The organism is Pseudomonas sp. Irchel s3h14, from assembly GCF_900187425.1.
Taxonomy (GTDB): Bacteria; Pseudomonadota; Gammaproteobacteria; order Pseudomonadales; family Pseudomonadaceae; genus Aquipseudomonas.
The window spans coordinates 1-113,090 of record NZ_FYDJ01000006.1 but is presented as its reverse complement, the minus strand read 5'-3'; the positions used below and the strand labels follow the sequence as shown (position 1 = coordinate 113,090).

Sequence of the window (113,090 nt, the reverse complement as noted above, 5' to 3'; positions counted from 1 at the left end):
ATCGTCGGGGCCTCCGGTTCCGGCAAATCCACCCTTCTGGGCCTGCTCGCCGGTCTCGATCTGCCGAGCAGCGGTGAAGTCACGCTCGCTGGTCAAGCCCTGAGCAATCTCGATGAAGACCAACGGGCGCGCATCCGCGCCGAGCATGTGGGTTTTGTCTTTCAATCATTCCAGCTACTGGACAGCCTCAACGCCCTGGAAAACGTCATGCTGCCGCTGGAACTCGATGGGCGCAAGGACGCCCGTGAGCGCGCCACCGAACTGCTGCAACGCGTCGGGCTGGGTCAACGCTTGACCCATTCGCCCCGCCAGCTCTCCGGCGGAGAACAGCAGCGCGTGGCGATTGCCCGAGCCTTTGCCGCCGAGCCCGATGTGCTGTTTGCCGACGAACCCACCGGCAACCTCGACAGCCATACCGGCGAGCGCATCAGCGATCTGCTGTTCGAACTCAATCAGGAACGCGGCACGACCCTGGTGCTGGTAACCCACGATGAACGCCTCGCACATCGCTGCCGACGCCTGATCCGCCTCGACGCCGGCCTGCTCGTCCCGCCTCTGGAGGTTTAATGGCACGCCTGCCGCTGTTACGCCTGTTCAGTCTTGCCATCCGCCAACTAATGCGTGACGCCCGTGCCGGTGAGTTGCGCGTGTTGTTCTTTGCCTTGCTGGTGGCCGTGGCGTCGAGTACCGCCATCGGCTACTTCGGCGCCCGCCTGAACGGCGCCATGATGCTGCGCGCCACCGAGTTTCTCGGTGCCGACCTGTTGCTCGAAGGCAGCTCTCCCGCGCGCCCCGAACAGATTAAAAGCGGCACGGATCTGGGCCTTGAACACGCTCAAGTGGTGGAATTCTCCAGCGTCATCGCCACTGACAATGGCATTCAGTTGTCCAGCATCAAGGCTGCCGATGACGTCTACCCACTGCGCGGCGAACTGAAAAGTGCCCCGGCGCCCTTCGCCCCGGAAGAACCCGGTGGCGGACCGAAACCCGGTGAAGCCTGGGTCGAAGCACGACTGCTGACCGCGCTGGACCTGAAAATCGGCGACAGCATCGACGTCGGCGTGCGAACCCTCAAACTGGCGCGAGTGCTGACCTACGAACCGGACCGCGCCGGCAATTTCTACAGCCTGACGCCACGGGTGCTGATCAACCTCAGCGACCTCGCCGCGACCGGCGTGGTGCAACCCGGCAGCCGGGTCAGTTACCGCGAACTCTGGCGCGGTAAAGCCGAGGCGCTGGAAACCTATCGTCAATTGATCAAACCCGGACTCGCCGCCAACCAGCGTATTCAGGATGCCCGTGATGGCAACCGACAGATCGGCGGCGCCTTGGGCAAGGCCGAGCGTTACTTGAACATGGCCAGTCTGGTGGCGGTTCTGCTGTCGGGTGTGGCGGTGGCGCTGTCGGCGACGCGCTTCGCCACCCGCCGATTCGATGCCAGTGCATTGCTGCGCTGCCTGGGGCTGTCCCGGCGGGAAACCATGGTGCTGTTCAGTTTGCAGCTGACGGTGCTCGGACTGCTCGCCAGTATCAGCGGCGCCCTTATCGGCTGGTTCGCGCAGCTGGGACTGTTCGCGCTGCTGCATGATTTATTGCCGACCGACGTTCCTCCGGGCGGTCTGTTTCCAGCCATCGCCGGGATCGGCACCGGGCTGGTGGCGCTGGCCGGTTTTGCCTTGCCACCACTGGCGGCACTGGGCCGGGTTCCGCCATTGCGGGTATTGCGTCGGGACATGCTGCCGATTCCTTCCAGTACCTGGATGGTCTACGGCGCGGCATTGGGCGCCCTCGGGCTGATCATGTGGCGCCTGAGCCTGGACCTGATATTGACCTTCGCCCTGCTCGGTGGCGGTGTGATCGCGGCGTTGGTGCTTGGCGGCTTGCTGTTGCTGCTTCTGAAGAGCCTGCGTCGAATGCTGGCGCGTGCCTCTTTGCCATGGCGCCTCGGGCTGGGCCAATTGCTGCGTCATCCGCTGGCGGCCGCGGGGCAATCCCTCGCCTTCGGTTTGATTCTGCTGTCCATGGCGCTGATCGCATTGCTGCGCGGCGAGTTGCTGGACACCTGGCAGAACCAGCTACCGAAAAACGCGCCCAACTATTTCGCGCTTAACATCCTGCCGGCGGACAAACAGGCATTCATCGATCGCCTGATCAAACTGTCGGCGCAATCCGCGCCGTTGTACCCGGTGGTACCTGGACGGCTGATCAGCGTCAACGGCGAGCCGGTGCAGGAAATCGTCAGCAAGGATACGGCTGGTGATCGCGCGATCCAGCGCGACCTGAGCCTGACCTGGGCGGCGGATTTGCCGACAGGCAACAAACTCACGGCGGGCAACTGGTGGGCTGAACAGGCGCCGGACGAGATTCCCGGCGTATCGGTGGAAGGCCAAGTCGCCGAAAGCCTGAAGCTCAAGCTCGGCGATCACATGGTGTTTACCGTGGGCGGCGTCAATCGCGAAGCAAAAGTCACCAGCCTGCGGGAGGTCAACTGGGACAACTTCCAGCCTAACTTCTTCATGATCTTCCAGCCCGGCACGCTGAAGGATCTGCCGGCGACCTACCTGACCAGTTTTTATCTGGCGGCAGGTCATGATCAGCAGATCGTGGATCTGTCGCGAGCCTTCCCGGCGGTGACCATCTTGCAAGTCGAAGCCTTGCTCGAACAGCTGCGCAGCATCCTCGCCCAAGTCACCCTGGCGGTGGAGTACGTGCTGTTGTTCGTGTTGGCGGCGGGGATGGCGGTGTTGTTTTCAGGCTTGCAAGCGACGCTCGATGAACGCATTCGCCAAGGCGCCTTGTTGCGAGCGCTGGGGGCCGAGCGGCAACTGTTGGTCAAGGCCCGGCGGATCGAGTTCGGTTTGCTTGGGGCGGTCAGCGGATTATTGGCAGCGCTGGGTTCGGAACTGGTGAGTATGGTGCTCTACCGCTACGCCTTCGACCTGCCGTGGCACCCGCATCCGTGGTTGCTGGTATTGCCACTGATCGGCGCGGTGCTGATCGGCGGTGCCGGCGTGTTCGGCACACGTCGCGCGCTGAACGCCAGCCCCCTGACAGTCTTGCGCGAGGGTTGATAGACTCAAGCTCTCTCCACCACAAGAAGTTGCCATGAGCCGTTATCGCCCTCCCCGCACCGCTGGCACCGCGCTGATCACCCCCGAAGGTGAAGCGCGGATGCGGGCCGAGTTTCATGAACTCTGGCATGTTCGGCGACCGCAGGTGACACAGTCAGTCAGCGAGGCCGCGGCACAGGGCGATCGCTCGGAAAACGCCGAATACACCTACGGCAAAAAGATGCTGCGCGAGATCGACAGTCGCGTGCGCTTTCTCACCAAGCGGCTGGAAGCGCTCAAAGTCGTCAGCGAAAAACCGAGCGATCCGAACAAAGTCTATTTTGGCGCCTGGGTCACGATCGAAGACGAAGACGGCAAGGAGTCACGCTACCGCATCGTCGGGCCGGATGAACTGGATTTGAAACTGGGCCTGATCAGCATCGACTCACCGCTGGCCCGCGCCCTGATCGGCAAGGCGCTGGACGCCGAGGTTCGAGTCCAGACACCGACCGGTGAGCAGTGCGTGTATATCGTGGCGATCGAGTATCTTTGAGCCGCAGCGTTCAACGCCTCAACGGCGGGTAATCAGCCCTTGTCGGGCAACGCGAATCAATTGCTTGATCACTTCGGGGGCGTCCTCGAGGCTGGGTGATTGAATCACCGCCAGATCGAAACTGTCGCTGGCAAATCGAGCCAGCGATTCACCCTCTTCGACAAACTGGATCAGGAAGGCCGCAGGCCCACCGGTGCGACGTGGCCAGCCATCGAGATAACGCAAAAGTGTCGGCTGATGTTTGCCGCCAAGCAGGATTTTTGGATTGCGCTGGGTGAGGTGTGCCGTGATCGGCGCGGGGCGTATAACGGGGCTTAGTGCATTCATTGTGTCGTGTCTCTGCCTCAAAAGTCTGCATGGCAGGTGAGAGGCAACACCGAACCAGCGCTTTAGCGGTATTTCGAAGCCTGTTTCAAGCTTCTATCGGCAACTGAATGAGTCACCTGGCGCCCCGCAAGTAGCTGTTTAAATCGGCGCATGGGCAACATCCTAGAGAAGCTGACCGGACAGTGTCAAGAATGACGAGAACAAAAAAGGCCCCGCGCAATGCGGGCCTTTTCATTGAACCAGAGCGGTCAGCCAGCGATAGCGCGGTCAGCCGAGAGCTTGCCGGCGCCTTCGATCAGCACCGCGATGCTGCCGCCGAGCAGCGCCAGGGCGAATTCATAACCGTTGTTGGCCATGAACAACCCGTTAGGGAGGTGCACCGAGAAAATTGCCACCAGCGAGAGGAAGGTCAGGCCGAGGGCTGCCGGGCGAACCAGCAGGCCGATGATCAAGGCCAGACCGGCGAAGAACTCGGTACCGCCCGCCAGCGTCGCCATCAGATAGCCCGGCGCCAGGCCGATGCTTTCCATGTACTGCGCGGTGCCCGCCAGGCCGTAACCACCGAACGCCCCAAAAAGTTTCTGCGAGCCGTGGGCAGCGAAGATGATGCCGACGAAAATCCGCAAGACAGTCAGGCCGTAGCCAGCGCGGGTAAACAGTACCTTGTTGATCAGTGTGCTCATGCTGTGTCATCCGTTGTCAGTGTGTGTTGGTTGGCCGCTATATTAATCAGTAAATCTCATGTTAAAAGCGCAATTAATGCGCCATAACAATCAGTTTATTCGATTATTTGCGTGAGGCAACTTTCTGCCCCTGGGGCTCCAACGACTCCCGCTCCCGATCGAACGCCAGGTAATACTTGTTCACGCTATTAACATAGCTGACGGCGCCCATTCCCACCTGCTCCATGGCGATGCGTTCGACCTGGAAGAACCACTGATTGGGATTCAAACCGCGCCGACGAGCCTCGGCACGCATGCCCTGAACCCGCTCCGGCCCCATGTTGTAGGCCGCCAGCACGAACGCCATACGCTCGCGCTCGTTGAGTTTGGGGCTGGCAAAAAACTTGCGACGAATCATCGCCAGGTACTTCGCCCCGGCCTGCACATTGGCGTCGAGATTCTGAATGTTGTTGACCCCCACCCGCTGCGCGGCGGACGGGGTAATCTGCATCAGGCCAGTAGGACCGCTGCCACTGCGGGCATTGGGTTGCAGGGCTGATTCCTTGAACGCCAGGGCCGCCAGATTCAACCAGTCCATGCCTTGGGCTTCAGCGTGTTTCTGCAGCACCGGTCGAAGTTTCTCGAGGCGCTGGCGATCAGCCTTGGCCAATGGATAGTGCACTTGATACAGACGTCGATAGATCCGCAGGAACGCAGCATCCTGATCCGATGGTTTTTTGTAACCGGTCAGGAAGCGATCAATGCTCGCACGCAACATTGAGGCGTCGCGGCGCACGAACCAGAATTCTTCGCCCGGCTCACTGATGAGCACCTGCCGATCAAAACGCAACTTGGTCAGGATCTTGCCCCAGCGCTCGGCAATAGGTTGCTCGACGATCGTCAGGTGAAAGATTCCGCCCTGGACCATCTCCAGCACATCCTCGACCGCCAGACTGGGATCGACCCACTCGATGCTCACCGGTGGCAGTTTAAGCAGCGCGAGCTTTTGATTGATCTGGCTGACCGCGTCCCCGGCGGCACTGCCGGTGGGCAACGCCAGGGTTTTACCAGAGAGTTGTTCGAGACGGGTGTAACGTCGCTCGCCTTTGATCCCGACCAATATCAACGGGATGTTGCTGGCAATCGGTTCACTGGTGCTGACCGCGTGGCCCGGTTGCAGGTCGAGCAGTTCCCCCGGAGCGACCAGATCACCCTCGCCGCGCTGCAAAGCGCCGATCAGTTGATCCTTGCCCTTGGGAATGATCTTGAGGGTAATTTCCTGACCGTCACGGGCGTGGCCGTTGAGGTATTGCTCGAAGGCACGCAAGCGGTGGTATTCAACACCGATGGCCTGGCCCTGGACTTCGCCGGAGCTGTTGCGGCTCTGGTTGACCAACACGCGCAGCACACGACTGCTGCGGATTTCCGCCAAGTCCCGCACTTTGGTCGAAGGCACGGCTTGCAGCGGCCCGGCCAGACGCGCAACCGCCGGCATCGGCAGCAGCAACGAGCAACACAGCAGTAGCAAAACCGAGGGACGTATCATCCACTCTCCAGAAAGAATACTGGGCCGATCTCAAGAATTTTCATGAAATCGAACGACAGAAACAGAGCGCCTTGAGCGCTGGCAAAGTGCGAAAGACTGGCACAGTGATGGCACCTTAGCCACCCTGACCTGTCTCGCGGCATCAAGAGACAGCTTTAACTCATTGTAGTTCTTGGCTTTTCTTATAAATCTACAGCTCTGATATGCTTTCCGGCCTTTGGTCCGAGGTAGCACCATGCAACTCATCGATATCGGCGTCAACCTGACCAACCCCAGTTTTGCCGACAAACACCAGGCTGTACTCGACCGCGCCTACGCTGCCGGGGTCTGCCAATTGGTGCTCACCGGCACCAGTGTCGAAGGCAGCGAGCAGGCGCTGGAACTGTGCCGCCAACTGGACGAAACGGCTCAACGGCTGTTCGCCACCGCCGGCATTCATCCCCACTGCGCCAGCGACTGGAACGCCGACAGCGCCCAGCGTCTGCGCAGTTTGCTCAAAGAGCCGAACGTCGTGGCGGTAGGTGAATGCGGGCTGGATTTCAACCGTGATTTCTCGCCGCGCCCGCAGCAGGAAAAAGTCCTGGAAAAGCACTTGGAGTTGGCAGTCGAGCTGCAATTGCCGGTGTTCCTCCACGAGCGCGATGCCAGTCAGCGCTTGCTGGAGATCCTTCGCGATTACCGTGATCAATTACCGGCCGCTGTGGCGCATTGCTTCACGGGCGAAAAGAAGGCGCTGTTCAGTTACCTCGATCTGGATTTGCACATCGGCATCACCGGCTGGATCTGCGACGAGCGCCGGGGCACGCACCTGCATCCGTTGGTGAAAGAGATCAAGCGGGGACGGCTAATGCTGGAAAGCGATGCGCCGTATCTGTTGCCGCGCAGTCTGCGACCCAAGCCGAAGAATGGTCGCAACGAACCGGCGTATCTGACCGAAGTGTTGCGGGAAGTGGCGTTGCATCGTGGGGAGAGCGAGGAAGATCTGGCCGCTCACAGCACGGCGTGTGCGCGAGCGTTCTACGGCTTGCCAATGGTCGACTGACGAACCGAACCTGCGGGAGCGAGCAAGCTCGCTCCCACATTATCAGTGGCTGCTGCGCATCATTTCTTTGGGCACGTACTTGCCGATTTCAAACTTGCCGATCGCCGCACGGTGCACTTCGTCCGGGCCATCGGCCAGGCGCAGGGTGCGTTGCATCGCATACATGTACGCCAGTGGGAAATCGTTGGACACCCCTGCCCCGCCATGGATCTGGATCGCCCGGTCGATCACCCGCAAGGCCACGTTCGGTGCGACAACCTTGATCTGAGCGATTTCGCTTTTCGCAATCTTGTTGCCCACGGTGTCCATCATGTACGCCGCTTTCAACGTGAGCAGCCGCGCCATGTCGATTTCCATCCGCGAGTCGGCAATCTTGTCGATGTTGCCGCCCAGACGCGCCAAAGGTTTACCGAACGCAGTACGGGTTACCGCCCGTTTGCACATCAGTTCCAATGCTCGCTCGGCCATGCCGATTGAACGCATGCAGTGGTGAATCCGACCTGGGCCAAGGCGACCCTGAGCGATTTCGAAGCCGCGTCCTTCGCCCAACAGGACGTTTTCGTACGGCACCCGGACGTTTTCGAACAACACTTCGGCATGGCCGTGAGGTGCATCGTCGTAACCGAACACTGGCAGCGGACGAACGATCTTCACGCCCGGAGCATCCACCGGCACCAGAATCATCGAGTGCTGCGCATGACGCGGCGCGTCGGGATCGCTCAGGCCCATGAAGATCAGAATCTTGCAGCGTGGATCGCAAGCGCCTGAGGTCCACCATTTTTTGCCGTTGATCACCCACTCGTCGCCATCACGCACGGCGCGGGCGGCCATGTTGGTGGCGTCGGACGAGGCCACGTCCGGTTCGGTCATGGCGAACGCCGAGCGGATCTCGCCGCGCAGCAGCGGTTCGAGCCAGCGCTGTTTCTGTTCTTCATTGGCGTAGCGCACCAGCACTTCCATGTTCCCGGTGTCTGGCGCGGAGCAGTTGAACGGCTCGGGGCCCAACAGCGAGCGGCCCATGATTTCGGCCAACGGCGCGTATTCGAGGTTGGTCAGGCCGGCGCCGAGTTCGGACTCCGGCAGAAACAAATTCCACAAACCTTCAGCCTTGGCCTTGAGTTTGAGCTCCTCCATGATTGCGGTCGGCTGCCAGCGATCGCCCTCGGCGACTTGGCGCTCGAACACCGCTTCGGCGGGATAAACGTAGGTGTCCATGAACGCGGTCACGCGCTCACGCAGTTCTTGCACCTTGGGCGAATAAGCGAAATCCATGGGCAGCTCTACCTTTTAATGGAGGGTTTTGATGAGTTGTTCAGGTCATGCAATCGATGCTAGAACAGCTACGAAAATTTACCTAGCCTATTCTCGGCGTGTATTAACATTCATCACCGATATATGATCGGCTGATCGAGAGCCCAACAATAAGAGTGCAGCGCAATGAATCTGAGCAAGGTCGACCTCAACCTTTTCATCGTCTTCGACGCGATCTACACCGAAGCCAACCTGACCCGTGCCGGGCAGATTGTCGGCATTACTCAACCGGCGGTCTCGAACGCCCTGGCCCGTCTGCGCGAGACCTTCAATGACCCGTTGTTCGTGCGTACCGCTCAGGGCATGGTCCCGACGCCCATGGCGCAGAACATTATCGGACCGGTGCGCAACGCCCTCTCCCTGCTGCGGGTGTCGGTGCAGGAAAGCCGTATTTTCAACCCGTTGCAGGCGGTCAAGACGTATCGCATCAGCATGACCGACCTCACCGAAGCGGTGATCCTGCCGGCACTGTTTCAGCGCCTGCGGCGCCTGGCACCGACGGTGATCATCGAAAGCTTTCTGTCCAAGCGCCGCGAAACCACCAAGGAGCTGGCGGCCGGGCGTCTTGATTTCGCTGTCGACGCGCCGCTTAACACTGATCCGCAAGTGCGCCACGTCAAGTTGATGGAAGACCGTTACGTGTGCGCCATGCGCAAGGGCCATCCGCTGGCGGGTAAAGAGAAATTCACCCTCGACGATTACCTGTCGCTGACCCACATCCATATCTCCAGCCGCCGAAGTGGTCTGGGCCATGTCGACCTGGCGCTGGGCAAAATGGGCATACAGCGCAAGATCGCCCTGCGATCCCAGCACTACTTGATGGCGTCGCAAGTGCTGCAGCAGACCGACATGGTGATGACCGTGCCGGAACGCTTCGCCCGCCGCCATGACCTGTACTCGGTGAACCTGCCGGTTAACGATGTGCCACCGGTGGAAACCCACCTCTACTGGCACGAAAGCACCGACCAGGACCCGGCCAACCGCTGGATGCGCGAGCAGATGATCGAGTTGTGCCAGCAAGTGACGGCACATGAGAAGAAGCTCGACAAGGTGTAGGGCTTTTTACCGAGTTATCGTTCTTCGTCGGAACGCCGCCCGGAGCAAGCCCGCTCCCACATTTGATCTCCAGTGTTCGCACGACCAATGTGGGAGCGGGCTTGCTCGCGAAGAGGCCCGTAAGAACACCGAAGATCAGCGCCGCTTGACGTAAACGTCAACCTGCCTTTAGCTTAGCGCCATGACCTTTTTCGAGCGCTTCCATGAGCAGCCAGACCTATAGCATTTCCGACCTCGCCCGCGAGCTCGACATCACCACCCGGGCCATTCGCTTTTATGAAGAGCAAGGCCTGCTCAGCCCCGAGCGACGCGGTCAGGAACGCATCTACTCGCCCCGTGACAAGGTCAGCCTGAAGCTGATCCTGCGGGGCAAACGCATTGGTTTCTCCCTGGCCGAATGTCGCGAGTTGATCGAACTCTACGACCCCTCCGGCGGCAATCAGAAACAGCTGCAAACCATGCTGACCAAAATCGCCGAACGCCGCGAACAGCTGGAACAGCAGATGCTCGACATCGAACAGATGAAGCTGGAACTGGACACCGCGCAGGAGCGTTGCACCCAGGCGCTGGAACAGACCATCAAAAGCCAGGAACTCATCCAATAACCACACGTAATGATCGTTCCCACGCTCTGCGTGGGAATGCAGCCCGTGACGCTCCGCGTCACACATCCAGAGCGGACGCAGAGCGTCCATTGCGGCATTCCCACGCAGAGCGTGGGAACGATCCCTAACTGAACAGGTGAATTGCTTATGTCCCTACCCACTCACGTACGCCTGGTCGAAGTCGGCCCGCGCGACGGTCTGCAAAACGAAGCCCAACCCATCAGCGTTGCGGACAAGGTGCAACTGGTCGACGCGCTGACCGCCGCCGGTCTCGGCTATATAGAAGTCGGCAGTTTCGTTTCGCCCAAATGGGTTCCGCAAATGGCCGGTTCCGCCGACGTCTTCGCGCAAATCCAGCGCAAGCCTGGCGTGACTTATGGTGCACTCGCCCCCAACCTGCGCGGGTTTGAAGACGCCATTGCAGCCGGGGTCAAGGAAGTCGCGGTGTTCGCCGCCGCGTCGGAATCGTTTTCCCAGCGCAACATCAATTGCTCGATCAGCGAAAGCCTGGAGCGCTTCATGCCGATCATGGACGCGGCCAGGCAACACGGTGTCAGCGTGCGCGGTTACGTGTCCTGTGTGCTGGGCTGCCCTTACGAAGGTAACGTTGCGCCCGAGCAAGTCGCTCGGGTCGCCCGCGAGCTCTATGCGATGGGCTGCTATGAAGTTTCCCTGGGCGACACCATCGGCACGGGCACCGCTGGCGCGACCCGCAAGATGTTCGAGGTGGTCTCGGCCGATGTACCCCGTGAAAAACTGGCTGGACACTTCCACGACACTTATGGCCAGGCCATGGCCAATATCTATGCCAGCCTGCTGGAAGGCATCTCGGTGTTCGACAGCTCCATCGCCGGTCTCGGCGGCTGCCCATACGCCAAGGGCGCCAGCGGTAACGTCGCCACCGAAGACGTGGTTTACCTGCTCAACGGCCTCGGTATCGAGACCGGTATCGACCTGGACGCCTTGATTCTGGCCGGTCAGCAGATTTGCACGGTGCTGGGGCGCCCGACCGGTTCGCGCGTGGCCAAGGCTCGTAGCGCACAGTGAGTGCGCGGATGTGTCCGGGTGTTACCGCTGCGTCTGAAACGTGGGGCGCAAGCGAGTAACACGGAAACAAATTGTCGGGTTTTGACTGACGGAAAAATCCGATAAAAATACAAGTCATTGATTTTAAAGGTTTTTTAAAAGTTGGCACGGCTTCTGCTATCTCTACTGCATAACAAGAATAAAAAAAGCGGCAAACCTAATAAAAATAAGACGTAACGACTCTGACATAACAAAAACAACACGGCAGAGACGCAGCTAACAGATTTTTTTGGAGAGGATGTGCTTTTCAGGGTGCTTTTCGGAGTAACCCGCAACCGGGCAGAGAACAATAAAACTACCTTCAGGTAGCTCCCGAACTGGTTGGATCGCTTAGCGAAAAAGTAGATCAGCGCTCAAAAAAATACGTTTGCTCTTGATCCCGGATGGGGATCGACAAAAAAAAGCGGTAAAGGGTCACGGTTTCCAAAAACAACAACAGACCGCCCCTCAATAATAAAAAAAGAGCACGCGCAACGACAAAATTAAAGGGGAGCTTCGGCTCCCCTTTGTGCTTTCTGGCGTTTGTAATTTGCAGCGCCATCCCATGTGGGAGCGATCTCGCTCCCACATGGGATTTTCGTCAGATGTTATTGGTCTTCAACTCCTCGATACTGATCTCGCGCATCCGAAACTTCTGGATCTTCCCGGTCACGGTCATCGGAAACTCATCGACGAACTTAAAATAACGCGGTGTCTTGAAGTGCGCGATGCGCTCCTTGCACCACGCTTGCAGCTCCTGCTCGGTAGCACTGTGGCCCGGATGGAATTTGATCCAGGCGACAATCTCTTCGCCATAACGCGAGCACGGAATCCCGATCACTTGCACATCCGCGACTGCCGGATGGGTAAAGAAGAACTCTTCCAACTCCCGCGGGTAAATATTCTCACCGCCGCGAATGATCATGTCCTTGTTACGTCCGGCAATGCATACGTAGCCTTCGTCGTTCATGCTCGCCAGATCACCGGTGTGCATCCAGCCTGCCTGGTCGATGGCTTCGGCGGTGCCTTGCGGGTTGTTCCAGTAACCGAGCATCACACTGTAGCCGCGGGTGCACAGCTCACCGATAGTGCCGCGCGGCACGAGGTTGCCCGCCTCGTCGATGATTTTGCTTTCCAGTTGCGGCTGAGTTCGGCCGACGGTGGTGACGCGCAATTCCAGTTCGTCTGACGGACCGGTCTGCAACGACACCGGACTTGTTTCCGTCATGCCGTAGGCAATCTGCACTTCGCTCATGTGCATGTCACTGATGACCCGACGCATCACCTCGATCGGACAAGTCGCCCCGGCCATGATCCCGGTGCGCAGGCTCGACAGATCGAATTCAGCGCGTTTGGGCTGATCGAGCATGGCGATGAACATGGTTGGCACGCCATAAAGCGCGGTGGCCTTTTCTTCGGCGACGGTGGTCAGGGTCAGCAATGGATCGAACGCATCGTTGGGGTAAATCATGGTGCTGCCGTGGGTCATGCAGCCGAGGTTGCCCATGACCATGCCGAAGCAGTGATACAGCGGCACCGGGATGACCAGACGATCACTCGCGGTCAACCCGAGGCTTTCGCCGACCATGTAACCGTTGTTCAGAATGTTGTAGTGACTGAGGGTCGCGCCTTTCGGGAAACCGGTGGTGCCGGAGGTGTACTGGATATTTACCGCCTGGTCGAAATGCAGGCTGTCCTGGCGTTCGCGCAACTGCTCGGCCGACACGCTGCCCGCCAGATCGGTCAATTGTGACCAAGGCAGGAAACCCGATGGCGGCTGGGCATCGAGGCTGATCACCCCGCGCAGATCCGGCAGGCGTTCGCTTTGCAATTTCCCGATGGATTGCTCCGCCAACTCAGGCACCAAACCCTGCAGCATCCCGTGATAGTCGGAGGTCTTGAAGGCACCGGCGCAGGCCAGCCATTGGCAGCCCGACTGCTTCAACACGTATTCAAGTTCGGAGCTGCGATAAGCCGGATTGATGTTGACCAGAATCACACCAATTTTCGCGCTGGCAAACTGGCTGATACACCATTGGGCGCAGTTCGGTGCCCAGATGCCGAGACGGTCACCGGTCTGCAAACCCAGCGCCAACAGCGCTTTGGCATGCAAATCCACGGCTTCGGCCAGTTGCTGCCAGGTGTAGCGCAACTGTTGATGGCGCACGACCAGCGCCTCCCCGGTCGGGTACTGCGCGACGGTGTTATCGAACGCCTGTCCGATGGTCATCGCCAGCAAGGCTTTGTCCTGGGAACCACGGGTATAACTGCGCTGCGGGCTTGCACTGGGTTGATCCATGACGACCCCTATTGTCTTTATTGTAGGAATTAGCGGTACGGCGATCCGACTTGCCTGCGATAGGAGCACTGCGGTGTAGCTGTAGGACCGCGTTATCGTTCTTCGCGAGCAAGCTCAGCTCCTACAGAGTCGCTCAAGTTGACGTTAACGTAAAGGGTGATTGACAGCCATTCGTCACAGGCTTACGTTAACGTAAAGGTGAGAACCACATCACGGCCCTCCCTACCCTACAAAAAAGCCAAAAGGTGACCCATGAGCTACCCATCCCTGAACTTTGCCCTCGGTGAAACCATCGACATGCTGCGCGATCAGGTTCAGTCCTTCGTCGCCAAAGAGATCGCCCCTCGCGCTGCTCAGATCGACATCGACAACCTGTTCCCCGCCGACCTGTGGCGTAAATTCGGCGACATGGGCCTGCTGGGCGTGACCGTCCCGGAAGAGTACGGCGGCGCTGGCCTGGGTTACCTGGCCCACGTGGTGATCATGGAAGAAATCAGCCGCGGTTCGGCCTCGGTTGCCCTGTCCTACGGCGCGCACTCCAACCTCTGCGTCAACCAGATCAACCGCAATGGCAATCACGAACAGAAAACCAAATATCTGCCGAAGCTGATCAGCGGCGAACACATCGGCGCCCTGGCCATGAGCGAACCGAATGCCGGTTCTGACGTGGTGTCGATGAAACTGCGTGCCGACAAGCGCGGCGATCACTACGTCCTGAACGGCAGCAAGACCTGGATCACCAACGGCCCAGACGCCAATACCTACGTGATCTACGCCAAGACCGACCTGGAAAAAGGCCCCCACGGCATCACTGCGTTCATCGTAGAGCGTGATTCCAAAGGCTTCAGCCGCAGCAACAAATTCGACAAGCTCGGCATGCGCGGTTCCAACACCTGCGAGCTGTTCTTCGACGACGTCGAAGTGCCGGAAGAAAATATCCTCGGCGTGCTCAACGGCGGCGTGAAAGTGCTGATGAGCGGCCTCGATTACGAACGCGTTGTCCTGTCCGGCGGCCCGACCGGAATCATGCAAGCCTGCATGGACCTGATCGTGCCGTACATCCACGACCGCAAGCAGTTCGGCCAAAGCATCGGCGAATTCCAGCTGATCCAGGGCAAGGTCGCCGACATGTACACCCAACTCAATGCCAGCCGCGCCTACCTCTATGCGGTAGCGCAGGCGTGCGAGCGTGGCGAAACCGCCCGCAAGGACGCCGCTGGAGTAATCCTCTACAGCGCCGAATGCGCGACCCGAATGGCCCTCGATGCGATCCAGATCCTGGGTGGCAATGGCTACATCAACGAATTCCCGGCCGGTCGTCTGCTGCGTGACGCCAAGCTGTACGAAATCGGTGCCGGCACCAGTGAGATCCGTCGCATGCTGATCGGTCGCGAACTGTTCAACGAAACCCGCTAAACGGAGCTGTCCATGGCTATCCTGCATACCCAGCTCAACCCCCGTTCGGCGGAGTTCGCGGCCAACAGCGCGGCAATGCTCAAACAGGTGGACGCCCTGCACACCCTGCTCGCTAAAGTGCAGCAAGGTGGCGGCCCGAAGGCGCAAGAGCGCCACACCTCGCGGGGCAAACTGCTGCCCCGTGAACGGATTAATCGCTTGCTCGATCCGGGTTCGCCGTTTCTCGAGATCAGCCAATTGGCAGCCTACGAGGTGTATGGCGAAGACGTTCCGGCCGCTGGCGTGATTGCCGGGATCGGCCGTGTGGAAGGCGTCGAATGCATGATCGTCGCCAACGACGCCACCGTAAAAGGTGGCTCGTATTACCCGCTGACCGTGAAAAAACACCTGCGCGCCCAAACCATTGCCCAGCAGAACCGCTTGCCGTGCATCTACCTGGTGGACTCTGGCGGCGCCAACCTGCCGCGTCAGGATGAAGTGTTCCCGGACCGTGAGCACTTCGGACGGATCTTCTTCAACCAGGCCAACATGAGCGCCATGGGCATCCCGCAAATCGCGGTGGTCATGGGTTCCTGCACCGCCGGTGGCGCGTACGTGCCAGCCATGGCCGACGAAGCGATCATGGTGCGCGAGCAAGCGACGATTTTTCTCGCCGGCCCGCCACTGGTAAAAGCCGCGACCGGTGAAGTGGTCAGCGCCGAAGACCTCGGCGGGGCCGATGTGCACTGCAAGATTTCCGGGGTGGCCGACCACTACGCCGAGAGCGACGAACACGCCTTGGCCATTGCACGGCGCAGCATCGCCAACCTTAACTGGCGCAAACTCGGTGAAGTGCAACAGCGCACGCCCATCGCCCCGCTCTACAACAGCGACGAGCTCTACGGCGTGGTGTCGGCGGATGCCAAGCAACCGTTCGACGTGCGCGAAGTGATTGCGCGGTTGGTGGACGGTTCGGTGTTCGACGAATTCAAAGCACTGTTCGGGACGACCCTGGTGTGCGGCTTTGCCCACTTGCACGGTTACCCGATCGCGATCCTCGCCAACAACGGCATTCTGTTCGCCGAAGCCGCGCAGAAAGGCGCGCACTTCATCGAGCTGGCTTGTCAGCGCGGTATTCCGCTGCTGTTCCTGCAAAACATCACCGGTTTCATGGTCGGCCAGAAATACGAGGCCGGCGGCATCGCCAAGCATGGCGCGAAACTGGTAACCGCCGTGGCGTGCGCCAAGGTGCCGAAATTCACTGTGATCATCGGTGGCAGTTTCGGTGCCGGTAACTACGGCATGTGTGGGCGAGCTTACGATCCACGTTTCCTGTGGATGTGGCCGAACGCACGCATCGGCGTGATGGGCGCCGAGCAAGCCGCGGGTGTTTTGGTGCAGGTGAAACGCGAGCAGGCTGAGCGCAGTGGCCACAGTTTCAGCGCCGAGCAGGAAGCCGAGATCAAGCAACCGATCCTCGACCAGTATGAAGAACAGGGTCATCCCTACTACTCCAGCGCCCGGTTGTGGGACGACGGTGTCATCGACCCGGCGCAAACCCGCGATGTATTGGCCCTGGCCTTGTCGGCGTCGCTGAATGCGCCTGTCGAACAGAGCCGCTTCGGCGTGTTCCGGATGTGATCGGGAGAAAATCATGAGCGACTTCAACACCCTCGAACTGCTGACCGACCCACGTGGTTTTGCGACCCTGTGGCTCAGCCGTGAAGAAAAGAACAACGCGTTCAATGCCGAAATGATCCGCGAACTGATCCTCGCCCTGGACAAAGTATCGAGCGATGCCAGTCTGCGTTTCCTGTTAGTGCGCGGACGCGGCAAGCATTTCAGCGCCGGCGCGGATCTGGCCTGGATGCAGCAATCGGCCGAACTCGATTACCACACCAACCTCGACGACGCCCGGGAACTGGCGGAGTTGATGTACAACCTCGCCAAGCTGAAAGTCCCGACGCTGGCGGTGGTGCAAGGCGCTGCATTCGGTGGCGCGCTGGGCCTGATCAGTTGCTGCGACATGGCCATCGGCGCCGATGACGCGCAGTTCTGCCTGTCGGAAGTGCGCATCGGCCTGGCCCCGGCGGTGATCAGTCCGTTCGTGGTGCAAGCCATCGGCGAACGCGCGGCACGTCGCTATGCGCTAACTGCCGAGCGTTTCGGCGGACAGCGAGCGCGGGAAATCGGCCTGTTGTCGGAGAGTTATCCGATCGCTGAGCTGGAACAGAAAGTCGAACAGTGGATCGACAACCTGTTGCTCAACAGCCCGGCCGCCATGCGCTCCAGCAAGGACTTGCTGCGCGAAGTCGGCCACGGCGCGCTGACCCCGGCACTACGCCGCTACACCGAAAATGCCATCGCCCGAATTCGCGTCAGCCCCGAAGGTCAGGAAGGCTTGCGGGCCTTTCTGCAAAAACGTCCGCCGAGCTGGCAAGCCGAAACCACCACCAAGGAGCCGCGTTGATGAGCGCACCTGTTCTCACCACCCTGCTGGTGGCCAACCGCGGCGAAATCGCTTGCCGGGTGATGCGCACCGCCAAAGCGCTGGGCCTGACCACCGTGGCCGTGCACAGCGCCACTGACCGTGAAGCCCGACACAGCCGCGAAGCGGATATCCGCGTCGACCTCGGTGGCAGCAAAGCCGCCGACAGTTACCTGCAAATCGACAAACTGATCGCCGCGGCCAAGGCCAGCGGCGCTCAGGCGATTCATCCGGGTTATGGCTTTCTGTCCGAGAACGCCGGGTTCGCCCGCGCGATTGAAGAAGCTGGCCTGATTTTCCTCGGCCCGCCCGCCTCGGCCATTGATGCGATGGGCAGCAAATCCGCCGCCAAAGCCTTGATGGAAACCGCCGGCGTGCCGCTGGTGCCTGGCTATCACGGTGAAGCTCAGGACCTCGACACTTTCCGCGACGCCTGCGAACGCATCGGTTATCCGGTGCTGCTCAAGGCCACCGCGGGCGGTGGCGGCAAAGGCATGAAAGTGGTCGAGGATGTCAGCCAGTTGGCCGAAGCCCTGGCCTCGGCCCAGCGTGAAGCGAAATCCTCGTTCGGCGATTCGCGGATGCTGGTGGAGAAGTACCTGCTCAAACCGCGTCACGTGGAAATCCAGGTCTTTGCCGATCAGCACGGCAACTGCCTTTACCTCAACGAACGTGACTGCTCGATTCAGCGTCGCCATCAAAAAGTCGTTGAAGAAGCACCCGCTCCAGGCTTGAGCCCGGAACTGCGTCGCGCCATGGGCGAAGCCGCCGTGCGTTCTGCACAAGCCATCGGCTATGTCGGCGCCGGCACTGTGGAGTTTCTGCTGGACTCTCGCGGTGAATTCTTCTTCATGGAGATGAACACCCGCCTGCAAGTCGAACACCCGGTCACCGAAGCCATCACCGGCCTCGATCTGGTGGCCTGGCAGATTCGTGTGGCCCGCGGCGAAGCGCTGCCAATGACTCAAGCCGAGGTTCCGCTGATCGGCCATGCCATCGAAGTGCGGTTGTATGCCGAAGACCCGGGCAATGATTTCCTGCCGGCGACCGGCCGACTGGAGCTGTATCGCGAATCCACGCAAGGTCCGGGACGGCGGGTGGACAGTGGTGTAGAAGAAGGCGATGAAATTTCACCGTTCTACGACCCGATGCTCGGCAAACTGATTGCCTGGGGCGAGGATCGTGAACAGGCGCGATTGCGGCTGCTGAGCATGCTCGATGAGTTTGCCATTGGCGGGCTCAAGACCAACATCAACTTCCTGCGCCGAATAGTCGGCCATCGGGCGTTTGCTGCGGCAGAGCTCGATACCGGATTCATTCCGCGTTATCAGGAAGAACTGCTGCCAGTTGCCTCGGACCTCAGTGACGAATTCTGGCAAGCCGCCGCCCAGGCGTTTGCCCAAAGCCAGCCGAGTTCTCCACGAGCCGATGACCCGGTTTCGCCTTGGGCCAACAGCAATGGTTTCCGTGCCGGACTGCCGACAGAAATCACCCTGCACTTGAGTTGTGAAGGCCAGGATCGCGCGCTGACGTTGGGCGACGCTGATGCCCACACCGCTCAACTCAAGGGCGAGCAACTGCTAATCGAGCACAACGGCCTGCGCCGCCAGCATCGGGCAATCCGCCGTGGCGATGTTCTGTATCTGCAATGGGAAGGTGAATTGCGCCGCATCGAGTCCTACGACCCGATCAGTGCCGTCGAAGCCAGTCACAGCCATCACGGCGGGCTGACCGCGCCCATGAATGGCAGCATCGTGCGGGTACTGGTGGAAGCCGGGCAAACGGTAGAAGCCGGGGCGCAACTGGTGGTGCTGGAGGCGATGAAGATGGAGCACAGCATTCGTGCGCCACACGCCGGGGTGATCAAGGCGCTGTATTGCCAGGAAGGCGAGATGGTCAGTGAAGGCAGTGCGTTGGTCGAGTTTGAAGAAGCATGAAATGAAGATCGGTCCTACGTCTTGCGAGGACCGATCTGATTAGAACCTGGCTGTCGCCTGAACCACCACGCCGATAATTCGGCACTCTTCGGTGTAAAGGGCTTTCGGATACGTCGGATTGAGCGGGATCAGGTAACGCTGCCCGCCCTCTTCGATCAGCTTGCGAAAGGTCGCCTCGGCGCTGTCCGGCCACTGGGCGATCACCAGTTTTCCGGGTTCCGGCACAATGGCCGGGTCCACCAGGATCATCATGCCCTCGGCAATGCTGATACCGGTGGGTGCAGTCATCGCATCGCCCACCACACTCAGCCAGAAGGCCGGGCCCTGGGCGTGGTAGTCGGTCAGCTCGAAGCGTTCCTCCTTGCGATACACCGTCAGCTCACCATCGCGCAGCTGCGCCGGCTCCTTCCAGTCACTGACCGGGTAGCGGAAGTACGGGTTGTACTTCAGCGCCAGAGGCATCTCTTCCTCTTCCAGGATGAGTGGTTCGCGGATCACCAGCACCACTTCGAGAAAGTCCATGCCCAGCGCCTTCAACACACGGTTCATGTTGACGACGCCGGGGTCGCGGCGTTTGTTCAGCCAGTGGCCGACGCCGCCCTGGGACATCCCGAGGCGATCTGCGAGTTCTTCTTGAGTGACTTTGAGTTCACTCATCTTGGCCTTGACCAATTCAATCCATTTATCCATGTGCGGCACGATACGTGGGCGCCTCCGGCCGTCAAAACACAAATTGTAGTATTTAATCTCTCGTCATAAATACAGTACGTACTAGGATTGATTCACGGATCTGAATCTATCACGGAGTTTGCCATCGCCATGTCCATCCCCTGCAACGACCTGCCTGACATGCAAATCGACACTTCCCTCACCTCGCCCAAAGGCTCTGCCGCCGCACAACGAGCGCTGGACTATTACTTGAAACCAGCTGTTTCAGAGGAAGTGGTCGAAGAACGTTTCTTTGACGTAAACCGCAACATCAGCTGCGAAGAGGCGCTAGTCCATGCCACTGACTTGCTACGTTGTGCCGCCGCCATCGCGTACGAGTCAGCCAGCAATTTACAGGGCGCAAGTCGGGACCTGGCGTTTTCGGCGGTGCACATGATCGACATGGCCAGGGCAATGGTTGATCGATCCCTGGAGGGCGATCAGAACGGGTGAGACACGGGTGCTTGCGAGGAGGACAGGAAAGATTTTTCCAATCGCGCAGATAAAAGCATTTGACTTGCAAACGAGAATGATTATTATTGCATGCAGCTGGTCGCGAGATCAGTCGATTGTCCAAGTGACCTTAGGTCGGTCTCCTGGACTATCTCCTCATCAGGCTAATCACGGTTTTTGACCCGGCTTTTTGCCGGGTCTTTTTTTTGCCAGTTATTCTGGCTTTACCTTCAGGCTAATGAAGTCTTTAGGTGCTGCAAATTCGAATGGCGCGGATGATATCAAAAGAATATCCGTTGGCAAGAGAAGCCAGGCATCATTGGCCCAAACTAATCAAAAATAGCGCTTGAGAATCAATCGCACAGTCTCTAAGCTGCGTCGGCGTCAAGGAGGACGCCCCCCGCTTCACCCCAGAATTTCCCCCGGTTTTTCCCTTCCCAGCGTGTAAAGTAGCAGCCATAAAAATCATATTCAGGAATCGACTATGGCCGTGGCTAAATCCTCTTTCGACATCAGTGCCGACTTCGACAGCGGCAACATTGAAGTGCTGGACATCAGCAATCCGTTGCAAGCCCTGCTGGCCATCAAGCCAGACACCCGCAGCCAACACTTTCAGTGGTTCCACTTCAAGGCCAGCGGTCTGCACGTCGGTCAGGAACACTGGTTTCGTCTGAACAATGCCAGCAAGTCCTCCTACAACAAAGCCTGGGATGGTTATCAGGCGGTGGCGTCCTACGACCACGTCAACTGGTTCCGGGTGCCGACCATTTTCGAAGGTGACTGCCTGCGCTTCAGCCTTGAAGCCACCGCCACCCACGCCTGGTTTGCTTACTTCGAACCCTACAGCCGCGGTCGCCATGACTGGTTGATCGAGCAAGCGCTGACCAAGGCCGGCACCGAACTGCTGGCCACCGGCAAGAGCGTCGAAGGTCGAGACATCCAGCTGCTGCGTAAAGGCACGGGCGCCGAAGGTCAGCGCAAGGTCTGGATCATTGCCCAGCAACACCCCGGCGAACACATGGCCGAGTGGTTCATGGAAGGCGTGATCGAACGTCTCGAAAAACACGACGATCCGGTATTGAACAAACTGCTGACCAGCGCCGATCTGTATTTGGTTCCCAACATGAACCCGGACGGCGCTTTCCACGGTCACCTGCGCACCAACGCCATGGGCCAGGACCTGAACCGCGCCTGGCAGAGCGCCAGCCAGGAGATCAGTCCGGAAGTGCTGTTCGTTCAGCAGCAGATGGAAAAGTACGGCGTCGACCTGTTCCTCGACATCCATGGCGATGAAGAAATCCCCTACGTGTTCACCGCCGGTTGCGAAGGCAATCCGGGGTACACGCCACGAATCGAAAAACTCGAAGAGCATTTCCGCAGTCATCTGAAGCACCTGACCAAGGACTTCCAGACCAAGCACGGCTACACCCGCGACGAGCCGGGCAAAGCCAACATGACCCTGGCGTGCAACAGCGTCGGCGAGAAATTCGACTGCCTGTCACTGACCCTGGAAATGCCCTTCAAGGACAACAACGATGCGCCGAATGCGCTGACAGGCTGGTCCGGCAAGCGTTCGAAGCAGTTGGGTAAGGATGTGCTGACCACCGTTGCAGATATGGTCAACACCTTGCGCTGACGGCCCGATCCACGTAGCAGCTGGCGAAGCCTGCTGCTACAGGGGATCAGCCGCGATCCTTGCCCCGCAACATGCTGTCCAGCACGTCATCGCGGCGCACCCAACCGTGAAACAACGCCGCCGCCAAATGCAGCAGCACCGTCAAGAACAACAAATACGCCAGATACCCGTGAGCCTTGCGCAGGAACGCAAACACCTGCGCATTCGCCGGTACGATCGATGGCAACTGCAACGAACTGCTGAGCATCACCGGATCCCCCGCCGCCGAAATCATCGCCCAACCCAGCAGCGGCAGAATCAGCATCAAGGCGTACAGCAACACATGCGAAGCCTTGGCCGCCAGCGCTTGCCAACCCGGCAGATCCGCCGGCAGCGGTGGCTGTTGAGTGGAGAAGCGCACGGCCAGGCGCACGATCACCAACAGCAGAATCGCGACGCCCAAGGGTTTGTGCAGATGAATCAGCCACTCATGACGCTCGGACACCGAAGCGGCCATGCCCGCGCCGATAAACAGCATGGCAATGATCATCAGCGCCATCAGCCAGTGCAGCAATCGCGCTAAAGGCGCGAAGTGGTTCGGTTGAGCGCTCATTGACGAGACTCCTGTTTATTAGCAGCGGGCAACTGGCTGACTTCGCTGGTACGACGCAAGTAGGAAGTGGCGTACCCCGCTGAACGAGCGGCGAGCAATGGGTCGTCGGAACCTTCTATGCCGGCGGGCAGTACCAGCGGGTCGTAGTTGATGTCCCGGCACTCGCCATTGAGTTGTGGCTGGGTGCTTTCGAGCACCAGAGTGCCGGCGTTCAACACTTTGCGACCCTCGGGCCAGGCCTTGCTGGCGTCGTTGACCGGATCGCCAGGGTTGGCCAGTGTGATGTTCAGCTGCCAACGCAGCGGCCCTGCGGAAATGCGCTGAACCAGGTCTTTCTCCAGGAATTCCCCCCCTTCGGGCGCCGTAGCACCCGCTGCATCCTGAGCGACGGGCACCATGCTCCAGCGCACCGCTTGCCGTTGCCCGGCCGCGTTCACCAGGTAAAACGCATTGACGCTGTTGTAGGTTTCCGTCACGTAGCTAGCCGACGGCCTGGCGGTTTTGATCCAGGCCAGGAACGGTGCAGCTTCCGGATGCGAACCGAAGAACGCTGGCACGGCAGCCGGGTTCGGTTTGCCGGTGGCCGGATCCGGTGACTGGGCTTGTTGCAATTGGTAGAACGCTTCGGGCGTACCCACCGGGAACACCGGCATGCTGTTCATCCCGGTGCGCCATTGCTGGCCGTTGGCCTGGTTGAATCGCAACGCCAGGCTGCGGATCGGCACGCTGTTGTCTGGCGCATAAGGATTACCGGCCGGCAATGCGAAACGCCCGACCACCGGGGTCCGCGCTACATTGAACACCTGAGCACTGGAATAGCTGCGCGCCTCGCCACTGCTCTCGAAATGCCCGATCACACACACGCCTTTGGAGTGGTTACGCCGGAAACCCGGGTGCACCCCGTTGTTGGTTTCCAACACGTTGATCAGCTTTTTCGGCGTCAGGCGCTGTGGGTCAAAGGTGCCGTTGACGTAGGCAAAAGCCCCGGCCAGGACGGCAACCACCACAGCAATACCGGCCAGACGTAATGTCAGGCTCGCGGCACTCAAAGGTGGCCGGGTTGGCGGTGATGAGCGATCTACCATGAAAGACTCCAGGGCCATCGGCCACAAGTGAGAAGGATCAAGCAGACGAACCCCACTGCGGTTTATTCCATCGCGCCGTATTTATTTTTTCAGGCGTGGAATAACCTCCAATGCCGGGCGTCTCCCGGGTGTCCGATCTCACAAATACGTTCCTTTTTTGGCGAGTGGCTGTTGTTGCCAGGCAAGGAGCGGCAACGCAGTATGGCGACAACAGACGCCGCCAAAAAGGAAACGTATTTGTGAGATCGGACACCCCCTAGCGTAGTGACTAGCCAGAACTTCATGAACGATATCGACGAACAGCTGAGAGAGATCATTCCCAGATTGCGCCGGTTTGCCGTGTCGTTGACGCGCAATCCCAGCAGCGCCGACGACCTGGTGCAGTCTTGCCTTGAGCGCGCGCTGTCGAGTTGGGGCGACAAACGCCCCGAGGGCGACTTGCGCGCCTGGTTGTTTTCGATTCTGTATCGACAGTTTCTCGATGCTCACCGGCGCTCCCGGCGTTATGCGCGGATGCTCGAATTCTTTACCGGGCGTGACGATTCACAGCCGTCGGTGGAACGCACCGTGATCGCCCAATCGACCCTGCAAGCCTTCGATCAACTCACCACTGAACAGCGCGCCCTGCTGCTCTGGGTCTCGGTCGAAGGCTTGAGTTACAAAGAGGTCGCCGAGATTCTCGACGTCCCCACCGGCACCGTAATGTCCCGCCTGTCCCGTGCCCGCCAAGCCTTGCGCCAGTTGAGCGACGGCGAAATCACCCGCCCTTCTCTGCGGAGACTCAAATGATCAGCATGCCCCCAAGCGAGCGTGACCTGCACGCCTACGTCGACCAGCAACTCAGCGATGCCGACCGACGTCTGGTGGAGACTTTTCTGGCCAGCAACGCTGAAGTGGCTGCCCAAGTGCGTGCCTGGCAGCAGGACGCCCAGCAATTGCGCGCGGCATTGAGCGGTGCCCTGCAGCAACCGGCCAACCCGGACCTCGACCCGGCGCTGATTCGCCAACGCCTCAAACGACAATCTCGCCGTCACCTGACCAGCGCTGCCGTGTTGCTGATCGCGGTCAGCGTCGGCGGGTTCAGCGGCTGGCAAGCCCGGGAAATGACGCTCATCAGTGCCCAACTGCCGATGACCGATGCCCTGCAGGCCTATCGCCTGATTGCCCAGCAAGGCATCCTGCCGGCCGATTACAAAGTCAGCGACGACGGTGATATGCAGGGTTGGCTCGACCGCTATTTCACTCAGGCCAATCGCTTGCCTGACCTCTCGGGCGCCGGTTTCAAACCGGTCAGCGGACGCTTGCTGAGCACCGAGCAAGGGCCGGCGGCGATGGTGGTTTACGAGGATCAAAGCGGGCACAAGATCAGCTTCTACGTCCGCCCACCGGGACCGAAAAACTACCTGTTACCGAGGGGCAGTCGCAGCGATGGCGAGTTGCAGGCCGAGTACTGGTCGGGGGGCGGGTATAACTACGCGATGGTCAGTCCGAGCGATACGCCGGCGGCGCAGATGCTCAAGCAAACCGTCCAGTTCTGACCACACCACCAATCCCCCTGTGGGAGTTGTGGCGGTTTCAGCCCTGCCCGAACACTTGCGAAGGCCGGCGCAGCAACGGGTCGAACGGATTGATCCGCGGCCCGATCAGCGCCGCTTCACGCTTCAGCATTTCGACCACCGTCGGCAAGCGATCCGGCCCCAGCCGATCACTCACGGTCGCCACACTCAGTGCCGCCACGGCCCGCCCTTCACGATCCAGAATCGGCACCGCCACCCCGGCCATGCCCTGCAACACGCCGGTGTTGCGCCCGGCGTAACCCAGTTTGCGCACATTCTCGACTTCCGAGCGCAGGAACACCTCGTCGTACAGGTGGAAATCCTTGAGCCGCGGCAAGTTGTAGTGAATCACCGTGTCGCGCTCTTCCTCCGGCAAAAACGCAAGAATCGCCAGGCTACCCTGCCCCACACCCAGCGCCACCCGCCCACCAATGTCACCGGTAAAGGTGCGGATCGGAAACGGCCCTTCGCTGCGATCCAGGCAGATCGCATCAAAGCCACTGCGCGCCAGCAAGAACAACGAATCCCCCAACGATGCCGACAGCCGCAGCAGCGCCGGACGCACCAGTTCGCGCAGGTTTCCGGTGTTCCCGGCGCGGGCCGCCAGCGCAAAAAACTCCAGACTCAAGCGATAGCGTTTGCTGCGCGCATCCTGCTCGACCATGCCCTCATCCATCAGGCTGCGCAGCAATCGGTGCGTGGTCGGTTGTGACAAACCGATGCGCTGGGCCAGTTGCGTCACCCGCTCCCCACCCTCAACGGTGTCACCCAGACTGCGCAGCACGGCAAACAGTCTGGAGACTGCGCCAACACCGACATCACTTTTGCTTTCATTCCGCTCAATGGAATCTGTCATGGGTTTTCTCGAGTATTAATTTACTCACCGAATGAAACTGAAAATAGTCATCGCTTCAGTGAAATAGGCCATTGAGCCCATCCTATTCTTCGTCCTACTCTGCGTCCAGACAGGGGCGATTCGAACAACAGCGGCAGCCGGCTGAAGTCGAGCGCCAACGCACCCAGCAAGACCTTTTCGTATCTGCCCATACAAAAAAGCGCGCCTTCGGGCGACGCATAACAATCTCAGGTGGAGCGCAGTTATGGCTTTTGTGCAACTTGAAGGACTCGGCAAACGCTACGGTGAGATCGACGCCGTCGTTGCCACCAACCTCTCGGTCGAGAAAGGCGAGTTCGTCTCGCTGCTCGGCCCCTCCGGATGCGGCAAAACCACCACCCTGCAAATGATCGCCGGCTTCGTTGAAGTCAGCAGCGGACGCATTGTGCTGGACGGTCGCGACATCACCCACGCCAAACCCGCCAGCCGTGGTCTGGGCGTGGTGTTCCAGAGTTACGCGCTGTTCCCGCACATGACCGTGAAAGACAACGTCGCCTTCGGCCTGCGCATGCGCAAAGTGGCCAACGGCGAGTTGCAGCAGCGAGTGGACCGGGTGCTGAAACTGGTGCGCCTCAACCAGCATGCCGAGCGTTACCCGCGAGAGCTCTCCGGTGGCCAGCGGCAGCGTGTTGCATTGGCTCGGGCCCTGGTGATCGAGCCGCCGGTGCTGCTGCTCGATGAGCCGCTGTCCAACCTCGACGCCAACCTGCGCGAAGAGATGCAATTCGAGATCCGCCGCATCCAGCGCGAAGTCGGGATCACCACGCTGATGGTCACCCACGACCAGTCCGAAGCGCTGTCCATCAGCGACCGGGTGGTGGTGATGCAGGCTGGCCGCATCACCCAGATCGACGCGCCCTACACCCTTTACGAACACCCGCGCACCGAGTTCATTTCCGGCTTCGTCGGCAAGGCCAATTTACTACCCGGCGAGCGTGATGGCGCGGGAGTGGTCCAGGTTCGCAGTGGCGGCGAACTGATCCTGAGTCTGCGCCCGGAAAAAATCGATCTGCGGGACAAAGGTCAGGGCCGTCTGCAAGGCAACATCGTCAGCCGCTTCTTTCTCGGTAGCCAATGGTTGTACGGCGTATCGACAACCCTTGGCGAACTCAGCGTAGTGCGCCGCAACGACGGTTCGGCACCGCTGACCGAAGGCACGGCGGTCGGGCTCGACTGGGACGCGACGTTGCTGCGGGTGCTGAGTGTCGACGAGGTGCCGGCATGAGTACGCTTGTCGCCATTCGCCAGGGACGCCAGGGTTACTGGCTGTCGGCACCGGCCCTGGCCTTATACCTCAGCCTGCTGGTTATCCCGCTGCTGCTGACCTTGGTGCTGTCGTTCAACGTCTTCGACTACAGCTCGGGGATCAACAGCGACGCCTACACCCTCGGTCACTACAGCAGCCTGTTGGGTGACCCGTATTTCTACGAAATCTTTCTGCGCACGATGTGGATCAGCGCCCTGACCACCCTGCTCTGCGTGGTGATCGGCGTGCCCGAGGCCTACATCCTCAGCCGCATGGGCACGCCGTGGCGCTCGATTTTCCTGATTCTGATCCTCACCCCGCTGTTGATTTCGGTGGTGGTGCGTGCCTTCGGCTGGAGCCTGTTGCTGGGTGCCGACGGCCTGGTCAACCAGACCCTGCAAGCCTTCGGCGGCTCGCCGATGAAGCTGCTGTACACGCCGTTCGCGGTAGTGATTGCGCTGGTCCACGTGATGCTGCCGTTCATGATCATTCCGGTCTGGACCTCGCTGCAAAAACTCGACCCGGCCGCCGAGCAGGCCGCGATGTCTCTCGGTGCCAGCCACTTCACCGTGATGCGCCAAGTGGTGCTGCCGCAGATCATGCCTGGCGTGCTCTCGGGCACCTTGATCGTGTTCGGTCTCGCCGCCAGTTCGTTTGCCATTCCCGGCCTGCTTGGCGGGCGCCGGATAAAAATGGTCGCCACGCTGATCTATGACCAGTACCTGTCGGAGCTCAACTGGCCGATGGGCGCGGCCATCGCCGTGGCCCTGCTGTTGCTCAACCTGCTGATCATGCTGTCGTGGAACCGGATGATCGAAGGCCGCTACAAGAAGTCATTGGGATAACTCGTCATGTCCAAGAACGGTCCTTTCGCCCTGCTGTTCCATACCCTGGTGGTGCTGTTCATGCTGGCGCCGCTGGTGGTGGTTTGCCTCGTGGCCTTCACCCCGGAAAACACCCTGAGCCTGCCGACCACGGAGTTTTCCCTGCGTTGGTTCCGCGCAGTGTTCGAGCGTGCTGACTTTGTCGATGCGTTCTACAACAGCCTGATCCTGGCGTTCTGCGCCGCCAGTCTGGCGACGCTGATTGCGGTGCCGGCGGCGCTGGCGATCACGCGCTTCGAGTTCCCCGGCCGGGATTTTTTCAATGGTCTGTTCCTGTCGCCGATCATCATTCCGCACTTGGTGCTGGGTGTCGCATTGCTGCGCTTGTTTGCGCTGATGGGCGTCAACGGCAGCTTCGCCTGGCTGATTTTCGCCCACGTGCTGGTGATCACACCGTACGTACTGCGACTGGTGCTGGCGTCGGCCATCGGCCTGGATCGCAGCGCCGAACACGCCGCGCAATCGCTCGGTGCCGGGCGCTTCACGCTGTTCAGGGAAATCACCTTGCCGATGATTCTGCCGGGAGTGGCCGGTGGCTGGTTGCTGGCGTTCATCAACAGTTTTGACGAGGTCACGCTGTCGATTTTCGTCACCTCGCCAGCCACGCAAACCTTGCCGGTGCGGATGTACGTGTACGCCACCGAATCCATCGATCCGATGATGGCGGCGGTGTCGGCACTGGTGATTGGGCTGACCGCGCTGACGATGATTTTGCTCGACCGGGTCTACGGCCTGGATCGGGTTCTGGTGGGTAAACAATGAGGGCGCCATGGCTCTGCTGAAACGACTGGCTGAAGGCGACCGCCCGGCCCTGGACTTTACCCTCGACGGCACACCGGCCACCGGCCTGCTCGGCGACACCTTGCTGACGGCGGTGCTGACCTGCAGCGAACACTTGCGTGGCAGCGACTTCAGCGCCGAACCCCGCGCCGGGTTTTGCATGATGGGTGCGTGTCAGGACTGCTGGGTTCGTCTGGGCGATGGCCGGCGCGTGCGCGCCTGCTCGACGTTGCTCGAAGCCGGGCAGCAGGTCAGTCGCGAACCGGGACGATCCCTATGAACACCAACTCTCCCTGCAGAAACCCAATCCCCTGTGGGAGCGGGTCACAAATAATGCGGCATACCTCAATCAACTGTGGGAGCGGGCTTGCTCGCGAAAGCGGACTGTCTGCCAGCATCAATGTTGAATGGGCCGCAGTCTTCGCGAGCAAGCCCGCTCCCACAGGGGTTCAGCGGCGTTCACATTTGAGGTGGGTATGAAACCTGTAGTCATCATCGGTGCGGGACCCGCCGGCATTCGTGCAGCGCAAACATTGGTCGCCCACGGCGTTCGCCCGGTGCTGCTGGACGAAGCAGCACGCGGTGGCGGGCAGATTTATCGTCGCCAACCGGCAAACTTCAAGCGTTCACCGGTCAAGCTGTATGGCTTCGAAGCCGGCAAGGCCAACGCGTTGCATCAGACGATCGACGCGCTGCGCGAGCAACTCGACTACCGTCCCGAAACCCTGGTATGGAACGCCGAGGACGGTGCGCTCGACACCTTGCATGAGGGCCACGCCGCGCGGCTGGCGTTCTCCCGGGTGATCGTCGCCACGGGCGCCACCGACCGGATTCTGCCGGTACCGGGCTGGACCCTTCCGGGGGTCTACAGCCTCGGCGCAGCGCAGATCGCCCTCAAGTTTCAAGGCTGCGCCATCGGTGAACGCGTGGTGTTCGCTGGCAGTGGTCCGTTGCTGTACCTGGTGGCGTATCAATACGCCAAGGCCGGTGCAAAGGTGGTCGCTGTGCTCGACAGCTCGCCATTCAGCGCTCAGGCCAGCGCCCTGCCCGGCCTGCTCTCGCAACCGGCCACCCTGGCCAAAGGCATCTATTACCGCAGTTGGCTGACCGCTCATGGCATCCCGGTGCATCAGGGCGTCAGCCTGAAACGCATCAATGGCGAACAACGTGTGCAATCGCTGAACTGGTCCAACTCAAAGGGTGAACAGCCACTCGATTGCGACGCCGTCGCCTTCGCCCACGGCCTGCGCAGTGAAACCCAACTCGCCGATCTGCTCGGCTGTGAATTCACCTGGAACCCGCTCAACCGCGCCTGGCTGCCGCAACGTGACAGCGCCGGACGCAGCAGTGTCGCCGAGGTTTACCTGGCCGGTGACGGCGCCGGCATCATGGGCGCCGACGCGGCGGAAATGGCCGGCGAACGCGCGGCTCTGGCGTTGCTCGAAGACATCGGTTACCTGATCCCGCCGCAACGTGGGGCGCAATTGGAGCAGGCGCTGGGGCGGATCGATACCTTCCGCCAAGGTCTGGAACGGGCCTTCGTCTTTCCCGAGCGCTGGGCCGCCGATACCCCGAATGACGTGATGATCTGCCGCTGCGAAGAAGTGCGGGCCGGCGACATCCGCCAAGTAGTGCGCGAGGGTCATTGGGAGATCAACCGGGTCAAGGCGCATTGCCGGGTCGGCATGGGCCGCTGTCAGGGACGGATGTGTGGCGCCGCCGCCGCGGAAATCATTGCCTGCGAAAGCCAGCGCTGCGTGTCCGACATCGGCAGGCTTCGGGCTCAGGCCCCCATCAAACCCCTGCCGTTTGGTCTGGAGGTCGAGTCATGATCGAAGTCGATGCGGTCATCATTGGCGGCGGTATTGTCGGTGCCTCCGCCGCGCTGTTTCTGAGTAAGGCTGGGCGTCGCGTGGCGCTGCTGGAGCGGGACTTCTGTGGCTCGCATTCCAGCGGCGTGAACTACGGCGGCGTGCGGCGCCAGGGGCGACCACTCTCGCAACTGCCGCTATCGCAACGGGCCCACGACATCTGGGGGCAACTGCCGCAGCTGATTGGCATCGACGGTGAGTATCAGCGCAGCGGCCACCTGAAACTGGCCCGCAGCCTCAACGATCTGCACGCCTTGCAGGACTATGCCGCCAGCAGTCGAGGCTTTGGCCTCGATTTGCAGGTACTCGAGCGCAGTGAATTACGCGCACGTTTTCCGTGGGTCGGCGAGGTCGCGGTCGGTGCCTCGTTTTGCCCCGATGACGGTCACGCCAACCCGCGACTGGTCTCCCCGGCGTTTGCCCGGGCGGCGCGGCGGCATGGCGCGCAAGTCCACGAGCAATGCCCGGTGACAGCGGTGGAACACGACGGCCAACGCTTTCGCATCAGCACGCAAACCGGTCTGGAGCTGCAGGCGCCCTGGCTGCTGAATTGCGCCGGAGCCTGGGCCGGCACCCTGGCAGAACAGTTCGGTGAGGCGGTGCCGATGCACGCCGGGCACCCGGCGATGCTGGTCACCGAGCCCTTGCCGCTGGTGATGAATGCCAGCACCGGGGTCGAGGGCGGCGGTATCTATGCCCGTCAGGTCGCGCGCGGCAATTGCGTGTTGGGTGGCGGTCAGGGTTTTGCCCTCGACGACGCTCGCGCCCGGCCCGGTCAACATGCGGTGATCGAGATCCTGCGTCAGGCCGTCGAGCTGTATCCGTTTCTTGAAGGCGCCCAGGCGATTCGCACCTGGAGCGGCACCGAAGGTTACCTGCCCGATCGCCAACCGGTGATCGGCCACAGTGGCACTCAACCCGGTCTGTTGCACGCGTTCGGCTTTGCCGGTGCGGGCTTTCAGATCGGTCCCGCGGTGGGCCAGGCGCTCACTGAAATCATCTGCAGCGGCGCCTCAAAGACGCCACTGGATGCGTTTTCCATCACCCGGTTTCACTCCATCTCCGTTGTTTGATAGAGGAAGGTCGCGCCAATGAATAACGTCAAACGCACTGCACTGCTCGGTATCTCCTGCATGAGCGCCCTGCTCACGGTCAGCCAGGCCCAGGCCGAACCGACGCTTTACCTGGGCATGAACGGCGGGACCATGGAGCGGCTCTACGCCGACAAGGTGCTGCCGGTTTTCGAGAAGGCCAATAACGTCAAAGTGGTGATTGTGCCCGGCACCTCCGCCGATATTCTGGCCAAGGTCCAGGCCAGCAAAGGCAACCCGCAGATGCACGTGATGTTCCTCGACGACGGCATCATGTACCGCGCCATCGCCATGGGGCTGTGCGACAAACTCGAAGACAGCGCACCGCTGGCGCAGATTCCGCCCAAGGGCCGCATCAAGGATCAAGCCGTGGCGGTCAGCCTCGGCGTGACCGGGCTGGCGTACAACACGCGTCTGTTCAAGGAGAAAGGCTGGACCGCGCCGACCTCGTGGATGGACATGGCCGACCCGCGTTTCAAGGACAAACTGGTGTTCCAGTCGATGGCCTCCTCGACCTTTGGTCTGCACGGTTTCCTGATGTTCAACCGGATTCAGGGCGGCAGCGAAACCGACGTCGAGCCGGGTTTCAAGGCGTGGCCAAACACCGTTGGGCGCAACGTGCTGGAGTACATCCCGAGCTCGGCGAAGATTTCCGAAATGCTTCAGACCGACGAAGCCGCGCTGTTCCCGCTGACGCCGACCCAGGTCACCGCCCTGAAACTCAAGGGCATGCCGGTTGAGTATGCGCAACCGAAGGAAGGCGCCGTGGTGCTCAACGTGGCCGAGTGTGCCATCGCCAACAACACTCAGCCGGAACTGGCGCAGAAACTCGCAGCCTTCTTGCTGACGCCGGAAGCGCAGGCCGCCGCGCTTGAAGACGGCGACCAGATCCCGTCCAACCCCAATACCCCGACCACCGACAAAACTCGCGGCCAGGTGGAGGCGATGAAGCAGTACCTGACCACGGCCATTGCGATCGATTGGGATCAGGTCAACGAACAGCGCCCGGCATGGAATGCGCGGTGGAATCGCAGTATCGAGCGGTAACTTCCGGCATAGCGCTATCTATGTAGCAGCTGCCGAGCCTGCGAGGCTGCGTTCGGTTCGGGCCGCGTTCGGACGGAGCAGTCGCCAATCCATTCCCAGCGGTTTACCTGAATGACCGCGGTGTTTGGTTTTACGACTGCTGCGCAGCCGAACGCAGCCTCGCAGGCTCGGCAGCTGCTACAGGTCGACACAACTGGAATGGAAATTCCCCCTTTGGTTACACTACGGCGCGGCAGCTCGGGGAGCTGCCTGACGATTACGGGGTGAAATCACAGTGGCCGTTCGACCGCCCAACCGTTCGCGACTCACACCACGCTGGCCCACGCTACGCCGCTTGTTCGGCAAGTCATCGGCTGCATCCGCCGGTAACAGCGCGACCGGCCGAGTCATCCACGACTACTTCCACCGCAAGGCCCACACCCAGGGTTACACCCTCAGCCATAGCCAACTGCGTGTCATCGACTGCATGGCGCAACACGCCGCAGCGCTGTCGGGCACCTCGGCAAAAACGCTCCCCGGCCTTTACCTGCACGGCGCCGTGGGGCGCGGCAAGAGCTGGCTGCTCGACGGATTTTTCCAGGCTCTTCCCATCGCGGAAAAACAGCGCCTGCATTTTCATGAGTTTTTTGCGCACATTCATCAAGGGATGTTCAGTCATCGCGATCAGCCCGATGCACTGGAAACCACCCTCGACGAACAGCTGCGCGATTGCCGGGTGCTGTGTTTCGATGAGTTTCACGTCCATGACATCGGCGATGCGATGCTCATCACCCGGCTGTTCAAGGCATTGTTCCGCCGACGCATCCTGCTGCTGGTCACTTCCAATTACCCACCGGAAGGACTGCTGCCCAACCCGCTGTACCACGCGCGTTTCAAACCGGTCATCGACCTGATCAACGCACGCATGCAGGTCATGGAGGTCGGCGGCCCCCACGACTACCGCAGTCAGGTGAGAACCCACGCCCAGCAGCTGTTTACCCAGGGACAGTACGTCTGGCCGGCCACGCTGGCGCAGCGTCAGTCGTTGAACCTGCCCGAACGCGACGCGCCGGCCATTCATCTGCCCGTCGGAACACGGAGCCTTCAAGCCCGACACTGCAAAGGGCGAACCATCGGGTTCACCTTCGGCGATCTGTGCGACCAACCGACTGCGGTGATGGATTACCTGGAGTTGTGCCGACGTTTCGATCACTGGTTCATCGATGAGCTGCCCAGCCTCGCCGATTGTTCCATCGCCGCCCAACAGCGCTTCATCAACCTGGTCGACGTCCTGTACGACCAGGACAAGCACCTGATTCTGCTCGGGCAGCAATCTTTGCGCGAAAGCCTGGACGGCGATGCCATCGATCTGGCGCGCACGCGCAGCCGGTTGGGGCAGTTGGTCGAAATCAGGGATCCGTAGGTTTTGTGGTGCAGCTCAGACCGCCTTCGCGAGCAAGCTCGCTCCCACAGTTGACCGAGTTGTCTGGACGGACGCGATCTAATGTGGGAGCGGGCTTGCTCGCGAAGGCGGTGTGACAGACACCACACTTTTCCGGCTATCATGTCGCCCGTTTCCAGGCCCCCGCGCCCTCCTCCCGATCAAAGTGAATCTGTTCATGGATACCCTTGCCCAACTACGCGCCGGCCAACTGTCGGGCATTACCCGCCTGGACCTCAGCGGCGGCCTGACGGAGTTTCCGCGAGAAATCTTCGACCTGGCAGACTCGCTGGAAGTCCTCAACCTCAGTGGCAATGCCTTGAGCAGCCTGCCGGATGACTTGCACCGCCTGACCCGTTTGCGCGTGTTGTTCTGCTCGGACAATCTGTTCACCGAACTGCCCGACTGCCTGGGCCAATGCGCCGCACTGACGATGGTCGGCTTCAAGGCCAACCGCATCGAACGCGTGCCAGGTGCCGCCCTGCCACCGTTGCTGCGCTGGCTGATCCTGACCGATAACTGCATCACTGAGCTGCCCGCCGAGCTGGGTGAACGACCGCATCTGCAAAAACTCATGCTTGCTGGCAACCGCTTGCAACGTTTACCGGGGAGCTTGCGTCATTGCCATCGACTCGAACTGATTCGCATCGCCGCCAACCGGTTGACCGAGTTGCCCGAGTGGCTGCTGGCCCTGCCGAGCCTGACCTGGCTGGCGTACGCCGGTAACCCGCTGGAAACCGAAGCCGATGCGGCCGCCCTTGAAGCCACGCCCCGCATTCCCTGGTCCGAACTGCGTCTGGAGCAGCAACTGGGCGAAGGCGCGTCGGGGGTGATTCATCGGGCTAATTGGGATCGGCTGAGCCAACCGGCCACACAGGTCGCGGTCAAACTCTACAAAGGCGAAATGACCAGCGATGGCTCACCGTTGCACGAAATGAACGCCTGCATCACCGCCGGTAGTCACCCCAACCTGATCCGGGTTGAAGGGCGCATCGTCGGACATCCAGAAGACCAGGCCGGGCTGGTGATGCAACTGATCGATCCGAGCTATCGCAATTTGTCCGGGCTGCCGAGCCTGGCGTCATGCACCCGCGACGTTTACGCCAACGACACCCGGTTCAGCGCTGGTGTGGCATTGCGCATCGCCTGTGGCATCGCCTCGGCAGCCGAGCATTTGCACCGGCATGGCATCACCCACGGCGACCTCTACGGCCACAACATTTTGTGGAACGAGCACGGTGATTGCCTGCTGGGGGATTTTGGTGCCGCGTCTTTCCATGCCACCTCGGACAGTCTTGAAAGCCGTGCGCTGCAACGGATCGAGGTACGGGCGTTTGGTGTTTTGCTGGGAGAATTGTTGGAGCGGATCGACTCAGGGTTGAGCGATGAAGGTCGTATGCAGCTGGAGCAATTGCAGCAGTACTGCTGTCAGCCGCAGGTGCTGGAGCGACCGGGGTTCAGCGAGCTTGTCCAGACGCTGGCGGTATTGGCCTCAACCACTGGAAGCCAAAACAAACCTGTGGCGAGGAACCTCGCCACAGGTCATCACACGCTCGAAGTGGTTTAACCCGCCAACCCGACAAACATGTCCTGCACGTCATCGTGGTTATCGAGGCCTTCGAGGAAGGCTTCGACTTCAGCCATCTGCTCATCGCTCAGACCGCTGACCGGATTTTTCGGCTGATAACCCAACTTGGCCGACAACACGGTGAAACCTTGCTCCGGCAGGGCTTTCTGCACGGCGTCCAGGTCCGCAGGCTCGGTGAGGAACAGGGTCGTGCCCTCTTCTTCGCCCGGTTCGAAATCCTGGGCGCCGGCTTCGATGGCGGCCATTTCCGGATCGGCGTCAGGGCTGTCCGGGGACGCCTCGATCATGCCGACATGGTTGAAGTCCCACGCTACCGAACCGGAAGCGCCCAATTGGCCCTTGCGGAACGCAACACGGATTTCAGCAACGGTGCGGTTGATGTTGTCGGTCACGCATTCAACGATCAGCGGCACCTGATGCGGTGCGAAGCCTTCATAGGTCACGCGATGGTATTGCACGGTTTCGCCCAACAGGCCCGCGCCTTTCTTGATCGCGCGATCCAGGGTTTCCTTGGGCATCGAGGCTTTCTTGGCCTGCTCGACCACCAGACGCAGATGTGCGTTGGTGGCAGTATCGGCACCGTTGCGGGCAGCAATGGTGATTTCTTTTACCAGTTTGCCGAAGATCTTGCCCTTGGCGTTAGATGCCGCTTCTTTGTGTTTAACCTTCCACTGTGCGCCCATTACTCACTCTCTTGATCTGTGGCGCCGAGACATCTATTGGCCGACGCATGGCGCAAGTTTATACGGCCTAAAGTTGGCAATCGACCAAAAAATCCACCCTGCTCATCTGCATGATGAATCGACATCTTCACCAGCAGTTGTAGGGCGATTCTGAAACTTCGATTTGCGGTGACCATAAAGGGCTGTGGTTTCGTACCCTCTGCGCCCGTATTCCATGGCAGAAGCGCGTTCGATGCACAACGACAAGGAAAGTCCCTTCACCCTGACACTCCTCGACGGCGATTTGAGTTTGCAGGTGTTGCAGTTCAGTGGTCGAGAAGCCCTCAACCAGCCCTATCGATTCGACATCGAGGTGATCGGCCTCGCACCGGCCATGAGCCTCGACCGATTGCTGCAACAGCCGGTGTTCCTCAGCCTGATGGAGGGCCAGGGTATTCACGGCGTCCTTCACAGCGCCAGTCGCGAGCATCGCGGCCCCCACCGGATCGGCTACAAACTGGTGCTGGTGCCCTACCTTTAACGGCTCGACCGGCAGCGTTCACGCCGCGTCTTTCATCACCTCAGCGTACCGATGATCCTGCGCCTACTCCTGGAGGAACATGATGTGCCCGAGGGGAGCTATCGCTTCGAATTGTCCAACGGGCACTATCCCCTCCGGCCTTTTTGCATTCAGTACGAGGAGAGCGATCTGGCATTGCTGCAGCGGCTGTGTGAAGAAGAAGGCATTCACTATCACTTCGAACATCAGCGCGACGGGCATGTGCTGGTCCTGGCCGATGACAGCCTGAGTTTCCCTCAGGAACCCGTCCTTACGCCTTTCCAGGGCGACGCGCCCGAAGACATTGACGTAGCGGTGATCCGTGAGTTGTTCCAGCGCCATGACTCGCCGCCCTTTCCCTCGCGACTGGAGGCCAGGAACCGAGGTTCGCAAAAAACCGACGACGGCGCGGCCAACCATGCTTTCAGCAAACCATTGCCCGTGATGGTCCGCCCCGCTCCCGAGCACATCCATCGCGATCAACTAAGCCGTCGACAACTGGAACGTCTGCGTTGCCAGTACCTGCAGATCCACGGTCAAAGCAACCAGAGCGCACTGCGCAGCGCACGGATAGTGCAAGTGTCAGAACATCCACTGCCGAATTTCAACGATCAATGGCTGCTCACCGAAACCCGACATCAGGGGCAACAACCTTCGATTCTTGCCACCGACACACCCGCCACTGTCCGCCATTACCGCAATCAGTTCACCGCCATTCCCTGGTCAACGGTCTTCAGGCCCGCGCTCAAACAGACCCGGCCGAGCATCCCGGGCTATCAGCCCGCCCGGGTGCTGGGCCCTGCCGGGCAGCCGGCTGTGCTGGATGATCGAGGTCGAATACAGGTTGGGCTGTGGCCAACGACGGAAGCGGATCCGCTTGAATCTGCCGGTCTCTGGTTACCGGTGGCCTTTGCAGCGCCGGACGGTCGGATTGACCCGTCCAGCCTGCCAAAAGCCGGCAGCGATGTTCTGATCAGTTTTCTCGACAGCGACCCGGACCGGCCGGTGCTGTGCGTCGGCATGGGCCATCACCCGCGCACTCGGTCTGTTCCCGCGCCACGCCGCGATAGCCACTTGCTGCTCGATTGGCTGGTCAATCGCTCGGACCTCACACCCTGACACTCAGCCCTTGTCGGCCTTGCCGGCCGCCGCCGGGAACTCTGCCGCCAGCGCCTGTTCCAGCCAGAAAGGTCTCATGGGTCAATCCTTAAGTACGCTGAGGTTTTACGGTGATCGGTTGGTTAGGCACGAAGGCGCTTTCGGCACGCAGGCCAGCCGGGCGGCTGTTCCAGTGCGGGATCAGTACCAGGGCCGAAAACAACGCGCAGCCAGCGAAGACGATGAACACGGTGACCGAGTCGAAGTAGCCCGGCAGCAATCCGCCGAGAATCGCCCCGACCGAACCGCAACCGTTGACGAAACCGGCCGCCGTGGCACCCGCCTTGGCGGTGCCGAAATCGATCGCGGCCGCGCCGCTGATCATCGAGTCCGGTCCGTACAGGGTCAGGCCCATGACGAACAGCAGCGCCACCACCAGCATCACGCTGCCGGTATGCAGGGCGCCCATGAACAAGGCCAGCGTCACGGTCAGCGCCAACAGGCTGAGCACACACGCCGGCATGCGTCGGGCGCCGAACAGTTTGTCCGAAGCGAGCCCCAGCAGAATCGGCCCGAGTAACCCGGCCAGTTCGAACGCGGTCGGAATGATTGCCGCGCCGACCTTGCCCACCGAGGGCATCTGCTCGAAGACGATTACCGGCCCCCAAAGCAGAATCGCGTAGCGTGCCGGTTTCAGCAGAAAGTACGCCAGGCCCAGCACCAGCACGGTGCGGTTGCGCAGAATTTCTTTTAACGGTTCCAGCATGCTGATCTTGCTTTGCGCGTCGGCCTCTTGCGCCGTCAGTTGCGGCTCCGGCTCCACCGCCGGCAAGCCAACGTCTTCGGGTTTGTTGCGCTGAAAAATAAAAAACAGCACGGCGACCAGCCCAACCACCGCCGCACTGGAAAAGAACGCCGCATGCCAGGTGCCGATCAGCGTATACGCCCACCAGCCAGCAAACGGCGAAGCCACCAACCCACCAAAGGCGTAGCAGGAACTCCACAACCCCAGCACCCGCCCGCGCTGCTCGGAGGGAAAGAAACTGCCGAGGTTCTTGCACAGCCCGGACCAGCCGGTGGACTGGGCAAACCCTTGAATCAACATGCAGGTGGCGAAGATTGGCAACGTCGCGAAACTGCCCATCACCAAGGCTGCCGCTGCTGAAATCAGCAACCCGCCAAACACTACGACCCTTGGGCCAAAGCGGTCGGCCAGGATGCCCCAGGTGAATTGCCCGATGGCGTAAGCCGTGAGGTAGATGGCGTCGAGGTTGGCCATGGCCATCTTGTCGAGCATGAAGGTGGGGTCTTCGGCGATCCCCAGTTTTGCCACGGAAAAAGCTTTGCGGGTGAAGTAGAAAGCGGCGTAAGCGAGCCATGTGATCGCGAAGATCTGCACGCGCCAACGCTTGATAGTGCCGATGTGCTTGTTCATTGTGGTTCTGACCTCAGCGTGTGAGTGTGCCGGCAGAAATTGAGAAATAACGCCTGTTTTTTTTATTGTTGAGCACTTCGATATCGCAGCTTCCCTGAGGCGATATCGGTCAGATGAGTCCTGCTGTTGCACGCACAGGCTCATGGCCGCCAACGCTGTTTGACTGACCTGTCACCGGGGCTGAGGTCGATAAAAACAATTACTGATTAATAAGTGAAATCGATTTATCGTATTTCCAATATAAGCTCGGATTGTTACTGGAGGTTTCGATGTCGGTTTCCCACGCCCAGCTCAAAGCCTTCCACGCCGTGGCCGTGCACGGAAGCTTTACCAAAGCCGCCGAGCGGCTATTCCTCACGCAACCGGCGATTTCCGACCAAGTGCGCAAGCTCGAAGAGCGTTTCGGTGTGCTGCTGTTCCATCGCAATAAACGCTCGGTACGCCTGACCGATCTGGGCGAGCGTTTGCTGAGCATTACCCAGCGATTGTTCGTCATCGAGGCCGAAGCGCAGGAGCTCTTGCATGACTCCAGGGCCTTGCAGTCCGGCAGCCTGATTCTCGCGGTGGATGCGCCAGTGCACGTGTTGCCGCAGATTGCTCGCTTTTGTGAGCGCTACCCCGGCATCAGCGTGAAAATCGAAACCGGCAACACCGATGAATCGCTGTTTCGGCTGTTCAACTATCAGGCCGACCTGGCGTTGCTGGGCCGGGAGGTGAGTGACGAACGTCTGATCTCGTTGCCGCTGCGCAACGACCCGATGGTGGCGTTCGTTTCGCGCAATCATCCGTGGGCCGACCGCGAGTCGATTTGCCTCGCGGATCTGGATGACACGCCTTTGGTGCTGCGGGAAATCGGCTCGGTGACGCGCCAGACGCTGGAAGAAGAAATGGCTCAGGCAGGCTTTCGCATTCGGCCGGCGATTCAGGTTGAAGGTCGGGAAGCGGCGCGTGAAGCCGTGGTCGTGGGGATTGGCATTGGTGTGGTATCGGCAGCCGAGTTCGGTGCAGATTCGCGGGTGTGCGCGTTGCCGATTACCGACTGCAAACGGCGATTGACCGAGACGCTGGTGTGCTTGCGCGAGCAGAGTTCGCGGCGGGTGGTGGCGACGTTTCTGGAGATGGTTCGCGAGAGTCTGGTGTAGGCAGGCCCGGCCCCTTCGCGAGCAAGCCCGCTCCCACATTTGATCGCATTTCTCCAGGAAGAACTCGGTCAAATGTGGGAGCGGCGGTGCGACGATTCGACTTGCTCGCGAAGGCCGCGTCGCGGTTCAACTGGATGGCGCCAAATCGAAAAACGCCTGTATCAAGCGCAAATCCCGCCGTCGTTCCATGCACCCGATCATGTGGCGATTGACCAACCCTTCACCAAGAATCGGCACCGCCACCACCCTCGGGTCGTGGCTAACTTCCACCGACGACACCACGCCAACCCCCAACTCCGCGGCGACGGCTTCGGTCACCGCCTCGCGACTGTCCAGCTCCAACAACACCCGTGGACTGACCAACGCCGCCGCGCAGGCCTCGTCGAAGGTGCGCCGGGTAATCGAACTCGGCTCGCGCAACACCATGATCACCTGATCCAGCGCCTTGAGCGGCACCCCCTTGGACATCTGCGCCCACGGATGACCGTCGGGCACCAGCGCACAAATCCGTGATTCGCTTAAGTCTTGCAAATGCAGCCCCTTGCGCGGTTCGACCTCGGTCAGCACCGCCACGTCGGCATGCTCCGACAGCAACGCCGCCAAAGTTTCCTGAGCATTGCCCAGCCGCAGATTCACGGTAATGCCGGGATACCGCGCGCGCAGGCTGGCGAGCATCGGCATGACCATGTGCGGCCCGTCCGCCGCAACCTCCAGACGCCCGGTCAGCAACTGCCGGTTGGCCTCGAGCATCACCTGCGCCTCTTCGGCCAGACCAAACATCGCCCGGGTGATCGCGGCCAGTTTGGTGCCCTCCTCCGTCAGCTCCACCCGTCGCGCGGTGCGCCGCAACAGGGTGATCTGGTAATGCTCCTCCAGCGCCTTGATGTGCCCGGTGACCGCCGGTTGGCTGATGAACAGTCGCGCGGCGGCCCGGGTGAAGCTGCCCTCGCGGGCCACCGCATCGAATGCGCGGAGCTGGAACAGGTTCATGAATAACCCTCGCTGATGGCTGGCATAACAACAAACAATTTGATTGATAGCACGGCAAATTGCAATTTAAGCCCCGTAGCTTCATCCCATCGATTGCGAGGACACGAGAATGAGTACTGCCGAACCCATCCTGCTCACCCCCGGCCCACTGACCACATCGGCCCGTACCCGCCAGGCGATGATGGTCGACTGGGGTTCATGGGATGACCGCTTCAATCAACTGACCGCCAGCCTGTGCGAACAACTGCTGGCGATCATCAACGGCGGCGACAGCCACCACTGCGTGCCCCTGCAAGGCAGCGGCACGTTTGCGGTCGAAGCGGCGATCGGCACACTGGTACCTCGCGACGGCAAAGTCCTGGTGCTGATCAACGGCGCCTACGGCAAACGCCTGGCGAAAATCTGCGAAGTGCTCGGCCGTTCCTTCAGCACCTTCGAAACCGCCGAAGACGAGCCGACCACCGCCGCCGACGTCGACCGCCTGCTGCGTGCCGACGCCAGCATCACCCACGTCGCGCTGATTCACTGCGAAACCAGCACCGGGATCCTCAATCCGCTGCCGGAAATCGCCCACGTCATCGCGCAACACGGCAAACGCCTGATCATCGACGCCATGAGCTCCTTCGGCGCGCTGCCGATTGACGCGCAACAGGTGCCGTTCGACGCGCTGATCGCCGCCTCGGGCAAATGCCTGGAAGGTGTACCCGGAATGGGTTTCGTCTTCGCTCGCAAAGAAGCGCTGGCCAATGCCGCGGGTAACTCGCATTCCCTCGCGATGGACCTTTTCGATCAGCACACCTACATGGCCAAGACCGGCCAATGGCGCTTCACCCCGCCGACCCACGTGGTCGCCGCGCTGCACGAAGCCCTGCTGCAATACAACGAAGAAGGTGGTTTGCCCGCCCGGCATCAGCGCTACGCCAACAACTGCCAGGTGCTGCTCGATGACATGGCCAAATTGGGGCTGCGCAGCTTCCTGCCCGCCGCAATCCAGGCACCGATCATCGTCACCTTTCATGCACCGAAAGATCCGCGCTACCAGTTCAAGGAATTCTACGAACGCGTCAAGGCCAAGGGTTTCATCCTCTACCCCGGCAAATTGACCCAGGTCGAAACCTTTCGCGTCGGCTGCATCGGCCACGTCAACCAGGACGAGATGCACGCGGCCGTGGCGGCGATCGCCGAAGTACTGCGCGAGATGGAAGTGCTGGAAATCTGATTCACGACGACTTGTAGCAGCTGTCGAGCCCCAGCGAGGCTGCGTTCGGCTGCGAAGCAGTCGTAAACCCTGTCGACGCGTTTCACCTGAAACACCGAGGTGGATGGCTTTTACGACTGCTCCGCAGCCGAACGCAGCCTCGCAGGCTCGACAGCTGCTACACGGCTCTTCATTCCCCAAATACAGGATTTGAGACATGAACTACGCAAACCCAACCAAGCTGCAAGCCGCCATCCTCGACTGGGCCGGCACCGTGGTCGACTTCGGCTCTTTCGCCCCGACACAGATTTTTGTCGAAGCTTTCGCCGAGTTCGACGTCCAGGTTTCCATCGAAGAAGCCCGCGGCCCGATGGGCATGGGCAAGTGGGATCACATCCGCACCCTGTGCGATCAGCCGCAAGTGGCCGAACGTTATCGCAAGGTGTTCGGCCGTACGCCGACCGACGATGACGTCACGGCCATCTACAAACGCTTCATGCCGCTGCAAATCGAGAAAATCGCCGAGCACTCGGCGCTGATTCCGGGCGCTTTGGACACCATCGCCAATCTGCGCCAGCAAGGGATCAAGATCGGTTCCTGCTCCGGCTATCCAAAACAGGTCATGGACAAGGTGGTCGAACTGGCCGCCACCAACGGCTACGTCGCCGATCACGTGGTTGCCACCGACGAAGTGCCCAACGGCCGTCCATGGCCGGCCCAGGCGCTGGCCAACGTTATCGCGCTGGGCATCGATGATGTCGCGGCCTGCGTGAAGATCGACGACACCGTGCCGGGCATTCTCGAAGGTCGCCGTGCCGGCATGTGGACCGTGGCGCTGATTTGCTCGGGCAACGCGCTGGGTCTGGACTACGAAGGTTACCGCGCCCTCGGCAGCGACCAACTGGACAGCGAACGCAAGCGCATCCACGGGATGTTCGAAGGCTCGCGGCCGCACTACATGATCGACACCATCACCGATTTGCCGGAAGTGATCGCCGATATCAACCAGCGCCTGGCCAAGGGCGAGATGCCGCAAACCAACTGATTGCGCCTGTCGCCACATAAAAAAAGCGCCAGTTCCTGAACGGAAATGGCGCTTTTTTGTGGCCAACCACTTGATCCAGAGCATTGAACGCCCACATAGCCACAGGCAAATCCACCAAAGCGGATTACAGTTAAAGCACACCGTCGAACAAGAACGGTGGCTCGACCTGACCTGTGAGGAACACCGTATGCCCTGGAAGAACTCCGACTCACGCTACAGCACCGTATCGATCACGCTGCATTGGTTGATGCTGGTCCTGCTGGCGCTGGTTTACGCCTGTATCGAATTTCGCGGGATCTTTCCAAAAGGCAGTGGCGGGCGGACGCTGATCGTTGAATCGCACTTCATGCTCGGTCTGACAGTGTTCGTACTGGTGTGGTTGCGCTTGTTCGCGCGCAGCCTGGGCCCGGCTCCGCAGATCTTCCCGGCCTCGCCTCACTGGCAGACCGTGTTGGCCAAACTGATGCACTGGGCGCTGTACATCTTCATGATCGCCATGCCGATTCTGGGCTGGCTGGTCACCAGCGCAAAAGGTCACCAAGTGATGTTCTACGGCTTCGACCTGCCGCTGCTGATCGCGGAGGACAAGGCGTTGGCCAAGCAGATCGAGGGTTGGCATGAACTCGGCGGCACCATTGGATACTGGCTGATCGGCCTGCACGCCGTGGCGGGGATTTATCACCACTATGTGGTGGGCGATAACACCTTGCTGCGGATGATGCCCAAGCGCGGGTGAATCCAGCCGTTCACTGGAAACCCCGGCGGCCCTGCAAACCGCCGGTATGGATGAAGATCAGGCGCGAGCCTTTTTCGAATCTTCCCGCGTCTACTTGCTGCTTGAGCGCCAACAGGGCTTTGCCGGTGTACAGCGGTTCAAGGGGAATGCCGCTGGCCTGTTCGGTCTGATCGATGAATTCGAGCAACAGCGGATCGACTTTGGCAAAGCCGCCACGGCTGGCGTCGAACAATTCATAAGCGCGATTGTGTAAACCCGCCTCCTGCACAATTGATTCGACCTGCTGCGCCACCCCATGATCGTCGGGCACCGCCCGCGCGCCATACACCGGGTGTTCACCCGCCTCGGCCAGCACCAGACCGGCCAGGGTCGTGCCCGTTCCGCAGGCCAGCCACCAGCCGTCGTAGTCGCTCCAGCCCAGAGCGTTCAGTTGCTCGCTGGCCATTGTCCTCAGCTGCAGGCAGCCCTTGGCGCCCTGCAAACCGCCGCCACCTTCCGGCACCGGATGCAGATCGGGATACTGCGCCTGCCATGGCAGCCAGAAACCCGGCTCGTGCCGCGCTCGATAACCGCCATAACCCAGCCAATGTAATTGCATGCCAAACGCCTGCAAGTCTTTCACCGTCGGCGTTTCTTGCGGATGACCGCGCAGCAGGCCAACGGTGCGAAAACCAAAACGCTTACCCGCCGCCGCCAGTGCATGCAGATGATTGGAATGGGCACCGCCCAGACTGATGATGCCTTTGGCACCGATCTGGTCAGCGGCTTTCAGGTGCTCGATGAGTTTGAACCACTTGTTACCGCTGATCAGTGGGTCGATCTGGTCGAGGCGCAGGATTGCGACTTCGATGCCGGCTGAACTGAGCCAGTCGAGTTGCAGGGGTTGAAGCGGGGCTTGGGGTAGCCAGTCGTTGGGGGGGAGAAGCATCGATGCCGGCTCTGGGTGAAGAGCCAGCATCTTAACAGCCGCAGTGATCGTTCCCACGCTCTGCGTGGGAATGCCTCAACGGACGCTCCGCGTCCGCTTTAGGGGACGCGGAGCGTCCTGGGCTGCATTCCCACGCAGAGCGTGGGAACGATCCACGTCAGAGCTCAGCAGCCAACCGGGACCCTTGGTTGATCGCCCGCTTGGCATCCAGCTCTGCCGCCACATCCGCGCCGCCAATCAAATGCACGTTCTGCCCGGCCGCCACCAGACCCTCCTGCAATTCACGCAGCGGATCCTGACCGGCGCAGATCACGATGTTGTCCACCGGCAGCACTTGCGGCTCGCCGGTTTCGCCGATGCGAATGTGCAAACCTTCGTCGTCGATCTTCAGGTACTCGACGCTATTGAGCATCTGCACCTGCTTGTTTTTCAGACCGGTGCGGTGAATCCAGCCGGTCGTCTTGCCCAGGCCATCGCCGACCTTGGATTTCTTGCGTTGCAGCAGGAACACTTCACGCGCCGGTGCATGGGGTTCAGCCTTGATGCCGGCGACACCGCCGCGCGCTTCCAGATGCGTATCGATGCCCCACTCCTTCCAGAACGCCTCGCGATTCTGGCTGGTGGCCACGCCCTGGTGAACCAGGAACTCCGAGACATCGAATCCGATACCACCGGCGCCGATCACCGCGACGCGTTTGCCCACCGGTTTGCGCTCAAGGATCACGTCCAGGTAGCTCAGCACCTTGGCGTTCTCGACACCCGGAATCGCCGGAGTTCTTGGAGCAATGCCGGTGGCGAGAATGATCTCGTCGTAACCGCCTTCGACCAGCTGCGCGACGTCGACGCGGGTGTTCAGGCACACCTCGACATCGGTGGTCTGCAGTTTGCGGTTGAAATAACGCAGGGTTTCAAAGAACTCTTCCTTGCCCGGCACACGCTTGGCGATGTTGAACTGGCCGCCAATTTCGCTGGCCGAATCGAACAACGTCACCTGATGACCACGCTCAGCCGCCACCGTCGCTGCGGACAAACCCGCAGGACCGGCACCGACCACCGCGATTTTCTTGATCTGCTGCACCGGCAGGTAGTTGAGTTCGGTTTCATGACAGGCGCGCGGGTTTACCAGGCAACTGGTCAACTTGCCGCCGAAGGTGTGGTCCAGACAGGCCTGGTTGCAACCGATGCAGGTGTTGATTTCATCGGCACGACCTTCAGCGGCCTTGTTGACGAAGTCCGGGTCGGCGAGGAACGGCCGCGCCATGGAGACCATGTCGGCATCGCCTTCGGCCAGAATCTGCTCGGCCACTTCCGGGGTGTTGATACGGTTGGTGGTGATCAGCGGAATGCTCACCGAACCCCGCAGCTTGGCCGTGACTTTGCTGAACGCACCGCGCGGCACTTTGGTGGCGATGGTCGGGATCCGCGCTTCGTGCCAGCCGATGCCGGTGTTGATGATGGTCGCGCCGGCCTGCTCGATGGCCTTGGCCAGCGTCACGATTTCTTCCCAGCTGCTACCGCCTTCCACCAGATCAAGCATCGACAGGCGGAAGATAATAATGAAATTCGGGCCTACCGCTTCGCGCACCCGGCGGACGATTTCCACCGGCAGGCGCATGCGGTTTTCGTAGCTGCCGCCCCAACGGTCGGTGCGGTGGTTGGTGTGGGCGGCGAGGAACTGGTTAATGAAATAACCTTCGGAGCCCATGATCTCGACGCCGTCGTACTCGGCCTGTTGCGCCAGGGTCGAGCAGGTGACGAAATCGCTGATCTGCTTCTCGATGCCTTCCTCGTCCAGCTCTTTAGGCTTGAACGGGTTGATCGGCGCCTGAATGGCGCTCGGCGCGACCTGTTTCGGGCTGTAGGCATAACGCCCGGCGTGAAGGATCTGCATGCAGATCTTGCCGCCCGCCTCGTGCACCGCACGGGTGACGATGCGGTGCTTGAGCGCTTCTTCCTCGGTGGTCAGTTTGGCTGCGCCGGAGTACACCCCGCCCTCATCGTTCGGGCCAATACCACCGGTGACCATCAGGCCAACGCCGCCACGGGCACGTTCGGCGAAGTACGCCGCCATGCGCTCGAAACCGCCGGGCTTTTCCTCAAGACCGGTGTGCATCGAACCCATCAGGGTACGATTGCGCAGCGTGGTAAAACCCAGGTCCAGCGGGGCCAACAGGTGCGGGTAATGAGCGGCGGCCATCGGTAACTCCACATCGAGCGATCACGGAAAAAGTGCAGGAGCTCTTCGGCCCCCGTCAGTCATGTTGGACAGACTAAGAGTCGCGCCGCTGTCACTCAATGACCGTAACTGACAACTTATTGATCCAAATGTGCAGCGCCCCTTGGCAAGTGCCGGCATGCGCCCTACCCTAGTCGCGAATCCTGCACACGGCCATTGACTGTTTCCCCATGCGCAAACTTCTGTACCTGACTTTCTCCATGGCATTGATTGCCGCCCTTACGACCTACGCCATGTGGGCCGCGGACCGTCCGGTGGGTCATTACCTGTCGGACCTGCGCATCAACCTAGCGGTCGACCAAGGCACACCCGCCGATCGCGGCAACTTGCTGGGCATCCAGCCCGAACTGTTTCCCACCGACTATCAAAGCCCCGAGCGCTTGCACCGTAAGCTGGCGGCCTATTTGCAGAAGGCCCAGGACCAGGGCCTGCTGAACGAAAAAACCATCGTCGTCCTGCCCGAACATGTCGGCACCTGGTTGATGGTCAGCGGCGAGAAAGATGAGCTCTACCAGGCGACCACGCTCAAGGAAGCCATGAACTGGCTGGCGGTCAGTAACCCACTGAAGTTCGTCCGCGCACTGATCAGCGCCAAGGGCGACAAACGTCTGGACGACGCGCACCTGCGCATGAAGGCCAAAAGCATGGCCAAGGACTACCAGGCGCTGTTTGGTGGTCTGGCGAAAGAATTCCACGTGACGTTGGTGGCGGGCTCCATCGTGCTACCCGAGCCCAGCATCATCGACGGCACCCTGAAAATCGGTCGAGGCGCGTTGTACAACAGCAGCGTGGTGTTCGGCCGCGATGGCCTGCCGATCGGCCAACCCCAGCGCCAGATGCACCCGATTTTCGATGAACATGAAGTCATCGCCGCCAATGGCGAGCATACGCTCAACGTCGTCGACACCCCGGCCGGACGCCTGGGCGTGCTGATCGGCAGCGACAGCTGGTACCCGGACAATTACCGCAAGCTCGACGACCAAGGTGCGCAGTTCGTCGCAGTCCCGGCGTTTGTGGTCGGGCGCGGCACCTGGGACAAACCGTGGCGCGGTTACAAGGGGCTGTCGACGCCTGGCTCGGTCAGTCTCAAGGCCGGCGAACTCAGCGAAGGCCAGGCCTGGCATCGTCTGACACTCACCGCTCAACCGCCCAGCAGCCAGGCAATCGCCGGCATGAGCGTGTTCCTGCGCGGTCAGTTCTGGGATCAGGGCAGCGCCGGTCAAAGTTTTCTCAGCAGCAACGGGCAGCAGTTCGCCGACGGCAATGCCCGTGGCGCGCGTTTGCTGAACCTCTGGTTGTAACCGATGAAACCGTTACCGATGCGCCTCGGCGATCTGTCGGTGGGCTTTGTTCATAGCCTGGCCGACGCCGTGCGCAGCCACGGTGCAGACCCTCAGCCGTTGCTCGAACAATACGGCCTCGACGCGGCTCGCCTGAGCGAAGCGAGCGCCCGACTCTCGATCCCGCGCTACATGCGCCTGGGCCACAGCGCCATTCAACTGACCGACAACCCGGCACTTGGCTTGCGCATGGGTCAGCTCAGTCGCCTGAGCCAGGTCGGCCTTGCCGGGGTCACGGCCGCTCAGGCGCCAACAGTGCGAGAAGCCGCGCGGTGCCTGATTCGCTTCGAAGCCTTGTATGGCTCCAACTATCGCGGTCAATCGAGCTTTCACGAAGACGCCCAAGGTGCCTGGCTGCGGTTTTATTCCATCAGCCCTTACAACGCCTACAACCGCTTCGTGGTGGATTCGATCATCGCGGGCTGGTTGCAGCAATTGTCCAGCATAAGCCCTGCCCCGTTGCGGGCCGAACGTATCGAGATCGAGTTTGATGAGCCGGATTACCGCACGGCTTATGAGGTGTTGGGCGACTGCCCGATCCAGTTTGGCTGCGAGCACAATCAACTGCGCTTGAGCCTTGCCAGCCTCGCCCAGCGCAACCCGGAACACTGCCCGAGCACCTGGCGACACTTGCTGCAACTGTGTGAGCGGGAACTGGAGCAACTGACACGCACCCGCAGCCTGCGTGAACGCATCACTCAGTTACTGGGGCCATTGCTCAATGGTGGCCGGGAACCCGACCTGGAAGAAGTGGCGGCACGCCTGAAGCTGCCAACCTGGACCTTGCGCCGCAAACTCGCCGAGGAAGGCACGCAATTTCGCGCGATCCTCAATGACACGCGTCGCGACCTGGCCATGACCTACATCCGCGATACCGAACTGGCGTTCGGAGAAATCGCCTATCTGCTGGGCTTTGCCTCAGCCGAAGCCTTTCAACGGGCCTTCAAACGCTGGAGCGGCCAGACTCCCGGCGAGTTTCGCCGCAGTCATCGCCAATCCGCTTGACGCTTACAGCTCGGTAGCGTCTTCGGCCGGTTCCAGTGGGTCCAGTTCAAACGCCTGATACTCGAGCAGCTCTTCTTGATAATCGTCCATTTCGAATCCCCCACAGCTCGTTGAAAAAAACGCCTGAATAAATGACCAGCGCCCCGAGCATAAAGTGCCCACGTGAAAGAAAAATGACGCAGGCACGCCGCTCAGCAGCTACTTGATAAAACGTAGCAGGCCGTCAGGAATTTATCGGAGGATTTTTTCGATACAGGCCGTAGGACAACGGCCTGGGTTGACGCGGATCAATTTAAAAGCCGCTTCGGGATCGGTGTCGTCTGACCCGATCCCGCAGCGTCAGAGCACGATTACTGGCCTGATACAGGAATGGCCGAAATAGGCTCGGTGGGTGGAGGCAGGCTTGATTGGGGCGGCGGAGTGACCGTTTCCGTGGTCGATGCCGGCTCGGCATTCTCGGCCGGAGCAATCGGAGCGGCTTCAGGCGGCGGTGCAATCGGCTCAGAGGCTGCTGGAGCAGCTTCAGCGGGTGCCGGCGCGGGTTCTGCCGCAGGTGCCGGGGTCGGCGCCAACGGAGCCGGTGCGGCCTTGGCTTCAGGCACGCCGAGATCGGGTTTCGGCTTATCCTTGATGTGCGCGGCCTTTTTCGCTTCCGGCGGCAGGAACAACTCGACCAGGGTGAAGAAACGCTCGTAGAACTTGGGCGACGATACGGTTTCGCTGGCGACCTTGACCATCGAGTCGTCGGACGAGCCGATCGGCATCGAAACAGAACCCAGCACGCCTACACCAACGCTGGCGGAGTTGTTGGTCTTCTTCAGCGCATATCGGTCTTGCAGGGCGTTGGCGAACATCGTCGCGTGGCGCCCTTCACTGCCATCATCGGCGCAAACCACACTGAAGCTGATCTCCATGTGGGTCTCGCCGGTCTGCTGGAAGCTTTTGTGTCCGCTGACCAGTTTCGGGTCGGAGCTGGTGATGATGTAGCCCTGGCTGAGCAACGCCCGACGGGCGGCTTCGCACGTCTGCGCATCAGTCACCGGGTAGCTGCGCGAAAACGTTCCGGAGTCATCGAAGTTCTCATGCTCGTAGATAGGGGCTTTCTTCGACGAGCAGCCGGCCGCGGCGGCCAGCACCAACGCCAGCCCTGCAACACGCATGGGAAATGATTTAAACATTGAACATCCTGAGGAAAACGGTCCGGGGCGTATTGTGCAACAGATCGATGCTTAGCGGAGTATCGATTAGTGTCTTAAAACAGTTACAAGTCTACTGACTGTCATTTACAGGAAAAAGTCGCGCGGTAAATACCTCAGGCGACGGGTAACCCGCGCTGCTTTCGTTTCACCCATAAAAAACCCCAGCCTTTCGGCCGGGGTCTTTGTGTAGCGCAAAACTCAGTCAGGCATCAGAAGCGTTTGATCTCAGCCTGGCTTTCCAGCAGTTTGCGGTAGGCCGCAAAGTCTTGCTGGCCAATGCGCGAAGCGAGGAAGCGACGGTATTGAGCCTTCTCTTCTTCGGTCGGCGCAGCAGCTTCGTTCACGCCGTTCAGACGCACAATCACCAGGCTACCATCGGCCAGGGTCACGCTGCTGAAGGTCGGCTTGTCCTTGGCGACAGGCTTGGGCATGCGAAACAGCGCCTGCAGCACGGTTGGGTCAACCCCTTCCTGGCCACGAGTGGCTGCCTGGGTCACTTTCCAGCTCTGACCGTCGATCGCCTTGTCCAGCGGAGTCTTGCCATCACGCAGGCTGACAATCAGCTCTTCAGCCTTGGTCTTGGCGGCAGCACTGGCGTGCTCCTTGGTCAATTGCACGCGAATGCTGGCAGCAACGCTTTCCAGCGGCAGTTGCGCAGGCTTCAGGTGCTCCTTGGCGCGCAACACGATCACGGTTTCCGGATCGAGCTCGATAGCGGTGCTGTTGGCACCCTCATCCAGCACTTCAGGGCTGAACGCAGCAGCGATCACGGCACGGTTGGCCGCAACACCTTCGCCACCTTCACGGCCGAACGGTTTGGACGTTTGAACAGTGAGCTTCAGGTCCTGCGCCGGCTGAGCCAGATCGGAGGCTTCGAACGACGAGTCTTCCAGTTGCTTGGTCGCCTCGACGAAACGCTGCTCGACCTGCTGGGTTTTCAGCTCACGGGTCAGCTTGTCTTTCAGGCTGGCGAGCGTCGGCACTTCAGGCGCTTCGACACCCAACAGCTTGATCAGGTGAAAACCGAAGTCGGTGCGGACCGGTGCCGAGACCTGATCCTTGGCCAACGCATACAGCGCGGTTTCGAAGGCTGGATCGTAGACGCCAGGACCGGCATAGCCGAGGTCACCGCCGTTGTTCGCCGAACCAGGGTCCTGGGAGAACTCCTTGGCCAGAGCTTCGAACTTCTCGCCTTTTGCCAGACGCGCCTGGATCTCTTCGATCTTGACCTTGGCTTGTGCTTCGGTCGCCTTGTCGTTCACTTCGATCAGAATATGCGCGGCCCGGCGTTGTTCCGACAGGTTCGCGGTTTCTTTCTGATACGCCGCTTGCAGGTCTTCGTCCTTGACGCTGACCTGATCAAAGAAGGAAGCCTTCTTCAACTCCAGGTAATCAATGACCACCTGATCCGGCGTCATGAATTCCTTGGCGTGTTCGTCGTAGTAGGCTTTGACTTCATCGTCGGTCAGCTTCACAGCCGCCGGGTCAGCCGTGACGTTCAGCGAAGCGAAATCGCGGGTCTGTTTTTCCAGACGGGCGAATGCCAGAACCTGTGCGTCGGTGACGAAACCGCTACCTGCCAGACCAGCACGCAGCTGACCGATCAGCATTTCCTGAGCCAGCATCTGGCGGAATTGCATGCGGCTGTAGCCGAGTTGGCGAATAACCTGGTCGAAACGCTCAGGGCTGAACTTGCCATCAACCTGGAATTCAGGCGTCAGCAGGATCACCTGGTCCAAAGCAGCTTCAGAAAAAGCGAACTTCGAGTCTTCTGCACCTTGCAGCAGCAGCTTGCGGTCGATCAGACCTTTGAGGGCCGATTCGCGCAGCATTTTTTCATCGAGCAAGGAAGCATCGAAATCCTTGCCCAGCTGTTGCATGAGCTGACGGCGTTGCATATCAACCGCCTGGTTCAGCTCGTTTTGACTGATTTCTTCACCATTGACCTTGGCCGCATCCTGGCTGTTGGTCGTCGCCTGGAAAATGGCCTCGATACCGGTGAAAGCCATCAGTACAACGATGATCCCGATAATGGTCTTGGCAATCCAGCCTTGTGAATTGTCCCTGATATTCTGCAGCATGCGTCCCCCAGAAACGGTTGAACTTCAAAATTAGGCAACCGTGGAGCGTGGGTAGAATCCGGATAGAAGAAAGGCGCATCCGAGGATGCGCCTTCTCGTAACTGGCGGAGCGGACCGATGACTCGAACTTGCGAGCCTCGGTGTCTCGGATCGGCGACTCGCCGACTGGACTACCGCTCCGCTGCCAGGTCAGGCATGACCCCGACCCGGATAGGCAAAAACCTGAATCGAACTTAGTTGACAGCTTCTTTCAGTGCTTTACCGGCTTTGAAACCTGGTTTTTTAGCAGCTGCGATTTCCAGCGTCTTACCGGTCTGTGGGTTACGACCAATGCGAGCTGGACGATCAGTTACGGAGAAAGTACCGAAACCAACCAGAACAACAGAGTCGCCAGCCTTGAGAGCGCCAGTGACGGATTCGATTACAGCGTCCAGCGCACGGCCAGCAGCAGCTTTCGGGATATCAGCGGATGCAGCGATAGCATCAATCAGTTCCGACTTGTTCACTCTAAGTCCCCTTATATCTATCTGAGTATGATTCTAAGTTTTTTGGTGAAAGCAAAAACGAGTGCTGAATGGCCTACAGACACTTAAGAGCCGCTTTATAACAAGGGCTCTAAAAAGCTGTCAACAAGCCACCCAGGCAAATGCGTACTAATGCGTGCTAATTCTTTCCTTAGAGTCAGACTCGCGTTTTTCATCCTTTGCAACTATCTCTGGAGCTACATCTGGCAAGGGCTCCGGCGCGTATTGCAGCGCAATTTGCAGGACCTCGTCAATCCATTTAACCGGTTTAATCTGCAGATCTTGCTTGATATTGTCAGGAATTTCCTTCAGATCGCGTACGTTCTCTTCAGGAATGATCACGGTCTTGATTCCGCCACGGTGAGCAGCGAGCAGTTTTTCTTTCAAACCGCCAATCGCCAGCACCTGACCACGCAGCGTAATTTCGCCAGTCATCGCAACGTCCGCACGCACAGGGATCCCGGTCAATGCCGACACCAGAGCCGTGCACATGCCCACACCGGCGCTAGGGCCGTCCTTCGGGGTCGCCCCTTCCGGCATATGGATGTGCGTGTCGCGCTTCTCATGGAAGTCCAGGGGAATCCCCAGGCTCTTCGCGCGACTGCGAACAACAGTCAGGGCCGCCGTGATCGATTCGACCATGACGTCACCCAAGGAACCGGTCTTGATCAACTGGCCTTTACCCGGTACGACTGCGGCTTCGATGGTCAGCAATTCGCCGCCCACTTGAGTCCACGCCAGCCCGGTCACCTGACCGATCTGATCCTGCGATTCGGCCAGACCGTAGCGGAATTTGCGCACGCCCAGGAAGTGCTCCAGCATCTCGGCAGTGACCTTCACCGAGAAGCGTTTTTCCATTGCATGCTCTTTGACCGCCTTGCGGCAAACCTTGGCAATCTGGCGCTCCAACCCACGCACGCCGGCTTCGCGGGTGTAGTAGCGGATGATGTCGCGGATCGCTTCGGCGTCGAATTCCAGCTCGCCTTTTTTCAAACCATTGGCAGTAATCTGCTTTGGCGAAAGGTATTTGACGGCGATGTTGATCTTTTCGTCTTCGGTGTAACCCGGCAGGCGAATCACTTCCATCCGGTCCAGCAGGGCTGGTGGAATGTTCATGGAGTTCGAGGTGCAAAGGAACATCACATCGGACAAGTCGTAGTCGACTTCCAGATAGTGATCGTTGAAGTTGTGGTTCTGCTCAGGATCGAGCACTTCCAGCAACGCCGACGCCGGATCGCCACGCATGTCGCTGCCCATTTTGTCGATTTCATCGAGCAGGAACAGCGGGTTGCGGACGCCCACTTTTGTCATCTTTTGAATCAATCTTCCTGGCATCGAACCGATATAAGTACGGCGATGACCACGAATTTCCGCTTCATCACGCACACCGCCGAGGGCCATGCGCACGAATTTGCGGTTGGTGGCGTGAGCAATCGACTCCGCCAGAGAGGTTTTACCCACCCCTGGAGGACCGACCAGGCACAACACCGGACCACGAATTTTCTTCACGCGTTTTTGCACGGCGAGGTATTCGAGGATCCGCTCTTTGACTTCTTCCAGACCATAGTGGTCTGCATCGAGAATGTCTTCAGCGCGCGCCAGATCCAGACGCACTTTGCTCTGCGCCTTCCACGGCACCTGAACCAGCCAGTCAATATACGAGCGCACCACGGTCGCTTCCGCAGACATTGGCGACATTTGTTTTAACTTGTTCAGTTCACCCTGGGCTTTGGCCAAGGCGTCTTTCGGCAGACCGGCGGCATCGATGCGCTTTTTCAGCTCTTCGATTTCGTTGTGGCCTTCGTCGCTGTCGCCGAGCTCTTTCTGAATGGCCTTCATCTGCTCATTCAGGTAGTACTCGCGCTGGCTGCGCTCCATTTGTTTTTTGACGCGACCGCGAATGCGTTTTTCGACTTGCAGCAGGTCGATCTCGGCATCCAGCAACGCCAGAACGTGCTCGACCCGGGCCGACAAATCAATGATTTCGAGGATTTCCTGCTTCTGCTCGATCTTCAAGGCCATGTGCGCGGCCATGGTGTCGACCAGGCGGCCTGGCTCGTCGATGCTGTTGAGCGACGACAGGACCTCAGCGGGGACTTTCTTGCCCAGCTGTACGTATTGTTCGAACTGAGCCAGCAGGCTGCGGACGAACACTTCCGACTCGCGCTCTGGCGCGTCGACTTCGTCGATCAATGAAACTTCGGCACGGCAGTGGCCGTCCACTTCGCTGAAACGCTCAACGGCGCCCCGCTGCTCACCTTCGACCAAAACCTTGACCGTGCCGTCCGGCAGCTTGAGCAGCTGCAGAACGGTAGCAATGGTACCTACGCGATAAAGTGCATCTTCACCGGGATCGTCGTCAGCAGGGTTTCTCTGAGCCAGCAGAAGGATCTGCTTGTCGCCCGTCATCGCTGCCTCGAGGGCTTCGATGGATTTCTCGCGCCCCACGAACAGCGGGATAACCATGTGCGGATAAACCACAACATCACGCAATGGCAGGAGAGGCAATTCGATGGTTGTCTTCATGATTTCGCCTCTACGGCGGCCATAAGGCCGTAAACAGATGGAAGTGAGCTTGAAACCAAGATGGGGGCTACCTTCAAAAAAAACAAGCTTAAAGAAGGTGTTAAAACGCGCAAAAAGCAAAGGGGCCCGAAGGCCCCTTCTTTAATCCAGCAGCGTGACGCTTAGGCGTCTGGCGCTGCCTTGGCAGCCGGCTCACTGTTTTCGTAGATATACAGTGGCTTGGACTTGCCTTCTATAACGCTTTCGTCGATCACTACTTTACTCACCTCGGACTGCGAGGGGATTTCATACATAGTGTCGAGCAATACACCTTCGAGAATCGAACGCAGTCCACGGGCACCGGTTTTGCGTTCCAGGGCACGTTTGGCGACCGATTTCAGAGCGTCGGCCCGGAATTCCAGGTCTACACCTTCCATCTCGAACAGCTTGGCATACTGTTTGGTCAGAGCATTTTTCGGCTCGGTGAGAATCTGCATCAGCGCAGCCTCATCAAGCTCGTCCAGCGTGGCAAGTACCGGCAGACGACCGACGAATTCCGGAATCAGACCGAACTTGACCAGATCGTCAGGCTCGACTTCACGCAGGGACTCACCGACTTTCTTGCCTTCTTCCTTGCTGCGCACTTCCGCGTTGAAACCGATGCCGCCCTTGGTGGAACGGTTTTGAATAACCTTTTCCAGACCGGAGAACGCACCACCGCAGATGAACAGGATGTTACGGGTGTCGACCTGAAGGAATTCCTGCTGCGGATGCTTGCGACCACCTTGTGGCGGAACGGAAGCGACCGTGCCTTCGATCAACTTGAGCAGGGCCTGCTGCACGCCTTCACCGGAAACGTCCCGGGTGATCGACGGGTTGTCAGATTTGCGCGAGATCTTGTCGATCTCATCGATGTAGACAATGCCCATTTGGGCCTTTTCTACGTCGTAATCGCACTTCTGCAGCAGCTTCTGAATGATGTTTTCGACATCTTCACCCACGTAACCTGCCTCGGTGAGGGTGGTTGCGTCGGCGATGGTGAACGGAACGTTCAGCAAGCGGGCCAGTGTTTCGGCAAGCAGGGTTTTACCCGAGCCTGTCGGGCCGATCAGCAAGATGTTGCTCTTGCCGAGTTCGACATCGTCATTCTTTTTGTCACGCTGGTTCAGGCGCTTGTAGTGGTTGTACACCGCTACGGCCAGAACCTTTTTCGCACGCTCCTGACCAATCACGTACTGATCAAGGATGCCGCTGATTTCTTTAGGCGAAGGCAATTTATGCGCGCTGCTTTCGGCCTGGGCTTCCTGCACCTCCTCACGGATGATGTCATTGCACAGGTCGACGCACTCGTCGCAGATAAAGACCGAGGGACCGGCAATCAATTTGCGCACTTCATGCTGGCTTTTGCCACAGAAGGAGCAATAGAGCAGCTTGCCGTTGTCCTCGCCGTTGCGGGTGTCAGTCATTCGTTCGATCCAAATCCGATAGGCTTGCAACACAAGATGAAGGCTATTGCAGGCTTTTTCAAGCCCGCTGGTGATCGGACGCGCCGACCAACCTTATTTTGAGCTGCTTAATTTAAGCGGGGCGCTGGCTGATCACTTCATCGATCAACCCGTATTCACGCGCTGCTTCTGCACTCATGAAATTATCGCGGTTGGTATCGCGCTCGATTTCTTCAAGAGTGTGCCCGCTATGCTTGGCCATCAGCGTGTTGAGACGCTCACGAATGAAGAGGATTTCCTTGGCATGGATTTCGATATCCGAAGCCTGGCCCTGGAAACCGCCCAGTGGCTGGTGAATCATCACACGCGAGTTCGGCAGGCAGTAACGCTTGCCAGGAGCACCGGCCGTCAATAGAAACGCACCCATGCTGCACGCTTGACCGATACAGGTGGTCGACACGTTTGGCTTGATGAACTGCATGGTGTCATAGATCGACATGCCCGCCGTCACCGAACCGCCCGGGGAGTTGATATAGAGATGGATGTCCTTGTCCGGGTTTTCCGCTTCAAGGAACAGCAGTTGCGCACAGATCAGGTTGGCCATGTAGTCCTCTACCGGACCAACCAGAAAGATCACTCGCTCCTTGAGAAGGCGCGAGTAGATGTCATAGGCGCGCTCACCACGAGCAGACTGCTCGACAACCATCGGGACCAGGCCGCCTGCGGCCTGGATATCAGAGTTCTGCTGAATATACGAATTACGGAACATGCTCTGCAGTCACTCCCAAATAGTTATGTCTTGAATACGCATAAGCCAGCACGAAGGCTGGCTTATGGTGTGTACTTCTTACCGCAAAAACGATCAGTCGGCTTGTGGAGCTTCTACCGGCTTGACTGCTTCTTCGTAAGAGACCGATTTGTCGGTCACGCTAGCTTTCTGCAGAACAGTATCCACAACTTGTTCTTCCAGCACAACCGAACGGACTTCGTTCAGTTGCTGGTCGTTCTTGTAGTACCAAGACACAACCTGCTCAGGCTCCTGGTAAGCCGAAGCCATTTCCTGAATCATTTCACGAACGCGGGCTTCGTCAGGCTTGAGGTCGAATTGCTTGACCACTTCAGCCACGATCAGACCCAGCACAACGCGGCGCTTGGCTTGCTCTTCGAACAGCTCGGCCGGCAGTTGCTCAGGCTTGATGTTGCCACCGAACTGCTGAACAGCCTGCACGCGCAGACGGTCAACTTCGTTGGACAGCAGAGCCTTAGGCACTTCGATCGGGTTGGTGGCCAGCAGACCGTCCATTACCTGATTCTTGACCTTGGATTTGATCGCCTGACGCAGTTCACGCTCCATGTTCTTGCGAACTTCGGTGCGGAAGCCTTCCAGACCAGTTTCCTTGATGCCGAATTGAGCGAAGAATTCTTCGGTCAGTTCTGGCAGTTTTGGCTCGGAAACAGTGTTCACGGTCACGGTGAACTCAGCGGTTTTGCCTGCCAGGTCGAGGTTCTGATAGTCCTCTGGGAAGGTCAGGTTCAGAACGCGCTCTTCGCCGGCTTTAGCGCCAACCAGACCATCTTCAAAACCAGGGATCATGCGGCCGGAACCCAGAACCAGCTGAGTACCTTTGGCGGAACCGCCAGCGAACACTTCACCGTCGACCTTGCCAACGAAATCGATGTTCAACTGGTCTTCGTTTTGAGCAGCGCGATCGGCTACTTCGAAACGGGTGTTCTGCTTGCGCAGCACTTCCAGCATTTTGTCCAGATCGGCATCAGCCACGTCGGCGCTCAGGCGCTCAACTGCGATACCTTCGAAACCGGCAACGGTGAACTCAGGGAACACTTCGAAAATCGCGACGTATTCCAGGTCTTTGCCAGCTTCCAGCGATTTCGGCTCGATCGAAGGAGCGCCAGCCGGGTTCAGCTTCTGCTCTACAACAGCTTCGTAGAAAGAAGACTGGATCACGTCGCCAACAGCTTCCTGACGTGCATCAGCACCGAAACGGCGCTTGATTTCACTCATCGGCACTTTGCCTGGACGGAAGCCAGCAATCTTGGCCTTTTGGGCAGTCTGCTGCAGACGCTTGTTGACCTGAGTCTCGATGCGCTCAGCCGGCACGGTGATGCTCATGCGGCGCTCAAGAGCAGAAGTATTTTCAACAGAAACTTGCATGGATATTCCTCGTTGCACAGACGTTAGCCGGCCGTTTCCGACCCCAGAATCAAGGGCATGCATTCTAGTGGGTCAAACTCAAGAAGTCACCCTACTGAAAACGGGTAAAAAAGCAGCAGGCAATTTATAGGCGGGGACAAACGGTTGTGCCTCGCCCTGTTAGCAAATACAGCCAATCATGCCAGGGCTCTGCACCAATCCTTCTATATATAGAAGGCATCGGCAATCCATCCCTGACAGTCGACCCCACAAGGGGACCAACGGGCGAATCAGCATCATCGAGAAACATAAATCCGACGATCCGAGCCACCCTCTCGACCCAGAACCTGCGGCCGCTTTGAAAATTCAGACTTCTAAAACAAAAAAGGCGCAGCCCTTTTCAGGTGCTGCGCCGTTTTCTGCTATTAAATAGCTACTTGTAATGGTGCGGACGGAGAGACTCGAACTCTCACACCTTGCGGCGCTGGAACCTAAATCCAGTGTGTCTACCAATTCCACCACATCCGCATCAAGCTTTTAAAGCAAAGGCGCCAGACTGTTAATCTGGCGCCTTTCTAAATATGGGGTGGACGAAGGGGATCGAACCCTCGACAACGGGAGTCACAATCCCGTGCTCTACCAACTGAGCTACGCCCACCATATTGCCATGTTGCGTTACTTGTGCCAAAGCTGCCTAATGGCGCACCCGGCAGGACTCGAACCTGCGACCATCCGCTTAGAAGGCGGATGCTCTATCCAGCTGAGCTACGGGCGCCTTGTTAATCTGTATTCTTGGACGATTACAAACTAAGTGCTTTCAGTCTCACCGAATTAAACATCAACTCTGCTCGACCTTCTTAACCAGTGCTAGGCTGTGCCCGACAAGTGCGACGAATGTTATAGGTGACCCTGAAGGTCGTCAACTCTTTTTTAAAAAAAATTCATTTAATTAAAGGGGTTAGGGGAATTTGCAGACCAAGCGCCTTTGCCCTCACCTCATGACATGCGAGAATGCGTTCTCTTTTTTTCCCCTCTCGATGGTTAATCACGCGCAATGACTGCACAACTAATCGACGGCAAATCGATCGCCGCCAGCCTGCGCCAGCAGATCGCCAAACGCGTCAACGAGCGTCGCCAGCAAGGTCTGCGCACGCCCGGCCTCGCGGTGATCCTGGTCGGCAGCGATCCTGCCTCTCAGGTTTATGTCTCGCACAAGCGTAAAGACTGTGAAGAGGTCGGCTTCATTTCCCAAGCCTACGACCTGCCTTCCGAAACCACTCAAGAAGCGCTGACCGATCTGATCGATCGCCTGAACGACGACCCGGCGATTGATGGCGTTCTGCTTCAGCTTCCTCTACCTGAACACCTGGACGCCTCCAAATTGCTGGAGCGCATTCGTCCAGACAAGGACGTCGACGGTTTCCACCCTTATAACGTCGGCCGTCTGGCCCAGCGTATTCCGCTGCTGCGTCCGTGCACGCCTAAAGGCATCATGACGTTGCTGGAAAGCACCGGTGTCGATCTCTACGGGATGGACGCAGTGGTTGTCGGGGCTTCCAACATTGTTGGCCGCCCGATGGCGATGGAATTGCTGCTGGCCGGCTGCACCGTGACCGTCACCCACCGCTTCACCAAGGATCTGGCAGGCCACGTCGGTCGCGCCGATCTGGTGGTGGTCGCCGCCGGCAAGCCGGGCCTGGTAAAGGGTGAGTGGATCAAGGAAGGCGCGATCGTGATCGACGTCGGCATCAACCGCCAGGAAGACGGCAAACTGGTCGGTGACGTGATCTACGACACCGCCCTGCCCCGCGCCGGCTGGATCACTCCAGTCCCGGGTGGCGTTGGCCCGATGACCCGCGCTTGCCTGCTGGAAAACACGCTGTACGCAGCCGAAACACTGCACAGCTGATTCCACCGGCTACGCCGAACAAACAAGAAACCCCGCCGCTGGTGGGGTTTCTCGTTTTCAGCCATGGAACAAGTAATACCCCTGAAGGACTGCCAGACAGAGCAACGGCGAAAACCTTAAATCGTCCTAGACTGATTATCGAAACATCCCATAAACCGTAGACGCGAATCGGGAGGTACGCGCGACGCTGAAAAGGCATCATCCATGAACCCCCGCGGCCTGACTCAACATCGCTTTTTCGTTTTCACTGGAAAACTCGCCGGCCTGCTTTACAGCCTCTTCTGTTACCTGTGTTTTCTGCTCACCGCGCTTTACCTGACGGGTTTTCTCTCAGGCATCGGAGTGCCCAAAGACATTAACTCCGGCTCCAGCCTCGACTGGCCCGTGGCTGCCCTCGTCGACACCTTGCTGATTACGCTGTTTGCCGTACAGCACAGCGGCATGGCGCGAAAACGCTTCAAGCGCTGGTGGACCCGGTTCGTCCCGCCCCCCATCGAGCGCGCGACCTACGTATTGTCGACGTGCCTGCCGCTCGCGCTGCTGTTCTGGCTATGGCAACCCATGGAAACGTCCATCTGGCGCGTAACGTCTGTATGGAGCCACGGATTACTCATGGCTTTATTCTGGCTGGGCCTGGGGCTGGTCGTGCTCGCGACGTTCCTGATCAGCCATTTCGAACTGTTCGGCATAAAGCAGGCACTCAACGCCTTTTACCCCGCCAGACCCGAGAACCCCGCCTTTAAAACCCCTTTACTCTACAAGCTGGTTCGCCACCCGATGTACTTGGGGTTTGTGATGGTGTTCTGGGCGACACCCGACATGACAGCCGGACATCTACTGTTTGCGCTGCTCAACACTCTCTACATCCTGATTGGGGTGCATTTTGAAGAGAAAGATCTGGTGGGTCTGTTTGGGGAGCAATACCGACGCTATCAGCAGAACGTCGCAATGCTGGTGCCTCTGACCAAACGCAAACCCAACCCACGGCGCAACGATCAAAAGTAAGTCAATCCGGCGCCTGCTCACCAAGGGCAGACATCAAAAACATTAAATTTTTTTTCATATAATGCTCTCGCCATACGGGCGCCTAGCGCTTTCGTGGCTCATACTCCTAAAATGCGTCGTTTTTAAGAAACAGCCCGTAACAAAACGGCATATCCACCCTTATGAGTTCGCCAGCGTGAAAATCCGTCTTTCCATCCTGAGCCTTTTTTTTGCATTTACAGGGACTTTCACCACGCCAATGGTCAACGCTGCCGACACCACTTCGGCGCCCCGCGACACCTCACAACTCAAGATCGCGTCCGGCAGCGCATTGCTGCTGGATATGCAGACCAACAAAGTCATCTATGCCAGTAACCCTGACGTGGTAGTGCCGATCGCTTCCGTCAGCAAACTGATGGCTGGCCTGATCGTCGTCGAAGCCAATCAGAACATGGACGAATACCTTTCCATCAACATCAGCGACACGCCGGAAATGAAAGGCGTGTTTTCCCGAGTCAAACTCAAAAGCGAATTGCCGCGCCGGGAAATGCTGCTGATTGCCCTGATGTCCTCGGAAAACCGCGCTGCCGCGAGCCTTGCCCATCACTACCGTGGCGGCTATGTTGCGTTCATTGCAGCGATGAATGCCAAAGCCAAGGCACTGGGCATGACCAGCACCCACTTCGTCGAACCGACCGGTCTCTCCCCTCGCAACGTGTCCACCGCCCGCGACCTGAGCAAACTGTTGATCGCCGCGCACAAGTATCCACTATTGACTGAGCTGAGCACGACCAAGGAAAAAACCGTCTCGTTCCGTAAACCCAATTACAGCCTGGGTTTCCGTAATACCGACCATCTGGTCAGGAAGCCGAACTGGGACATCAAACTGACGAAAACCGGCTTCACCAACGAGGCCGGTCACTGCCTGGTGCTGGTCACCAGCATGGGCAATCGCCAGGTTGCGCTGGTCATCCTCGACGCCTTTGGCAAGTACACGCACTTTGCCGATGCCAGTCGCATTCGCAGCTGGGTGGAAACCGGCAAGGGCACGAACGTGCCGTCTGTAGCCTTGCAGTACAAATCCGACAAGAACCTCAAGCATCGTCAAAGCGGCGTGGTTGAAGCGTCGAAATAACTAAACGACAGATAAAAGAAAGCCCCGAATATTCGGGGCTTTTTTCGTCCGGCGTCAGTCATTGGGCAGCGGCATCTGGTCGTCATCTGGAATGCCGTCCCCGGCACTCGGATCTCTCGTGCCGTGGGGATGTTCCGTTGGCACTACCATCGGACGCGCCAAGGGATCCCTTAACGGATCGTTCGGATCCATCACGGGGTCGATGTCCTTTTCAGGGGTGGTTGGAACGCTGTCCGGACGCTTGTCGTTGAAACTCGAATCGGTAGACATACGCACCTCACTCAGGCTCAGGGTTTCAGATCGGCGAGTGGATCGTAAGGCTTCGCGGGAGCCTTGGGATTGTCGCCCGGCTTCACATCCCTGGGCGCCTTGGCAGGTCCGATGGGGTCGACCTGAGGATCGGCGAGGTCCGGCGAATCGGGATCGAAGCCCAACTCATCACCCGAAGAATGCTCAGACGAGTGCGGGCCGACGGGGGTAGTGGAATGTGCCATGGGCGCCTCCTTTGAGTCTGACCCGGAGAAATCCGGGCCCTACTTCTTTAGAGGTCGGCAAAGTGCAAGGGTGCCCGACAGATGACGAACGGACTTATTGCGCGTTCAGCGCTTTCTTCGCCCTGGCGGCCGCCTGCTCCTGACCTGCCTGGGCAAGGTCGCTCGCTGCCTTGAGCCATCGTTGTTGATCGACATTGGCCGGCAGTTGATTCGGTTTCTGGATCAGCACGGCCCAGCCACCGGCATCCTTGAGCGCCGATTCAAACGAACCGAAGCCCATCAACTCCCGACGATTCATGCCCGAGCGCAGCAGCACTGTCTGCTTCTGACGGTTGTACCCGGCAAGAATGGCGTAACGCGGTTCAGCCCAGAACGCAGAGCCTTCCGTGAAACGCACCATTACCGGGTAACCGGCCGCCACCTGAGTCAACAGTGCAGGCAGATTGCTGTCGAGGGGATAGACGACCATGCCGTACTCGCGAGCGAGGTTCTGCATGTTCTGCTGCAACTGGGCTTCGGCACCCGGCAAATGCAACGGTTTTTCGAGCAACCCCGGGGTAATCACAATGCCTTGCTGGGACAACATGCTGGCCAGCACTTGCGGCCCACTCTGATTCGCCACGCCACGGTAGAAGGTGCCACTGAGCTCTACTCGCTCCGGCAGACGCTTGATTTCAGGCGCCACACTCCCCGCGCAGCCAGCCAGACCTGCAACACAGCCAACGACCAGCACTAACGATCGAATTCGAGAAAATACCCGCACCATCATCACTCTCTTGATTTAGACGCCAGGCATTCGCGCTTCCGGCTTGGCCGTCGATCATAGGACGCCGCGCGGCAGCGGTATAGCCTTAACCGGCAGATGATGGCATTCGATAGAGCGAACTGATTGGTGACAGCCGACCTTTGGTCAATAGTCTGAAACACAGCAGCGACTAGACTGTCATGTGCAAAGAGTGTGTGCCCGCAGCAGGGCGAAGAGGAGGCACTGATGAGCCTGACAATGACCATTGTGATGTTGATTTCTGGCTGGCTGGCCGTTGCCGCCGCCATGTTATGGGGAGTCCTGCGTATTACCCGTCGGCACCATCATCCGGCTCAGTCGACGCCGGTGGCGAAACCCGATAAAACCGCTGAGCAGCACGCTACCGCGCACTGACCGACACCCTTATGTACCCAAACAAAAACGGCCGCCTGGCTCTTTCGAGCGCAGGCGGCCGTTTCGTTTAACGCAGGTTAAGCTTCAGCGGCTAAACGCTTCTGCTTCGCCCGTCGCGACATCATGTTCAAACCCTCGATCGTTGCCGAGAACGCCATGGCCGCATACACGTAGCCTTTCGGTACATGGGCTCCGAAGCCTTCGGCGATCAGCGTCATGCCGATCATGATCAGGAAGCCCAGCGCCAGCATCACCACCGTCGGGTTGTCGTTGATGAACTTGGCCAGAGGATCAGCCGCCAGCAACATCACCAGTACCGACACCACCACCGCGATGATCATGATCGGCAAATGCTCGGTCATGCCGACAGCGGTAATGATGCTGTCGATGGAGAACACCATGTCCAGCATCAGGATCTGACCGATCGCGGCAGCGAAGCCCAGGGTCACGGCCGAGGTCGCCGACTTCGGATCATCCGGCGCCGGGTCCATGCTGTGATGGATCTCGGTGGTCGCCTTCCACAACAGGAACAGGCCGCCGGCGATCAGGATCATGTCCTTCCAGGAGAACGTCTGGCCGAAGATATCGATCACAGGCTCAGTCAACTGGACGATGAACGCGATGGTGCTCAGCAACGCCAGTCGCAGGATCAGCGCCATGCCGATACCAATGCGCCGCGCCTTCTGCCGGTGCTGCTCGGGCAGTTTATTGGTCAGGATCGAAATGAAGATCAGGTTATCGATGCCGAGCACGATTTCCATGACGATCAACGTGGCCAGGGCGACCCAGGCGGTGGGGCTTGCAGCAAGTTCTAAAAGGTATTCCATGGGTCAGTCCTGACTCTTTTAAGACGGTTTAGATTTCCTGGGACGAAGATTCGGTTTTGTCCGTTTCTTTGCCCGGTTGTTCTTTTTTGCTGATCAGCCCGCCAGTGGCATCACTGATTGCCTGCTCTGCGGCTTTGTGGGTGTCGTCGATCGCTTGTTTGGCGGTTTCGGCAGCCTTGCCCATCAGTTGCTGAGCGCTTTTTTCGGCCTGGTCACAACCGGCCAATACCAGTAAAGACGTGATCAGCAGTGCCGTGGTTTTAAGCTTCATGATGCTTTCCTCGATAGAACAGACAGGGCGAAAAGGCCACCCGTCGATAGCGGGGCATTCTATGGAGGCAAACACTTCAGGAAAATTCGTATTTTTAGCGGTTATACTTCGGTTTTAACGAACTGTAGGTCGCCATGCTCAACTATCGACAGCTGCATTACTTCTGGGTGGTGGCCAAGACTGGCAGCATCGTGCGCGCCTGCGAACAGCTGAACCTGACGCCGCAGACCATTAGCGGGCAGATTTCCCTGCTCGAACAAACCTATGGCATCGAGTTGTTTCGCCGGGTCGGCCGGCAGCTGGAGCTCACCGAAGCCGGCCGTCAGACCCTGCCCTACGCCGAGCAAATGTTTCAGCTGGGCGGCGAACTGGAGCTGATGCTAAGAGCTCAGCCCAACGAACAGCAGATTCTGTTTCGGGTTGGCGTGGCCGACGTGGTGCCCAAATCCATCGTCTATCGCCTGATCGCGCCGACCATGGAATTGAGCGAGCCGCTGCGCATCACCTGTCGCGAAGACAAACTGGAACGCCTGCTCGCCGACCTGGCGATCCAGCGTCTCGACCTGGTGATCTCCGACAGCCCGATGCCCTCGCACCTGGACATCAAGGGCTACAGCCAGAAACTCGGGGAATGCGGGATCAGCTTCTTCGCCACTGCTGAACTGGCGGCGCAATACGGTCAGGATTTCCCCCGCAGCCTGCACGGCGCACCGCTGCTGATTCCAGGGCCGGAGACCGTGGTGCGCAGTCGCTTGCAGCGCTGGTTTGCCGAGCAGCAGATCCAGCCGCGCATCGTCGGCGAGTTCGACGACAGCGCCTTGATGCAGGCTTTCGGCCAATCCGGCAGCGGGATTTTCATCGGCCCGAGCGTGATTGCCGATGAAGTGATACGCCAATACGGTGTGGAGTTGATTGGCCAGACCGACGCGGTGACCGAGTCGTTCTACGCCATTTCGGTGGAACGCAAGGTCAAGCACCCCGGCATTGTCGCGATTACCGAAGGTGCCCGACGCGAGCTGTTCACCGAGCTGTGAGGTGTCAGGCGCAGACTTCGCGGGGCTTGAAGGTCATCAGCGCGATGGCCAAGAGGATCGAGGCGAGGATAAAAGCGGCCGCCGCGAAACCAAGACCTTGCAGCCCTACACCGTCGATGACCCGACCGCCGATCATCGCGCCCAGGCCGATCCCGAGGTTAGCCCCGGCAATGTTCAGCGATGCCGCGAACGCCGGCGCTTCGGGTGCAGCCTTCATCAATCGCACATGGCTGACCAGGAACAACGCCGCCTGAGTCACGCCCCAGATCCCCATCGCCGCAGCCAGACCCAGCGGCGAATGAATGTTCGGCACCAACGCCACCAGGCCGGCGATCATGAATGCGCAGAACATCATCGAGGCGATCAACGGATGACGATCCACCGCGCGGCCGCCCAGTGAGTTGCCGATCAACCCGACCGCGCCGAAGCCCATCAGGCACCAGCCGACCACCGTGCCGTTGAAACCGGCCAGTCGCTCAAGAATGTCCGCCAGGTAGGTGTAAGCGGTGAACATGCCGCTGAACACCAGGATCGACAGCAGCACATGCCCCACCATCAGCGGGCTGCGCAGGATTCTGAACTGCGAGCGTAAGCTCACCTGATGCTGATGCAGATTTGTTTTTGGCAGGTAGATAAACAGCAGCAACGCCTTGGCAAACGCGATCACCGCCAGAATGCCGAAGGCACTGCGCCAACCGAACGCATCGGAGATCAGTGTGCCCACCGGAATGCCGAACACCGTGGCGCAAACAATGCCGAAACCAATCTTGGCGATGGCGCGACCGGCGTAGTCCGGGCCGACAATGTCCACCGCGGTTTCACTGGCCAGCGCCCAGAACACCGGCAGCCCCAACGCGGGGATCAACCGGGCGACGGACATCACCCAGATGTTCGGCGCAAATGCCGCGAGGGTGTTGGCCAGGCCGAACATGATCAGCACCGAGATGAACAATTTGCGGCGCTCGAACCTTGCGAAATACGCGGTCAGGAACGGCCCGAATGCGGCGACCGTAAAGGCGAACAAAGTCACCAGCAAACCCGCCTGGGGGATGCTGACTTCAAGGTCTCGAGCGATCGCTGGCAACAGGCCGACGATGATGAATTCCGTGGTCAGCACCGTGAAACCGGCAGCAGACAACAGAAGGATGGGCAACAGCATGCAGAACTCCAGAAAACGACGACACCAGCGATAGCCCGAAGGCCCACTGGCATGACTTGAAAATGAGGATGGCGAATCTTAACAGAGTGTTTCCAATCAGGGTTGCACGAACCTGCCGATCTCGTTGCCCCTTCGGGCGGCAGATCGTCACAGGTCTGAAGGATGAAGACCACGCTGTGATAAAGTCCGCGCCCTGCGATACGTACACCCTGTTCATCGGCCATTGATTGGCATTGATGTCGCGATACCCCGCACCTAATAAAATCAGAGATGCCGTTTTATGACCGCCTCATCCCCTTCGCTATGGTTACGCCTGAAACGCTTAAGCCTGGTCACACAAATCATCATTGGCCTGATCGCCGGGATTGCCCTGGCCCTGTTCGCGCCGGAGGTGGCAAAGTCCACCGCGTTTATCGGCAAAGTCTTCGTATCGGCGCTTAAAGCTGTCGCGCCGATTCTGGTGTTCGTGCTGGTCATGGCCTCGATTGCCAACCATAAGCACGGCCAGGAAACCCACATCCGGCCGATTCTGTTTCTGTATCTGCTGGGGACTTTCGCGGCGGCGGTGGTGGCCGTTGTCGCCAGTACGCTGTTCCCGTCGAGCCTGGTATTGGCAACTCAAGACGTTGCGGTCACTGCGCCGGGCGGTATCAGTGAAGTGCTGCAAAGTCTGCTGTTGAGCGTGGTCGACAACCCGGTCAGCGCGCTGATGAATGCCAATTTCATCGGCATTCTGGCGTGGGCGATTGGCATGGGCGTTGCCATTCGCCATGCCGGTGACACCACTCGCGAGGTGCTCGGCGACTTGTCCAACGGCGTGACCCTGATCGTGCGTTTGGTGATTCGTTTTGCGCCGCTGGGCATTTTCGGCCTGGTGGCTTCGACCCTCGCCACCTCCGGTTTCGGTGCCTTGATCGGCTACGTGCATCTGCTGGCGGTTTTGCTGGGCTGCATGCTGTTTGTCGCGCTGGTGATGAACCCGGTCATCGTGTTCTGGAAGCTGCGTCGCAACCCGTATCCACTGGTGATCATGTGCTTGCGCGAAAGCGGCATCACTGCATTTTTCACCCGCAGCTCGGCGGCGAACATTCCGGTCAATCTGGAACTGAGCAAGCGCCTGGGCCTGCACGAAGACACCTACTCGGTTTCGATTCCGTTGGGCGCGACCATCAACATGGCCGGCGCGGCGATCACCATTACCGTGCTGACCCTGGCCGCCGTGCATACGCTGGGCATCGCCGTGGACGTTCCGACCGCCATCCTGCTGAGCGTCGTCGCCGCGATCTGCGCCTGTGGCGCTTCGGGCGTGGCGGGCGGCTCGTTGCTGTTGATTCCACTGGCGTGCAGCCTGTTTGGCATTCCAAGCGAAATCGCCATGCAGGTGGTGGCGGTCGGGTTCATCATCGGTGTGCTGCAGGACTCGGCGGAGACCGCGCTGAACTCCTCCACCGACGTATTGTTCACTGCGGCGGCGTGCCTGGGTGAAGAGCAAAAGGCTGAGCGTCTCGCATAGCGTATCTGTAGGAGCCAGGCTTGCCGGCGAAGGCGCACCTGAGATCGCCTTCGCCGGCAAGCCTGGCTCCTACAGGTATTGCATGAGCCGCCAATCCCGAACATCCCCCGATCCGCAGGATCAAAAAAGCCCGCCAAGGCGCGAACCTTGGCGGGCTTTTGTATATCCGGGAGGTTTAGAACGCGCCCATGTAATCGCGCTTGCCCACTTCCACACCGTTGTGACGCAGCAGTGCGTAGGTGGTGGTGACGTGGAAGAAGAATTGCGGCAGACCGTAGCTCAGCAGGTAAGCCTGGCCAGTGAAGCGCTTCTCTTTCGGCGTGCCCTGACGGGTGATGATTTCGATGCCTTCCTTGCCGTCGATCTGCTCCGGTTTGATCTCGCCGATGAAGGCCAGCACTTTGGCGATCAGCGCTTGCAGCTCGGCGAAGGTGGTTTCGGTGTCGTCGTATTTCGGCAGTTCAACTTCGGCCAGACGCGCGGAAACGCCCTTGGCGAAATCAACGGCGATCTGCACCTGACGGACCAGCGGGAACATGTCCGGGTACAGACGGGCTTGCAGGAAAGCATTTGGGTCGATGTTCTTGGCGGTGGCGTGGGCTTCGGCCTTGTTCAAAACGTCGCTCAGGGCGTTGAGCATTTGTTTGAAAACCGGGACGGAAGCGGCGTACAGGGAAATAGTCATGGCAGTCTCGTGTTGTGACAGGAGGGAAACGTGGGGCGATTATAGCCATGCGCGGTCCCAGGTGAAGCGATAGATATTGGCTGGCTGTCCGGGATGACAACGGCCGTTATCAGCATCGGCACCGACGATCGACCACTGCGCGCGCGAAGTTTCGCCCAGCTCATGGGCGGCCTGTGGATTGAAACACCGGCTCAGCAGTTCATCCGGCACCAAGGCGTACGCCTGACGGTGTTCGCGCAGCCATTGAGCGGCCTGCTCGACCGTGGAGCCGATCATCCCGAAATGCACGATCGGTTGTCGGGCGAATAACCAATGGCCTTCGCGCCAGTTGACCAACACCAGGTCTGCGCCCTGGGTCATTGCCGCTGCTTGCGCCATCAGCGCCTCGTGGGGATTGGGTCCGTCCTTGACCGGGTCGATGAAACCGCGAGCGAACCACAACGTGAACCACGTGACGGCCAACACCTGGAATACCCGCCGACCGCGCGGGCGCTTGCCGAACCAGCGCTTGAGCAGCCATGGAATCAGCGGCGCTGCAACCAGCACCAGCCCGGGCAACGCCGGATAGATGTACAACTTGCGTTTGCCACTGCTCAGGCAGAAAAACAATACGACCAGTACGACCCAACCCAGCAGCACCAGCACTCGACCGTCGCGCTTGTGCAGCTGCCTGCGCCAGGCGGGCACGAGCCACGGCAAGGCCAGCACCAACGGCAACCAGTATTGCGGGATGACGTTGACGAAGAAGTACCAGAACGGTTCTCGGTGATCCCACGCGGCGGCATAGCGCCCCGCCGTCTGGCGCAGCAGAATTTCCCGTGCGTAGGCGATTTCGTCAGCGGCGCCATTGAATGCGATGGACACCGCCAAGGGCAGTAGCCAGATCGCGACGGCGCCAAGCACCAACAAAAAACCCAGGCACCACTTGCGCGCCTCACCCGGCATGGCCACCACGCCAGGCCAGCCTTTGCGCACCGCGTAGGCATACGGAATCAGCATCAACGCCGGAACGAAGCCGACCCCTTTGGTGATCACGCCAATGCCCATGGCCGCGCAACCCACGTAGAACCAACGCCAGGCGGGCCCCAGCAACAGGTGACGGGCCAGGCCGTACAGGCCCAGAGAAGTGAACAGAATCAGAAAGCTGTCAATCTGACCGGTCCGCAGAATGCTGTACGTCTGATACGTGGCCAGGTACAACAGCGCTGCTGTTCGTCCGGCCCGCTGATTCCATAACCGGCGACCCAGGTCGTAGAGCATGGCCGTGACCGATGTGGCAGACAAAAGCCCCGGAATATAAAGGGCAAGGGCGGGCATCCCGGTGACCCAGGTGAAAAACGCCACCGTCCACATGAAAATCGGTGGTTTATCACCGTAGATCTCCGCGGCTCGGTGCGGAATCAGCCAAGAACCGTTGTGCAGCATCTCCAGCGCAACGCCGAGGAATCGCTCCTCGTCGACATTCTGCGGCTGACGCAGCCCGAACCCGGCGCCAACCAATAACAGAGCAAGCAACATCAGCCCCAGGCATTCGACGCTGGGTGACAGGGTTCGGCGCACGGTTCAGTCCTTCAAGGTTTTGCTGCGGGCAATCAATTGCAGGTTGCGCAAATAAACGATGGAGCCGAACGCCTGACCGGCGATGAAAACCGGGTCCTGTCGGTAAATGGCGTAAGCGAACAGCAGCGCACTGCCGACGATGCTCAGGTACCAGAAGCTCACCGGAATTACGCTGCGTTTCTTGTATTCGCTGTACAGCCACTGCAGGACAAAGCGACCGGTGAAGGCGATCTGGCCACTGAAACCGACCACCAGCCACAGGGTTTCGCGGGACAGGTTCATCCATCGATCTCCTGCGCATGGGCATGCAGACGCGTGCGCCTGATCAGCCACCAGACGCCGATCAGATCGAGAATGCCCACCAGAGCGCGGTCGATGTTTCCGTATTTGGATACCCCGGCCGTGCGAGGCCGATGGTTGACCGGGTGGGTGATCATCCGGCCGTTATGCCGTTGGATCAGCGCAGGGATGAACCGGTGCATGTGGTCGAAGTACGGCAAGCGCAGAAACGCCGCCCGCTCGATCAGTTTCAGCCCGCAGCCGGTGTCCGGCGTCTGGTCCTTGAGCATCCGGCTGCGCAACCCGTTGGCAAAACGCGAGGCCCAACGCTTGCTCGCGGTATCGCGACGGTTGACCCGGTGCCCGGCCACCAACTGAAGGTCGACGCTCCCCTGCTCGCTGCGCACTAATGCCAGCATGCCGGGAATATCCGCCGGGTCGTTCTGACCGTCGCCATCGAGCGTGGCCAGCCATTGGCCCCGGGCGGTGAGCGCCGCATGGTAGAGCGAAGTGCTCTGCCCCAGCGAACGCTCATGGCGCAGGATACGCAACGTGCTCAGGCCGCTGTGCCGGGTCTGCTGCAGTTCCTGCAAGGAAGCGTCAGTACTGCCATCGTCCACAACGATGATTTCATAGGCCTCATCGGCCAGTGCGATACGGATTTCTTCGAGCAGCGATGTGAGATTACTCGCCTCGTTCTTTGCCGGAATCAGCACGGATACAAATATGTCTTGGCTCATAGAGGCCCCTATTACCCTGGATTTTTATGATCAAGGGCCAACGTTTCATCTCTGATAAAAGTGGCGGTACCACTTCACAAATTCCGCGACGCCGGCCTCAACCGTCACTTGTGGACGGAAATCGACCCACTGCGCCAATGCCGACACATCCGCCCAGGTCTTGACCACATCGCCAGCCTGCAGCGGCAGGAAGTTGCGCCGGGCTTCCCTGTCCAATGCCGACTCCAGACACTCGACGAAATCCAGCAGCGCCACTGGCGTACCGCGCCCGATGTTGAAGATCCGGTTGGCGCCATCGCCAGGTCCGTCCGATAACGGCGGTCTTGGGCGCAGGCGCGCAATGCTTTCGACGATGTCGTCGATGTAGGTGAAGTCGCGCGACATCTGGCCTTGGTTGTAGAGGTCAATCGGCCTGCCGTTGAGGATCGCTTCGGTAAATTTGAACAGCGCCATGTCGGGGCGCCCCCAAGGTCCGTAAACGGTAAAAAAACGCAGGCCGCTGGCCTTCAGTCCATACAGATGGCAATAGCTGTGGGCCATCAGCTCGTTGGCACGCTTACTGGCGGCATACAACGAAATCGGATGATCGACGGGGTCTTCGACGCTGAACGGCATTTTGCTGTTGGTGCCGTACACCGAGCTGCTCGATGCATAAATCAGATGCTCGGGGCGGTGGTGCCGGCAGGCTTCCAGCACGTTCAGAAAACCCGCCAGGTTCGATTGCGCATACACGTCCGGGTTGTCCAGCGAGTAGCGAACGCCCGCCTGGGCTGCCAGATGGATAACCTCTGTGAAGCCGTGATCCTTGAACAATGCCATCAAGGCCGGTTTGTCGACGATATCCAGCGTCTGGAAACGAAAGCCCGAAAAGGGCTTCAGTTCCTTGAGCCGTGCGTGTTTGAGTTCCACGCTGTAGTAGTCGTTGAGATTATCGATACCGACCACCTCAAGACCTTCCTGACACAAGCGCTTGACCGTGTGATACCCGATGAAACCGGCGGCGCCGGTGACCAGTACGGTCATAGCGGGCGCGCGCCGATCAGCGCATTATTGCGGGTCGATACCCACGTCAGCTTCATGCCTTGCTCCACTGCACAATTAATAAGGCCGGTGACGTCGTCGATGGGAATTTTCGCCGTACCCGTGATGAACCGCAGTCATCTGCAGCCCTGCATACGGTGCACGTCTGATTGTTAAGATGGCGTAACAGATTGATTTAGGTTTTGTGACCATTGCCCAAGTACGGCGACGAATTCAGTTGCCATTGGCACACGTCAATCTAAAGTGCATGCCAGCAGGAGAAAATCATGAACCCGGGAAGGAATGCAGAATCATGAGCACTGAGCAAGAAACGACCTTCGACGAGCCGCGACTCAACAGCACGGAAATCCGCATTCTGGGTTCGCTGATCGAAAAACAGGCCACCAGCCCGGAAACCTATCCGCTGACCCTCAATGCGCTGGTGATTGCCTGTAACCAGAAAACCAGCCGCGAGCCGGTGATGAACCTCACCCAGGGTCAGGTCGGCCAAAGCCTGCGCGCCCTCGAAGGACGCGGCTTTACCAAACTGGTGATGGGCAGTCGTGCGGATCGCTGGGAACACAAAGTCGACAAGGCACTGGAACTGGTGCCGGCTCAGGTCATTCTTGCGGGGCTGCTATTCCTGCGTGGTCCGCAAACGGTCAATGAACTGCTGACCCGCAGCGGCCGCATGCATGACTTCGAAGATGCCGAGCAGGTGGTGCATCAACTGGAACGCTTGATCGCTCGCGGTCTGGCGCTGCTGATCCCGCGCCAGGCCGGTCAGCGCGAAGACCGCTACATGCACGCCTTGGGCGACCCGGCGGACATCGAAGTGATCCTGGCAGCACGGCAGAACCCGACCGAGCGTGGCGCGGGTGGCGGCGTATCGGTTGAACGGATCGAAGAGCTGGAGGCGCGAATTGCGGCGCTGGAAGAGCGTCTGGCCCGCCTCGAATAACCTAACAACAAAGATCGAATGTGGGAGCGGGCTTGCTCGCGAAGGGGCCATAACATTCACTATCATGGGTGACTGTCATACCGCTTTCGCGAGCAAGCCCGCTCCCACATTAGGTTTGCGGTGCTTCTACTCGCCGTCCCAATAATCCACGCCGTCGGCCGGCCTGGCGACGGCGACGAAGCCCGAGGCATTGCCCTCGGCATCGACCTTGAAGTCGTCCATCACCGCATACTTGCCGGAATCCGGGTACTCGCAAATCTCGGGTGATTGCTGGGTGCTGACCGCCAGGTAGCGCAGCTCAGCGTTGCTGGTGTTGATGATCTGGTGCGCGGTTTCAGGGCCGCCCGGCGGGCAGGCAATGACATCACCGGCGCGAACGGGAAAGCGCTCGGCGCCCAAACGAATCTCCCCTTCTCCGGCCACGATGTAAAACATCTCCTCGTTGACCCGATGACTGTGAAACGGGCTGCCACGCATCCCCGGTTCCAGCGCGTACAGGCGATAACCCAGCTTCTGCGCGCCCAGTTGCTGGCCGATGCGCGCCTGCCGTTGCTGATAGCGGTCGGCGGTGTCTCCCGTCGGGGCAAACGCTTCGGGCAGCGGCTCAAGTTCGGCCTGATCCAGATTAAGAATGGCAGGATGCATGAGTCACCTCAGTCACGGTTTCGCTTGCTGGGCAGCAGGATAGCCAAGGCCACTGCGGGCAAATTCCACGGCTTTGTGAAACTGCTCATCGGTCGGCCGCACGCCGGTGTACAGCACGAACTGCTCCAGCGCCTGGATCGCGATCACTTCCAGCCCGGTGATCACTCGCTTGCCTTCAGCACGAGCGCGCACAATCAACGGTGTTTCCGAGGGGACTGCCACTACATCGAAGACAGTCTCGGCAGCAGCGATGGTTTCAACATCGAACGCCAACTGATCGGCCTCGGGGCCGGACATGCCGATCGGTGTGACGTTGATCAGCATCTGCGGCCGCTCCGAGCCCAGCTCCGCTTGCCATCGATAGCCCAGCGAGTCGGCCAACGCCCGTCCGGAACGCTCGTTGCGGGCAACAATCAGGCCATTTTTGTAGCCACCGTCGCGCAAGGCGCTGGCCACCGCCTTGGCCATGCCGCCGCTGCCGCGCAGGGCAAAGGTCAATTCCTTCGGCACCTGGTGGGTGTCAAGCAACTGGGCAATCGCGATGTAGTCGGTGTTGTAAGCCTTGAGATGGCCGTTAGTGTTAACGATGGTGTTGATCGATTGAATGGCCGCAGCGGAGGGGTCCAGTTCATCGACCAGCGCAATGCAGGCCTCCTTAAACGGCATCGACACGCCGCAACCACGAATCCCCAAGGCGCGAATACCGCCAACGGCGCCTGGCAGATCCTGACTGCTGAAAGCCTTGTAGTAAAAATTCAGGTCCAGTTGCTCATACAGATGATTGTGAAACCGCAGGCCGAAGTTCCCGGGACGTGCAGAAAGCGACATGCACAGCTGGGTGTCTCTGTTGGGGTTCATCTGCATGAAAAATCTCCTTGAATAGCACTTTCAGATGGACGGGATTAGCCAATCCATCGGGTCTGATCGATCATAACGGTGTGTCTGCACGCGGCCTCACTGAACCGTAAAGTAGCTAGTACAGACCTTACACAAAATTTACCCAACGGCTGTGCTGATTTTGAAAAAAACGCTGTCTTAGAAGTATCCCCGCGACAATCCTTGGGTCTATTGCAGACACAAGCGCCGGGGCGAAGAACCGAGGAACTATCATGATCCGTAAAATCCCCACAGTAGCCTTGCTGATCGGTGCTCTTGCTATCGCAGGGCAGGCAGAAGCTGGCGGCGGTCACGGCGGTCACGGTTGGGAAGGGCCGGCGGTATTTGGTGCGATCGTTGGCTCGGCCATCGTCGGTTCGGCCATCATCAATAGCAACCGGCCGATCTATGTACAGCAACCGGTTTACGCTCAACCACAACCGGTTTACTACGGCCCGCCCCCGGTTTATTACCAGCCGGCACCGGTCTACGTGCAACAACCGGTCTATTACGGCCCACCGCCGGTTTACTACGGCCCGCCACGTGGTTATTACGGTCCACCGCGCGGTTACTACGGCCCTCCCCGCGGCTATGGCCGCTGGTAACGCAATCATCAGGCCCCGCCTCAACAACGGGGCCTTTTTTGTGACCGTCCGTCGGCAGAGGTCTGGATAAATCTCGCCAAGGTCGCTGTCGGGACAGTCTTTGCGGTGCAAGTTGGCAAGATTGACTCGCCACCCTTCCCCCACTTTGGGGAAAACGGTCATATTTATGTCATGTCGGGTCCGCAATCTTGGATCTGTCCGTTAACAACAGGTTGATAAAAACAAGGACGACCTCATGCCCACGCAAAACCCGCACCGCATTGTCGGCTTGTGCACTTCCAGCAAGGTGTACAACGCACTGACCGAACTCAAGCACCTGGAAGGCCATCGCAGCGCCAAGTTTCTTTCGCTGCTGGCAGAAAACCTGGTGCGAAAAGGCCTGCTCAACGAGCAGGAAGTGGTTCATATGCTGGATCTGGTGGTCGACTGAAGCGAAGCCTCATTGGCATCAATGACGACTATCGAAAGCGTTGATTGTCCGTTCAAGCGTCCGGTCCGTAAGGTAGCTCCACAGATTGATGGAGGTACTTATGTCCCAGGTTCAGATCATGTCCGTTATCGGCAGCGCCGTTCCCGCACCGCTTAGAGAGCTAGGATTGCTCGCCTGTTGGTACCTGGTGCAGGACGGCGAACCGATCAGCGGTCCGCTCACCTCGCTGCCGGCCGCCCAGGCACTGTCGCAACGCATCGGCCAAGGCCAACTCAGCGCTTAAGGCAGCTGCACCCGCGGCTTGGTTTCAATGAAAATTGCCCAGCTCGACATGAACAGCGCAGCGATCAGCGGCCCGATCACAAAGCCATTGAGGCCGAAGATCGCCAGACCGCCAAGGGTCGAGATCAGGATCAGATAGTCCGGCATCTTGGTATCCTTCCCTACCAGGATCGGTCGCAGTACGTTATCCACCAGGCCGATCACAAAAATCCCGAACAGCACCAGCACTACGCCCTGCCAGATCGCTCCGGCGAACAGGAAAAACGCCGCCACCGGCGCCCAGACAAGCCCCGCCCCCACCGCTGGCAACAGCGACAGAAACGCCATCAGCACCGCCCAGAGCAATGCGCTCGGAATATCCAGAAACCAGAAAATCAAACCGCCCAATGCGCCCTGCGTGATCGCCACCAGCAGGTTGCCCTTCACCGTGGCGCGCACCACGCGATTGAACTTGAGTTGCAAACGACGTTTCTGGTGCTCCTGCAGCGGCACCGCGGCGCGAACTTTACGTGCCAGCTCCGCCCCATCCCGCAGAAAGAAGAACAGCAGGTAGAGCATGATGAAAAAGCTCACCACAAATTCGAACGTGCCTTGGCCGAAACTGAAAGCCTTCGTGGCGATAAACTCATTGCCTGTCACCGCACTCTTGATGATTTTCTCCCGCAGTCCGTCCAGCTCGCCAACCCCGGCCCGATCGAGCAAGTGCTGGAAGTACGGCGGCAGGCTGTGTTTGAAATGCGTCACATACCCGGCGATGTCCAGTTCGCCGCTTTCGATGCTCTTGTAAACCGCGGCCCCTTCCTGGACCAGCAAGATACTGAGGACGATCACCGGCAGAATCGCGATCATCAGGCAGATGCTCAGGGTGAGCAGCGACGTCAGGTTGCGCTCCCAGCCGAACTTCAGTTGCAGTCGTCGCTGCATGGGCGCGAAGAGGATGCCGAGGATCACCGCCCAGAACACCGCGCCGTAAAACGGCAGCAAAATCCAGATGAAAGCGGCGGTGACCAGCCCCAGCAAAATCACCAGTGATTTGTTTTGTACTGTCTCTTCGTTCATGTCCGATCCATGTCAGTCCGCAAGGACACAATGTCGTGTCCTGATGCTTAGTCCGCCACGGTTCGCGCGAGTGCCATCCGTTTGTTCATCAAGCATAGATCCAGATCAATGAACCCCGCGGGCAAGCCGCTTACTCTCGGCGGCTTTTGTGACCGACTCTGCCATGACTCTCCTGCCTCCAGAACTGCTCGCCCCCGCCGGCACCTTGAAAAACATGCGATACGCCTTCGCCTACGGCGCCGATGCGGTGTACGCCGGTCAGCCGCGCTACAGCCTGCGGGTGCGCAATAACGAATTCGATCACGCCAATCTGGCCCTCGGCATCCACGAGGCCCAGGCTCAAGGCAAGCGCTTCTATGTGGTGGTGAACATCGCCCCGCACAACGCCAAACTGAAAACCTTCCTCAAAGACCTGGCGCCGGTAATTGCCATGGCGCCTGACGCGCTGATCATGTCCGATCCAGGACTGATCATGCTGGTCCGCCGGCATTATCCGCAGATGCCGATCCACTTGTCGGTGCAGGCCAACACGGTGAACTGGGCCAGTGTCGAATTCTGGCAGCAACAAGGCTTGAGCCGGATCATCCTGTCGCGGGAACTGTCCCTGGAAGAAATCGCCGAAATCCGCGAGCAAGTTCCGGCGATGGAGCTGGAAGTGTTCGTCCACGGCGCCTTGTGCATGGCTTATTCCGGTCGCTGCCTGTTGTCGGGCTATATGAACAAGCGAGACGCCAATCAGGGCAGTTGCACCAATGCCTGTCGCTGGAAATATTCGGCGCAAGAGGCCACGGAAAATCAGCTCGGCGAGATCGTGCAGACCTTCCAGCCCGAACCAACCCTGGGCATCGGCGCCCCGACCGATCAGGTGTTCCTGTTGCAGGAAGCCAATCGGCCCGACGAATTGATGCCGGCCTTCGAAGACGAGCACGGCACTTACATCATGAACGCCAAAGACCTGCGCGCGGTGCAGCATGTCGAGCGTCTGACGCAGATGGGCGTGCATTCACTGAAAATCGAGGGCCGGACCAAATCCCACTTTTATTGCGCGCGGACCACTCAGGTTTATCGTCGGGCGATCGACGACGCGGTGACCGGTCGCGAGTTCGACCGCAGCCTGATGACGGATCTGGAATCCCTCGCCCAGCGCGGCTACACCGAAGGTTTTCTGCGGCGGCATGTGCATGACGAATACCAGAACTACCAGCACGGCAGTTCGGTGTCGGAGCGACAGCAGTTTGTCGGCGAGCTGACCGGCGAGCGGCGTGACCGGATGGCGGAGGTCAAGGTGAAGAATCGATTTGGTCTGGGCGACCACCTGGAACTGATGACGCCCAAGGGCAACTTCCAATTCGACTTGCATGAGCTGCAAAACGTTAAAGGCGAGCCGATCGAGGTGGCGCCGGGGGACGGGCATACGGTGTATCTGCCGATTCCGGATGCAGTGGATTTGCGGTTTGGGTTGTTGATGCGCGATGTCAGCGTAAGCTGAATATCATCAAGCGACACAAAACTTGTGGGAGCGAGCCTGCTCGCGAAGACGGACTCTCAGCCAACATCATTGTTGAATGTTGAACCGCTTTCGCGAGCAGGTAAGCTCCCACAGGTAAGCCGTTACGCGAACTCCTCCCGCAACATCCCCACAAATGCCTCACGCGCCGGGTGAACCCCGGCGTTTTCATGCCAGTAAAACAGGTTGTCGATCGCCGTCAGCTCGGGAAACTCATACCCCGCGCAACCCGCCCCTTTGGCGTACTGATCAAACACGCCTTTTGGCACCAGCGCGACACCCGCCCCGGCACTGACGCAGCCGACAATCGCCCCGTAACTGGCCAGGCTGACAATCGGCAACGCCTGGCCCTGCCGCAGCAACCAATGCTCCAGCGCCGCCCGGTAGGGACAGCCCTGAGGCCACATGAACACGGTCTTGTCCTGCAAATCTGCGATGTCCCTTACCGGCCCCAGGGACGTCGAGGCAATCAGCAGCAGCTCCTCACGGTACATCGGCGTGCGCTTGAGGTGTGAGCGCTCGACATCCACCGCGACGATCGCGCCGTCGAGCCGGTGATTGAGTGTGTCGTCGAGCAATTGGCTCCAGGTGCCGGTGGTCAGCTCCAGCGCCACCGCCGGAAAACGCTTGTGGAATTTCGCCAGTAAACGCGGCAATCGCCCGGTCGCCGACGACTCGATGGCGCCAATGCGCAACGGCCCGGACGGCTCGGCCGAAGGGTCCACCGCGCGCTTGGCTTCCGCCGTCAGGGCGAGAATTTTCGAGGCATAAACCAGAAAGGTCTGTCCCGCCGGGCTGATTCGCAGCCCTCGGCCCTCGCGCAGAAACAGCGCGACGCCCAGCTCCGATTCCAGGGACTTGATTCGTGCCGTGATGTTCGACGGCACGCAATGCAACAACTCGGCCGCCCGGGCGATGCTGCCGACCTCGGCGACGGTCTTGAACATGCGTATCTGTGCCAGCTCCATACATCACCCAAAGTGAAGAGTTGACGCACTATAAGTCAGTTGTGGCGAACAGTCAGGCTTCTGATACTGGGTGCATCCGCCTACAGGTGCCCGATCATGAAGCCTCTCACGCCCTCACCCGGTTCTCCCGTCAAAATCATCCTGGCCATGGCATTTGTGGTCGGCTGCTGGGGTTACTCACCGACCGGCATTCACATCGGTTTGCAGGCCTATGATCCCGGTCATCTGGCCTTGCTGCGGTTTCTACTGGCGTCGGCATTCATGGCGGTGGTCGCGGTGCTCCGGGGCATCAGCCTGCCGAACAGGCGTGACCTGCCGCTGCTGTTCGCGCTCGGTTTCTTTGCCGTGAGCCTGCACCATGTCGCGCTGAACTTCGGCCAGCAAAGTGTCAGCGCCGGCGCCTCCAGTGTGTTGGCGCAATCGACACCGTTGTTCAGCACGTTACTGGCGCGCTTCGTCTTCAAGGACCGGGTTAGCGCGTGGCGCTGGGGCTGCGTTTTCCTGGGATTGATCGGCGTGTTGATTGTGGTGGCCGGTGATCACGGACTGGGGAGCATCGACGCCCATGGATGGCTGATTGTGTTGGCGGCGGTGTCATGGAGTTTTTACTTTGCCTTGCAGAAGCATCACTCGCGGCGCTACGACGGGCTGACGTTGGTGTGTTACACGGTTTGGTTCGGGACGTTGCTGCTGTTGGTTTATCTCCCGGGGCTGGTGAGCCAGGTCATCACCGCTCCGGTTGAAGTGCAGCTTGCGGTCATCGGGTTGAGCATTTTTCCAAGTGCCCTCGCGTATCTCGCCTGGGCCTATGTGCTCACTCATGTGGATTTGAGCCGTGCAACGATGACGCTGTATCTGATTCCACCAACCGCCATGGCGATTGCCTCTTTTGCGCTGGGCGAGCGACCGACGTTGATGATCGTTGGGGGAGCACTGGTGGTGCTGGTCAGCGTGTTGGCCTTGAATCTGGAACGGCGGGTGGTGGTTTCGGTGGTTAGCGTCTGATCATTGATTTGTGTCGAGGCGTCTGGCGCTATCGTCGGAATGCCGCCCAGACCAAGCTCGCTCCCACACGGATCTCGGCGCTGGTCAGCGATCGGCCGAAAACCGGTCGCGGCTGTTGGTCAGGTGCAGCCACATCGCTGCCCGCGCCGCATCCGGATCCTGGCGTTTGATCGCGTTGAGAATCGCCTCGTGCTCAAGGTTGGCCAGTTGCCCGAGCTTGCTCAAGTCCACTGCGCCGCGCTCGGCGGCATTGACGCGGGTGCGCGGGATCATGGCGCTGCCCAGGTGCTGCATGATTTCGGTGAAGCACACGTTGCCGGTGGCTTCGGCGATCAGCAGGTGGAAGCGCTTGTCGGCTTCGACGCAGCTGTCGTTGTTGGCCAGCAGGCTTTGATAGTCGTCCAGCGCTTCGCGCATCTGCGCCAATTGATGATCCGTGCGACGGGTTGCCGCCAAAGCGGCGGCCTGGGTTTCCAGGCCCATGCGCAACTCCAGAATGCTGCGCACTCCCAGCGCGGTATCGACGTTCAAACGCAGACCCTGCTCCGGTGCTCGCTCGATAACAAAGGTGCCAATACCGTGCCGGGTTTCCACCAACCCGGACGCCTGCAATTTCGAGATCGCCTCGCGCACCACCGTGCGACTGACCCCGTGCTCCTGAACAATCGTGTTCTCGGACGGCAGCTTGTCCCCGGGCAGCATCTGGCCGAGCAAGATGCTCTGGGTCAGTTTGGCGACCAGGTCATGAGCCAGGTTGTGGGTGCGTTTGCGGGCAGGCGCGTCGAGGTCTTCTTGCATGGCGATCATCCGGAAGCAGAACTATCGGAATCGTAGCACTGCGCTCGATGGGAATCTCAGGAAAACGCCAACCAGCTTGTATGACAACACTCAACAAATAGGGTATTCGAGACCATCAGAAAGGTCACGCATCAGCGCAAAAGAATAATAAATGCTCCATAAATCGCCATTTTGTTGGGCAATCACTCTTGCGGTATGAAAAAACGTAGTTGTATGATGTCTATTAACATCGCAACACCCAGTCACACCCCGCATAAAAATAATCAGTGGGAGATAACGCAGTGAATACATCCATATCCGGGATGAACGATGGCGCCGATTCGGTCCTGAAATCCGCCATCTCGAAAGTGAAACGCCATGTACTGCCGCTGTTCGTGATCATGTTCATCGTCAACTACATCGACCGCGTGAACATCGGCTTCGTCCGCGCCCACATGGAACATGACCTGGGCATCGGCGCTGCCGCCTACGGCCTTGGCGCCGGTCTGTTCTTCATCGGTTACGCGCTGTTCGAAGTCCCCTCCAACATCCTCCTGCAAAAAGTCGGCGCGCGAATCTGGCTGACCCGCATCATGCTGACCTGGGGCCTGGTCGCCGCTTGCATGGCGTTCATCCAGAACGAAACCCACTTCTACATCCTGCGATTCCTGCTGGGCGTGGCCGAAGCAGGTTTCTTCCCCGGAGTGATTTACTACTTCACCCGCTGGTTACCTGGCGTTGAACGCGGCAAGGCGATTGCCATCTTCCTCAGCGGTTCAGCGATTGCTTCGCTGATCTCCGGCCCGTTGTCCGGGTTACTGCTGCAAATCAGCGGTTTCGGCATGCACGGCTGGCAGTGGATGTACTTCATCGAAGGGATGTTCTCGGTGGGGCTGTGCGTGTTCGTCTGGTTTTGGCTGGACTCCAAACCCCACGACGCCAAATGGCTGAGCCGCGCCGAACAAGACGCGCTGGTCAAAGCCATCGACGACGAACAACTGGCCCGTGAAGCCGCGACGCCGATCAAACCGTCGTTGGGCAAGCTGCTCAAGGATCGCCAGATCATCCTGTTCTGCCTGATCTACTTCTTCATCCAATTGACCATCTACGCCGCGACTTTCTGGCTGCCGAGCATCATCAAAAAGATGGGCGACCTGAGCGATATTCAAGTCGGGCTGTTCAACTCGATTCCGTGGTTGCTGTCGATCGTCGGCATGTACGCCTTCGCTTCGCTGTCAGCCAAATGGAAGCATCAACAAGCCTGGGTCGCCGCGGCCCTGCTGATCGCAGCAGCCGGGATGTTCATGTCCACCACCGGCGGGCCGATCTTCGCCTTCATTGCGATCTGCTTTGCTGCGCTGGGTTTCAAATCGGCGTCGTCGCTGTTCTGGCCGATTCCGCAGGCCTATCTGGACGCACGGATCGCGGCGGGTGTGATCGCGCTGATCAACTCGGTGGGCAACCTCGGCGGCTTCGTCGCGCCGACCACGTTCGGCCTGCTGGAAGAACGCACCGGCTCGATTCAGGGCGGGCTGTACGGCTTGGCCGCGACCTCGATCATCGCCGCGATCATCGTCTTCGCCGCACGCAATAAACCGAAATCCGCACCTGCCGCTGCACTGGCCAAACCAGCGCCCAACCACGCCTGAACACTCATGTAAGAGCACTGTTTTGAAGGACATGACAATGAACACACCAGAAACCGCCAAAGCCCCGATCATCACCAGCATGCAGGTTGTTCCGGTGGCCGGCCACGACGGCATGTTGCTCAACCTGAGCGGCGCTCACGGGCCATTTTTCACCCGCAACATTGTGATCCTCAAGGACAACGCCGGTCACACTGGCGTCGGTGAAGTACCGGGCGGCGAGCGCATTCGCCAGACCCTCGAAGACGCTCGCTCATTAGTGGTTGGCAGCCCGATCGGCACGTATCAGAAGATCCTCAATCAAGTGCGCCAGACCTTCGCCGATCGCGATGCCGGCGGTCGCGGGTTACAGACATTCGATTTGCGCATCACCATCCACGCCGTCACCGGCCTGGAAGCCGCCCTGCTCGATCTGCTCGGTCAGCATCTGGACGTGCCGGTCGCCGCCCTGCTCGGCGAAGGTCAGCAGCGCGATGAAGTGAAGATGCTCGGCTACCTGTTTTATGTCGGTGACCGCAACGAAACCGACCTGGCCTACCGCAGCGAACCGGACGCCGATAACGACTGGTTCCGCGTGCGTCACGAAAAAGCCATGACCGCCGACGCCGTGGTGCGTCTGGCCGAAGCGGCTCACTCGCGCTACGGTTTCAAGGACTTCAAACTCAAGGGCGGCGTACTCAGTGGCGATGAAGAAATCGAAGCCGTCACCGCCCTGGCCGAACGCTTCCCCGATGCGCGTATCACCCTCGATCCGAATGGCGCGTGGTCGCTGAAAGAAGCCATTCGCCTGTGCCGGGATCAGCATCACGTCCTGGCTTACGCCGAAGACCCGTGCGGCGCGGAAAACGGTTATTCGGGACGTGAAGTCATGGCTGAATTCCGTCGAGCTACTGGCCTGAAAACCGCCACCAACATGATCGCCACCGACTGGCGGGAAATGGGCCACGCGATCCAGCTGCAATCAGTGGACATTCCGCTGGCCGACCCACACTTCTGGACGATGCAGGGCTCGGTCCGTGTGGCGCAGATGTGCCATGAATGGGGCCTGACCTGGGGTTCGCATTCCAACAACCACTTCGATATTTCCCTGGCCATGTTCACCCACGTCGCGGCCGCCGCACCGGGTGAAATCACCGCCATCGACACGCATTGGATCTGGCAGGACGGTCAGCGCCTGACCAAAGCGCCGCTGCAAATCATCGGCGGCTGCGTGCAGGTGCCAAAGAAGGCTGGGTTGGGCGTCGAACTGGACATGGATCAGCTGGCCAAGGCCCATGAGCTGTACAAAGGCATGGGATTGGGCGCGCGGGATGACAGCGTGGCGATGCAGTTTCTGATTCCGGGATGGAAGTTCGATAACAAGCGGCCGTGTCTGGTGCGCTAGCCCGTTCAGAAACACTGCAATTCTTGTGGGAGCGGGCTTGCTCGCGAAAGCGGTCTATCAGCCACATTGATGCTGGATGTGCCGCCGTCTTCGCGAGCAAGCCCGCTCCCACAGGAGTGGCGTTCGTTAATTCAGTTTTGCCGTTTGCAGCAACCAGCCCTTGAACGCCTCCATCGCCGATGTTTCGGGGCGGGACTGCAAGCGGGTCAGCCAGTAACTGCCGGTAGTGATCCCGATAGCGAACGGTTGTTCGATTGCACCCGCCGCCAGTTGCCGGCCGAACATCAACGGCGGCGCCAATGCCACGCCCGCCCCTTGCAGCGCTGCCTCCATCATTGCCAGCGATGAGTCGAAGACGATGCTTCGGGGCGACGCTGTGTGGGTCGATAGGCCGGTGGCCTGGAACCATTCGGGCCACTCGTCCGTGCGATAGGAACGCAACAGCGTTTGCTGCAACAGGTCTGTCGGTGTTTTCAGTTGCCGGGCAATCTCGGGCACACACAACACCGATAACGGTGCCTCGATCAACCTCACTGCTTCAATGCCATGCCACGCCCCCGCGCCAAAACGAATCGCGTAATCCAGCCCTTCAGCCGCCACATCCACTCGATTGTTGTGGGTCGACAGGCGCAAATCTATGAACGGATGTTTCGCCTGGAAGTCGGTCAGCCGTGGCAACAACCAGCCCACCGCGAACGTCCCCACCGCGCCGACCGTCAATACCTCGCGAAAATGTCCGCCTTCGAATCGCTCAAGGGTTTGCGCGATACGGTCGAAAGATTCGCGCAAAACCGGCAGCAGTGTTTCGCCTTCGCTGGTCAGCATAAGCCCGCGGGGCAAGCGCTTGAACAGGGTCACGCCAAGTTGAGACTCCAGGCTCTTGACCTGATGACTCACCGCCGCCTGAGTGACGCACAACTCAACGGCCGCCCGGGTGAAACTCAAGTGCCGGGCAGAGGCCTCGAAGGCGCGCAATGCATTGAGCGGTAATTGAGGCCGGATCATGACAACTCCAAAATTTTTCTAATGGCTCGTCCGAAATATCATCGGTTGTCGAACTTCGGCAGACTGCATAGATTTGGCTCGCCTATCAGCAACCCGAATTGAAAAGCCGCTCGGAGTGTAGCGGTTAGTACCCTTGAACCTCATGGAAAGTGACTCAATCATGCATAACAAGCTCGCATTCTACAGCGCTTTCGCACTGTTCCTCAGCGCCGGTCATTGCGTTGCTGACGACCGCATCGAAGCCATCGTGAAGGCCGCCATCGAACCGGTGATGCAGCAACAGCAGATCCCCGGTGTCGCGATCGCAATTACCGTCAACGGCCAACCGCATTACTTTAACTACGGCGTGGCCTCGAAGGAAAACGGCAAAGCCGTCACCGAAGACACCCTGTTCGAGATCGGCTCGGTGAGCAAAACCTTCACTGCCACCCTCGCCGCCTACGCTCAGGCCACCGGCAAACTGTCCCTGTCGGACAAGGCCAGCAGCGTGCTGCCGGAGCTGCGTGGCAGCGCGTTCGACACCATCAGCGTGCTGCAACTGGGCACCTACAGCGCCGGTGGCCTGCCGCTGCAATTCCCCGACGATGCCGATGCACCGGACACGATGCTCGGCTATTTCAAACAGTGGAAACCGACTTATGCCGCAGGCACCCATCGGCAGTATTCGAACCCGAGCCTGGGGTTGTTCGGCTACCTCGCCGCCCAAAGCATGGGCGCGCCGTTTGATGACGTGATGGAAAAAATCCTGCTGCCGAAACTCGGGCTGAAACACACCTACCTCACAGTGCCGCAGGCTGAAATGGGGCTTTACGCTCAGGGTTACAACAAGGAAGACAAACCGGTGCGAGTCGGGCCGGGGGCACTGGATTCGGAGGCTTATGGCGTCAAAACCAGCGCGGCGGACCTGATTCGGTATGTTGAGGCGAACATGAAACCGTCGGGGCTTGAAGCGTCGATGCAGCGGGCGATCGCCACCACTCATACCGGTTACTACAAGGTGGGCGAGATGACTCAGGGGCTGGGTTGGGAGTTCTACCACTACCCGGTCACCCTCGATACATTGCTGGCGGGTAACTCGACGCAGATGGCGATGGAGGCTCACGAAGTCCAGTGGCTGACCCCGCCGCAACCTCAACCAGAAAACGTATTGATCAACAAAACCGGCTCAACAAGCGGCTTCGGTGCTTACGTGGCGTACGTGCCGTCGAAAGACATCGGCATTGTGATCCTGGCCAACAAAAACTACCCGAACCCTGAGCGGATCAAGATTGCTCATACGATATTGAGCGCACTGGCGAAGTAGCCAAGAAACGCAAATCTCGTAGCAGCTGTCGAGCTTGCGAGGCTGCGTTCGGCTGCGCAGCAGTCGTGATCCGGAAAATGCGGTTTTTTTGAAAGAACGCGGTTGCAGGTTTTACGACTGCTTCGCAGCCTCGCAGGCTCGACAGCTGCTACAGATCTCCAGTAGGCAAACAAAATGGGCGACCCCTTTGAGGTCGCCCGTTGTCGTTACTGCGTCAGCTCAATGCCGAGTCGGCGGCTGAGCGTCAGGTGCAGCGCTTCCCGGATCAAGATTTTCCCGTGCCTGATTCACCAACAACTCGGTGACCGCCGCCAAATGCTGAATCGACAGCAGCACCTTGCGGTTCGAGCCTTCCAGTTTCCCGGCAAAATTCGCAATCAGGACGGTCAGGGAGGCAAGGTTTTCGCAGGCCTGATTTAGCAGGGTTAGTGTGTCGACACCAGGAGCGACAGTGAAAATCTGCTGGGTCGTGGCGGTACGCCTGGGGCTTCGGGTGACTGCGCCTTTTGCGGTTTCACACAGGTTCGCGGGATCAGGATGATCGGCGTCGGTTGGGGTTTGCGGTTGATGCTTGCTGAACTTTTTCACAGACGAGGCTCCTTTTTGTGCCATTGGTGTTTTTCGTCCCTGGATCCCTCAGTGTCGCGGATTCCCACGTCCGACCGCGATTTTGCGGTGGCTGACGAAGGCTAGCGGTGCTCTCTGACAGAAACCAGTTCATCAAGACCGACAGAACTTGCAGGAAACTTCCGAGACTAATAGAAGCCAATACATCTCACCCCGAAACACCCGGTTTTTTGTAGCCGTTACCGAGCAAAAAAATGGGCGACCTCTTGAAGTCGCCCATTTTTGATTGTTGCTACAAAAGTCTGCGTTTAATCATCCGGCATTTCAGGCGGCTTGACGGGTTTCGCCGGTTTGCCTGGTTTTGCGCCCTTGGTGCCCTTTGCACCATTGACCGGTTCAGCCGCATCAACAGGCATCGCGACCGTCGGCGCTGCGGCTTCTTTCTCAGTCGCTGGCAAGGCGTCGATCGTGTCGAAAATTTTCTTCAAATCGACTGATTTTGATTCATCCCCCGAACTCTCAAGTTTCTTCTCGCCGTCCTTGCCCACCAGGATGATTTTGCTCTTCGCGCCCGCACCCAACTTGAGCGAGCGGATCAATGCCGCCGTGTCTTGTGGCCCCAGGTCTTTGCCCTCGCGCTGGCCCATCAAATTGAGCACGGTATACAGGACCATGTTTCGCTCGGTGAAACCCTTGCGGTTGGCCGGCTCATCCAGCGACTTTTTCAGGCTGACCCACGTGGGATCGACCGTACTTGGAGCGATGACAATCAGTGGCCGGGACCTGCCCTTGTCCATATCCAGCGGTGAGCCGTCATCGGCAGCGAACAAGGGGCCGGCGAAAGCCAGCAGGGTAGTCAGGGTCAATGACCTGATGAGCATGCGCATCTCCTTTTGATATCCACGCTCTAATGATTGCGCATCGCGGCGTTCGTTCCGGGTGACGCCCGCAATTATGTCTCGCCTTGCCCCAAGCTTAGGTCAGGGCGGTCATTGCGCAACAGGCTGAGCTAATCTCATAGCTCAACAACCAAGCCCTGATCCGCCGTGAGGACCTGTGCATGAGCGCTCAGTTGAACCACACCATCGTCTGGTGTCGCGACAAACAGACATCAGCCAACTATCTGGCAAACATCCTCGGTCTGCCCTGCCCCGAACCCTTCGGCCCGATGCTGATCGTCAAGTTCGACAACGGTGTGTCGCTGGACTTCTACGACAATGACCCGCCGATTGCCTCCCAGCACTATGCGTTTTTGATCGGTGACGAGGATTTCGATGCGGCCTTCGCCCGCCTGCAAGCCAGAAAGCAACCCTGGTGGGCCGACCCCGGCAAACAACGACCAAACGAGATCAACGATTACGGCGGTGGCCGGCGGGTTTATTTCGATGACCCGGACGGGCATCTGCTGGAGATTCTGACTCGGGCCTAAGGGCGCCTGCCAAGCTGGTTTGTTTCTGGAACCTCTACCCGATTAAAAGGCCAGTTTGTACCCGATCAGCACCAGCATCGTGGCCAGGCAAGGCCGCAGCACTTCATCGGAGATACGGCCAGTCAGGTGGCTGCCCAGGTAAATCCCCGGCAGCGAACCGACCAGCAAGTAACCCAGCACGTGCCAATCCATGTTGCCCATGCTCGCATGGCCGAGGCCGGCCACCAGGGTCAGCGGTACGGCGTGCGCGATTTCCGTGCCGACCAGGCGGCGGGTCGGCAGCAGCGGATAGAGAATGAACAACGCAACGGTGCCCAGGGCGCCAGCGCCGATTGAGGTCAGGGCAACCATGGTGCCGAGGACCAGGCCGGTGATCACGGTCAGCGCATTCAAGCGGTTGCCGCTGGGGTTGTAATGACCGCCCGCGCGTTTGTGGGCGAAATCGAGCAGGCGTTTCTTGAAGAAAATAGCCAACGCCGTGGCAAACAGGACAAAACCCAAGGCCTGTTTGATGACCGCGTTCATCGCCTCGGGCGACGTTTGCAAGGTGCTCAGGAACCACAACGTCAGCGCCACCGCCGGCACACTGCCGAGGGTCAGCCAACCGGTAATGGCCCAGTCGATGTTCTTGTTCTTTCGATGAACCAGCACGCCACTGGACTTGGTAATCGCCGCGTACAGCAAATCCGTCCCCACTGCGGTGGCCGGATTGACGCCGAACCACAACAGAATGGGAGTCATCAACGAACCGCCACCAACCCCAGTCATCCCGACAATAAAGCCGACCACCAGACCTGCCACGACTAAACCGAAATTACCGAATTCCATTAACACGCCCACAAAAAACGCATGAAAAATCTGGCCCGCAGCATAGCGATTTTTCTTATAACCACTTATATCGATGCGATCTATCTTTATGCACTTCTTCGCTTACTGCACTGGCAAGAAATTCAAAAACAGCAAACTCTGCGCGTAATTCAAACCGATCCGGCGGTAGCGTTCGTCCAGCATCTGCGTCAGCAGGTCCAGCCGCGCAACGATCTTGCCGAACTCCACGGCAAAACTAAGATTGCTGCCCTCCTCCGAGATTTCGTTGGAGAACAGCAACGGCTCGCCGTTCTTGTTTTGCCGCTGACTGAGTATCCAGGTGGCTTTCTCGATGTTGCGGGCGGCGTTGCTGACGAACGTCGGGTTGATCGCATCCGTCATGTAGAACTCGAGCCGATTGCCGTGGGCGGTGACGAGCATGCTGCCGATGGCATAGATGAAGGCACCGACCCGGTCGCCGAGAAACTCCGGGCTCATGGCATAACTCAGCGCTGCCAGGTCTTTTTTGCCACCCAGGGTCGGCAGCGGCTGTTGCTGTTCGATGGCCATGCGCACTTGCTTGCCAGCGGTGCGGGCATCGAGGAAGCCGGATTTTTTCAGCTCGTCCGGGTTGCGCAGGTAGAGCTTGCTCATCAGCAGGTAGAGGCTGTCGAGGTTGTCGCGCATCGCCAGGGTCGCCATGCGGTCGACGCTGGTCTGGAGGAGTTCCTGGGGTTTGCCTTCACGAAACTGGCTGACGATGTCGCTGCCCTGCTGCTGACTGCACCCAGAGGCGGCGAGCATCGACAAGCAGGCCAACAGCAGGCAACGGCGGCGGATGGGTGTGGTGGTGAGGGGTAAAACTCGAGCCATGGGTTATTGAACTTGGGCATGGGCCGGCGGTGGGGATTCGCCGCAGGCTGGCCAAGAATAGAGCCGTGAATCCTGAAAAAGTGCAGTGCCGACGGTCCGTAAGCGTTGGCAACCGTTCGGTCAAGGGTAAGGCTATGCCCAAAGCACTGTGATGAAGTTTTCTGCCCAGTAAACATTCCGGCCCAACGCCATCCCGTAGCAGCTGCCGAGCCCGCGAGGCTGCGTCCGAGGACGAAGTCCTCGCAATTCCTACGCACGCGGTGTTCAAACACCCCATTGTTTGATTCGGCGACTGCTTCGCAGCCGAACGCAGCCTCGCAGGCTCGACAGCTGCTACACATCGACGGAACCACCGGGCTATTCTGCTGCCCATTGAAGTATCGATCGAAATTCAGAAAGGAGATTTGAATGCGGACCCTCGAACTGGCCGGCGTCAACGTACCGGTCATCGGCCAAGGCACCTGGCGCATGGGAGAAGATCGTTCCCGGCACACCCAGGAAGTGGCGGCTTTGCGCCTGGGCATCGAATTGGGCATGACCCTCATCGACACCGCTGAAATGTACGGCGAGGGCGGCGCTGAGGAAGTGGTCGGTGAAGCCATCGCCGGCAGGCGTGACGAAGTGTTTCTGGTGAGCAAGGTGTACCCGCACAACGCCAGCCGCAAAGGCATCCCCCAGGCGTGCGAACGCAGTCTGCGGCGGCTGGATACCGACTACATCGATCTCTACCTGCTGCACTGGCGTGGCCAGTATCCCCTCGAAGAAACGGTCGAAGCCTTCGAACGACTGCGCGAAGAAGGCAAGATCGGTCGTTGGGGCGTCTCCAATTTCGACGTCGAGGACCTGGAGGAACTGGCCTCACCGGCCTGTGCCACCAATCAGGTGCTCTACAACCTGGAAGAACGCGGCATCGAGTTTGATTTACTGCCCTGGAGCCGCCAGCATCGAATGCCGATCATGGCCTACTGTCCGATCGGTCAGGGTGGGCCTATGCTGAACCATACAATGCTCAAACAAATAGCCGCCCGTCACCGTGTGACGCCGGCCCAGGTAGCGCTGGCATGGATGCTGCGTAAGGAAGGCGTGATCGCCATCCCCAAAGCGATCCGACCCGAACACGTGCAACTCAACGCGCAAGCCGCACAATTACAACTGGAGGCAGGGGATCTGGAGGCGCTGGACCAGGCGTTTCACGCGCCACAACGCAAACAGCGGTTGGCCATGGTCTGAGCCATCGCAGTCTGTCAGAGGGCTTCGGCATGAGAAGCACTGATCAGCTCGATTCCTTTAATCTGCAACGCTTTGTCCAGGCACAGGAAAAAGTGTTCAAACGGGTCCAGGACGAGCTGACTGCCGGTCACAAGCGCAGTCACTGGATGTGGTTCATTTTTCCGCAATTTGCAGGGTTGGGCGGCAGCGAGATGTCCCGCCACTTTGCCATTCGTTCCAAAGAGGAAGCCGAGGCGTACCTCAATCATCCGCTGCTGGGTTCACGGTTGCGCACCTGCACGCAGTTGGTGCTGAACATCGAAAAGCGCTCTATTGCGGGCATATTCGGCCACCCCGACGATCTCAAGTTTCACTCTTCCATGACGCTGTTCGCCCAGGTTGCCGGCGCCAACAGCGACTTTCATCAAGCGCTGGACCAGTATTTCCACGGCATCCTGGATGACTGGACGTTGTTGCTGCTGGACTCAAAACAGGCCCAACTGCCCACCAATCAAGGTTGAAAAGTCGTCGTCCACGAAGGGCAGAATGGCGTCCGCCACCGGTTGCAGTTGCCGGGTGACGTAGTGGTCGTAGTCGATGGGCGCGCTGCGGATTTCCAGCGGTTCAGGCCCGGCGACGGTGATCACGTAACTGATCCAGCCACCGTTCTGGTATTGCCGCGGACGGCCCTGCCGGTCGTTGTAATCATCGGCCATTCGCGCGGCCCGCACATGCGGCGGCACGTTGCGCTGATAGTCATCGAGGGTGCGGCGCAGGCGCTTGCGGTAGATCAGGCGATCGTCGAACTCCCCCGCCAAGGTCTTGCGCACATAGTCGCGCACATAATCCTGATAAGGCTTGCGATAGAAGATGCGCAGGTACAGCTCCTGCTGGAATTGCCGGGCCAGCGGCGACCAGTCGGTGCGCACGGTTTCCAGGCCTTTGTAGACCATTTCGTCGGTGCCATCGGCGCGGGTCACAAGCCCCGCATAGCGCTTCTTGCTACCCTCCTCGGCGCCGCGAATGGTCGGCATCAGAAAGCGCTTGTAGTGGGTCTCGAACTGCAACTCTAAGGCACTTTCCAGACCGTATTGCTGCTGCACATGTTCGCGCCACCACTGGTTGACGTGATCCACCAGAGCGTGGCCGATCAGTGCTGCTTCCTGTTGACCGTGGGCACGGCGCAGCCAGACGAAGGTCGAGTCGGTGTCACCGTAAATCACCGTATGGCCCTGGGCTTCGATCAGCTGGCGCGTACGCAGCATGATCTCGTGACCGCGCAGGGTGATGGACGACGCCAGGCGTGTGTCGAAGAAGCGGCAACCGCTGGAACCGAGCACGCCGTAAAAGGCGTTCATGATGATTTTCAGGGCCTGGGACAAAGGCGCGTTGTGTTCGCGCTTGGCGGTTTCACGACCTTCGGCGACCCGGGCGACGATGGCGGGCAGGCAATGCCGGGTTCTGGAAAAACGCGCACCGCGAAAACCTGGCACCGACTCGCTGTCAGCGGGATGTTTAAGCCCCTCGATCAAGCCCACCGGGTCGATGAGGAAGGTTCGGATGATCGATGGATAGAGGCTTTTGTAGTCGAGGACCAGCACCGACTCGTACAGGCCCGGTTGCGAGTCCATGACAAAACCGCCGGGGCTGGCCTGCGCAGGCTTGTTCCCAAGGTTCGGCGCAACGAAACCCTGGCGGTGCATCAGCGGCATGTAAAGGTGCGTGAACGCCGCCACCGAGCCGCCGCTGCGATCCGCCGGCAAACCGGTGACGCTGGCCCGTTCCAGCAGGAAGGTCAGCAGCTCGGTCTTGGCGAAAATCCGCGTCACCAGCTCGCAATCCTTGAGGTTGTACTTGGCCAGGGCCGGTTTGTCCTCGGCGAACATGCGGTTGATTTCGTCCATGCGCTGGTACGGATTGTCGATCGACTTGCCCTCGCCAAGCAGGGTTTGTGCGACGTTTTCCAGGCTGAACGAAGGAAAACTCCAGGTCGCCGAACGCAGGGATTCGATCCCATCGATGATCAGCCGGCCGGCGGCCGAGGCGAAGTAATGGTTGCGGCTACCGTGTTCGCGCCACTGCATTTCTTCGCCTCCCCGCCCCAGTTTCAGCGGCACCGCCAGGCGCCGCGCGTGTTCGTGGAGCACGCGGAGGTCGAATTGCACGACGTTCCAGCCGATGATCGCGTCGGGGTCATGGCGGGCGAACCATTCGTTGAGTCTTTTCAGCAGCAGGGTTCGGGAGTCGCAGTATTCGAGCTGAAAATCCACCTCGCTGTCGTCGCCATTGGGCGGGCCGAGCATGTAGACCTGGCGCTCGCCGCAGCCTTCCAGGGCGATGGAATACAGCTCGCCCTGAGCGGTGGTTTCGATGTCCAGTGAGACCAGCCTGAGGCTCGGGCGATAGTCTGGGTCGGGTTTCATCTGCGCATCGAGCAGCAGGCCTTCGGCGTTCGGCGTGCCACTGAACCGGACCGGCGCGGTGATGAAGCGCTCCATCATGTAGCGTTCCGGCGGGCGCACGTCGGCTTCAAACATGTCGACGCCGGCCTTGCGCAGCGCGGTTTCCAGGCGCATCAACTGACCGTGCTGCTGGCAATACAGACCGAGCACCGGACGGTGCTCGAAATCCAGCAACGCCAACGGCCGCAGCTCGACGTTCTTTTCGCCGCGCAGCAGCGCTTCGGCCTGCTCGCGCTGGGCGGCGGGGATGAACGCCACCGACGGTTGATGAGGCAGGCGGATCCGCTGGGGACCGGTGTCGGTCGCCAGCCAGAACTCGACTTCCGTACCGGCCGGGGTATCGCGCCAATGCCGGGTCAGGACGAAGCCCCGCTGTAAATCCACCACTGCAACCTCAAGATTTGATTCAAGGCGCAATTCTACGCGTCATCGAAGGCGATAGCCCGTCTGGCTCCAACGTCTCGGACAGACTTAGAACCTGTGGGAGCGAGCTTGCTCGCGATGAGGCCATAGCATTCGACATCTCTATTGCCTGTCAAACCGCTATCGCGAGCAAGCTCGCTCCCACAGGGTTTGATGGAGCCCATGGATCAATGAATAACTGTGAAAATTTTCAGGTTTACCGAAGAAAAACCGCTGAATGGCGTTTTTTGCGCGTTATCTGCCGCTTTCTGCCTTGCCCTCAGCGCCCGTGTCTACGATTCTTCAAGGACAACGACAACACCTGAGAAACTGCCATGAAAACCGTCGCCCAACTGCTGAAGTTAAAGGCTGAACAGAACCATGAAGTCCACACCATTGCACCGCATCAAATGGTGCTGGAAGCGCTGATGGTCATGGCCGCGAAAAACGTCGGCGCCTTGCCGGTCGTGAAAAATGGCGAGGTCGTCGGCATCATCAGCGAGCGTGACTATGCGCGCAAACTCGTGCTCAAGGGCCGCTCCTCCGTCGGCACGCCAGTCGAAGACATCATGGTGTCGCCGGTGATCACCGTGGACACCCATCAAACCGTAGAAACCTGCATGGGCATCATGTCCGACAAACGCCTGCGCCACTTGCCGGTGGTGGAAAACGGCACATTGATCGGTTTGCTGTCGATCGGCGACCTGGTCAAGGAGGCCATCGCCGAACAGGCTGAGCTGATTCGCCAGTTGGAGCAGTACATTCGCGGCGAATAGATCAATCCGGCCAATGCCGCGCGAAGACCGGTGCCAATGTCGGGTGCCGGTCGATGCGCGTAAGCCACGCGAAAAACCCGGGCCTTGCACTGCGTAAATGTTCCCGGCTGCCCGCCCATCTGGAAACCACCGCCGCCAGCACATCCAGGGCTCCCGGCGTCTCGTCACCCAGATACAAATCGCCCGAAAACTGATCGGCAAACACCTCCCAGTTCCTGTGCAGTCGCGCGCGGGCGCCGATCATGAGGTTTTGCCTGGACGATTCATCCGCCTCGGCCAACCAGCGCTCGGGGTAGTCGATGATGCCAATGGCCGAATAGCAATTGCTGACGATGTACACCAGGCCGCGAATGGCCTGATCCCGCGCGGCGGTGTTTTTCGGCAGCAGATTTGCTTTGGGAAACGTGAGCCCCAGGTGAATCAGAATCGCCGCGCTCTCGGTGAGAACGCTGCCATCGGGCAATTGCAGTGTCGGGATCTGTTTGAGCGGATTGAGCTTCTCCAGCGCGTGGGTCGCCTCAGGAGAGGATTCAACGTCGATGAAGCGGTAAGGAATTTCGCAAAGCTCCAGTGCCGCTTCTATCGCGGCAGCGCCGGAATTCTGGTGTCCGTATAACTGGTACATATCGCGCGCTCCTGGCGAAACGAAAATAGAGTCAGCAGACGATTGGGCGCAAGGCACGTTCCCTGCCATTGGGCCGGGCGATACAGGTAAGATACGCCTCCCGGGCCGCACTCATGACTACCCGTCGCGGTTCAAGCCCTACTGCACACATCAAGGAAAGAACATGCGCCAACAGGATGGCGGTCTCGCCCCGTTTCTTCGCCTCTATGGGTTTCTTCTGGCTGGCCTGGCCCTGAGTGGCTGCTCGCCGAGCGAACACTCGTCTTCGGCCAGTCTAGCCGGTGAACAAGGGCGCGGTGGCGCCATGCTCGCCTATGAGCACGAACTGCAACTGTTGCTGCCCCAGGCGCAAATCGGGCCGCGCTTGCAGGCCACACGCGAGGCCTGCGAAACCGCCCGCTTCGGGGCCTGTAACGTTCTGCGTATCGAGCAAGGCGCCGGCCGCGCCGAGATCACTTTGCGCATTGCCCCCGCTGGCGTCGAGCCGCTGGTCACGATGGCGGCCGAGGGTGGAGAACTGGGTCAACGGATCACCAGTGCCGAAGACCTGGCCGATGCTGTGGACGACACTCGTCGGCGTCAAGAGCGGCTCAAGGCTCAGCAGCAACGTCTGGATGAGTTGGCGACCCGCAAAGACATCAGCGTTACGGATCTGATCACCTTGAGCAAGGAACAGGCCGGGATCGAAAACGACCTGCAAGCCCTGGCCCAAATCGCCGCCGGACACCAGCGCCGACTGGACACCAATCGGGTCACGCTGTCGTTTCTGCCGACCGGCGCCAGCAGTCGCTCGTCGCACCTGAGTCAAGCGTTCAGCAATTTACTGGACAACCTGGCCGATGGCGCCGCCGATGCGCTGGAAAAAGTCAGCTATGCCCTGCCCTTCCTGATTCTGGCCTTCCCGCTGTTCATGCTGTGGGTCTGGTTGTGGCGCAAGTTTGTTCGCCGTCGCACGTGAGTCGTTGAACTGAACCATCATGCTCGCGTGGGGTGCGTCGTCCTTCCTATCATTGCCGTCGATGTTCACCATCACGGCAATGAAGTTCTCATAAAAAATCCGCGGCGTAACATCAGCTCCAGACCCAACAACTACACCCCGGAGCACACCATCATGAAACGCCAAACCATCCTCAGCATCGCTTTCTCGGTTTTTGCAGTTAACGCTTTCGCCGCTACCTCTGCTCACCCGGTTGTCGCTGAAGGCGGCTCGGATCGTCTGATTGAAAATCGCGTGGCTGAAGGTGGTTCGGATCGTCTGATCGAAAACCGCGTTGCTGAAGGTGGTTCGGATCGTCTGATCGAGAACCGCGTCGCTGAAGGTGGTTCGGATCGTCTGATCGAGAACCGCGTTGCCGAAGGCGGCTCGGATCGTCTGATCGAAAACCGCGTGGCTGAAGGTGGTTCGGATCGTCTGATCGAGAACCGCGTCGCCGAAGGTGGTTCGGATCGTTTGATCGAGAACCGCGTTGCTGAAGGTGGTTCGGACCGCCTGATCGAAAGCCGCGCTGTATAAATGAATGGTTTTACCGCGGGACTCAATGAAAAACCCGGCCTTATCAGCCGGTTTTTTTTACGCCTGTTTTTTGCGTTCGGTCACTTGCCGGCTCGGGCCATGCAACGCTGATAACGCTCATCGACCCGCTTGGCAAACCACGCCGTGGTGAGTTTGCGGGTGATTTTCGGGCTTTTCAGCGCAATCCCCGGCAACACCGCGCGCGGTAATGGCCGACCTTCCGCCTTTTCGGCCAGGGCGAAAACCCGTGCATAGAGCTGGGTGTCCTCGAATTCGAAGTTTTTGCCCTCCTCCAATTGGTCCCGAATGGTCGGGTTGCGCATGCCCAGTTGCTTGCCGAGGGTACGCACCGCCAATTCCGTGGTGCCAGGCATGATCGAATCGTAGCGGACCAGGTCACCATCCAGCGCCAGCGGTATGCCCGATGCGCGACTCACCGCGTTCTGAAACGCGGCATTGCGACTGGCGTACCAGCCGGCATTGAAATCGGCAAAGCGATACAGCGGTTGTTTGTAGCTCACCGGATAACCGAGCAAGTGGGCGACTCCGAAGTACATGCCGCCGCGACGGCTGAACACTTCATGACGGATCGAGCCGTCCACCGGGTACGGATACGCCTTCGCCTGTTGCTCGGCGAAATCGATGCTGACCTGCATTGGCCCACCGGTGTGCACCGGGTTGAACCCACCGAACAGCGTCCGCCCCATGGGCACCATGCCGATGAAGTCATCGAAGATCGCGCTGAGTTCTTTCTCGCTGCGCGCCGCATTGAGTCGGTCGCTATAGCTTTTGCCGTTGGATGAACTCACCTGCAGCGCACCGCTCACCAGCAGGCCGGGAATGTGGACTTTGTCGGCTCGGCGGTCGATTTCCTCGCGGGCGATTTTGCCCAGGCCCGGTACCGGTGGGTCCACCTGAAAGGTCGACTCCTGCTCGGTGACCGCCAGTACCGAGCACAGGTTTTGGGTGGATGGATAAATGTTCTGGGCAGCAAATGCTGCGTAAATATCGGTAGCCCAGCCCTGGCGATCGGTGGTTTTGGCCGGCAGCAGGCGCACGATCTCGGCCTTGACCTCGGCAGGCTTGCGCGCAGGGAGCTCTTGCGTGCGCTGAGTACCGCAACCCGCCAGCACCAGCAGCGCGGCGACGCTCATCATCAATCGATTGGCTTGCATGTTGCTCCATCAAATCCGTTGAGCCGGGGTAACCATACGATCAATGGCATGGCGCAGGCTATGACTCTCGCCGCCGCGCCCTGTTCCGTAGCAGCTGCCGAGCCTGCGAGGCTGCGTTCGGCTGCGCAGCAGTCGTCAATACAGTCAATGCGGTGTTTCAGACGAACCGTGAATGCAGGGTTTACGACTGCTGCGCAGCCGAACGCAGCCTCGCAGGCTCGGCAGCTGCTACGCGGCAATAAGGGCTGCGGGGGCTTTTTCCGTTTGGCAGACAACCTGCCCGTCTGTCGCGGCTGAACCATACTTGAGCCACACACCGAGGAGGACAGGCTCATGAACCGTAGCGACGTACTGATCATCGGCGCCGGCCCGACCGGGCTGGTGTTGGCGCTGTGGCTGAGCAAACTTGGCGTGCAAGTGCGCATCATCGACAAGACGTCGGCACCCGGAACCACTTCGCGGGCGCTGGCCGTCCAGGCGCGGACGCTGGAGCTGTATCGCCAGCTCGACCTCAGCGACGCGGTGGTGCAGAACGGTCATCGAGTGGCCGCGGCGAACTTCTGGGTGAAGGGCGAACCCGTGGCGCGCTTGCCGCTGAGCCGCATCGGCGAAGGCCTGACGCCTTATGCGTTCCTCGAAATCTTTCCTCAAGACGAACACGAACGGCTGCTGATAGACCGCCTCGAAGCCTTTGGCATCAAGGTGGAGCGCAACACTGAACTTGAGAGTTTCATGGAAACCGGTGACGGCATCACCGCCTATCTGCGCTTGGCCGATGGTCAGGAGGAAACCTGCCAGGCTTGCTATCTGGCGGGTTGCGACGGTGCCCGGTCGATCGTGCGCAAGACCCTGGACACCGGATTTCCCGGTGGCACCTACCAGCAGATTTTCTACGTCGCCGACGTGCAGGGCAGCGGGCCGACGTTCAACGGCGAACTGCACGTGGATCTCGATGAAGCGGATTTTCTCGCAGTGTTTCCCTTGGCCGGTGAAGGCCGCGCCCGTTTGATCGGCACCGTACGCGACGAGCGCGCCGAGCAAGCCGAAACCCTGCAATTTGAAGACGTCAGCAGCCGGGCCATCGAGCATATGAAAGTAAAGATCGAGCAACTGAACTGGTTCTCGACCTACCGCGTGCATCATCGGGTGGCGGATCATTTTCACACCGGGCGCGCGTTTCTATTAGGTGACGCCGCCCACGTCCACAGCCCCGCCGGTGGCCAGGGGATGAATACCGGCATTGGCGATGCCATCAACCTCGCCTGGAAACTCGCGGCGGTGTTGAGCGGCGGCGCTGAGGCCAAACTCCTCGACACTTACGAAACCGAGCGCATCGCGTTTGCCCGCAAACTGGTCGCCACCACCGATCGGGTGTTCAGTTTCGTCACGGCCGAAGGGCGCATGGCCGATTTACTGCGCACGCGCCTGGCGCCGTTCGTGATTCCGAAAATGGCATCGTTTGAGGCGTCCCGTGAATTCCTGTTTCGCACGGTGTCGCAGATCACCCTGAATTATCGCGGGATGCCGTTGAGCACGGGCGTTGCCGGTCATGTTCACGGTGGCGACCGCCTGCCTTGGGCTCACGATGGTGAGGGGGACAGTTTCGAATCGCTGAAATGTCCGACCTGGCAGGTGCATGTGTATGGCGACACCAGCGACGAAATGATCGACTGGTGCCACGAACATCATTTGCCCTTGCATGTGTTTGACTGGCGGCCGGCGTTTGAAGCGGCTGGCCTGGGGCGTAACGGGTTTTACCTGTTGCGGCCGGATACGTATGTGGCGATTGCCGACAATTCTGCCGATCCCAAGGTGATCGAGCGGTACTTCCAGGATCACGGAATCAGGCCGTTTTTCGGCGCCAGCTAATGATCGTTCCCACGCTCTGCGTGGGAATGCAGCCCGGGACGCTCCGCGTCCCAAAAGGCGTGACGCAGAGCGTCACCGGAGGCATTCCCACGCGGAGCGTGGGAACGATCACATCAAGACTTCAGATCCCGGCCAGGGCCAGGTCCATCGCGAAGTAAGTGAAGATCAAATCCGCTCCGGCCCGCTTGATCGCGCCAAGGCTCTCACGCACCACGCGATCTTCATCGATCGCCCCAGCCTGCGCGGCGAATTTGATCATCGCGTACTCGCCGCTCACCTGATACGCCGACAGCGGCAAACGCGAGGCGTCACGGATGTCGCGGATGATGTCCAGGTACGCGCCGGCCGGTTTGACCATCAGCGCGTCGGCGCCTTCCTGCTCGTCCATCAGTGATTCGCGCACGGCTTCGCGGCGGTTCATCGGGTTCATCTGATAGCTTTTGCGGTCGCCCTTGAGCGCGCTGCCGCCGGCTTCACGGAACGGACCGTAGAGCGCCGAGGCAAACTTGGTCGAATAGGCCATGATCGCGGTCTGGTTGAAACCCGCTTCATCGAGCGCCCGGCGAATGGCCTGAACCTGCCCGTCCATGGCGGCCGACGGGGCAATCACATCGGCGCCGGCACGGGCCGCGGCCACCGCCTGTTTGCCGAGATTGATCAGGGTCTGGTCGTTGTCGACCTCATGGTTGTGCAGCACGCCACAATGGCCGTGGTCGGTGTACTCACAGAAGCAGGTGTCGGACATCACAATCATGTCCGGCACCGCGTCCTTGGCGATGCGCGACATGCGCGACACCAGACCGTTGTCGCTCCAGGTGTCGCTGCCGTTGCCGTCCAAATGGTGCGACACGCCGAACGTCATCACCGACTTGATCCCGGCGCGGGCATAACGCTCGATCTCACCCGCCAGTTTCGACTCCGGAATACGCATCACGCCGGGCATGCTTTTGATCGGTACGAAGTCGTCGATCTCTTCCTCGACGAAAATCGGCAGCACCAGATCGTTCAAGCTGAACTCGGTTTCCTGGAACAGGCTGCGCAGGCTCGCATTGCGGCGCAGACGGCGTGGACGTGCTTCGGGGAACTGACTGGACATGAGGGGTTCCTGAAAAACGGAGGACGAGACGAAAGTCGTAGGGGGCGAAGCTTATTCCCTCAACGGTCAGGGGCACAAACATCGATTGTGGAAGACTTTGTTACGGGCCCGGCAATAATCCGACCTCATTGCGCCAGCTAAAGACAACGTTCAGGATTGAGCAAAACCAACACAGGGAGTGACGCAGCATGTTTGATATCCAAAATTACGGCAGCTTCATTGCCGCGATTCTGATCTTCCAGTTAATGCCAGGGCCGGGCACCTTCGCCATTCTCAACGCCACCGCCCGCAATGGACTGGGCGCCGGGTTCGGCGCCGTGGGTGGCACGCTGTTGGGGGATGCGACGTACATGATTGCGGCGGCCATCGGTCTGGCGGCCGTGATGCAAGCCAATCCCCTGTTGTTCCAGATGCTGCAGTGGTTCGGCGCTGCGTACTTGTGCTGGATCGGCGTGCAATTGCTGCGCACGCCGGCGGCTCGGGACTCGGCGGGGCTGGAGCCGAAACGGTCGGCCCGGGTTTACTTTCGCACTGCCCTGGCGGTGAGCCTGACCAACCCCAAGGTCATCCTGTTTTTTGTGGCGTTTTTTCCGCTGTTCATTCGCCCCGATGCCTCCAGCCTGACCCTGGTCGCGATGATGCTGCATGTTTCGTTCATCAGCGCGCTGTATCAGGGTTTGCTGGTTCTGCTGGGCAATGCCGCGGCCCGTCGTTTGAAAGCCATCCCCATGGCGCGAAAAATCGCGTCCCGCGTCGCCGGTATGGCGCTGGTCGGGTTCGGGATCAAACTGGCGGCGAGTAACCGTTAGGCCGCGACGCTCAGCGCTACAGACTCAAGGTTCCGCTGATGCAGGTCACCACCGCGCCGCCGATCCAGATCTCGTCGCCCACTTGCTCGACCTGAATGCGTCCGGCGCGGCCCATGGTCAGACCCTGGCTGACCACATAGGACGCCGGCGCCAGCCCTTCGTTGAGCAACCATTGGGCGATCCCGGCGTTCAGGCTGCCGGTGGCGGGGTCTTCCGGCATGCCATCCCCGGAGATGAACGCCCGCACTTCGAACTGTGCGCCATCGCCATCTCGCTCGGGATGCCATGGCGCGATGACACCGACGGCCAGGCCAAGCATTTGCGAGTGATCCGGTTGCAGGTCCAGCACCTGCTGGCGATCCTCGACCATCACGGCCAGCCATCCGGCACCGTTGTCGACCCACTGAGTGCGCACAATCGCCCCCGATTCCAGCCCGAGCCCCCGCCGTACCCGTTCCACCACATCCGCCTCCACCGGCCCGGTTTTGAGCAATGGCGGTGCGAGAAAGGCCAGCTCTGTCCCTTGTCGACGAACCCGCACCAGCCCCACGCCGCACTCCTGAATGATCTCTTCGCCCCTGGGCACGCCACCGGCCTCCAGCCACGCATGGCAGGTGCCCAGTGTCGGATGGCCGGCGAACGGCAATTCGTTCAGGGTGGTGAAGATCCGCACACGATAATCGGCGCGAGGATCGCGCGGTTCGAGTATGAATGTGGTTTCGCTGAGGTTGGTCCAGCTGGCGAACGCCGCCATGCGCTCATCGCTGAGCTCATCGGCGCCGAACACCACCGCCAACGGATTGCCCTTGAGCGCAACACGGCTGAAGACATCTACTTGCTTGAAATCGAATGAGTGCATGGCCTGCCTTGGTCTTGATCAAATCGAAGCGTTTTGCTTGGGAATTTCCAGCCCACGCATCACCGCCGGCCGCGCCAGAAAGCGCTCCAGCACTCGCGTGACGTTCGGGAAGTTCTCGATGCCCACCAGCTCGCCAGCCTCATAGAAGCCGATCAGGTTGCGCACCCAGGGGAAGGCCGCGATGTCCGCGATGGTGTAGCGCTCGCCCATGATCCAGTCGCGCCCTTCCAGGCGGTTATCGAGCACATTAAGCAGGCGTTTGCTTTCATCGACGTAGCGGTCGCGGGGACGTTTGTCCTCGTAGTCCTTGCCGGCAAATCTGTTGAAAAAACCGACCTGGCCGAACATCGGCCCGATGCCGCCCATCTGAAACATCAGCCATTGAATGGTCTCGTATCGCGCCGCCGATTCCTGGGCCAGCAGTTGCCCGCTCTTGTCGGCCAGGTAAATCAGAATCGCCCCGGACTCGAACAGCGCCAGGGGTTGGTCCCCAGGACCGTGGGGGTCGAGGATTGCCGGGATCTTGTTGTTGGGGTTCAGCGAAAGAAATTCGGGGGACATCTGATCATGGGTGTCGAAGCCCACACGATGCGGCTCGTAGGGCAGTCCGATCTCTTCGAGCATGATCGACACCTTGACGCCGTTGGGTGTCGGCAAGGAGTACAGCTGGATCCACTCGGGGTATTGAGCCGGCCATTTTTGGGTAATCGGGAACGCGGACAGATCGGTCATGGGAAGCATCCACACGGAAAAAATAGACGCTGATCATAATGTAGGGGCTGGCGAAGGCTGCGATTTTTTGGCGTTATCAATGTTGCTGATGAGCAAGATCAAAAGATCGCAGCCTGTCAGTGGCGCCGACACGTGTACTGTGTCCATAAATCCGCAACATCCTGTCGATAACCTCTGCACTAACCCATCTCAGGTTGCCGCTACAGTGCTGCGCACTCACTCGGATCGAACCAAATGGGCTTCAGAGGACTCTGAGCATTGCCCTTTTGGAAACGGACCGGCCCAACGACATGGAAAACACCCGAAGCTGGGAGCTCGCGGTGTAAAGGTTTGTCAGCCTTAACCGAATGCGCTGAAGATCACCTATTCAAATGATGAACCTTTTGAAATTCGCCAAACGCTTCAAACATCGCGCGTATGTTGTCCTGCCCTCCCTGTTGGCGGTCAGCGCGCTGTTCCTGTCCCTTGAGTCCAGCGAAAGCCGCGCCCAACCGGCGGACGGCACCCAGACGCTGGTGTTCCTGCGCCACGCGGAAAAACCCGCCGGCGGCCTCGGCCAGCTCAACTGCCAGGGCCTGAACCGCGCCATCGACCTTGCCACCTTGCTGCCGGAAAAATTCGGCAAGGCCAACTACGTGTTTGCCGCCAATCCGACGCGCAATGTCGAAGAAGGCGAACTGGACAATTCCTACAGTTACATCCGTCCCCTGATGACCATCAGCCCCAGCGCGATCAAGCTTGGTTTGCCGGTGAACATCAACTTCTCGGCCAACGACACCAGCGACCTGGCCGATGAATTGCTCCACGACAAGTATCACAACTCGGTCATCTACACCGCCTGGTCCCACGGCTACCTGCCGGAGCTGATCAACAAGGTCGCGGGAAAAGCCGTCGGCAAGAAACAGAACATCACCGATGACTGGGAATCCAGCGACTACGACTCGCTGTATGTGCTCACCCTGACCTGGCACAACGGCAAGGCCAGTGTGCAGAGCCACGCCTACAAGCAAGGGCTGGATAATGGGCGGGAGACCTGTCCGACTTGAGTGGTGCAGTGCCTGATCGGGCCTTTTCGCGAGCAAGCCCGCTCCCACATTAGACCGCGTACCTTTGCCGCAACTCGGTTTAATGTGGGAGCGGGCTTGCTCGCGAAGGGGCCGGCAAATACGACATCATCCTCGCTGGGAAACGCGCTCTCGCAGATACTCAAGGACAGCAACCCGCTCCCCCGCGAACTCAATACGACCCCCTTTCTTCTCCCGCTGAAACGCATACATCGGGTCGTAATACTCGCGAAGCAACCCTTCGATCCAGCCCCGGTGCAAGTCCACCGCCCCGCTGCTCGCCTGCTCCGCCAGCGCATCTTCCATCAATATCAGCATCCGCCGATGGCGTTCACCGCCCAGACGTTTCTGCACATTGTTCAGGCTCTCCAGCAAGCGCTCGGAAAACAGCGCGAAGCCTTCATCGCCATGCACGCCGATGAACTCGGCACACAAGTCCACCACATAGTCACGCAGGATCCGTTCGACCCGCCCTTCCAGGCTGTCTTCAAGCCAGACCATCGGAAACTGTTGCATGCCCTGAAACAGCGGCAACGGCAGCGCACAACTGCCGATCGCGCGGCTCTCGTCTTCCAGCACAAACTGCTCGATACCGTGGGCGCGCTTCTTCAGCAGGTCCACCGCCAGGCGGTTCTCAAAATCGATGTTGGAAGGTTGGCCGGTGGCGCGTTTACCAAAACTGGAGCCGCGATGATGGGCGTGACCTTCAAGGTCCAGGCCGTTGCGCAACTGCGTGAGCACTTCGGTTTTACCGGTGCCGGTCATGCCGCCCAGCAAGACGAAATCACACTGGGCAACCGCCTGATCGAGCGTGTCGAGCAAGAAGCTGCGCATCGCCTTGTAACCGCCACCCACTCGCGGATAGTCGATGCCCGCCTCGTCCTTGAGCCATTGCTGGACGATCTGCGAACGCAAACCGCCGCGAAAACAATACAAATACCCATCAGGATGAGCCCGGGCAAAATCGGCCCAGGCCTGGATGCGCTCGGCTTTTATCTCGCCGGACACCAACTGGTGCCCCAGCGTAATGGCCGCTTGTTGGCCGTGTTGCTTATAACAAGTGCCAACCCGTTGCCGCTCATGGTCATTCATCAGCGGCAGGTTGATCACGCCGGGGAATGAGCCTTTGAGAAATTCGACCGGCGCACGGGCATCCATCATCGGTCGGTCGTTGAGGAAAATGTCGCGGTAATCGGTGAATTCGATGGACATCAAAACACCTCAACCGCGTTCGTCTGTCGCTCGATCAGTTCACCGATCGGCTCAAGGGTCAGGCCCAGCTCGGCGGCTACTTTGAGGAAGTGTTCGTTGCCTTCGGGGGTGACCGCAACCAACAGGCCACCGCTGGTCTGCGGATCGCAGAGCACGCGTTTGTGCATTTCCTGAATACGCCCAAGCTTGCTGGCGTAGCTGTCGAAGTTGCGCAACGTCCCGCCCGGCACGCAGCCTTGGTCGAGGTAATACTCAACACCCGGCAGACGCGGCACGCGATCGTACTCAATGCGAGCGGTCACGTTGCTGCCGTCGGCCATTTCCACCAAATGCCCCAGCAGACCAAAACCGGTGACGTCGGTCATCGCGGTGACGCACTCGAGTTTGCCGAAACGGCTGCCGGGTTTGTTCAGGGTGCACATCCAGTCGCGAGCCAGGCCGATGTCGGCCTGGCGCAACTTGCCCTTCTTCTCGGCGGTGGTGAGGATGCCGATGCCCAGCGGTTTGGTGAGGTAGAGCAGGCAACCGGCGGTGGCGGTGTCGTTGCGCTTCATGTGGCGCTTTTCCACCAGACCGGTCACGGCGAGGCCGAAGATCGGCTCCGGCGCGTCGATGGAATGCCCACCGGCCAACGGAATACCGGCTTCATCGCAGACCGAACGCCCGCCGCGAATCACTTCCCGGGCAATCTCCGGCGCCAGTACGTTGACCGGCCAGCCAAGGATCGCAATCGCCATCAGCGGATCGCCGCCCATGGCGTAGATGTCGCTGATGGCATTGGTGGCGGCGATGCGACCGAAATCGAACGGGTCGTCGACGATCGGCATAAAGAAGTCGGTGGTCGACACCACGCCGCGTTCTTCATCAATGGCGTACACCGCCGCGTCATCGCGCGAGGCGTTGCCGACCCAGAGTTTCGGGTCAAGGTTCTGCGCCCCGCTGCCGGCCAGAATCACCTCCAGCACCTGCGGGGAAATTTTGCAGCCGCATCCTGCGCCGTGGCTGTATTGGGTCAGACGAATCGGCTCGCTCATGGGGGGGGACACCTCGTGAAGTCAGTGCCGAGGAGTCTACATCAACGTCGTCTCCCCTGAGGTCCCGCGAATCGTTGACCGAAAGGACAGTTAAACCACCAATTTCCTAGCCTTTTCCGTGCCTTGAGCAAAATTGGTATGCCTTGTGCAAACGTTTGCGTGTCGCTGATACAAGCATTTTCGCTACATAACCGCGCAAGCCCGCAGAACCGGGCCTTCGATCCGCACGAAAAGGGACTTTTAATGCACCGCACGTCCAGCCGCGTGACTTGCTCGCGCACTTTTGCTGTTTCCTTGCTGCTGGCCAGCGTTACAGGACTACTCAGCAGCACCGTTTTGGCGCAACCCGCCCCCGCCGAAGAATCCGCCCAAGGCGAAACCCTCAGCCCCGAAGCGAGCCCACCGAAAAAAGGCGTGTACCTCTCGGACTGGTTCAACCAGGACCTGACGGTCATCGGCAGTAAAGACATCAGTTTCGGCCCGCAACCGGCCGACGATATCTACCTGGAATACGAGTACTTCGGGCGCAAGGGGCCGTTCGAGTTGTATGGCTACATCGACATCCCGAAGATCTTCGACATCGGCAACAGCCATGACAAAGGCGTGTGGGACCACGGCTCGCCGGTGTTCATGGAGCACGAACCGAGAATCTCTATCGACTACCTCGCCGGCCGCAGCCTGGCCATCGGGCCGTTCAAGGAATGGTACGTCGCCTTCGACTGGATCTACGACCACGGCAGTAACAGCGCCAACCGCGCCAATACGCTGTACAGCGGTTTGGGCACCGACATCGACACCCATTCGCGGGTCAACCTGTCGGCCAACTTCTATGGGCGCTACCAGTGGGAAAACTACGGCGCCAGCAACGAGTATTCGTGGGACGGCTATCGCGCCCAACTCAAATACATCGTGCCGATCAGCAGCTTCAGCAATGGCGCGTCACTGACCTACATCGGGTTCACCAACTTCGACTTCGGCTCGGACCTGCACAAGGACAACCCGGCCCGCACCGCCAACGCCACCGTCGCCACCAACGTCTTGCTGTACTCGTTCACCCACTTGCGTTTCACCCTGGTCGGTCGTTATTTCCACAACGGCGGCAACTGGGAGGATGGCAGCGAATTGAATTTCGGCGACGGTAACTTCCGCGCCCGTTCCGACGGCTGGGGTTACTACGCCGGCGTTGGTTATCAGTTTTAAGTTTTGTTTGAATCAGGAGGAGATTTTGAAGAATTGGTCGGCGTGGGAGAACGGTGTTCCCGAGGTTTGAGTTCGGCTTGAGGACGCCATCGCGAGCAAGCTCGCTCCCACAGGTTCAGCGCCATCCTTGTGGGAGCGAGCTTGCTCCGGGCGGCGTTCCGACGAAGAGGCCAGAGCATCCAACATCAATGCCGGTTACGGCAACAAAATCACCTTGTCACCACTGCCTTGGCTCACCTCGGCATACCGCTCCAGACCTTCGGCCAACGGCGATTCAAACAAGCCTTCGGGCAACGGCAACAAGCCCTGATCGAAGAACGTGCCGAACTGCTCAAGCATCGCCGCACACGCCTGGACGCCGTACAGCAACGAGTTGATCCCCACCACCGAACCGCCCTTGCGATACAGCGCCAAGGCCGGCAATTGCACCATGCCGTCCACCGGCGCGGCGATGATCGCGATGCGACCGAACGCGGCCAGAGCCGGGACCGAGGCCGGCAGCCAGAAACCGGTGGTGTCGAAAATTACATCAGCGCCGCCGGCATACACGGCGCTCACCTGCGCACCGAGGTCCTCGGGTTTATCCAGTTGCAGCGTCTGATACCCCAGGGCCTGCAAATCCTTGACCTGCTCCGGCCGCCGCGCCGCTGCCAGTACTTGAGCGCCACGCACCTTGGCCAGCGCCAGCGCCGCAGTGCCAACCGCCCCGCCACCGATCACCAGCAACCGGGTTTCGGCCGTCACCAGACTGCGTTCCAACGCATCCCACGCCGTGGTGTAAGGCACACCGAGGCTGGCAGCCTGGGCAAAACTCAGATGGGTCGGCTTTTGCGCCACGCCATTGGCCGGCAGTTTGACGAATTGCGCATGCGAGCCATCGGCGAAAAAGCCCAGTTCACGGCCGGTGCCCCAGACTTCCTGACCGATCAGCGTCTGCGGGCCTTCAACGACTACACCGGCGAAATCACGACCGGGAATCCTCGGCAGTGTGGTGTAGGGAAAGCGCCCCAGCACGTTCTTCACATCGCTGGGGTTGAGGCCGGCCGCCTTGATCTGGACCAGCACTTCATCGGTGCTGGGCACAGGGGTAGGCACCTCAACGTAGCGCAGGGCCGAGAGGTCACCGATCTTGTCGAATTGCAGTGCTTTCATGAGCATTTCCCTCGAATGAATAAACGGTTCAGGAGATCCAGCCAGTGACCAGTTGCCGGCCCATTGGCCACAACTGCTCACCGGCCAACATGCCGAGCAGCCCTACCAGCGCGATGGCCGGTGGTGCGGGGGAACGAAAATCCAGAGCGCCGTAGAGCAGACCGACGCCCAGACCGATGACCAATGAGATGAGGTAGCTCATGGCGGACTCCGTGGCTAATTAAGATAGGCCCAGAGTCTAGAGATCGGTCGCGACGAGCACCGGCCAAGTGCTTCTGAATATCGGCCAAAGCACTAATGCCGGATCCAAGGCAAACCTGTAGCAGCTGGCGGAGCCTGCGTTCGGCTGCGCAGCAGTCGTAAAACCTGCATGCACGGTATTACTGAAGCACCGCGTCGCCTGATTTCACGACTGCTGCGCAGCCGAACGCAGGCTGCGCCAGCTGCTATGTATGGACTCGCCCCCACTGTCTACCCGCTTTTAAAAAAACTGCCGCCCCGTTGCATCTATGTATCAGGCCTACTCGAGGAAGCC

General features: G+C 59.5%; 106 protein-coding genes, 3 tRNA genes and 2 pseudogenes (1 of these 111 running past the window's edge). 56 read left to right on the top strand and 55 right to left on the bottom strand.

Translation table 11 applies throughout. From position 1 onward, the window contains the following. The 3 genes in view from CKW16_RS14020 to greB are tightly spaced (at most 34 nt apart) and all read left to right on the top strand, a layout consistent with a single transcriptional unit that may run on beyond the window. Positions 1-567, top strand: partial view of an ABC transporter ATP-binding protein gene (locus tag CKW16_RS14020; protein ID WP_008148510.1) — the 3' portion only. 117 nt of this gene lie to the left of the window's left edge; only the last 567 of its 684 coding nucleotides appear in the window; its start codon lies beyond the left edge, outside the window; the stop codon is at positions 565-567. After that, complete coding sequence (locus CKW16_RS14015; protein ID WP_095128918.1) at positions 567-3,071, top strand: ABC transporter permease; 2,505 nt, start codon at positions 567-569, stop codon at positions 3,069-3,071. The genes CKW16_RS14020 and CKW16_RS14015 overlap by 1 nt, the downstream gene beginning before the upstream one ends. A gap of 34 nt (positions 3,072-3,105) precedes the next feature. Continuing rightward, positions 3,106-3,603, top strand: coding sequence for a transcription elongation factor GreB (gene greB, locus CKW16_RS14010; RefSeq protein ID WP_033057207.1), 498 nt, complete (start codon positions 3,106-3,108; stop codon positions 3,601-3,603). Positions 3,604-3,621: 18 nt separating this feature from the next. On the opposite strand, the gene CKW16_RS14005 is transcribed toward greB, so the two are convergent. The 3 genes from CKW16_RS14005 to CKW16_RS13995 all read right to left on the bottom strand — a co-directional run bounded on the left by CKW16_RS14005 (position 3,622) and on the right by CKW16_RS13995 (position 6,138). Next, positions 3,622-3,930 carry a hypothetical protein gene (locus CKW16_RS14005; protein ID WP_008148504.1) on the bottom strand — a complete coding sequence of 103 codons (309 nt, stop codon included), beginning with the start codon at positions 3,928-3,930 and terminating at the stop codon, positions 3,622-3,624. 248 nt (positions 3,931-4,178) lie between these two features. Continuing rightward, positions 4,179-4,613, bottom strand: a complete 435-nt coding sequence (locus tag CKW16_RS14000) for a DoxX family protein (RefSeq protein WP_095128917.1) — start codon at positions 4,611-4,613, stop codon at positions 4,179-4,181. A gap of 103 nt (positions 4,614-4,716) precedes the next feature. Then, a complete protein-coding gene (locus CKW16_RS13995) occupies positions 4,717-6,138 on the bottom strand; it encodes a transglycosylase SLT domain-containing protein (protein ID WP_095128916.1) in 1,422 nt (473 codons plus the stop codon). 235 nt (positions 6,139-6,373) lie between these two features. On the opposite strand from CKW16_RS13995, the gene CKW16_RS13990 reads away from it, so the two are divergent. Further along, positions 6,374-7,180 (top strand): TatD family hydrolase, encoded by an 807-nt coding sequence (locus tag CKW16_RS13990; protein ID WP_095128915.1) that lies wholly within the window; start codon positions 6,374-6,376, stop codon positions 7,178-7,180. Positions 7,181-7,222: 42 nt separating this feature from the next. Here CKW16_RS13990 and CKW16_RS13985 read toward each other — a convergent pair whose 3' ends face one another. After that, positions 7,223-8,452, bottom strand: coding sequence for an acyl-CoA dehydrogenase (locus CKW16_RS13985; RefSeq protein ID WP_033057213.1), 1,230 nt, complete (start codon positions 8,450-8,452; stop codon positions 7,223-7,225). Positions 8,453-8,617: 165 nt separating this feature from the next. Between CKW16_RS13985 and CKW16_RS13980 the strand changes: the two genes are divergently transcribed. The 3 genes from CKW16_RS13980 (at position 8,618) to CKW16_RS13970 (ending at position 11,199) form a co-directional block, all read left to right on the top strand. Continuing rightward, on the top strand, positions 8,618-9,547 hold the full coding sequence (locus CKW16_RS13980) for a LysR family transcriptional regulator (RefSeq protein WP_046047541.1): 930 nt from the start codon (positions 8,618-8,620) through the stop codon (positions 9,545-9,547). 203 nt (positions 9,548-9,750) lie between these two features. Beyond that, positions 9,751-10,152, top strand: coding sequence for a MerR family DNA-binding transcriptional regulator (locus CKW16_RS13975; RefSeq protein ID WP_095128914.1), 402 nt, complete (start codon positions 9,751-9,753; stop codon positions 10,150-10,152). 147 nt (positions 10,153-10,299) lie between these two features. Then, positions 10,300-11,199, top strand: coding sequence for a hydroxymethylglutaryl-CoA lyase (locus CKW16_RS13970; RefSeq protein ID WP_095128913.1), 900 nt, complete (start codon positions 10,300-10,302; stop codon positions 11,197-11,199). Positions 11,200-11,818: 619 nt separating this feature from the next. Here the strand turns inward: CKW16_RS13970 and CKW16_RS13960 are convergent. Next, entirely contained in the window at positions 11,819-13,516 is a 1,698-nt protein-coding gene (locus CKW16_RS13960) for an AMP-binding protein (RefSeq protein WP_095128911.1), read from the bottom strand. 252 nt (positions 13,517-13,768) lie between these two features. Between CKW16_RS13960 and CKW16_RS13955 the strand changes: the two genes are divergently transcribed. The 4 genes from CKW16_RS13955 to CKW16_RS13940 are packed head-to-tail and all read left to right on the top strand — an operon-like array spanning position 13,769 to position 19,336. Continuing rightward, the gene (locus tag CKW16_RS13955) at positions 13,769-14,932 is read left to right on the top strand and encodes an isovaleryl-CoA dehydrogenase (RefSeq protein WP_046047545.1); all 1,164 of its coding nucleotides are present in this window, start codon (positions 13,769-13,771) and stop codon (positions 14,930-14,932) included. Between the two features lie 12 nt (positions 14,933-14,944). After that, positions 14,945-16,552 carry a carboxyl transferase domain-containing protein gene (locus CKW16_RS13950; RefSeq protein WP_095128910.1) on the top strand — a complete coding sequence of 536 codons (1,608 nt, stop codon included), beginning with the start codon at positions 14,945-14,947 and terminating at the stop codon, positions 16,550-16,552. 13 nt (positions 16,553-16,565) lie between these two features. Continuing rightward, complete coding sequence (locus CKW16_RS13945) at positions 16,566-17,381, top strand: gamma-carboxygeranoyl-CoA hydratase (RefSeq protein WP_056740299.1); 816 nt, start codon at positions 16,566-16,568, stop codon at positions 17,379-17,381. After that, positions 17,381-19,336 (top strand): acetyl/propionyl/methylcrotonyl-CoA carboxylase subunit alpha, encoded by a 1,956-nt coding sequence (locus tag CKW16_RS13940; RefSeq protein WP_095128909.1) that lies wholly within the window; start codon positions 17,381-17,383, stop codon positions 19,334-19,336. Before CKW16_RS13945 ends, CKW16_RS13940 begins: the two co-directional genes overlap by 1 nt. Positions 19,337-19,375: 39 nt before the next feature. On the opposite strand, the gene CKW16_RS13935 is transcribed toward CKW16_RS13940, so the two are convergent. Further along, positions 19,376-20,026 carry a LexA family transcriptional regulator gene (locus CKW16_RS13935; protein WP_056740295.1) on the bottom strand — a complete coding sequence of 217 codons (651 nt, stop codon included), beginning with the start codon at positions 20,024-20,026 and terminating at the stop codon, positions 19,376-19,378. Between the two features lie 129 nt (positions 20,027-20,155). On the opposite strand from CKW16_RS13935, the gene CKW16_RS13930 reads away from it, so the two are divergent. Together CKW16_RS13930 and CKW16_RS13925 are read left to right on the top strand one after the other, a co-directional pair. Further along, positions 20,156-20,497 (top strand): DUF6124 family protein, encoded by a 342-nt coding sequence (locus CKW16_RS13930; RefSeq protein ID WP_046047549.1) that lies wholly within the window; start codon positions 20,156-20,158, stop codon positions 20,495-20,497. Positions 20,498-20,981: 484 nt separating this feature from the next. After that, positions 20,982-22,133, top strand: coding sequence for a M14-type cytosolic carboxypeptidase (locus CKW16_RS13925; RefSeq protein ID WP_095128908.1), 1,152 nt, complete (start codon positions 20,982-20,984; stop codon positions 22,131-22,133). Between the two features lie 46 nt (positions 22,134-22,179). On the opposite strand, the gene CKW16_RS13920 is transcribed toward CKW16_RS13925, so the two are convergent. Together CKW16_RS13920 and CKW16_RS13915 are read right to left on the bottom strand one after the other, a co-directional pair. After that, a complete protein-coding gene (locus CKW16_RS13920) occupies positions 22,180-22,725 on the bottom strand; it encodes a cytochrome b (RefSeq protein WP_056740290.1) in 546 nt (181 codons plus the stop codon). Continuing rightward, positions 22,722-23,810: a catalase family peroxidase gene (locus CKW16_RS13915; RefSeq protein ID WP_095128907.1), complete on the bottom strand. Its 1,089-nt coding sequence runs from the start codon at positions 23,808-23,810 to the stop codon at positions 22,722-22,724. Before CKW16_RS13915 ends, CKW16_RS13920 begins: the two co-directional genes overlap by 4 nt. A 282-nt stretch (positions 23,811-24,092) precedes the next feature. On the opposite strand from CKW16_RS13915, the gene CKW16_RS13910 reads away from it, so the two are divergent. Continuing rightward, complete coding sequence (locus CKW16_RS13910) at positions 24,093-24,599, top strand: RNA polymerase sigma factor (protein WP_095128906.1); 507 nt, start codon at positions 24,093-24,095, stop codon at positions 24,597-24,599. Continuing rightward, complete coding sequence (locus CKW16_RS13905) at positions 24,596-25,348, top strand: anti-sigma factor (RefSeq protein WP_095128905.1); 753 nt, start codon at positions 24,596-24,598, stop codon at positions 25,346-25,348. Before CKW16_RS13910 ends, CKW16_RS13905 begins: the two co-directional genes overlap by 4 nt. 37 nt (positions 25,349-25,385) lie before the next feature. Here CKW16_RS13905 and CKW16_RS13900 read toward each other — a convergent pair whose 3' ends face one another. Beyond that, the gene (locus CKW16_RS13900; RefSeq protein WP_008148459.1) at positions 25,386-26,222 is read right to left on the bottom strand and encodes an IclR family transcriptional regulator; all 837 of its coding nucleotides are present in this window, start codon (positions 26,220-26,222) and stop codon (positions 25,386-25,388) included. Positions 26,223-26,466: 244 nt separating this feature from the next. On the opposite strand from CKW16_RS13900, the gene CKW16_RS13895 reads away from it, so the two are divergent. The 9 genes from CKW16_RS13895 to CKW16_RS13855 all read left to right on the top strand — a co-directional run bounded on the left by CKW16_RS13895 (position 26,467) and on the right by CKW16_RS13855 (position 36,167). Beyond that, positions 26,467-27,486 carry an ABC transporter ATP-binding protein gene (locus CKW16_RS13895; protein ID WP_008148456.1) on the top strand — a complete coding sequence of 340 codons (1,020 nt, stop codon included), beginning with the start codon at positions 26,467-26,469 and terminating at the stop codon, positions 27,484-27,486. Continuing rightward, positions 27,483-28,352, top strand: coding sequence for an ABC transporter permease (locus CKW16_RS13890; protein WP_095128904.1), 870 nt, complete (start codon positions 27,483-27,485; stop codon positions 28,350-28,352). Before CKW16_RS13895 ends, CKW16_RS13890 begins: the two co-directional genes overlap by 4 nt. Positions 28,353-28,358: 6 nt before the next feature. Beyond that, positions 28,359-29,153 carry an ABC transporter permease gene (locus CKW16_RS13885; protein ID WP_033057243.1) on the top strand — a complete coding sequence of 265 codons (795 nt, stop codon included), beginning with the start codon at positions 28,359-28,361 and terminating at the stop codon, positions 29,151-29,153. A 7-nt stretch (positions 29,154-29,160) separates the two neighbouring features. After that, positions 29,161-29,451 carry a (2Fe-2S)-binding protein gene (locus tag CKW16_RS13880; protein WP_095128903.1) on the top strand — a complete coding sequence of 97 codons (291 nt, stop codon included), beginning with the start codon at positions 29,161-29,163 and terminating at the stop codon, positions 29,449-29,451. A gap of 196 nt (positions 29,452-29,647) precedes the next feature. Further along, entirely contained in the window at positions 29,648-31,003 is a 1,356-nt protein-coding gene (locus tag CKW16_RS13875; protein ID WP_095128902.1) for an NAD(P)/FAD-dependent oxidoreductase, read from the top strand. Further along, entirely contained in the window at positions 31,000-32,115 is a 1,116-nt protein-coding gene (locus CKW16_RS13870; RefSeq protein ID WP_095128901.1) for an FAD-binding oxidoreductase, read from the top strand. Before CKW16_RS13875 ends, CKW16_RS13870 begins: the two co-directional genes overlap by 4 nt. 18 nt (positions 32,116-32,133) lie before the next feature. Continuing rightward, positions 32,134-33,180, top strand: a complete 1,047-nt coding sequence (locus CKW16_RS13865) for an ABC transporter substrate-binding protein (protein ID WP_095128900.1) — start codon at positions 32,134-32,136, stop codon at positions 33,178-33,180. A gap of 274 nt (positions 33,181-33,454) precedes the next feature. Further along, positions 33,455-34,582, top strand: a complete 1,128-nt coding sequence (zapE, locus tag CKW16_RS13860) for a cell division protein ZapE (protein ID WP_095128899.1) — start codon at positions 33,455-33,457, stop codon at positions 34,580-34,582. Positions 34,583-34,778: 196 nt separating this feature from the next. Then, entirely contained in the window at positions 34,779-36,167 is a 1,389-nt protein-coding gene (locus CKW16_RS13855; protein ID WP_256580482.1) for a protein kinase, read from the top strand. On the opposite strand, the gene CKW16_RS13850 is transcribed toward CKW16_RS13855, so the two are convergent. Further along, a complete protein-coding gene (locus CKW16_RS13850) occupies positions 36,164-36,871 on the bottom strand; it encodes a YebC/PmpR family DNA-binding transcriptional regulator (RefSeq protein ID WP_046032546.1) in 708 nt (235 codons plus the stop codon). The two genes, CKW16_RS13855 and CKW16_RS13850, sit on opposite strands and share 4 nt — an antisense overlap. 232 nt (positions 36,872-37,103) lie before the next feature. Between CKW16_RS13850 and CKW16_RS13845 the strand changes: the two are divergent. Then, positions 37,104-38,528: pseudogene (locus CKW16_RS13845) on the top strand (type VI secretion system Vgr family protein). A gap of 88 nt (positions 38,529-38,616) precedes the next feature. Here CKW16_RS13845 and CKW16_RS13840 read toward each other — a convergent pair. Further along, positions 38,617-39,942: an MFS transporter gene (locus CKW16_RS13840; protein WP_095128898.1), complete on the bottom strand. Its 1,326-nt coding sequence runs from the start codon at positions 39,940-39,942 to the stop codon at positions 38,617-38,619. A gap of 269 nt (positions 39,943-40,211) precedes the next feature. Between CKW16_RS13840 and CKW16_RS13835 the strand changes: the two genes are divergently transcribed. Next, complete coding sequence (locus tag CKW16_RS13835) at positions 40,212-41,084, top strand: LysR family transcriptional regulator (RefSeq protein WP_095128897.1); 873 nt, start codon at positions 40,212-40,214, stop codon at positions 41,082-41,084. Between the two features lie 126 nt (positions 41,085-41,210). Here CKW16_RS13835 and CKW16_RS13830 read toward each other — a convergent pair whose 3' ends face one another. After that, positions 41,211-42,074 (bottom strand): LysR substrate-binding domain-containing protein, encoded by an 864-nt coding sequence (locus tag CKW16_RS13830; RefSeq protein WP_095128896.1) that lies wholly within the window; start codon positions 42,072-42,074, stop codon positions 41,211-41,213. Between the two features lie 109 nt (positions 42,075-42,183). On the opposite strand from CKW16_RS13830, the gene CKW16_RS13825 reads away from it, so the two are divergent. The 3 genes from CKW16_RS13825 to CKW16_RS13815 all read left to right on the top strand — a co-directional run bounded on the left by CKW16_RS13825 (position 42,184) and on the right by CKW16_RS13815 (position 45,053). Beyond that, positions 42,184-43,293, top strand: a complete 1,110-nt coding sequence (locus tag CKW16_RS13825; RefSeq protein WP_095128895.1) for a 2-aminoethylphosphonate--pyruvate transaminase — start codon at positions 42,184-42,186, stop codon at positions 43,291-43,293. Positions 43,294-43,489: 196 nt separating this feature from the next. Further along, positions 43,490-44,317 carry a phosphonoacetaldehyde hydrolase gene (gene phnX / locus CKW16_RS13820; RefSeq protein ID WP_095128894.1) on the top strand — a complete coding sequence of 276 codons (828 nt, stop codon included), beginning with the start codon at positions 43,490-43,492 and terminating at the stop codon, positions 44,315-44,317. 187 nt (positions 44,318-44,504) lie between these two features. Then, positions 44,505-45,053, top strand: coding sequence for a cytochrome b (locus CKW16_RS13815; protein ID WP_095128893.1), 549 nt, complete (start codon positions 44,505-44,507; stop codon positions 45,051-45,053). 10 nt (positions 45,054-45,063) lie between these two features. On the opposite strand, the gene CKW16_RS13810 is transcribed toward CKW16_RS13815, so the two are convergent. Continuing rightward, positions 45,064-45,981, bottom strand: a complete 918-nt coding sequence (locus CKW16_RS13810) for a 1-aminocyclopropane-1-carboxylate deaminase/D-cysteine desulfhydrase (RefSeq protein ID WP_095128892.1) — start codon at positions 45,979-45,981, stop codon at positions 45,064-45,066. A 157-nt stretch (positions 45,982-46,138) separates the two neighbouring features. Further along, positions 46,139-48,178, bottom strand: a complete 2,040-nt coding sequence (locus tag CKW16_RS13805) for an FAD-dependent oxidoreductase (protein ID WP_095128891.1) — start codon at positions 48,176-48,178, stop codon at positions 46,139-46,141. A 209-nt stretch (positions 48,179-48,387) separates the two neighbouring features. Here CKW16_RS13805 and CKW16_RS13800 point away from each other — a divergent pair, with 209 nt between their 5' ends. Both CKW16_RS13800 and CKW16_RS13795 read left to right on the top strand, forming a co-directional pair. Next, positions 48,388-49,518, top strand: coding sequence for a carbon-nitrogen hydrolase family protein (locus CKW16_RS13800; RefSeq protein WP_095128890.1), 1,131 nt, complete (start codon positions 48,388-48,390; stop codon positions 49,516-49,518). 3 nt (positions 49,519-49,521) lie between these two features. Further along, positions 49,522-50,562: an AraC family transcriptional regulator gene (locus CKW16_RS13795; RefSeq protein ID WP_095128889.1), complete on the top strand. Its 1,041-nt coding sequence runs from the start codon at positions 49,522-49,524 to the stop codon at positions 50,560-50,562. A gap of 350 nt (positions 50,563-50,912) precedes the next feature. Here the strand turns inward: CKW16_RS13795 and CKW16_RS13790 are convergent, their stop codons facing one another. The 10 genes from CKW16_RS13790 to CKW16_RS13745 form a co-directional block, all read right to left on the bottom strand. Then, positions 50,913-51,740: a DUF2242 domain-containing protein gene (locus tag CKW16_RS13790; RefSeq protein ID WP_095128888.1), complete on the bottom strand. Its 828-nt coding sequence runs from the start codon at positions 51,738-51,740 to the stop codon at positions 50,913-50,915. 230 nt (positions 51,741-51,970) lie between these two features. Further along, positions 51,971-53,842: a SurA N-terminal domain-containing protein gene (locus tag CKW16_RS13785; protein ID WP_095128887.1), complete on the bottom strand. Its 1,872-nt coding sequence runs from the start codon at positions 53,840-53,842 to the stop codon at positions 51,971-51,973. Between the two features lie 233 nt (positions 53,843-54,075). Further along, positions 54,076-54,348, bottom strand: coding sequence for an HU family DNA-binding protein (locus tag CKW16_RS13780; protein ID WP_002552737.1), 273 nt, complete (start codon positions 54,346-54,348; stop codon positions 54,076-54,078). Between the two features lie 147 nt (positions 54,349-54,495). Then, positions 54,496-56,892, bottom strand: coding sequence for an endopeptidase La (gene lon, locus CKW16_RS13775; RefSeq protein ID WP_027926069.1), 2,397 nt, complete (start codon positions 56,890-56,892; stop codon positions 54,496-54,498). A gap of 161 nt (positions 56,893-57,053) precedes the next feature. Continuing rightward, positions 57,054-58,337 carry an ATP-dependent Clp protease ATP-binding subunit ClpX gene (clpX, locus tag CKW16_RS13770; RefSeq protein WP_007946893.1) on the bottom strand — a complete coding sequence of 428 codons (1,284 nt, stop codon included), beginning with the start codon at positions 58,335-58,337 and terminating at the stop codon, positions 57,054-57,056. Positions 58,338-58,449: 112 nt separating this feature from the next. Beyond that, positions 58,450-59,085 (bottom strand): ATP-dependent Clp endopeptidase proteolytic subunit ClpP, encoded by a 636-nt coding sequence (gene clpP / locus CKW16_RS13765; protein ID WP_046047575.1) that lies wholly within the window; start codon positions 59,083-59,085, stop codon positions 58,450-58,452. A 93-nt stretch (positions 59,086-59,178) separates the two neighbouring features. Continuing rightward, complete coding sequence (tig, locus tag CKW16_RS13760; protein ID WP_046047576.1) at positions 59,179-60,489, bottom strand: trigger factor; 1,311 nt, start codon at positions 60,487-60,489, stop codon at positions 59,179-59,181. 422 nt (positions 60,490-60,911) lie between these two features. Further along, positions 60,912-60,996, bottom strand: a tRNA-Leu gene (locus tag CKW16_RS13755). A gap of 54 nt (positions 60,997-61,050) precedes the next feature. Beyond that, positions 61,051-61,126: transfer RNA gene (locus CKW16_RS13750), tRNA-His, on the bottom strand. Between the two features lie 40 nt (positions 61,127-61,166). After that, positions 61,167-61,243, bottom strand: a tRNA-Arg gene (locus CKW16_RS13745). A 279-nt stretch (positions 61,244-61,522) separates the two neighbouring features. On the opposite strand from CKW16_RS13745, the gene folD reads away from it, so the two are divergent. The 3 genes from folD to pbpG all read left to right on the top strand — a co-directional run bounded on the left by folD (position 61,523) and on the right by pbpG (position 64,496). Next, positions 61,523-62,377 (top strand): bifunctional methylenetetrahydrofolate dehydrogenase/methenyltetrahydrofolate cyclohydrolase FolD, encoded by an 855-nt coding sequence (gene folD, locus CKW16_RS13740; RefSeq protein WP_008148421.1) that lies wholly within the window; start codon positions 61,523-61,525, stop codon positions 62,375-62,377. A gap of 204 nt (positions 62,378-62,581) precedes the next feature. Further along, positions 62,582-63,382 (top strand): methanethiol S-methyltransferase, encoded by an 801-nt coding sequence (mddA, locus tag CKW16_RS13735; RefSeq protein ID WP_095128886.1) that lies wholly within the window; start codon positions 62,582-62,584, stop codon positions 63,380-63,382. Between the two features lie 175 nt (positions 63,383-63,557). After that, complete coding sequence (pbpG, locus tag CKW16_RS13730; protein WP_095128885.1) at positions 63,558-64,496, top strand: D-alanyl-D-alanine endopeptidase; 939 nt, start codon at positions 63,558-63,560, stop codon at positions 64,494-64,496. Positions 64,497-64,550: 54 nt separating this feature from the next. Here pbpG and CKW16_RS13725 read toward each other — a convergent pair whose 3' ends face one another. The 3 genes and pseudogenes from CKW16_RS13725 to CKW16_RS13715 form a co-directional block, all read right to left on the bottom strand. Then, positions 64,551-64,766 (bottom strand): hypothetical protein, encoded by a 216-nt coding sequence (locus tag CKW16_RS13725; protein WP_074878456.1) that lies wholly within the window; start codon positions 64,764-64,766, stop codon positions 64,551-64,553. A 17-nt stretch (positions 64,767-64,783) separates the two neighbouring features. Further along, the gene (locus tag CKW16_RS13720; RefSeq protein ID WP_027925384.1) at positions 64,784-64,990 is read right to left on the bottom strand and encodes a DUF6021 family protein; all 207 of its coding nucleotides are present in this window, start codon (positions 64,988-64,990) and stop codon (positions 64,784-64,786) included. A 94-nt stretch (positions 64,991-65,084) separates the two neighbouring features. After that, positions 65,085-65,814: pseudogene (locus tag CKW16_RS13715) on the bottom strand (peptidase C39 family protein). 167 nt (positions 65,815-65,981) lie between these two features. Here CKW16_RS13715 and CKW16_RS13710 point away from each other — a divergent pair. After that, positions 65,982-66,149 carry a hypothetical protein gene (locus CKW16_RS13710; protein ID WP_165934015.1) on the top strand — a complete coding sequence of 56 codons (168 nt, stop codon included), beginning with the start codon at positions 65,982-65,984 and terminating at the stop codon, positions 66,147-66,149. Positions 66,150-66,226: 77 nt separating this feature from the next. Here CKW16_RS13710 and CKW16_RS13705 read toward each other — a convergent pair whose 3' ends face one another. Together CKW16_RS13705 and CKW16_RS13700 are read right to left on the bottom strand one after the other, a co-directional pair. Further along, positions 66,227-66,976: a TerC family protein gene (locus CKW16_RS13705; protein ID WP_095128882.1), complete on the bottom strand. Its 750-nt coding sequence runs from the start codon at positions 66,974-66,976 to the stop codon at positions 66,227-66,229. A 28-nt stretch (positions 66,977-67,004) separates the two neighbouring features. Further along, the gene (locus CKW16_RS13700; RefSeq protein ID WP_095128881.1) at positions 67,005-67,247 is read right to left on the bottom strand and encodes a hypothetical protein; all 243 of its coding nucleotides are present in this window, start codon (positions 67,245-67,247) and stop codon (positions 67,005-67,007) included. A 134-nt stretch (positions 67,248-67,381) separates the two neighbouring features. On the opposite strand from CKW16_RS13700, the gene nhaR reads away from it, so the two are divergent. Continuing rightward, the gene (nhaR, locus tag CKW16_RS13695; RefSeq protein WP_095128880.1) at positions 67,382-68,281 is read left to right on the top strand and encodes a transcriptional activator NhaR; all 900 of its coding nucleotides are present in this window, start codon (positions 67,382-67,384) and stop codon (positions 68,279-68,281) included. 4 nt (positions 68,282-68,285) lie between these two features. On the opposite strand, the gene CKW16_RS13690 is transcribed toward nhaR, so the two are convergent. Next, entirely contained in the window at positions 68,286-69,440 is a 1,155-nt protein-coding gene (locus CKW16_RS13690; RefSeq protein WP_095128879.1) for an MFS transporter, read from the bottom strand. Positions 69,441-69,720: 280 nt separating this feature from the next. Between CKW16_RS13690 and sstT the strand changes: the two genes are divergently transcribed. Next, the gene (sstT, locus tag CKW16_RS13685) at positions 69,721-70,953 is read left to right on the top strand and encodes a serine/threonine transporter SstT (RefSeq protein WP_095128878.1); all 1,233 of its coding nucleotides are present in this window, start codon (positions 69,721-69,723) and stop codon (positions 70,951-70,953) included. A gap of 175 nt (positions 70,954-71,128) precedes the next feature. On the opposite strand, the gene CKW16_RS13680 is transcribed toward sstT, so the two are convergent. Genes CKW16_RS13680 through CKW16_RS13660 form a run of 5 tightly spaced genes read right to left on the bottom strand, consistent with a single transcriptional unit; the run spans position 71,129 to position 75,240 of the window. Then, on the bottom strand, positions 71,129-71,638 hold the full coding sequence (locus CKW16_RS13680; protein WP_008148402.1) for a DUF1993 family protein: 510 nt from the start codon (positions 71,636-71,638) through the stop codon (positions 71,129-71,131). Positions 71,639-71,677: 39 nt separating this feature from the next. Then, the gene (locus CKW16_RS13675; RefSeq protein ID WP_095128877.1) at positions 71,678-73,198 is read right to left on the bottom strand and encodes a glycosyltransferase family 39 protein; all 1,521 of its coding nucleotides are present in this window, start codon (positions 73,196-73,198) and stop codon (positions 71,678-71,680) included. A 3-nt stretch (positions 73,199-73,201) separates the two neighbouring features. Beyond that, positions 73,202-73,480 carry a lipid-A-disaccharide synthase N-terminal domain-containing protein gene (locus tag CKW16_RS13670; protein WP_076028031.1) on the bottom strand — a complete coding sequence of 93 codons (279 nt, stop codon included), beginning with the start codon at positions 73,478-73,480 and terminating at the stop codon, positions 73,202-73,204. After that, the gene (locus tag CKW16_RS13665) at positions 73,477-74,217 is read right to left on the bottom strand and encodes a glycosyltransferase (protein WP_095128876.1); all 741 of its coding nucleotides are present in this window, start codon (positions 74,215-74,217) and stop codon (positions 73,477-73,479) included. The genes CKW16_RS13670 and CKW16_RS13665 overlap by 4 nt, the downstream gene beginning before the upstream one ends. Positions 74,218-74,262: 45 nt before the next feature. Next, positions 74,263-75,240, bottom strand: a complete 978-nt coding sequence (locus CKW16_RS13660) for an NAD-dependent epimerase (protein ID WP_095128875.1) — start codon at positions 75,238-75,240, stop codon at positions 74,263-74,265. Between the two features lie 310 nt (positions 75,241-75,550). On the opposite strand from CKW16_RS13660, the gene CKW16_RS13655 reads away from it, so the two are divergent. Further along, on the top strand, positions 75,551-76,198 hold the full coding sequence (locus CKW16_RS13655; protein ID WP_074878482.1) for a YceH family protein: 648 nt from the start codon (positions 75,551-75,553) through the stop codon (positions 76,196-76,198). A 126-nt stretch (positions 76,199-76,324) separates the two neighbouring features. On the opposite strand, the gene CKW16_RS13650 is transcribed toward CKW16_RS13655, so the two are convergent. Together CKW16_RS13650 and CKW16_RS13645 are read right to left on the bottom strand one after the other, a co-directional pair. Then, positions 76,325-76,843 (bottom strand): cupin domain-containing protein, encoded by a 519-nt coding sequence (locus tag CKW16_RS13650; protein WP_095128874.1) that lies wholly within the window; start codon positions 76,841-76,843, stop codon positions 76,325-76,327. 12 nt (positions 76,844-76,855) lie between these two features. Continuing rightward, positions 76,856-77,707, bottom strand: coding sequence for a shikimate 5-dehydrogenase (locus CKW16_RS13645; RefSeq protein WP_095128873.1), 852 nt, complete (start codon positions 77,705-77,707; stop codon positions 76,856-76,858). A gap of 245 nt (positions 77,708-77,952) precedes the next feature. On the opposite strand from CKW16_RS13645, the gene CKW16_RS13640 reads away from it, so the two are divergent. The 3 genes from CKW16_RS13640 (at position 77,953) to CKW16_RS13630 (ending at position 79,037) form a co-directional block, all read left to right on the top strand. Then, a complete protein-coding gene (locus CKW16_RS13640) occupies positions 77,953-78,324 on the top strand; it encodes a hypothetical protein (RefSeq protein ID WP_095128872.1) in 372 nt (123 codons plus the stop codon). 235 nt (positions 78,325-78,559) lie between these two features. After that, positions 78,560-78,754: a hypothetical protein gene (locus CKW16_RS13635; RefSeq protein ID WP_003179723.1), complete on the top strand. Its 195-nt coding sequence runs from the start codon at positions 78,560-78,562 to the stop codon at positions 78,752-78,754. 100 nt (positions 78,755-78,854) lie between these two features. Then, positions 78,855-79,037: a hypothetical protein gene (locus CKW16_RS13630; protein WP_095128871.1), complete on the top strand. Its 183-nt coding sequence runs from the start codon at positions 78,855-78,857 to the stop codon at positions 79,035-79,037. Here the strand turns inward: CKW16_RS13630 and CKW16_RS13625 are convergent. Then, positions 79,034-80,095 carry an AI-2E family transporter gene (locus CKW16_RS13625; RefSeq protein ID WP_095128870.1) on the bottom strand — a complete coding sequence of 354 codons (1,062 nt, stop codon included), beginning with the start codon at positions 80,093-80,095 and terminating at the stop codon, positions 79,034-79,036. The genes CKW16_RS13630 and CKW16_RS13625 overlap by 4 nt on opposite strands. Before the next feature lie 163 nt (positions 80,096-80,258). Here CKW16_RS13625 and yegQ point away from each other — a divergent pair, with 163 nt between their 5' ends. Further along, positions 80,259-81,584: a tRNA 5-hydroxyuridine modification protein YegQ gene (gene yegQ / locus CKW16_RS13620; RefSeq protein ID WP_095128869.1), complete on the top strand. Its 1,326-nt coding sequence runs from the start codon at positions 80,259-80,261 to the stop codon at positions 81,582-81,584. Positions 81,585-81,706: 122 nt separating this feature from the next. Here yegQ and CKW16_RS13615 read toward each other — a convergent pair whose 3' ends face one another. Further along, positions 81,707-82,570, bottom strand: coding sequence for a LysR substrate-binding domain-containing protein (locus CKW16_RS13615; protein WP_095128868.1), 864 nt, complete (start codon positions 82,568-82,570; stop codon positions 81,707-81,709). A 96-nt stretch (positions 82,571-82,666) separates the two neighbouring features. Between CKW16_RS13615 and CKW16_RS13610 the strand changes: the two genes are divergently transcribed. Next, a complete protein-coding gene (locus CKW16_RS13610) occupies positions 82,667-83,575 on the top strand; it encodes a DMT family transporter (RefSeq protein WP_095128867.1) in 909 nt (302 codons plus the stop codon). 84 nt (positions 83,576-83,659) lie between these two features. Here CKW16_RS13610 and CKW16_RS13605 read toward each other — a convergent pair whose 3' ends face one another. Continuing rightward, on the bottom strand, positions 83,660-84,373 hold the full coding sequence (locus tag CKW16_RS13605; protein WP_046047599.1) for a FadR/GntR family transcriptional regulator: 714 nt from the start codon (positions 84,371-84,373) through the stop codon (positions 83,660-83,662). 281 nt (positions 84,374-84,654) lie between these two features. On the opposite strand from CKW16_RS13605, the gene CKW16_RS13600 reads away from it, so the two are divergent. Both CKW16_RS13600 and gudD read left to right on the top strand, forming a co-directional pair. Further along, positions 84,655-86,001 carry an MFS transporter gene (locus CKW16_RS13600; protein WP_095128866.1) on the top strand — a complete coding sequence of 449 codons (1,347 nt, stop codon included), beginning with the start codon at positions 84,655-84,657 and terminating at the stop codon, positions 85,999-86,001. Between the two features lie 37 nt (positions 86,002-86,038). Continuing rightward, positions 86,039-87,382 (top strand): glucarate dehydratase, encoded by a 1,344-nt coding sequence (gene gudD / locus CKW16_RS13595; RefSeq protein ID WP_095128865.1) that lies wholly within the window; start codon positions 86,039-86,041, stop codon positions 87,380-87,382. A 126-nt stretch (positions 87,383-87,508) separates the two neighbouring features. Here gudD and CKW16_RS13590 read toward each other — a convergent pair whose 3' ends face one another. Further along, positions 87,509-88,387: a LysR family transcriptional regulator gene (locus tag CKW16_RS13590; RefSeq protein ID WP_095128864.1), complete on the bottom strand. Its 879-nt coding sequence runs from the start codon at positions 88,385-88,387 to the stop codon at positions 87,509-87,511. 160 nt (positions 88,388-88,547) lie between these two features. Between CKW16_RS13590 and ampC the strand changes: the two genes are divergently transcribed. Beyond that, positions 88,548-89,690, top strand: coding sequence for a class C beta-lactamase (ampC, locus tag CKW16_RS13585; protein ID WP_305883229.1), 1,143 nt, complete (start codon positions 88,548-88,550; stop codon positions 89,688-89,690). A 219-nt stretch (positions 89,691-89,909) separates the two neighbouring features. Here the strand turns inward: ampC and CKW16_RS13580 are convergent, their stop codons facing one another. Next, positions 89,910-90,278 (bottom strand): DUF6124 family protein, encoded by a 369-nt coding sequence (locus tag CKW16_RS13580; RefSeq protein WP_095128862.1) that lies wholly within the window; start codon positions 90,276-90,278, stop codon positions 89,910-89,912. Between the two features lie 287 nt (positions 90,279-90,565). Further along, positions 90,566-91,138 carry a DUF4174 domain-containing protein gene (locus tag CKW16_RS13575; RefSeq protein ID WP_095128861.1) on the bottom strand — a complete coding sequence of 191 codons (573 nt, stop codon included), beginning with the start codon at positions 91,136-91,138 and terminating at the stop codon, positions 90,566-90,568. 179 nt (positions 91,139-91,317) lie between these two features. Here CKW16_RS13575 and CKW16_RS13570 point away from each other — a divergent pair, with 179 nt between their 5' ends. Next, positions 91,318-91,686, top strand: coding sequence for a VOC family protein (locus CKW16_RS13570; RefSeq protein ID WP_095128860.1), 369 nt, complete (start codon positions 91,318-91,320; stop codon positions 91,684-91,686). A 42-nt stretch (positions 91,687-91,728) separates the two neighbouring features. Here the strand turns inward: CKW16_RS13570 and CKW16_RS13565 are convergent, their stop codons facing one another. Next, on the bottom strand, positions 91,729-92,514 hold the full coding sequence (locus tag CKW16_RS13565; RefSeq protein ID WP_095128859.1) for a sulfite exporter TauE/SafE family protein: 786 nt from the start codon (positions 92,512-92,514) through the stop codon (positions 91,729-91,731). Positions 92,515-92,616: 102 nt separating this feature from the next. Next, positions 92,617-93,366 (bottom strand): hypothetical protein, encoded by a 750-nt coding sequence (locus CKW16_RS13560; RefSeq protein ID WP_095128858.1) that lies wholly within the window; start codon positions 93,364-93,366, stop codon positions 92,617-92,619. A 408-nt stretch (positions 93,367-93,774) separates the two neighbouring features. Here CKW16_RS13560 and CKW16_RS13555 point away from each other — a divergent pair, with 408 nt between their 5' ends. Both CKW16_RS13555 and CKW16_RS13550 read left to right on the top strand, forming a co-directional pair. Further along, on the top strand, positions 93,775-94,596 hold the full coding sequence (locus CKW16_RS13555; protein WP_095128857.1) for an aldo/keto reductase: 822 nt from the start codon (positions 93,775-93,777) through the stop codon (positions 94,594-94,596). Positions 94,597-94,625: 29 nt separating this feature from the next. Continuing rightward, positions 94,626-95,096 carry a DUF1810 domain-containing protein gene (locus CKW16_RS13550; protein ID WP_095128856.1) on the top strand — a complete coding sequence of 157 codons (471 nt, stop codon included), beginning with the start codon at positions 94,626-94,628 and terminating at the stop codon, positions 95,094-95,096. On the opposite strand, the gene CKW16_RS13545 is transcribed toward CKW16_RS13550, so the two are convergent. Further along, the gene (locus CKW16_RS13545; protein ID WP_176471559.1) at positions 95,061-97,421 is read right to left on the bottom strand and encodes a DNA polymerase II; all 2,361 of its coding nucleotides are present in this window, start codon (positions 97,419-97,421) and stop codon (positions 95,061-95,063) included. The genes CKW16_RS13550 and CKW16_RS13545 overlap by 36 nt on opposite strands. A 353-nt stretch (positions 97,422-97,774) precedes the next feature. Between CKW16_RS13545 and CKW16_RS13540 the strand changes: the two genes are divergently transcribed. Then, positions 97,775-98,215 carry a CBS domain-containing protein gene (locus CKW16_RS13540; RefSeq protein WP_033057363.1) on the top strand — a complete coding sequence of 147 codons (441 nt, stop codon included), beginning with the start codon at positions 97,775-97,777 and terminating at the stop codon, positions 98,213-98,215. A 1-nt stretch (position 98,216) separates the two neighbouring features. Here CKW16_RS13540 and CKW16_RS13535 read toward each other — a convergent pair whose 3' ends face one another. Next, positions 98,217-98,840, bottom strand: a complete 624-nt coding sequence (locus CKW16_RS13535) for a glutathione S-transferase family protein (RefSeq protein WP_095128854.1) — start codon at positions 98,838-98,840, stop codon at positions 98,217-98,219. A gap of 163 nt (positions 98,841-99,003) precedes the next feature. Here CKW16_RS13535 and CKW16_RS13530 point away from each other — a divergent pair, with 163 nt between their 5' ends. Together CKW16_RS13530 and CKW16_RS13525 are read left to right on the top strand one after the other, a co-directional pair. Beyond that, the gene (locus tag CKW16_RS13530) at positions 99,004-99,798 is read left to right on the top strand and encodes a DUF4349 domain-containing protein (protein WP_095128853.1); all 795 of its coding nucleotides are present in this window, start codon (positions 99,004-99,006) and stop codon (positions 99,796-99,798) included. 153 nt (positions 99,799-99,951) lie between these two features. Next, positions 99,952-100,353, top strand: coding sequence for a hypothetical protein (locus tag CKW16_RS13525; RefSeq protein WP_095128852.1), 402 nt, complete (start codon positions 99,952-99,954; stop codon positions 100,351-100,353). 80 nt (positions 100,354-100,433) lie between these two features. Here CKW16_RS13525 and CKW16_RS13520 read toward each other — a convergent pair whose 3' ends face one another. Then, entirely contained in the window at positions 100,434-101,528 is a 1,095-nt protein-coding gene (locus tag CKW16_RS13520; protein WP_095128851.1) for a DUF1615 domain-containing protein, read from the bottom strand. Between the two features lie 333 nt (positions 101,529-101,861). On the opposite strand from CKW16_RS13520, the gene CKW16_RS13515 reads away from it, so the two are divergent. Next, positions 101,862-103,397 carry an FAD-dependent oxidoreductase gene (locus CKW16_RS13515; protein WP_095128850.1) on the top strand — a complete coding sequence of 512 codons (1,536 nt, stop codon included), beginning with the start codon at positions 101,862-101,864 and terminating at the stop codon, positions 103,395-103,397. Between the two features lie 121 nt (positions 103,398-103,518). Here CKW16_RS13515 and hemB read toward each other — a convergent pair whose 3' ends face one another. Next, positions 103,519-104,493, bottom strand: coding sequence for a porphobilinogen synthase (gene hemB, locus CKW16_RS13510; RefSeq protein WP_095128849.1), 975 nt, complete (start codon positions 104,491-104,493; stop codon positions 103,519-103,521). A gap of 188 nt (positions 104,494-104,681) precedes the next feature. Between hemB and CKW16_RS13505 the strand changes: the two genes are divergently transcribed. Next, entirely contained in the window at positions 104,682-105,302 is a 621-nt protein-coding gene (locus tag CKW16_RS13505; protein WP_095128848.1) for a LysE family translocator, read from the top strand. A gap of 16 nt (positions 105,303-105,318) precedes the next feature. Here the strand turns inward: CKW16_RS13505 and CKW16_RS13500 are convergent, their stop codons facing one another. Both CKW16_RS13500 and CKW16_RS13495 read right to left on the bottom strand, forming a co-directional pair. Beyond that, a complete protein-coding gene (locus tag CKW16_RS13500; protein ID WP_095128847.1) occupies positions 105,319-106,161 on the bottom strand; it encodes a PhzF family phenazine biosynthesis protein in 843 nt (280 codons plus the stop codon). Positions 106,162-106,179: 18 nt separating this feature from the next. Then, positions 106,180-106,893, bottom strand: coding sequence for a glutathione S-transferase family protein (locus CKW16_RS13495; RefSeq protein ID WP_095128846.1), 714 nt, complete (start codon positions 106,891-106,893; stop codon positions 106,180-106,182). Positions 106,894-107,264: 371 nt separating this feature from the next. Here CKW16_RS13495 and CKW16_RS13490 point away from each other — a divergent pair, with 371 nt between their 5' ends. Beyond that, positions 107,265-107,939: a histidine phosphatase family protein gene (locus CKW16_RS13490; protein WP_095128845.1), complete on the top strand. Its 675-nt coding sequence runs from the start codon at positions 107,265-107,267 to the stop codon at positions 107,937-107,939. Between the two features lie 126 nt (positions 107,940-108,065). Here CKW16_RS13490 and mnmH read toward each other — a convergent pair whose 3' ends face one another. Then, a complete protein-coding gene (mnmH, locus tag CKW16_RS13485; protein WP_095128844.1) occupies positions 108,066-109,169 on the bottom strand; it encodes a tRNA 2-selenouridine(34) synthase MnmH in 1,104 nt (367 codons plus the stop codon). Continuing rightward, complete coding sequence (gene selD, locus CKW16_RS13480; RefSeq protein WP_095128843.1) at positions 109,169-110,203, bottom strand: selenide, water dikinase SelD; 1,035 nt, start codon at positions 110,201-110,203, stop codon at positions 109,169-109,171. Before selD ends, mnmH begins: the two co-directional genes overlap by 1 nt. A gap of 243 nt (positions 110,204-110,446) precedes the next feature. Here selD and CKW16_RS13475 point away from each other — a divergent pair, with 243 nt between their 5' ends. Continuing rightward, complete coding sequence (locus tag CKW16_RS13475; RefSeq protein WP_095128842.1) at positions 110,447-111,403, top strand: nucleoside-specific channel-forming protein Tsx; 957 nt, start codon at positions 110,447-110,449, stop codon at positions 111,401-111,403. A gap of 195 nt (positions 111,404-111,598) precedes the next feature. Here CKW16_RS13475 and CKW16_RS13470 read toward each other — a convergent pair whose 3' ends face one another. Continuing rightward, positions 111,599-112,555, bottom strand: coding sequence for a zinc-binding alcohol dehydrogenase family protein (locus CKW16_RS13470; RefSeq protein WP_095128841.1), 957 nt, complete (start codon positions 112,553-112,555; stop codon positions 111,599-111,601). 28 nt (positions 112,556-112,583) lie between these two features. Then, entirely contained in the window at positions 112,584-112,757 is a 174-nt protein-coding gene (locus tag CKW16_RS13465) for a DUF1427 family protein (RefSeq protein ID WP_095128840.1), read from the bottom strand. Positions 112,758-113,090: the final 333 nt, after the last annotated feature.

Bases quoted from the DNA above. Each gene is read 5' to 3' on its own strand.
- CKW16_RS14015 (WP_095128918.1), top strand. From the start codon at position 567: ATGGCACGCCTGCCGCTGTTACGCCTGTTCAGTCTTGCCATCCGCCAA.
- greB (WP_033057207.1), top strand. From the start codon at position 3,106: ATGAGCCGTTATCGCCCTCCCCGCACCGCTGGCACCGCGCTGATCACC.
- CKW16_RS14005 (WP_008148504.1), bottom strand. From the start codon at position 3,930: ATGAATGCACTAAGCCCCGTTATACGCCCCGCGCCGATCACGGCACAC.
- CKW16_RS14000 (WP_095128917.1), bottom strand. From the start codon at position 4,613: ATGAGCACACTGATCAACAAGGTACTGTTTACCCGCGCTGGCTACGGC.
- CKW16_RS13995 (WP_095128916.1), bottom strand. From the start codon at position 6,138: ATGATACGTCCCTCGGTTTTGCTACTGCTGTGTTGCTCGTTGCTGCTG.
- CKW16_RS13990 (WP_095128915.1), top strand. From the start codon at position 6,374: ATGCAACTCATCGATATCGGCGTCAACCTGACCAACCCCAGTTTTGCC.
- CKW16_RS13985 (WP_033057213.1), bottom strand. From the start codon at position 8,452: ATGGATTTCGCTTATTCGCCCAAGGTGCAAGAACTGCGTGAGCGCGTG.
- CKW16_RS13980 (WP_046047541.1), top strand. From the start codon at position 8,618: ATGAATCTGAGCAAGGTCGACCTCAACCTTTTCATCGTCTTCGACGCG.
- CKW16_RS13975 (WP_095128914.1), top strand. From the start codon at position 9,751: ATGAGCAGCCAGACCTATAGCATTTCCGACCTCGCCCGCGAGCTCGAC.
- CKW16_RS13970 (WP_095128913.1), top strand. From the start codon at position 10,300: ATGTCCCTACCCACTCACGTACGCCTGGTCGAAGTCGGCCCGCGCGAC.
- CKW16_RS13960 (WP_095128911.1), bottom strand. From the start codon at position 13,516: ATGGATCAACCCAGTGCAAGCCCGCAGCGCAGTTATACCCGTGGTTCC.
- CKW16_RS13955 (WP_046047545.1), top strand. From the start codon at position 13,769: ATGAGCTACCCATCCCTGAACTTTGCCCTCGGTGAAACCATCGACATG.
- CKW16_RS13950 (WP_095128910.1), top strand. From the start codon at position 14,945: ATGGCTATCCTGCATACCCAGCTCAACCCCCGTTCGGCGGAGTTCGCG.
- CKW16_RS13945 (WP_056740299.1), top strand. From the start codon at position 16,566: ATGAGCGACTTCAACACCCTCGAACTGCTGACCGACCCACGTGGTTTT.
- CKW16_RS13940 (WP_095128909.1), top strand. From the start codon at position 17,381: ATGAGCGCACCTGTTCTCACCACCCTGCTGGTGGCCAACCGCGGCGAA.
- CKW16_RS13935 (WP_056740295.1), bottom strand. From the start codon at position 20,026: ATGGATAAATGGATTGAATTGGTCAAGGCCAAGATGAGTGAACTCAAA.
- CKW16_RS13930 (WP_046047549.1), top strand. From the start codon at position 20,156: ATGTCCATCCCCTGCAACGACCTGCCTGACATGCAAATCGACACTTCC.
- CKW16_RS13925 (WP_095128908.1), top strand. From the start codon at position 20,982: ATGGCCGTGGCTAAATCCTCTTTCGACATCAGTGCCGACTTCGACAGC.
- CKW16_RS13920 (WP_056740290.1), bottom strand. From the start codon at position 22,725: ATGAGCGCTCAACCGAACCACTTCGCGCCTTTAGCGCGATTGCTGCAC.
- CKW16_RS13915 (WP_095128907.1), bottom strand. From the start codon at position 23,810: ATGGTAGATCGCTCATCACCGCCAACCCGGCCACCTTTGAGTGCCGCG.
- CKW16_RS13910 (WP_095128906.1), top strand. From the start codon at position 24,093: ATGAACGATATCGACGAACAGCTGAGAGAGATCATTCCCAGATTGCGC.
- CKW16_RS13905 (WP_095128905.1), top strand. From the start codon at position 24,596: ATGATCAGCATGCCCCCAAGCGAGCGTGACCTGCACGCCTACGTCGAC.
- CKW16_RS13900 (WP_008148459.1), bottom strand. From the start codon at position 26,222: ATGACAGATTCCATTGAGCGGAATGAAAGCAAAAGTGATGTCGGTGTT.
- CKW16_RS13895 (WP_008148456.1), top strand. From the start codon at position 26,467: ATGGCTTTTGTGCAACTTGAAGGACTCGGCAAACGCTACGGTGAGATC.
- CKW16_RS13890 (WP_095128904.1), top strand. From the start codon at position 27,483: ATGAGTACGCTTGTCGCCATTCGCCAGGGACGCCAGGGTTACTGGCTG.
- CKW16_RS13885 (WP_033057243.1), top strand. From the start codon at position 28,359: ATGTCCAAGAACGGTCCTTTCGCCCTGCTGTTCCATACCCTGGTGGTG.
- CKW16_RS13880 (WP_095128903.1), top strand. From the start codon at position 29,161: ATGGCTCTGCTGAAACGACTGGCTGAAGGCGACCGCCCGGCCCTGGAC.
- CKW16_RS13875 (WP_095128902.1), top strand. From the start codon at position 29,648: ATGAAACCTGTAGTCATCATCGGTGCGGGACCCGCCGGCATTCGTGCA.
- CKW16_RS13870 (WP_095128901.1), top strand. From the start codon at position 31,000: ATGATCGAAGTCGATGCGGTCATCATTGGCGGCGGTATTGTCGGTGCC.
- CKW16_RS13865 (WP_095128900.1), top strand. From the start codon at position 32,134: ATGAATAACGTCAAACGCACTGCACTGCTCGGTATCTCCTGCATGAGC.
- CKW16_RS13855 (WP_256580482.1), top strand. From the start codon at position 34,779: ATGGATACCCTTGCCCAACTACGCGCCGGCCAACTGTCGGGCATTACC.
- CKW16_RS13850 (WP_046032546.1), bottom strand. From the start codon at position 36,871: ATGGGCGCACAGTGGAAGGTTAAACACAAAGAAGCGGCATCTAACGCC.
- CKW16_RS13840 (WP_095128898.1), bottom strand. From the start codon at position 39,942: ATGAACAAGCACATCGGCACTATCAAGCGTTGGCGCGTGCAGATCTTC.
- CKW16_RS13835 (WP_095128897.1), top strand. From the start codon at position 40,212: ATGTCGGTTTCCCACGCCCAGCTCAAAGCCTTCCACGCCGTGGCCGTG.
- CKW16_RS13830 (WP_095128896.1), bottom strand. From the start codon at position 42,074: ATGAACCTGTTCCAGCTCCGCGCATTCGATGCGGTGGCCCGCGAGGGC.
- CKW16_RS13825 (WP_095128895.1), top strand. From the start codon at position 42,184: ATGAGTACTGCCGAACCCATCCTGCTCACCCCCGGCCCACTGACCACA.
- phnX (WP_095128894.1), top strand. From the start codon at position 43,490: ATGAACTACGCAAACCCAACCAAGCTGCAAGCCGCCATCCTCGACTGG.
- CKW16_RS13815 (WP_095128893.1), top strand. From the start codon at position 44,505: ATGCCCTGGAAGAACTCCGACTCACGCTACAGCACCGTATCGATCACG.
- CKW16_RS13810 (WP_095128892.1), bottom strand. From the start codon at position 45,981: ATGCTTCTCCCCCCCAACGACTGGCTACCCCAAGCCCCGCTTCAACCC.
- CKW16_RS13805 (WP_095128891.1), bottom strand. From the start codon at position 48,178: ATGGCCGCCGCTCATTACCCGCACCTGTTGGCCCCGCTGGACCTGGGT.
- CKW16_RS13800 (WP_095128890.1), top strand. From the start codon at position 48,388: ATGCGCAAACTTCTGTACCTGACTTTCTCCATGGCATTGATTGCCGCC.
- CKW16_RS13795 (WP_095128889.1), top strand. From the start codon at position 49,522: ATGAAACCGTTACCGATGCGCCTCGGCGATCTGTCGGTGGGCTTTGTT.
- CKW16_RS13790 (WP_095128888.1), bottom strand. From the start codon at position 51,740: ATGTTTAAATCATTTCCCATGCGTGTTGCAGGGCTGGCGTTGGTGCTG.
- CKW16_RS13785 (WP_095128887.1), bottom strand. From the start codon at position 53,842: ATGCTGCAGAATATCAGGGACAATTCACAAGGCTGGATTGCCAAGACC.
- lon (WP_027926069.1), bottom strand. From the start codon at position 56,892: ATGAAGACAACCATCGAATTGCCTCTCCTGCCATTGCGTGATGTTGTG.
- clpX (WP_007946893.1), bottom strand. From the start codon at position 58,337: ATGACTGACACCCGCAACGGCGAGGACAACGGCAAGCTGCTCTATTGC.
- clpP (WP_046047575.1), bottom strand. From the start codon at position 59,085: ATGTTCCGTAATTCGTATATTCAGCAGAACTCTGATATCCAGGCCGCA.
- tig (WP_046047576.1), bottom strand. From the start codon at position 60,489: ATGCAAGTTTCTGTTGAAAATACTTCTGCTCTTGAGCGCCGCATGAGC.
- folD (WP_008148421.1), top strand. From the start codon at position 61,523: ATGACTGCACAACTAATCGACGGCAAATCGATCGCCGCCAGCCTGCGC.
- mddA (WP_095128886.1), top strand. From the start codon at position 62,582: ATGAACCCCCGCGGCCTGACTCAACATCGCTTTTTCGTTTTCACTGGA.
- CKW16_RS13725 (WP_074878456.1), bottom strand. From the start codon at position 64,766: ATGTCTACCGATTCGAGTTTCAACGACAAGCGTCCGGACAGCGTTCCA.
- CKW16_RS13720 (WP_027925384.1), bottom strand. From the start codon at position 64,990: ATGGCACATTCCACTACCCCCGTCGGCCCGCACTCGTCTGAGCATTCT.
- CKW16_RS13710 (WP_165934015.1), top strand. From the start codon at position 65,982: ATGAGCCTGACAATGACCATTGTGATGTTGATTTCTGGCTGGCTGGCC.
- CKW16_RS13705 (WP_095128882.1), bottom strand. From the start codon at position 66,976: ATGGAATACCTTTTAGAACTTGCTGCAAGCCCCACCGCCTGGGTCGCC.
- CKW16_RS13700 (WP_095128881.1), bottom strand. From the start codon at position 67,247: ATGAAGCTTAAAACCACGGCACTGCTGATCACGTCTTTACTGGTATTG.
- nhaR (WP_095128880.1), top strand. From the start codon at position 67,382: ATGCTCAACTATCGACAGCTGCATTACTTCTGGGTGGTGGCCAAGACT.
- CKW16_RS13690 (WP_095128879.1), bottom strand. From the start codon at position 69,440: ATGCTGTTGCCCATCCTTCTGTTGTCTGCTGCCGGTTTCACGGTGCTG.
- sstT (WP_095128878.1), top strand. From the start codon at position 69,721: ATGACCGCCTCATCCCCTTCGCTATGGTTACGCCTGAAACGCTTAAGC.
- CKW16_RS13680 (WP_008148402.1), bottom strand. From the start codon at position 71,638: ATGACTATTTCCCTGTACGCCGCTTCCGTCCCGGTTTTCAAACAAATG.
- CKW16_RS13670 (WP_076028031.1), bottom strand. From the start codon at position 73,480: ATGAACCTGTCCCGCGAAACCCTGTGGCTGGTGGTCGGTTTCAGTGGC.
- CKW16_RS13665 (WP_095128876.1), bottom strand. From the start codon at position 74,217: ATGAGCCAAGACATATTTGTATCCGTGCTGATTCCGGCAAAGAACGAG.
- CKW16_RS13660 (WP_095128875.1), bottom strand. From the start codon at position 75,240: ATGACCGTACTGGTCACCGGCGCCGCCGGTTTCATCGGGTATCACACG.
- CKW16_RS13655 (WP_074878482.1), top strand. From the start codon at position 75,551: ATGAGCACTGAGCAAGAAACGACCTTCGACGAGCCGCGACTCAACAGC.
- CKW16_RS13650 (WP_095128874.1), bottom strand. From the start codon at position 76,843: ATGCATCCTGCCATTCTTAATCTGGATCAGGCCGAACTTGAGCCGCTG.
- CKW16_RS13645 (WP_095128873.1), bottom strand. From the start codon at position 77,707: ATGCAGATGAACCCCAACAGAGACACCCAGCTGTGCATGTCGCTTTCT.
- CKW16_RS13640 (WP_095128872.1), top strand. From the start codon at position 77,953: ATGATCCGTAAAATCCCCACAGTAGCCTTGCTGATCGGTGCTCTTGCT.
- CKW16_RS13635 (WP_003179723.1), top strand. From the start codon at position 78,560: ATGCCCACGCAAAACCCGCACCGCATTGTCGGCTTGTGCACTTCCAGC.
- CKW16_RS13630 (WP_095128871.1), top strand. From the start codon at position 78,855: ATGTCCCAGGTTCAGATCATGTCCGTTATCGGCAGCGCCGTTCCCGCA.
- CKW16_RS13625 (WP_095128870.1), bottom strand. From the start codon at position 80,095: ATGAACGAAGAGACAGTACAAAACAAATCACTGGTGATTTTGCTGGGG.
- yegQ (WP_095128869.1), top strand. From the start codon at position 80,259: ATGACTCTCCTGCCTCCAGAACTGCTCGCCCCCGCCGGCACCTTGAAA.
- CKW16_RS13615 (WP_095128868.1), bottom strand. From the start codon at position 82,570: ATGGAGCTGGCACAGATACGCATGTTCAAGACCGTCGCCGAGGTCGGC.
- CKW16_RS13610 (WP_095128867.1), top strand. From the start codon at position 82,667: ATGAAGCCTCTCACGCCCTCACCCGGTTCTCCCGTCAAAATCATCCTG.
- CKW16_RS13605 (WP_046047599.1), bottom strand. From the start codon at position 84,373: ATGCAAGAAGACCTCGACGCGCCTGCCCGCAAACGCACCCACAACCTG.
- gudD (WP_095128865.1), top strand. From the start codon at position 86,039: ATGAACACACCAGAAACCGCCAAAGCCCCGATCATCACCAGCATGCAG.
- CKW16_RS13590 (WP_095128864.1), bottom strand. From the start codon at position 88,387: ATGATCCGGCCTCAATTACCGCTCAATGCATTGCGCGCCTTCGAGGCC.
- ampC (WP_305883229.1), top strand. From the start codon at position 88,548: ATGCATAACAAGCTCGCATTCTACAGCGCTTTCGCACTGTTCCTCAGC.
- CKW16_RS13575 (WP_095128861.1), bottom strand. From the start codon at position 91,138: ATGCTCATCAGGTCATTGACCCTGACTACCCTGCTGGCTTTCGCCGGC.
- CKW16_RS13570 (WP_095128860.1), top strand. From the start codon at position 91,318: ATGAGCGCTCAGTTGAACCACACCATCGTCTGGTGTCGCGACAAACAG.
- CKW16_RS13565 (WP_095128859.1), bottom strand. From the start codon at position 92,514: ATGGAATTCGGTAATTTCGGTTTAGTCGTGGCAGGTCTGGTGGTCGGC.
- CKW16_RS13560 (WP_095128858.1), bottom strand. From the start codon at position 93,366: ATGGCTCGAGTTTTACCCCTCACCACCACACCCATCCGCCGCCGTTGC.
- CKW16_RS13555 (WP_095128857.1), top strand. From the start codon at position 93,775: ATGCGGACCCTCGAACTGGCCGGCGTCAACGTACCGGTCATCGGCCAA.
- CKW16_RS13550 (WP_095128856.1), top strand. From the start codon at position 94,626: ATGAGAAGCACTGATCAGCTCGATTCCTTTAATCTGCAACGCTTTGTC.
- CKW16_RS13540 (WP_033057363.1), top strand. From the start codon at position 97,775: ATGAAAACCGTCGCCCAACTGCTGAAGTTAAAGGCTGAACAGAACCAT.
- CKW16_RS13535 (WP_095128854.1), bottom strand. From the start codon at position 98,840: ATGTACCAGTTATACGGACACCAGAATTCCGGCGCTGCCGCGATAGAA.
- CKW16_RS13530 (WP_095128853.1), top strand. From the start codon at position 99,004: ATGCGCCAACAGGATGGCGGTCTCGCCCCGTTTCTTCGCCTCTATGGG.
- CKW16_RS13525 (WP_095128852.1), top strand. From the start codon at position 99,952: ATGAAACGCCAAACCATCCTCAGCATCGCTTTCTCGGTTTTTGCAGTT.
- CKW16_RS13520 (WP_095128851.1), bottom strand. From the start codon at position 101,528: ATGCAAGCCAATCGATTGATGATGAGCGTCGCCGCGCTGCTGGTGCTG.
- CKW16_RS13515 (WP_095128850.1), top strand. From the start codon at position 101,862: ATGAACCGTAGCGACGTACTGATCATCGGCGCCGGCCCGACCGGGCTG.
- hemB (WP_095128849.1), bottom strand. From the start codon at position 104,493: ATGTCCAGTCAGTTCCCCGAAGCACGTCCACGCCGTCTGCGCCGCAAT.
- CKW16_RS13505 (WP_095128848.1), top strand. From the start codon at position 104,682: ATGTTTGATATCCAAAATTACGGCAGCTTCATTGCCGCGATTCTGATC.
- CKW16_RS13500 (WP_095128847.1), bottom strand. From the start codon at position 106,161: ATGCACTCATTCGATTTCAAGCAAGTAGATGTCTTCAGCCGTGTTGCG.
- CKW16_RS13495 (WP_095128846.1), bottom strand. From the start codon at position 106,893: ATGACCGATCTGTCCGCGTTCCCGATTACCCAAAAATGGCCGGCTCAA.
- CKW16_RS13490 (WP_095128845.1), top strand. From the start codon at position 107,265: ATGATGAACCTTTTGAAATTCGCCAAACGCTTCAAACATCGCGCGTAT.
- mnmH (WP_095128844.1), bottom strand. From the start codon at position 109,169: ATGTCCATCGAATTCACCGATTACCGCGACATTTTCCTCAACGACCGA.
- selD (WP_095128843.1), bottom strand. From the start codon at position 110,203: ATGAGCGAGCCGATTCGTCTGACCCAATACAGCCACGGCGCAGGATGC.
- CKW16_RS13475 (WP_095128842.1), top strand. From the start codon at position 110,447: ATGCACCGCACGTCCAGCCGCGTGACTTGCTCGCGCACTTTTGCTGTT.
- CKW16_RS13470 (WP_095128841.1), bottom strand. From the start codon at position 112,555: ATGAAAGCACTGCAATTCGACAAGATCGGTGACCTCTCGGCCCTGCGC.
- CKW16_RS13465 (WP_095128840.1), bottom strand. From the start codon at position 112,757: ATGAGCTACCTCATCTCATTGGTCATCGGTCTGGGCGTCGGTCTGCTC.